We start from the raw sequence: 115,343 nt of genomic DNA, 5'->3' as shown, positions 1-115,343 counted from the left end.
ACAAAAGATAGAAGGATAAATTAATTAGCTGATATTATAAAATATAACTAAATAAAATTATACAACATGTGAATAAAAGGAGAAATTTTTATGGATATTAAATCAATCAATGAAAGTGTAGAGTATATAAAAACTAAGTTAAGCTTTGAACCAGAAATAGGTATTATCTTAGGATCTGGTCTTGGTGATATGGCTGATAAGGTTGAAGATAGAGTAGTAGTAAAGTATTCAGAAGTACCTAATCTTCCAGTATCTACAGTACAAGGTCATGCAGGACAATTTGTATGTGGAACTTTAGAAGGTAAAAAAGTTATCATGATGCAAGGTAGATTTCATTATTATGAAGGTCATCCTATGAGTGTATTAGCACTTCCAATCCACATTATGAAATATTTAGGTGTTAAGTCTTTAATAGTAACTAACGCTTGTGGTGGCGTTAATACTAGCTTTGTACCAGGTGATTTAATGATGATTACAGATCATATAAACTTTGCAGGTACAAATCCACTTATAGGTAAAAATGAAGAAGAAATAGGAGCAAGGTTCCCAGATATGTCTACAGCTTACGATAGAGAATATTTAAAGCTAGCTAAAGAAGTTGGAGTATCTCTTGATATAGAATTAAAAGAAGGAGTTTACATGATGTTCACAGGTCCAGTATATGAAACTCCAGCAGAGGTAAGAATGGCAAGAATACTAGGTGCTGATGCAGTTGGAATGTCAACGGTTCCTGAAGTTATTGCAGCAAATCATTGCGGTCTTAGAATACTAGGAATTTCATGCATAACTAACATGGCAGCTGGAATATTAGACCAGCCATTAAACCATGAAGAAGTAATAGAAACTTCTGCTAAAGTAAAATCAAAATTTGTTTCTTTAGTTAAAGGCATAGTTAGAGAATTATAATAGTGTGGACCATTTATCACTTAAATTAAATATAAAGGTATAGAACGGGGTGTGTTTTTATGAGAATGTATGATTTGATTCTAAAAAAGAGAAATGGTGGAGAGCTTTCCACAGCGGAAATAAATTATTTTGTAGAGAACTATACAAAGGGAGAAATTCCAGATTATCAAGTTTCGGCTCTTTTAATGGCTATATATTTTCAGAAAATGAATAAGAGAGAAACTTCAGATTTAACTATGGCAATGGTACATTCTGGAGATATGTTAGATTTAAGTGAAATTCAAGGAGTTAAGGTAGATAAGCATAGTACTGGAGGAGTAGGAGATACTACGACTTTAGTGCTTACACCTATGGTAGCAGCACTAGGAATACCAGTGGCTAAGATGTCTGGTAGAGGCCTAGGTCATACCGGTGGAACCATAGATAAGTTAGAAGCTTTCAAAGGTTTTTCTGTAGAAATGCCAACAGAAAGATTCATTAATAACGTTAATACTATTAAAATTGCTGTGGGTGGGCAGACTGGAGACTTAGCTCCAGCTGATAAGAAGCTATATGCTTTAAGAGATGTTACAGCAACCGTTGATAATGTTTCTCTAATTGCATCTAGTATTATGAGCAAGAAAATAGCTTCAGGAGCTGATGCTATAGTTTTAGATGTTAAGGTTGGAGACGGAGCTTTCATGAAGAATACAGAATCTGCTAAGGAATTGGCTACAGAAATGGTTTCTATAGGAAAACATATTGGACGTAATACTATGGCAGTAATTTCTGATATGGACCAACCATTAGGATTAGCTATAGGTAATGCTTTAGAAGTAGAAGAAGCCATAAATACATTGAAAGGTAATGGTCCTGAGGACTTATTAAAACTTTCTTTAGTTTTAGGAAGTCGTATGGTAATGTTAGCAGGAAAAGCAAGCACTGCAGAGGAAGCTGAAGCTATGTTAAAAGAAACTATAACTTCAGGAGCAGCTATAGAGAAGCTTAAAGAATTTGTTAATGCTCAAGGTGGAGATATAGCTTGTATAGATAACACAGATTTATTACCTAAAGCTAAGTATGTAGTACCAGTAATTGCAGAAAATAGTGGAGTGGTTAAAAAAATCCATGCTGAAAACTTAGGAATAGTTGCAATGGAACTTGGAGCAGGAAGAGCTACTAAAGAAAGTAAAATAGATTTAGCAGTGGGAATAGTTTTAAATAAAAAACGTGGTGATAAAGTGGAAAAGGGTGACACTATAGCATATATACATAGTAATAACGAAAATCTTATTGAAAAAGCTAATAATGGCATCTTAAAAAACTATGAAATAATTGAAGGCTATAAAAATGATATACCACTAATTCATGAAGTAATTAGTTAGCAAATATTAACATTAAAGAAAGCTGTATAAAATAACTTAAAAATTATTTTATATAGCTTATTTTATTTATAAAAAGTAATTTCTACAGCTTGAGGATATAAATTCTATATTAGGGAACTCTAATTAGGAAGAAAGTTTAGAAAATAAAATTTCTAAATTTCTAGGATAATTTTTAAGATTGAGGTAAAAATAACCTCATAATAATTGTTTTGGAGGTCGGTTATGAAAAAGAATAAATTTGTTTTAACTTTATTATTATCCGTAATACTTTCATTGCAGGCTATAATCCTTCCAACAGCCTTTGCTGATGATGAAATAAAAAATGAGCCTGCAGATAATGTAGTAGGATTTGAGCCACAGGCAAAATCCGTAATACTATTAGAGCCTAATTCAGGAAATGTTATATACGAAAAAAATGCAGATGAACAGTTTGCGCCTGCTTCGGTTACGAAGATAATGACTATGTTACTTGCTATGGAAGCTATAGATGATGGAAGAATAACTCTTCAAGATAAAATAGTTTGTAGTGAAAAGGTTAAATCCATGGGCGGTAGTAGTATGATATTGGATACTGGAGAAGTAAGAACCGTAGAAGAAATTCTAAAAGGCATAGCTATAGCATCCGGAAATGATGCAGCAGTTGCCATGGCAGAATTTTTAGAAGGTAGTGAAGAAGCTTTTGCAGTAAAAATGAATGAAAGAGCTAAGGAACTTGGAATGAATAATACTCATTTTGAAAATTCTACAGGTCTAAGTGCATCAGGACATTTAAGTACTGCTAGAGATATTTCTATAATGTCTAGAGAGCTTCTAAAACACCCAACTATTTTAAATTATTCATCTATATATATGGAGACTATATCAGAAGGTAGAAAAACACCAATTGAATTAGTTAATCATAATAAATTAGTAAGATTTTATAAAGGGTGTGATGGACTTAAAACAGGGTTTACACAAGAAGCTATGTATTGTATATCTTCCACAGCAACTAGAGATAACGTAAGAATGCTTGCAGTAATAATGGGAGCACCTTCTTTTAAGCAAAGAAATGCAGATGCAAGTAAGCTTATGGATTTTGGATTTTCCAAATACCAAAGCAAAACTATAGTAGCTAAGGATTGTGATGTGCAACAAATTCCATTAAATAAAAAAGGTGATTCTTTCTTTATAGCAAAAGCAAAGGATGATTTAAAAGTAACCATCGAAAAAGGCGGAGAGGAAGAATTGACAAAGAAAGTAAATATTAATCCTGAATTGAAGAAAATAAATGCTGGTGATGTGGTTGGATATTGTGAAGTTTATAATGGAGATGAATTATTAGGAAAAGTAGAATTATATAGTGATAGGGAAGTAAAACAATCACAGTTCTTTAAAAATATTAAAGATATATTATCAAATATATTTGATCATTCAATATAAACAGAGTTCTTTGCTTCAGATGGAATTTTCCTCCCACTGAAGCTTGCTAACAGACTTCTAAGTATCAGTATTTTTGATATTTAGAAGTCGTTGTCCTTTAGGAGGAATTTTGTTATACAGAGACGTGGCTGCTTACTCACACTGAAGAAGATAGGAGTATTAGAGCTGGTAGTCATCGGATAAAAACATATTTAATAATTAAATTAAGAGAATAAAATTTAAATATCTGTAAAAAATATATATGTAAAGGCTAATTTAAAATTCAGTTAAGTGCTATAGTTATCAGTTACAATATACAACCCCAAATGTATTAAGCTGATATAAAAAATCACTCTAAAGTGTTTAGGGTGATTTTTTATTTTAACGTTATTTAATATTGTTTTATATTTCAAAATAATAATTGTCATAATTGAAAATAGTTATTTTTACTATTGTAATTTTAACTAAATTTAGAGTATAATTTATAATGAGTGTTTTTATGCTAAGAGATATATTGTAGCTTTTAGTGTGCAGATAATTTTATTGTAAGGAAGGTGAAACTATGGCATTAACAATTAAAACTTCAAATTTTGAGGGGCCATTTGACCTTTTATTACACTTAATAAAAAAGAATCAAATGGATATATATAATATAAGTATTTTGGATATAACAAATCAATTCATAGGATATCTAAATGAAATGAAGGAATTGGATTTAGACATTGCCTCAGAATTTATTGTTATGGCTACTACATTAATTGAATTAAAGTCTAAGGTATTACTTCCTAAAAATAAGGAACCGGAGGTTGAAGAGGTTGATGATACACAAGAGCTTATAGATAAATTAGTGCAATACAAAAAATTTAAAAATGTAGCTGAATTTCTAGGTAAAAGACAAATGAATACAGGCATTATATTTACTAAAAGACCTGAAATAATTGAAGATACCAGGGAAAAAAAGCAAGATGCCAAAGAGTTACTTAAAGGCATAACCATGATGGATTTATATAATATGTATATTGAACTAATGGAGATATATAAAAATAAGATGAATGAAACCTTCAACATAGAAGATAGAGTGCAGGTTGAGGTATTTAAAATAGAAGATAAAATGGATTACTTAAAAGACGTTTTAGTGCAGAGTAAAAATACTACATTCTCTAGTATAATAAAGGAAAGCAAAAGTAAAACAGAAATCATTGTAACCTTCTTAGCCTTGTTAGAGTTAATAAAGCTGAAAGATGTACAAGTAGTTCAGCATGGAAACTTTGGTGAGATATATTTAGAGGGAGTGATAGGGAATGAATAAATATACTAATTTAAATCATGATGATATAGAAATTAATGATGAAAGTTTAAGTAAAGCAAATAAAGAAGATGGAAGTATAGATATTAATCCTAGAAATAAAATAGAAGAGGTTCTTCAGGAGTCAGAACATCAGTTAAATTATTTTATAGATGAATCTAAATATGCAAGATATTTTTCTATAATAGAGTCTTTATTATATGCAACTGGAGACCCGTTGGAAATAGACACTATAGCAAGTATTTTAGAATGCTCAGCAGAGTTTGCTATAGAACTTTTAAAGGTTTTGGAAAAGGTATATGAAAGAGATGAATCTAGGGGAATTAAGCTAATATGTATCAATAAGGCTTATCAACTTGGTACAAAACCTATAAATAGCGATCATATTCAAATGTTATTAAAGACAAACATTAGACAATCCTTATCTAGGGCTGCTCTTGAAACCCTATCTATAATTGCCTATAAGCAACCTATAACTAGGGTAGAGATTGAAGATATAAGAGGGGTTAAAAGTGATAGAGCTATTAGCACTTTAGTAGAAAAAGGACTTATAAAGGAATCAGGAAAGAAAAATGTTATAGGAAGACCAAATCTTTATGTTACTACTGATGAATTCTTAAAGCATTTTGATTTTACATCCTTAGGTGAATTACCATCTTTAGAAGATTTTATAGAAGATGAAGAGCTAGTAGAATTAGAAGAAAAGGATATTGAAGAAAATAAAATTTAACTTTAAAATAAATATTTTTTAGTGTATATAAGATATAGGCTGTATCTAAAATAAAAACTAAATCTTAAGTCAATGTTGAGGGTGTACTTATATTGTTAAAGTATACCCTCAACATCAGACAAAGATTAGTGAATTATTTTAAGACAGCCTTTTTATTTAGAGTTAATCGCAAGGTTCACATGGATTGTAGACTTCTGAATGATTATCATTATTGACCTTATCTTTATTAAAAAGCCCAGAAATCATATCAACGGCTTGAGGCATTGCATCGATTATCTTATCGTATGGGTTGTAATCAGTTACAGAAAGAAATCTTATAGTATTTTTTTGTACTACCAAGAACCCCACTGGTTTCAATGAGATTCCTGCACCAGATCCACCAGCAAATGGATACCTATTAGAGGAATCTAAGTTAGTATCCTTAAATTCACTTCCACCTGAGGCAAAACCAAAGGATACCTTAGAGATTGGAATGATTGTGGTACCATCAGGTGCACTTACGGGATTACCAATAACTGTATCCACATCAATCATATTTTTAATATTTTCCATAGTTGACTTCATTAAATTTTCTATTGGATGACTATCCATCAAAATTCCTCCTTTAAATTGACTTTATCAAAGGAAGAAGCTTTTCTACCTTCGATATAATGATAAAAAATTGCTATAACTATATATATAATTTTTGCTATATTTATAAAAATTATACTAGTACTTTTAAATTTAAAGAAATTTTTATTATATTTAATATTTATAGTAGGGGTAAATTTTTTAACTTTAAAAAATAGATTTAAAATTGTTGAAATAAATGCTGTGATTTGATATAAAAAACCATAAGTTATAGCATTTATAGCAGCATCTTCTATAGCGTAATCTATTTTTATATTAGTACGTATAGTAAATTTAAATTTTAAATTAATAAAAAGCTCTATTATTTCTTTTACATCTTTAATTTTTAATTTTGAAATTTTTTCTTCTTTAGGAGTTTCTATATAATCTTTTGGTTTGTATTTCTTTTTAGCCTTAGCTTTTTTACTTTTTGATGGAATTATCACTTTATTATATATTTTTAAGGTAAAAATTTCATTAGCATATATAAGTGTTATTTTTATTGGAATAGGAAATAATAAAACCAGCATAACTATGGCTAAAATCCATAAAAAATATTTCATTAGTATACTAAACCTCCATAGTTTTATATCTGCAATTCTATCCAACTATGATTTATATATTCATGGTTTATAAAAAAATAAAACTATTTGAGAATAGGTTACAAATTTAAGTTAGGAGTGTAAAAGGATGAAAAGAAGGGCATGTTGTTTTCTATTGATATTTTTATTTACTACGGTTAGTGTTCCTATAAAAAGTGTAGATGCAGCTCCAATAAGAGTAGATGCAGTTTCTGCCATAGCTATAGATTCAGCTACAGGAACTATTTTATTTGATCAAAATGCTCATAATGTTATACCTATGGCAAGTACAACAAAGATAATAACTGCATTGGTAGCTTTAGAATATGGAGATATAGATAGAGTTGTAGAAATATCTAAAAATGCTGCGGCTATAAGAGGTTCTACAGTAGGATATAAGGCTGGAGATAAGATAACTATAAGAGAACTTTTATATGGTCTTATGCTTAAGTCAGGTAATGACTGTGCCATTGCTATTGCAGAAGGGACTAGTGGGTCTGTAGAAAAGTTCTGTGAAGTTATGAATGAATTTGCAGTATCTATAGGTCTGGTAGATAGTCATTTTGAATCTCCTCACGGTCTAGATAGTAACTCCCATTATTCTTCGGCCTATGATTTAGCCATTGCAACTAAAAAGGCTAAGGAAATTGATGAATTTAATAGAATCGTATCTACTAAATTAATTTCAGGAGAAGAAGGAGTAGAATTTACAAGGGAATTTAGAAATATAAACAAACTTTTATATCAAGAGCCTAATTGTACTGGAGTTAAGACTGGATACACCGGGCAGGCTGGAAAATGTCTTGTTAGTTCCTTTAAACTAGATAAAAATGAAATAATTGTAGTAACATTAAATTGTGTGCCAAGATGGAAAGAAAGTCAAAGAATTTATGAATATGTAAAAGATAATTATGAATATAAAAAGATTATAGAAGCTGGAGAAGTTATAGGAGATATAAATGTTAGAGGTAAAGAGGAAGGAATACCATTAGTTGCTGAAGAAGATTTAATTTTCCCTGTTAGAAAGGATGAAAAAATAGTCAAAAATGTTGTACTACCTAAATATGAGTTAACTACACCAATCAGAACTACAGATGATATCGGAATGCTCACTATAACCAATGAATTAAATTCTAAATATGCAATAACACTTCATCCTAGAGAGGACATTGAAAAAATTGGAATATGGGATTACATTAAATATATTATCAATAAAGATAAATAAGATAAACCAAGGTAAAAAAACCTTGGTTTTTTTTCTGGAAACAGTAGCAAATAACTTATTGCTAAATATTCTGATAATATAGTAATTTTGGAGGCACAGGTAATGGGCTACGAACCATATAACTGTATAGATTGTGGAAGTGAATACTGTCCATGTCATTTAGCAGAGTCAGGAAATTGCATCCTATGTTCTCACTTAGATGGCAAAGACTTTTGTGACTGCGTAAATTGGAATGGAGTGTGCATATATCAGGAATTTATGCAAAATAGTTTTAAGGCAAAGGAAGGAAGGAAACATCGAAGATATCAAATTATAGATAAAGAACTAGTAAATGAAAAACTTATGATATTAAAGATTAAAGTTACTAAAAAACTAGCTAGTGAATTAGTTGGTCCTGGGTCCTTTGTATTTATTAGAAAAGAGGATTGTGAGCAAGCTTTTGATACTCCGATTTGTATTATGGATAGTGATACGGGAAATGATGTTATTACTTTAGCTATTGAATTGAAGGGACTTAAAACAAAGATACTTAAAGATGTAAATGTTAATGAATATGTTTTAATTAAAGGTCCTTTTTGGAATGGCATTTTAGGACTTAATTCAGTGAATACAATTAAAAGAAAGCATTGTGTTTTAGTATGTAGAGGTATAGGTCAAGCACCTATGGTACCTGTTATGGAGAAATTATATAATAATGAAAATACAATTACAGTAATTCTTGATGAAGGAACTTTAGATACAATATTTATAGAAAAGGAATTAAAAAAATACTCTATAAAGGTAATTAAAACAAATACATTACTTATGGGTGGAATTCTTGATTGTAAGTGTAGAAAGGTTTTGGAAGGAATCTTAACTAAGGGAGATGTTGCGTTAGTACATTGTGATGGTGCTGATGTGCTTAGTCATCAAATTATGAAAATTGTAGAAGCTTATGATAAGAATATTGAGTTTTCTTGTTCCAATAATGCAAAAATGTGTTGTGGAGAAGGCGTGTGCGGTTGCTGTACCATTATGAATGATGATGAAAAACTGCGAAGACTGTGTAAGATGCAAACCAGTCCTAAATATATATTCGAAGGGAGAAGATTATATTGAAGATAATTATTATAGGCGGGGGTTGGTCTGGTTGTGCAGCTGCAATTTCTGCACGTAAAGCCGGAGCTGAAGTTGAAATAATTGAAAAAACAGATTTATTACTAGGACTTGGAAATGTTGGCGGAATTATGAGGAATAATGGAAGATATACAGCAGCAGAGGAGCTTATAGCCCTAGGAGCTGGAGATTTAATAAACATAACTGATGCTAATACACTCCACAAAAATATAGATTTTCCAGGTCATGAACATGCATGGCTTTACAATGTAAATAGAATAGAGCCAGCGGTAAGAAGACACATTGAAAAAATGGGAATAAAAATGAGATTTGTAAGTCGTGTAGTAGATGTAAATATGGAAGGAATTAAGATTAAGGGAATTTATCTTAGTAATGGTGAATATATAGAAGCGGATGTATTTGTGGAAACTACTGGTTCTACAGGACCTATGGGAAATTGTTTACGCTATGGAAATGGTTGCTCTATGTGTATTTTAAGATGCCCAGCCTTTGGACCAAGAGTAAGTATTAGTTATAGAGCAGGAATAGAAGATATTAAAGGTGAAAGGCAAGAAGATGTATTTGGAGCTTTCAGCGGCTCATGTAAGTTGGAAAAGGATAGTTTATCAGAGAAAATAGTAAAACAGTTAGACGAGAAAGGAGTAGTAGTATTAAAGGTTCCACTTGAAGATATTAATACCGATAAGTTAAAGCAAAAGGTTTGTCAGCAGTATGCACTAAAGGAATTTGCAGAAAATATAGTGCTTTTGGATACAGGCCATGCAAAATTGATGACTTCTTATTACCCGTTAGATAAACTTAGAAAAATTGAAGGTCTTGAAGAGGCAAAATTTGTAGATCCATATGCAGGTGGTAAAGGAAATTCCATTAGATATTTATCAGTTGCACCAAGAAGCAATCAGATGAAGGTAGTAGGACTTGATAATTTATTCTGTGCTGGAGAAAAAAGTGGACTTTTTGTAGGACATACCGAAGCTATAACAACTGGTTCTCTAGCAGGACATAATGCTGTTAGAAATGAGCTTGGAATGCCACTGTTAACTCTCCCAAGAAATTTAGCTACTGGGGACATTATAGCTTATGCTAATGAAAAAGTTCAAACCACAGAAGGCAGAAGAAATAGATACACCTTTGCAGGAGCCGAGTACTTTAAGAGAATGAAGGATAATGGACTATATATTTTAGATCCAGAAGAGACTCAAAAAAAGGTAAGAAAGCTAGAGTTAGATAATATTTTCAATCAAAAATTAGTATAGAATACATGATATTTATTATATAAATTTATTTAATAGAAACCATCAAGATATAAGATTAAGTATATCCTGATGGTTTTATTGATGAACTTTTAATAATTCATTTATATAAAAATTTATGTCTTAGAAATTTTATATCTATATTTTCACATTTAGCAATAGTGTTTATAGATAAACCTTCATAATTAAGTATTATTGATTTATCAATCAATAATTCAGCTGCAAATTGATCAGCTTGCATTTCATATTTACCTTTAACTTGAGTAGTTTTACTTTCTAGAAAAAGTATATTTAGATTACTGTGCAATATAGCATGACCTAGTTCATGAGCACAAGTAAATAACATATCAGTTTCACTTAATCTAATATTTAAGTGAATTATCTTATTTTTTGGAGCATATTGATAAAATCCATGAATAGACCCTAAATCTTCATACATAACTTTTATTCCAAGATAATCACATAATTCTCGAGGATCATTAGTCTTATATTTTTTTACTAAGTTATTTACTAAATTTGAAATTTCCAAAATTATATTCCCCCCCAAAATATGATTAAATTTTACTAAATAAAATATAAAAATTATTTTTTATATTTTTTAGGGGTATATTTTATCTTATTCATTTTCTTAGCGTATTCGATCCCATTTTGAATAGCTGATTTCAATAATTCCCAATCTTCATCATTAATTGGATTACCTGAAAGCATAAGACCTTCTTGATTTTCTAAAGATTCCAAGGTACTATTAAAAATTTTTTCAATATCTTTTTTGTCTTTTGGATTTAAATCTAAATCATCAAGAGTAGATTTTTTAGGTGATGATATATCACTTCTTCCAAGCAAATAGTCTACAGAGACAGAGAAAAAATCGGCAATTCTTTGAAGTAATTCGTTTTCAGGTATTGCTTTATCATTTTCATATTTAGAAATTGAACTATTATCTATTAAAAGAATATCTGCTAATGCTTTTTGTGTTAATCCATGTTTTTTTCGAAGTTCTTTTAACCTAATACCGAGTGTGTTCATATATTTACACCTCCTATAATTATATTATATCCATATTTGAATTAAAATCAACAATAGTTGAAATAAAATCAAAAAAGCTTTAATATATCTTGACAACTTGAAATTAATTCAATATTATTGGAATATAAATATTGAATTAATTTCAAATTAGGAGGTTATATATGAAATGAATTTTATCTAAAAAAAATAATTTAATAAGAAAAAGTTGTGTAAAAGAGTGGATGTAAGGTGAGATATACTTTTAAAAAATGAATTATTATATTGATATTAATTCAATATAACATTCCAAAAGACAAATAATAGGATTTGAATTAAATTCAAGGAGGATCAGTATGAATATGAATAAAAAAATTGAAACTATGCTTTATAACTTTAATCAAACGAAAGCAGAAATAAAAAATATAAAACTAGATATAGAGTTACTAGAAAATGAATATGATGACGGAATTGGTGTAAATTATGTGGAGAAGACAGGAAAAACTAATAAAATTACTTCAACAGTGGAAAATATGATAATAAGAAAAGAGGCTCAAATTAACAGATTAAATTATGCTATAAAAGTTAAAGAGGCTGAAATAAAAAAGATTGAAAATGCTCTAGAAATTCTTACAGATAGGGAAAGAAGTATTATTGAAATGAGATATTTTCATAAGGAAAGTAATAGAAATATTTCAGCAAAGCTTTATATTACAGAGGAATATGTATCAGCAATAAAGTCAAAAGCTATTAAATCTCTTGTAAATATATTCTTTTTAAATTCTTTATAAATTCCTTTTAAACTCTCTTTATATAATCGGTTTAAAGAGGTGCTAGAATAATATCATCGCAGTGGTGATAAGTTATTAAAAGTTGAGTCTTAAGATAATAAATTAGTTTTTAATTTTTAAATAAGAATAATAAAGTTTAGATTACTAATTTATCACTATGAGTTATGGTTAAAAAGTTTTATTAACAAATAAGAAATGAAGCTAAAGGAAAGGGGTGATAATAATGCGGTGACTTTCATATTAAGATTTATAAATTCTTTGAAATATATTAGGATAATTCAAAAAGAAAGAATAGCCTCTAATTTAAAGTAAATAAAATATATATTTAAATTTAATTAGCTAAACAGGATCTAGATAAACCAATTCAATTTTAAAAACTAGCAACCAATGCTCTTAAACTGTGACAATGATTTTAATAAATAGCTAATAGATATTGAGAATATATAAATTAGTAGAGGAGGTAGAAATGAATATAGTAGAAAGTATCAAAGAATATATAGGAACCTGTCCTTATTTAACAAATATTAATGAGGGTATTAATGTTAATTACTTAGGTGAAAATACAGTATCCTATATGATAGAAGAACTCCCTAGAGAACAAATTTTAAAAAAATATATTGATGGTACTAGTCTTAGACAATACTGTTTCATGTTTGTCAGTAGGGAAGTATATGGACAAGATGTAGTACAAAATATAGCTAATAGTAAATTCTATGAAAACTTTGCTAAGTGGCTGGAATTTCAATCAGAACTTAATAATCTACCAGCATTAGATAGTGGTAGAGTGGCACAAAAAATAGAAGCATTAACAAGTGGTTATGTTTTCGAAAAAAATCTAGATAAAGCACAATATAAAATAGAATGTAGAGTGGTATATTACCAAGAAGGAGGAAAAAATAATGAGTAAAGAATCAATACAAAGACATCAAATAGCAGATTATATAAATATAGGTGGAGCAACAGGTACAGAGAAATATGAATTAATGGGAGCAGGTTTTAATACATTAGACGAAAACCCTGCAGCTCAACTTGATACTAAGGTTTATATTAACGATAAGTCATCTTCAACTACAATTAAGTCATACCAAACACAATTCCCATTTACATCAGATTTAATTAAAAGTGAAGGGGCAGTAATGGCATTATACAACGTTGGAAGAAATCATCTTACTGGGTCAGATGCACAATTTGACTATGTTAAAGTTGAACTATTTCAACCAATAGACGGAAGTGAAAATACTTATAAGGCTAGAAAATTTAAAGTAAGTTGTGAAGTTGCTGCACTAGCTGGAGCTGGTGGAGAGACTATTGTAGTATCAGGAAACTTAAATGCAGTAGGAGATTTTATCGAAGGTACATTTAATACTACAACAAAAACATTTACAGCAGTTTAATAGGGGGAATATTTAATGAATATTAATGGAATTGAGCTGGAATTAGATATATTTGATGCCGATGTGGCAGAAAAATATGATAAAGCAATAAAAAAAGTAATGAATATAGAAGAAGACACAAAAGATATGTCAATTGGCGAAGGAATAAGAACTCAGTGCAGAGCCATCTTTAATGTATTTGATGAACTTTTTGGTGAAGGCACTTATAAAAGAATATTTGGAGATAAAGTTAACTTACTTGAATGCTTAAAGGCTTTTGAGGCTCTCATCACAGGTATAAATGAGAAGGATAAAGAAATTGAACTTATTGCTAATAAGTATTCTTCTAATAGAATTCAAAGACGTTCTAAAAAATAATGAATATTTTAATTGATATTTTGCCTCAAAAAGTTGAAATAGATAATATAGAATATAGAATTAATTATGATTTTCGTACATCAATATTATTTGAGATAATGATGCAGGATGATGAGCTTGATGATAAAGAAAAAATATATAATGCTCTTCTTCTATATTATCCAGTAATACCAGATAATTTAGAAGAAGCAATTAAACAAATTCTTTGGTTTTATAGAGGTGGAAAAGAGATTAATGAAGGAAGTAGTGGAGTAGCTATGGGCAAGAGTACAAGAGCATATAGTTTTGAATATGACGATGATTATATTTACTCCGCTTTTTTAACCCAATATGGCATAGATCTTCAAGACATAGAAGATTTACATTGGTGGAAATTTAAAGCCATGTTTAAATCACTAAAGGAAGAAAATGAAATAGTTAAGATTATGGGATATAGATCTATGACTATAAATAGTAATATGAGTAAAGAACAAAAGGATTTCTACAGCAATATGAAGAAAATCTATGCAATTCCATTAAGTAAATCTAAAAAACAAAAGGTAACAGAAATTGAAAATGCTCTTATGGGAAATGGAGATTTAAGTGGAATACTTTAATTTGTGTATTCTACATAGGAATCAATAGAATAAAAAGTGCTTAGAAAACTAAGCACTTTTTATATTAATAAAGGTGGTGATCTTTATAGTAAAAGTGAAGTGTCCATTTTGTAACAAACTATTAATTAAAGCTGATTACATCAAAGGAGAAATAAAATGTAGTAGATGTAAAAGATTAATAAATATAGAAATAGAAAAGCCAGAGCTTAGAGCCACACCATAGAGTAGTGAGCCATAGCCTGCTTGATAAAAGGCAGGTGAGATTATGTCAAATACAAGTATAAATGAAGAAATAAATGCAACATTAAAAAGCATATTAGAAAACTTAGAATCACAAGGTGAAGAAACTAAAGAGGAAAGTACAAGTATTATTTTAAAATTAACTAGTGCAGCAGCAAAAGAAATAATTAAAGTACAATCTAACTGTATAGATAAAATTGGAGAGGGATTAAAGGAAGATTTTAATAAAATAAATTCTAAAGTAAAAGATCTCTTTAATTCAATGGCAGATACTATTGAAAACTACTCAGGAGGGCTTTCAGAAAAAGTAAGAAGAACTTTTAATACACTAAAAACTGATATTAAGCTTTGTACAATATTAGTAACAGATGTAATGAAAGAAACAAAATGGTTCAAAATGGCATCTTCAACTATAGATAGTGCTAAAAAGGCTTTTGAAAGAATAGGATCTGAAGTAGGAATATCAGGAAAAGGAGCTTTTCTAAAGATTGCTACTGAGGTTGGTAAAGAAGGAGCAAGTGCGTTTATAAATATATCATCTAAAGTTGGAAAGGTAGCATCAACGGCTTTTAGTGGTACTATTAAAGCTATTGGAAAAGTTGGATCTTATGGAATAAAGGCTGGAAAAGAGTTTGCACAAGGAGTATCTAAAATTGCTGAATTTAGTGGAAAGGCAGAGGAAGATATAGCAAAGTTAAATGAAGATGCGGCAGGTATGGAAGATGGTGTGGGTCGTGAAGTTACTTTATTTAAAAGCTCACTAATGAGTCTTGGAAAAGATATGAGTGATGAAATAGATGGCCCATTAAAAGAAATAACAGCTTCAGCGACAGGTATGATAGGAACGCTATCTTCAGCATTCCAAGAAGGTGGCTTTGAAGGACTTGCAGGTAGTATTGGAGGTGTATTTACTGAGGCAATTGCAGGTATAGCTGAAAAAGCTCCTGAATTTATGGGTATTGCAGTTTCAATTATAGAATCATTGATAGCTGGATTCCAAGAAAATATGCCAGTAATAGCAGAATCATCAATACAGATAATAATGCAGCTAGCTGAAGGCATTATTACCATGTTACCTAGTATATTTGAGCTAGGAATTACTTTAATATCTGAATTGTTATTAGGATTAGTAGAAGCTATTCCTCAGTTAATAACTTTAGCACAAGAATCTATTATAAGTATTATGACATTGATAACGGAAAATTTACCATTAATTATGGAAAGTGGATTTCAAATTATTTTAGCGCTTATAAATGGAATATCTGAAATGTTGCCAGAGTTAATACCGCTAGTAATACAAGCCATAACAACTATTATTACATCTATAGGAGAAAATTTACCACTTATACTTCAGAGTGGTATAGATATTCTTGTGGCACTTATTAATGGATTAGCATCAATGTTGCCAGAGCTAATTCCAATGGCTGTACAAGCTTTATTAAATATAGTAGATACTCTCATAGCAAATCTTCCACAAGTTATAGAAGCAGCCATTCAAATAATACTGGCTCTAATACAAGGAATAATTGGAGCATTACCACAATTAATTATGGAAATTCCAAAGATAATAAATGGAATAGTATTAGCAGTTATTAATAACTTACCATCAATTATAGAAGCAGCCATTCAAATAATAGGGGCTCTAATACAAGGACTTATTATAGCAATTCCTACGTTAGTAGGTAGTATACCTACTATAATAGCTGCAATTATAGGAGCTTTTGCTCAAGCTGATTGGATGCAAATAGGTGCAAACTGTTTGGAGGGCTTAAAAAATGGTCTTCTAGCAGGGGTTAGTGCAGTGGTGGATACAGTAAAAAATGTAGCCAGCAGTATAGCAAATGGATTTAAAGACTTTTTTGGAATCCATTCACCATCAACTCTATTTAGAGATATGATAGGTAAAAACCTTATTAAAGGTATTGGGGTAGGGATTGATGTAGAAACTCCAAATCTTGAAAAAGAAGTAGATTGTAATCTAGAGGATCTAACAAGAAAAATGAGAGCTACAATTGATTTTGAAACTACTAAGGTTTCTGGCAATATGGCAATGAGCTCTAGTTATAGAGCTGCTATGGAAACTCCATATTCCATAGTAAATAATAATGATAACGGTGTAAATGAGATTATTAATATATACCAACCAGTAAAATCACCATCTGAAGTTGCAAGAGCAATAAAAATACAAAGAAAGGAGCTTGCATTTGGATAAGTATATAGATATTAAATTAGAATGTAATGGCAAGATTTTAGAGATTGGCAAGGATAAATTATACAAATTAATAAATATAGAAGGAATCTCTAGCTCAGAATATAGTGTAGATATTGTAAATAATGCACAATTTGATGGTGGGACTGTTAAAAGTAAAAGAGTAGAATCAAGACTTATAACTATTACAGCAGAATATCCATCAACAGAGGATACAGAAACTAGAAGACAAAACCTAATTAGATTTTTTAATCCTTATTTAACTGGAAAGTTATATGTAAACTACTCTGGAGTTAAGAGGGTAATTAATTATGAGGTAGCAGGTTTTAAAGATAGTAGAGAGAATTTATATGATCCACTTAAATTTATTATTAATCTGATATGTCCTAATCCATTTTTTAAAGATGAGAGAGAGTTTAGTAAAAATATGGCTGGTAAAATTAATAGTATTACTGTACCTTTCACTATTCCAGCAAATGGTATGATTATGTCGGCTAAAGTATTGAGACAAGAGGCTACAATAATTAATAATGGAGATAAAGATACAGGGTTAATTATCTCATTTATGGCAAAGGGTGAGGTGAGCAATCCAAAGATAGAAAACTTAACTACAGGAAAATTTTTAAGGATAGTAGTGGACTTGATGCCTGGTGATATTCTCACAATTAATACGAATAAAGGGAATAAGAGGATAGAACTAAATGGGAAAAATATTTCTCAAAAAATGGATCGTTCTAGCTCTTTTATTGACATGCAGGTAGGAGAAAATATATTAAAATATAGTGCTGATAAAGGATATACAAATCTTAATGTTTATCCAAAGTGGACAGCTGAATTCTTTGGGGTGTAGGACATGGTAGAACTAATTATACTAAATAACAAATTTGAACCAATAGGATTTATAGATGAGTTCACATCTCTTATATGGACTAGAAGATATTACAATGTTGGGGAGTATGAGTTATATATAGATTCAAAATATTTTCAGTTATTAGGAAAGGGAGGATATATTTATAGTTCTAGCTTCAGAGAAGTTGGAATTATAGAAACTTATTCTTATATAAAGGAAGATAGTCAATGTACTATTAAAGGTAGATTTATAGAGGCTTTACTTAGTTATAGAGTTATAGATAAAATACAAAATCTGAATGGAACAGCTGAAAATATTGTTAGAAATCTTGTAAATAACTTTGCAATTGCTAATAAACCTATAAATAAACTTCAATTAGGTAATGCGAATGGACTAGGTACAAGTATTGCATTACAAGTTGAATATGAAAATCTATGCGAAAAAATATATGATATTGTAGCTACTCAGGATTTATCTATAAGAGTTAAATACAATTATGAAGAGGATAAAATGTATTTTGAAGTGTGGCAAGGAATAGATAGAACGGAAAACCAAAGTTCAAATTCAATTGTTGTATTTAGTGATGAATATGAGAACATTTCTACGTCTACCTATGAGTGTAATCATAAAGAATATAAAAACTTTGCTTATGTAGTTGGAGAAGGAGAGGGAGATATTAAAGTAATTACTGCTGTAGATTTAACAAATGGTAATGAGCGAAGAGAAATTTTCTTCGAAGTCAGAGATAAACAAGATGAATTAACCATAGAGGAGTATAAAAAAGTATTATATCAAAAGGGAATTGAAAAACTATATGAATATGGAAATGTTGAAAATGTTAATACTACATTTAATTCTCAATCTAATCTTAAATATAAAGTAGATTATGATTTAGGTGATTTATGTAGTTATGTGGATAATGAGTTAGATATAGTAGTTAATCAGCGAATTACTGAAATAACTGAAGTATATGAAAATAATAAGCACGATATTTCTATAGTATTTGGTAAAGAAGAAAAAACAATAATGCAAAAATTAAATAGAGAGGTGAAGTAAAATGTCAATTATAAGTGGAATATTTCCTAGTGAAATTGTAGATATAGACGAAAGTGGGCTACCTATTTATGATAGGGCTGTGGACGAAGAATATTTTGCAAAGTACCATAGTGAATTTTTAAGTAATGGAGTATATGCTAATCCATCAAATAATTTTCAAGTAATGGCTAATGAATTGATGAAATTGAAATTAAAGGCAGGTAGCTGTTTTATAAACGGTTATTATGCTTATGATAACTTTGATGGAGAGATAACTCTTGAGCCAGCAAGTTCAGATCTAAATAGAATAGATAGAATTGTAACAAGGTTAGATCGAATAAATAGAAAAATATCTATAGAGGTAAAAAAGGGTGCCTATGGAACTACTTCATATTTAGCACCTAGCCTACAAAGGGATGATGATATATGGGAGTTGGGGCTTGCAGATGTATTAGTTAAAAAGGGTACAACCCAAATAGTACAAGCCAATATAACAGATCTAAGAGCTATACAAGAATATTGCGGTTATGTATATAATCCAATGCAAAATATAGATACTACAGATTTATTTGCTCAATATGATAACTCCTTTGAAGTATGGTTTCAACATGTTAAAGAGCAGCTAAGTACTGATGCAGCTGGAAATTTACAGAAACAGATTGATACACATACTTCGCAATTGGGTGACTTCATGAATTTTTTAAATGATGGTGGATATGTTGGAACATTAAATTTTCAACAAGCTCAACCAAGTGTTGATGGGATAATTACTTCAAAACAGATGTTAGGGCTATATAATTCAACTACTGGAATAGTACTTGCTGAAAACGCTATACATCCTAGCTCGACCAATGCTAAAAAAATAAACATAGGAATAATAGGTAATGAGTTTAAGGATTTATACCTAGATGGTGTAGGTTCGATTAAAGGTTCAGTAATCGTAGAAAGTGGCAGTAATGCAAATGGCCGTTATATAAAATTTGGGGATGGAACTATGTTTTGTTATGGTACTCGTTCATTTTCAGAAGTACCGATAACTGCACTGGTAGGTTCATTATATTACGCAACAGGAGATAAGACTACTCTAGGAGCATACCCAGCAACATTTTCTTCAGGTAGTACTATAGCTGTAAGTTTTGATGTTGCATCCAATAATAATTATATAGTTTGGTTAGCTCAGGCTACGTCAACCACAAACACAAACTTACCTTATGTAAATGTAATGAGACCATCTGCTATGACAGCAGATATTAAAATAAGTTTTACAGCAATAGGAAGGTGGAAATAATGAAAATATATTTAAGTCCTCAACAAAATAATGAAAAAATTGAATATAGTTTTAATGGAGAGGTTGTAAGTGTAGAATATAAAGGGGTTAAAGATAATTTTGATTTATCAACATTCCCTGAAGGTGCACAATTCGAAGGAGTTGAAACTACACTAGACATCAATCCCATTGTAGATGTCAAAAGAGAAAATGGAGTATTATTTGTAACTTTATTAAATTTCATTAGTTCTAATGCAACAGAGAAAGAAAAGTTCCCAGAGTGGATGGAGGTATAGCTATGGCAGATATTAAGTTTAAGACTAAAGAAGAACTTGAAGCTGAAAAAAATAATAGACCTAAAACAGAGCTTGAAATATTAAAAGAAACAGTAGAAGAACTAGTATTAGCTAATTTGGGGGTGTAGAGTATGTTTGAAACATTGGCGAAATTATGGAGAGATGGGAGATTGCCTGAGGTTGGTCTAGACAGAGCTATACAGAAAGGTTGGATAATAGAAGAACAAAAGGTAATTATAATAGAGCAATAGAAAGATATTGTGAACCAAACAGATCTTAAGAGATTAGAGAAATCTAGTCTCTTTTATTTTTACAAGAAAGGACGGTGTAAAATGGATAACATATTAAACTACATTAAAGTTTTAGTGACAACTATAGGAACAGGTTTGACGTGGCTCTTAGGGAGTTGGGACACTGCATTATGCGTATTAATAATTTTTATGGTGTTGGACTATAGTACAGGTCTATTAAGAGCTTATGTTAATAAAGAAGTGTCTAGTGATGTAGGACTTAAAGGAATAGCAAGAAAAGCAGTTATATTTGTAGTTCTTATAGTTGCAGTAATGCTAGATAGGCTTTTAAATACTGGTACATGGGTATTTAGAACCCTTGTATGTTATTTTTATATCTGCAACGAAGGTATAAGCTTGCTAGAGAATTGTGCTGGACTTGGAGTACCTATACCAGAAAGGCTCAAGAATGCTTTAGTACAGTTAAAAGATTGAGAAAAGAAAGAGTTAAATAATTATTTTACAGAGTAAGGGAAACCTTGCTCTTTTATTTTATCTAAATTTAAGGCGGAATTGATTATGGCAGATTATATTGTATGTTTAGATGCTGGTCATGGGGGAAGTGATCCAGGTGCATCGTATGGAAATCTTATAGAAAAGAATATAGTACTAGTAGCAGCTTTAACTTGCAGAAATGTACTTAAAGAACATGGTGTACAAGTAATATTAACTAGAACAACAGATACTTACGTAACATTATCTCAAAGAGCTCAAATAGCTAATAATGCTATAGCTAATTACTTTGTATCTATCCATTGTAATGCAGGCGGTGGAGATAGGGGAGAAGTTATTTCTTCTATCTATAGAGGAAAGGGATTAGAATTATCCAATAAAATTGCAGCAGAAATGAAAGCTATTGGACAAGATACAGTTAAGCAATATGATAAGAAAGGTGATGGTGGAACTGATTACTATGCAGTAATTAGAGAAACTAACATGGACGCAGTAATTGTAGAATGTGCTTTCCTAGATAACACTACAGATAATCAAATAATAGATACTATTGCAGAACAAGAAGCCTTTGGTGTAGCTATAGCTAAAGGTATATTAAAACACTTAGGGATGATTACTGAAGTATCTAAGCCTACACCAGAACCAGTTCCAACACCTCCACCAACACCAAGTAAAAAGAAGATAGATTCTTTTATCAAGGTGGATAATTTCTCTTGGGTTAAGAACTTAGAGGACTTTGCAGGGTGGTTAGGAACTCCGATAAAGAATTTATATGCATATCCTTCTCAAGGTGAAATACTATTTAGGGTATCTCCTGTTAATAGAGATTATTATTCTTGGGTACAGAACTATAAATCATCCAATGGAAATTATGATTTTGCTGGTAACGGTATAGCGATAGATAGAGTTCAAATGAAACTTAAGGGGTTAAATGGATATTCTATAAGATATAGAGTACATCTGTTAGGAGGTTATTGGATTGAGTGGGTTAAGGACGATACAGACTTTGCAGGTATAGTAGGAAGAACTATAGATGCAATCGAAGTTGAAATAATATAATTTAAAGGCTAGTAGGGAATAAAATCCTTACTAGCCTGTTTTTCTTTTGTATAAGCACATGTTAAGAGTGAACTCAAATAAAGTATAGACTGTTAATTCTCATTATATACATTAAATATACGGATATTAATATCAGAAAGAAGAGAGCAATTAAAAAGCCTAGAATAAATCTAGGCTTTTACTTCATCTATAAATCCTTTATGTTATCTAAATCAGATAAATCGTTTCCGGTATATTGGTTAAGGAATCGTGATAGCTCTGCTCTAGTTACTTTAAGTCTACCTAATTTTAGACTTATCAATATTTTTTTCTCTATGAGTTTATATACTTTATGTTGGTAAACTTTTAAAATTTTTGCTATTTCAGGAACAGTATAAAGCAATTCATTATTATTTAGATCTGTAGAATCTATATTAGGAGAAACTATTTAAATTTTTCTTTATTGCTTAAATTCCTATTCAGATATATTATTAAAACATAAAGAATATAATTAAATTTCATGGTTGTTATTTTAGGTGAAATTTAAACTGTAGTGCATGTGCAGCTGCAATTTCTGCACGTAAAGCCGAAGAAGAAGTTGAAATAATTGAAAAAATAGATTTATTACTAGGACTTGGAGATGTTGGCGGAATTATGAGGAAGAATGGAAGATATACATCAGCAGAGGAGCTGGAGACTTAATCAACATAACTGATGCTAATACACTCCACAGAAATATAGATTTTCCAGGTCATGAACATGCATGGCTTTACAATGTAAATAGAATAGAGCCAGCGGTAAGAAGACATATTAATAAAATGGGAATAATAATTTATTCTGTGCTGGAGAAAAAAGTGGACTTTTTGTAGGACATACCGAAGCTATAACAACTGGTTCTCTAGCAGGACATAATGCTGTTAGAAATGAGCTTGGAATGCCACTTTTAACTCTTCCAAGAAATTTAGCTACTGGAGATATTATAGCTTATGCTAATGAAAAGGTTCAAACCACAGAAGGTAGAAGAAATAGATATACCTTTGCAGGAGTCAAGTACTTTAAGATAATGAAGGATAACGGACTTTATATTTTAGAGCCAGAAGAAATTCAAAAAAAGGTAAGAAAGCTCGAGTTAGATAATATTTTCAATCAAAAATTAGTATAGAATACATGATATTTATTATTTTAATACGTAATAACTTTAATTTAAGGAGAAAGATAATATAAATACAAAAAACAAAAATACTAATTATAAGTTATTTGCCTTTAGCACAAAATCATAATTTTGATGTACCCAACACAATACAAAGAGTAGTAATTCTCTAACTATGAATTACTACTCTTTATACTTTTCATTAAATATTTAGATAATACATAAATTAATAGTTTTAAATATTAGTGGAGTAACATCAGTATTTAAATTTGGAAGAGACTATTAAACCAATAGTAAGATCAGGTATTCCAGTAACCATAAATCTTATTAAAAGATTAGTATTTTTAATTTTTTATATAAGTATTCAAATTAAAAATACTGATTTTATAGTTTTCATCCATAGAGTTATCTCTCTAAAATTATCCTTGTGAAAGCTGTTGTTTAACAGTAGCAATTTCACTAGCTGATGCTGGTTGAGCTGGAATATAATATCCTTTTTCCATTGCCTTTTTGGAAAGAGCATATTGTCTAGCTTCATCTTGATTCCTAAGAGTTTGAATAGTTCTACGCAACTCTTCATTTTCAGTTTCTGCTATTATTCCACCATATTTGGCTAAGCTTGCATCTAATCCAGCTAAATAATCACTTATCATTTCTTTTTCTTGCATTTCAACTACCTCCTATCCTAAGAAAGCCATTAGCTTTTCTTTACTTGTTTTTGCATCGTTAGCATCTTTTTTTAACATATCTTTTAATTGAATGTCAGTACATTGGTCTGCATAGCAATTTAACTTCTTCTCAATGGTACTGTGTCCTCCAATTAAATGACGTAAATTTTGTAATTCTATTTCACTTAAATTTGCCATATCTATACCTCCAATCTATCATATTTCAATATTAATATTTGCATCTATCCATAATATTATTCTTATTTTTAAACTTCATTTTTAAATGTGAGATTATTAGATTTTATATGAAATTTTGACTATGAAAATACATAAATATTTCTATAGAATACTATTTAAATAGTTGTTTTATTCATGCGGGCTTGAATGGTTTTTATATTTTGAGTAGTATGATTAAAAGAGTTAGAAGAAGGCGGAATTTGATAGATTTTAACAAATATGATATAATGATGATATAGTAGAATATATATGAAAGGTTAAAGAGGTAAGAACAGCAAATAATTTTAATAGATACAAGGAATTACTAGGGAAATTAGACAACTTAGAAGTAAGATTGTGGTATAATAAACGAGATAAAAACATTATTAATGAAATAGATAAATCATTATCAATAAAAGAGCAAGCAATGCAAGCTCACTTTTTAAGAAATAAGTATAGAGCACAAGCTAGAAAATTAATGGCAGATAGGATGTTGGCAGAAGAATTAAATGTTAATAATTCTAATCGACCTTTTGAGTATTATGAAAATAAATATTTAAATCAAGGATATAATGATAATGAGCTTTATGAAAAAATAATAGCTGCATCTACAAGAACAAATAAAATGGTAAACGTAGCATTAGGAATTGCTTAGTGATTCTAAAAATACTACCACCATATTTTCTAGATGAATTTATAAATAATCTAACATGAAGATGTTTTAATTATAAAATGAAATTTATATAATTTGCCTAAAGTGAAATTAAGGGCAGTAGACTAATTAAAGTCTTACTAGCCTTATTTTTATTTCTTTTTATATACGTTAAACTGTAATAAGTTAATATGGAGGAAAATTATTATATAAGTAACCAATAATAAAAGCGAAAGTTAGAATTATTTGGAGGTGTTTTTATGTTTGAACATAAAAACAATTATTACATGAAGTTAAATTTATTGTTGTAGATGATACAAATGTATTACCTAATAAATTAGATACTAGATATGAAAGTATAGTTGTTTTTGGATAAGCATCTTTGTTAAAATAGGAGGATAAATTTGAGAAGGTAGAAGCTTTAAAAGCTATAGTAGAGAAATATGCTCCTAATTTTATAAAAAGTGGTGATTTATGCATAGAAAAGAATTTAGTAAGAGCTAATGTGGTTAAGATATCCATTGACCATATTAGTGGAAAGTCATCTTATCTAGAAGGAGATACAATAAAGTAGTAATTATGTATTTTAAATGAATACTATATATTAATATATTTAGAGATAAGTTTAAAGTATAAGATTGAGATTACCACATATCCTAATTGTGAGGATGGTGATACTATGAGCAATAAGCATAAATTTACTAATAAGCAAATGGCAAAATTAGGACTTAAGAAGACAGATAGGGGAGATTATGATTACATTGACCCTGAAGAAAAAGAAAAATCTAAATATAGAACTGTTAAAAAAGAATCCCAATAAGGATTCTTTTTTATTATAAACTTCTTTAAATATATTGAATATATGGTATAATTTTCATATGAGTATTGATATACATAACATATAGAGAAAAGAGAGGAGATGAAAAAATGAAAAAAGTATTGTTAATTTTAATATGTTTAAGTGTTGTTATAACTTCCATGGTAGGATGCAACAAATCTAGTAAAAGCTCTAATAAGGATGAAAGCAATGTAACTCAAGTTGAGGAATCTTTAGAAGATAATAATGTAAATATAGATATAAGAGACACTGCTATACAAGTTCAAGGTTCACAAGTGGAAAGTGGTGAATTAGAAGGAGAAAAAGTATTTGCAGTAGGAGTTGTATCTTCAATAGATTCTTTGGGGGAAAATATGGATAAAGCTAGTTTTACAATCACACAAAATGAAGGGGAAGATACTAAGTCTTATGTAGTTACATGGGAATTAGGAAAACTTAATTTTCAAAGTCTACAAATATCAAATGGAGATGTAGTTAAGATTTATGGTGTGTTGGAAGGGAAAAATAAAGAAGGCATGCCGATAATTAAATCCTCACTTATGGATTTAGCAATGTAGTGAATGCAAGATAGCAAGGAAGTAATCCTTGCTATTTTTCTTTGGCAAAGTAAATAAATTTTATTATTAATTTAATTGTTACTAAAAATTAATAAGTAAATAATTTGTTAAAGTATCTTTTCCTTTTAATGAAGAGATTTACATATAAGAAAAATATCTTCAATTGTCTGAAAATTTTTATGAAATCAGAATGGCTATTTTCAATGGGTACAACGGAATAATAAAGAATAAAGTTAATTTTTACTGAAGGAAAGTGCAGTTAGCAATTCATTTTTATAAAAAGTTTATTTCAAAAAGGTATAATACTATGAAAAGTCACGAAAAAATGAGAAATAAAGATATGAAAACGTTTTAATGGGAAAAAAATAAGAGGATACAAGGCAAGTAATGATTGATAAAACTGACTGGTCGGTATAAAATTTAAGAATATTGAGGAAAGGGAGATGGACATGAACTATGACAAAAATATCTAAAAAGATAGCCGAAAGTAGAGTTGTAATTTTAGTTGTAGCATTTTTATTACTTATTCCATCTGTATTAGGGTTTATTAAGACTAAAATTAATTACGATATACTAAGCTATCTACCAGATGATTTAGAAACTGTAAGAGCAGAAGAGATTCTAAAAAGGGATTTTGATTGTGGATCTCTTAGTATGCTAATAATGGAAGGTATGGAAGATAAGGATGTAGCAAAGATAAAGGAGAAGGTTGAAAAAATTGAAGGAGTACAAAAGGTATTATGGATAAATGATGTTTTAGATTCGCCAATTCCTAAAGAAATACTTCCTAGTAGTGTACAAGATGTATTTTATGCTAAGGACTCAACCATGATGGTAATAATGTTAGAGGAAGGCAGTGCTAATATTATTACACAAAATGCCGTGGAAGATATAAGAAAGGTAGCTGGAGAACAAAGCTTTTTAAGCGGAATGGCAGGAATAGTTAAAGATACTAAAGACTTATCAGATAAAGAAACCCCTTTTTATGTGTTGATAGCAGTAATATTATCTTTAATAGTTCTAGCACTGACTATGGATTCTGTAGTAATTCCGGTTATATTTTTAGCTAGTATAGGAATTGCTATAATTTATAATATGGGAAGTAATATTATTTTTGGAGAGATATCCTATATAACTAAAGCTTTATCGGCAATATTACAACTTGGAGTTACAATGGATTATTCTATATTTTTGCTTCATAGATATGATGAAGAGAGGGAAATTCAAAAGAATAGGGTATCAGCTATGGCAAATGCTATAGCAAATACAATGACATCTGTAGCAGGAAGCTCATTAACTACAATAGCTGGTTTTTTAGCTCTTTGCACAATGGATTTAGCTTTAGGTAAAGATATAGGACTAGTTATGGCTAAAGGTGTATTACTTGGAGTTATTTGTACAGTAACAATTTTACCGGCTTTAATTCTTACCTTTGATAAAGCTATTCATAAATATAGACATAAAACTTTATTACCAACCTTTGAGAAGACCTCTGAATTTGTAGTAAAGCATCATAAAGCCTTTGTAATAATAGGAATCTTAGTGTTTATACCTGCGTTTATAGGTAAGACCAATGCTAAAGTGTATTACAATTTAGATGAATCTCTTCCAAAGGATTTGCCATCTATAGTTGGCACTAATAAGTTAAAAAATGATTATGGAATGACATCTACAAATATGATTTTAATTAAAGATACCCTTGATAACTATAAGGTTAAAGAAATGACTGATGAATTAGAACAGGTAGAGGGGGTATCCTCAGTAATTGCTCTAGAGAAAATATTAGGACCAAGGGTACCAGAGAGTTTTGTGCCAAAAGATTTATTAGAGAAGGTCAGGTCAGGTGGATATGAGCTCCTTGTAGTAAACTCAGAATACAAGGCAGCGACTGATGAAGTAAAAGAACAACTTGGAAAAATAAATGACATAGTAAAAAAATATGATTCCGATGGCTTAGTAAGTGGAGAAGCTCCATTGACTAATGACTTAATTAACATTTCAGATATAGATTTTAAAAATGTTAGTATAGCATCTATATTAGCTATATTTGCAATAATAGCTCTATTATTTATGTCATTAAGCTTACCAATAATTTTGGTTCTTACCATTGAACTTGCTATATTTATAAATTTAGGAATTCCGTTCTACACAGGAAGTGTAATTCCTTTCATAGCTTCAATAGTAATAGGAACAATACAATTAGGAGCTACAGTGGACTATGCTATTTTGTTAACATCTAGATTTAAAGAAGAACTTGAAAAAACTTCAGATAAAATGGAAGCCATGAGAATATCAATTCAAAACTCTTCTAGATCAATAATAACTAGTGCTTTAACATTCTTTGGAGCTACAGCTGGAGTTGGCATTATATCTAAACTAGAAATGGTAAGTTCTCTATGTACATTAATGGCTAGAGGAGCAATAATAAGTATGTTTGTAATTCTATTTGTATTACCAGGAATTCTGTTAATTAGTGAAAAAGTTATAATAAAAACAAGTAAAAATTTTGTAAAAAAGGTTGAGGAGGCTGCATAAAAATGAAAAGAAAAGCGTTATCTAAGAGAGTTATAGTGCTAGCTACAGTAGCAGCTATTATGACTTCTACAGTAGCAATGGCACAAGAAATAAATAAGGATGAAACAGTATATGTAATTTTAGATAGTAATGGAAAACCAGAACAAAAGATAGTATCTACTTGGATAAATGGTGAAGAAAATCTAGGAGAATTTAAGGACAAATGTAATTTAGATAATATAAAAAATGTTAAAGGTGAAGAATCTCCAGCTATAAGTGGAGATGAATTAACTTGGAAGGTAGATGGGAAAGATCTTTATTATGAAGGAGAAAGTAAGAGAGAACTTCCTATATTAGTCAATCTAAATTATGAGATTGATGGAAAAAAGGTAGAGCCTAAGGAAGCTCTAGGACAATCAGGTAAGTTTAAAATAACTTTAACAGTAAAAAATAATGAATCACGAACAGCTAAAATCAATGGGGAGAATAAAACATTATATGTTCCTTTTGTCACTGTTTCAGAAATTATGTTATCTAATGATAACTTTAAGGATGTGAAGGTGGATAATGGCAAGCTTATTCAAAATGGCAATAATTCCTCAATTACCTTTGTATCTGCACCAGGATTAAAAGAGTCTTTAAATTTAGGAAGTATATTAGATATTAAAGATACTCTAGTAATAGAAGGTACAACCACAAACTTTAGTGTACCAGCGATAATGATGGTAGCAACTACAGAAGCTCTAGATTTAGAAAATATTAGTGGTGATGATAGTTTAGATAGTTTGAAAGATTCTCTAGAGCAACTTCAAAATGGTGGAGATGAATTATTAGAAGGTTCAAAAAAGCTAGTAGATGGACAAGAACAATTAAGTACTAACTATGCTAAATTTAATGATGGGATAGGAACTTTTAAAAATGGAGTTTCAGATTTAAGTAATGGAATAGACACCTTATCTAATAATACTCCTAGCTTAAAAGCTGGAGCTGATAAGTTACAAAATGGACTTTCACAATTTAAAAATGCTCAAGGACAATTTTCTGAAGGAATGGAAAATTATGAAGAAAATGCTACTAAGTTATTTACGGCATATAATTCTATAGATGGAGGTATAAATTCATGTTTAACTGGTTCAACTCAGCTAAAAATGGGATTAGCTGCAGGTAGTGAAGGATTAGAAAATCTTAATAAGTCTACAGCAAATTTAGATGCTATAGCAGCTCAATTAGATGCAATGGGAGCTTCAGTAGCAAGTGTTAATCCTGAATTAGCGGCTAATATTGCAAAGGCAAGCGGCGGAATTAAAGCTGTATCTAATGGTCAAAAGGATGGCATAGGAAAACTACAACAAGGAATGAAAGGTGCTTCTATTGGTGCAGGTGAGCTTGAAGAAGGATTAACTGGACTTTCTAAGGGTTCAGAGGAATTTAAGAATAAAGGAGAACTATTATTACAAGGCACTAATACTTTAAAAGAAAGCTCAGTAAAACTTAATGGAGCGTCAGAAGAGTTGTATAATGGAAGTACAGCACTATCTCAAGGAGTTGGTTCTTTAGTAAATGGTACTAATAAGTTAAAAGCAGGAGGATCAGCATTATTAAATGGAAGTAATGCACTATATGATAATTCCGGAAAATTATTAAATGGTATAAATCAATTAAAAGAAGGCAATACAGAACTTTATAAGGGTGTTGTTAAATTAAAAGAAGAAGGCTTAGATAAGTTAAATGAAAAAGGTAATACTGCCATAAAGGATATTGAAGGAGTAGTTGAAGCTAAGGATGAACTTGTAAAACTTTCTAAGGAATATGGTACTTTTTCAGGTTTGGATAATTCTATGAATGGAAAAGTTAAATTCATTATGAGAACAGAGGAAGTTAAGGCTGATACAGATAATAAAGCAGCTAAAGAAGACAAAGCAGAAACTGAAACAGTTAAAGAAGAAAAAGGTTTCTTTAAAAGTTTACTAAATATTTTCAAAAAGTAGATTTGTTTTTTAAGATGTTTAAAAAAAGAGATATTTCAAGATAAAATTATTATTTTGAAATATCTTTTTATTTTAAAGAAAGTTTGATAAGGAAAATTTTAAGTATAATGTAGAAAAACTTAGAATAAATCCATAAATCTAGGTAAAAATACTGTTGAAGGAGGCTTATTTATGGATATTATAAGTTTTGTATTATACTTTATATTTAATTTCTTTTTCTATGGATTTGTAGGCTGGATAATTGAAAATTTGTTTTGCTATTGTACTAGAGGTCATTTTCAAAAGGATGGATTTCTAAGTGGACCATTTAAACCTATGTATGCTATAGCTATGAGCATTTTAGTATTAATTGAATCAACCCTTAATATTAATGTATATTTTTTAATACCACTATGTTTTATAATTCCAACTGTTGTTGAATATATAACAGGAATAATAATGCGAAATTATTTTAATAAAAATTACTGGGATTATTCGGAGCTTAAGTACAATTTTAAGGGAATTATATGTTTAGAGTTTTCTATGGCATGGACTATATTAACCTTCATAGGAGTGAAATATCTTCAAATAGTGGTAAATAATGCATATCAAATAATTTATCCAATATGGCCAATTTGCTCTACCATTTTAGTAATAATTTTATTTATAGATGAGATTATTACTTTAAAAGAATTCAAAGATAAGAGAAGAGTTATTCAAAATTAAATTGAGTCATAGTAGTACAATAGAATCTAGATTTACATTTGTAAAATTAAATATTATAGGATATAAACAGGTGGTTAGGATTAGGTTAGTATATTTTATAGACTGTACTATAAAATATGTTAACTTTATTTAAGAAAACTGCCTGTTTATTTTTAAATTAAATGAATTCTTATATAAATCTGTGAAAGATATAAGAGTGAGAAATATTATTTTTAAAACAAAATAATTATATATCTATAAATGCGTAGACAAAAATAAAAATATATCATATTATTATAGTGTAGAATAATTAAAAGATGCTTATCCAGTGAATGATTTTTAATTAAGGGGAGGTATTATAGTGGAAAAGATAGATAGATTTATTGATATTGAAGGTAGAATAAAAATATGGCCAAAGAAGAAAGAATTAAAGATTGAGGTTTTGAAGTATTTAGCTACAAAGTTTAAGTATGACTATTCATATAGTGAGAAGGAAGTTAATAATATAATTATAAATTGGCATACCTTTGAAGATTATTTTTTGCTACGCAGAGGTTTAATAGACTATAAATTTTTATGTAGAAAAAAGGATGGATCAGAATATTGGAGAAATAAGGAGGAAATCCATGAGCAACAATAGAGTCGATGTAAAAGAAAGTAAAATAAAGAGTGTTGAAACAGCAAATAAACACATTGAAAATAATAGAGTAGTAGATGTAAAATCCAATGAAATATTTTGGAATGCAACTATGGAAGATCTTAAAAGGGGATATATTAAACAAGGAGATACTATTAAATGTTTAATTTGTGGTAAAATATTTCAACTTGGAAAAGTATATATGATAGATGAAGAGTTCTATGAATCGTGGAAAGCAGCAGAGATTCATATTCGGAATACTCATAATTCCATGTTGGAATATCTACTAAATATGAATGGAAGCTTTACTGGGGTTTCAGATGTGCAGAGGGAAGTACTAAAGCTTTTTGCAGAAGGTATATCAGATAAAGAAATAGCTAGTAGATTAGGAGTTGCCACATCTACTATAAGAAATCATCGATATAAGCTAAGAGAAAAAGAAAAGCAGTCAAAGTTATATTTAGTAATGATGGAATTATTAGATGAAAGTACTAATAAGAAGATAACTAAATTAGATAAGGGGATTATTTGTGATGCTCATAAGACAGCTACTACTTTAGATTATAGGTTTAATATAACTAGTGAAGAAAAGATTCAAGTTATACAAAATTATATCAATGAAGATGGTAGTTTAAAAAGTTATCCATCTAAGGAGAAGAAAAAGATTATAGTTTTAGAGCAAATAATGAGAAGTTTTACTATAGGTAAAGGTTATTCAGAGAAAGAAATCAATAGAATACTATCTAGGGTATATGAAGACTATGCTACTGTAAGAAGGGCATTAATTGAATATGGATTTTTAAGTAGATCTAATGATTGTAAAAGTTATTGGGTGAAGGAATAAAATAATGTAGGTATTAATACTTTAAATTTAAATGAAGGAAAAACCGTATTTATATAGAATATAAATTATTATTAGATTACAGTATAAGCTTAGATAAAATTAGATTTTAATCAATAATCCAAAGAAAGGAAAGGGTATAGAAAATTTAAATACATTTATCTATACTGGGTGAAAAAATGAAAATAGAATTGGATGATAAAAATGTACTTTATGTATTAGACAGTATTCATGGTAAATATATAAGCACAAAGTTATATTTTAAAGAGCATACCAATGAAATAGATAAAATAGGTATGACTACTCCTGAAGAATTAAAAGCATTGTATAATGATTTGCTTGAACAAGTTCATGCTCAAGGAGAATACAAATTTCTAGAAAAAATAAAGTAATGGAAGATAGAGTATCTATTTCATGGAAATAAGGTCATATAAAAAGAATAAACTTTTTATATGACCTTATTTTACTTCAGGTAAGTGGTTCCAATATCTTGTTGGCATACTTCTACGCGTTAATTTAAGATTTTCTCGTTCCTTTATATTTATGGCATTATAGAATTCCTTCCAAAGGTTCTCAAAGTTATCATTGAGAGGGGAAGTTTCTAAGGATTCACCATAATCTTTAGAAAAAGACGAGATAATGCCTTCTTTTTTATTATATATTAAAGCAAGTTCTCTCCTCATATCATGAATTATAAAATTTTGGTCAGAAAATCTTTCTATAAAATGAGCCTGAATAAGAGGGAGAATGTTATGGTCAGGCTCTATAGCTGAGTAAAAGGTAAAAGGAGCAATTTCTTTAAATCTAACAAATCCAGTAAATCTATGAGCTTCTAAGGTAACTTTTCTGCAATATTTATCTACAGTTAAGATAATATCATTATTTTTGGCTAAATTAATGATATCTCCAAATTTAAAACATAGTTTAATGTATTTATATACTAAATCCTCAGAAGTTTGGAGGTCACTTAAATATAAATAATATACATTTTTAAGAGTTAAGTAGCTAAGTTTATCCCTTATGCTAGCATATACTCTATTAAATTTATCCTCTTCGGTAGTTATTTCTTCCGTTGTTGTAATTAAGCTAGGAATATATGAGGAAGATTTAGTAATTTTAACTTCTTCTTTACAACTATAAGCATAGAAAATTGTAGTTAAAAGACCCTCAAAGGACCCGTCATATAAGAATTCTTTCATGTTGTAACACCACCAATACTTTATTATATTTATAGTTCTCCAGTTAAATAGGTACATCTATCCTCTAAAAGCAAAGTTTTATCTAGGGAGTTCATTTCATTTTGGAATGATGAAGACAATAGAAGCTTAGTATATTGATTATCTAAAATTGGTATGGAGCTGTTGTTAAAATTAAAGTCAAGAAAGCTTAATTGCTCATACTTTTCATTTTCGATATAGTTTAAATCAATTTTAGGTTTTAGCACAGATCTAACCTTTTCTTCATCTAAGTCCACAGAGCCATAGTATTTACCTTTGCATACTATAAAGTATTGAGCACGTTTTAAAACCACTCCTAACTTTTTTAAATCATGAAAGGTGAGAAAACTAATTCTTCTAGCACTAATAATTTTTTTAGCTCCACGAATACCTATACCAGGTATTCGAATTAAAAGTTCATAGGAAGCTGTATTGATTTCTAGAGGAAATATATTAAGGTTATTTAGAGCCCAATTAGTTTTAGGATCAAAGTTTATATCAAAATTTGGATTTTCTTTATTAAGAAGTTCTTCAGCTTTAAAACCATATACCCGTAGTAACCAATCTCCTTGATAAAGTCTATGCTCTCTAAGGGTAGGTGGGGTTTTTAAATTGGGTAAATTCTTACCATTATTTACTGGAATATAGGCTGAGTAATAAACTCTTTTAAGTAAAAAGTTGTCATAGAGATTCTCTGTAAGATTTAAGATATCTAAATCATCTTCTTTGGTTGCACCAACAATTAACTGAGTGCTTTGCCCGCCAGGTACAAATAAAGGAGCCTTTTTAGATAATTTTCTCTCTCCATTACTTATAATTATGTTATTTTTTATGGATTTCATAGGAGAAAATATATCCTTTTTATTTTTTTCGGGAGCTAAGAGCTTTAGGGAATTATTAGATGGAAGTTCAATATTTACGCTCATTCGATCTACATATTTCCCAGCTTCTTTTATTAAATCTTCATCAGCTCCAGGAATAGCTTTAAGATGTATATATCCACGAAAGTTAAATTGGTTTCTTAACTTTTTAACAACTGATGTTAATAGTTCCATAGTATGATTAGGATTTTTAATTACTGCTGAGCTTAAAAATAATCCTTCAATATAGTTTCTTCTGTAAAAGTTCATAGTTAGACTTATCACTTCATCTACAGTAAAGGCAGCTCTTTCCACATCATTAGATCTCCTATTAATACAATAGGAACAATCGTATATGCAATAATTAGTTAGTAAAATTTTTAAAAGAGATATACATCTTCCATCTGGAGTAAAGGAGTGACATATACCACTAGGAGCAGAAGAACCTAAAGCACCTTTAATTCCTCCACGATTAGAACCAGATGAGGAACATGATACATCATATTTTGCAGCTCCACTTAATATCCTAAGTTTTTCACTAATCTCCATTGAAATTCACCTTCTAACACATAATAAATAATCTATATAAAAATTATACCAGAACGTTTGTTCGTGGTCAATAAAATAAAATTTATTTTTATGTAATATAGTGTGACTTATTTGAAGTGTCTTACATAACATAAAATATAGCAAGAATTATGGAGTTATTAAATGAACAATTGTAAAGATAACTGTAATTGTAACGATAACTGTGATTGCAATGATAATTGTAACTGTGATTGTAACTGTGATTGCAATTTTGATTGCGATTGTGATTGCGATTCCACTGACAGTGGGGTAGGTGGAGTTGTAGATGCGAAAGAAGTTAGATGTCAAAGAAGGGAAGATAGACTACTTATTTTAATTTTAATACTTCTTTATTGTCAAAATGTATCTACAAACTCTCAATACTATAGATGTATTAATAGTCAATTGATAGATTACGTGCTGTGTTCAAATCGTCAATTAATGTGTACAATTTTATGCATGTCTCAGAACTTAGTGGGTAGCATAGTAGATTGTTGTGCTAATCAAAAAAAACGTAAATAAGAGCAGAGTAATCTGCTCTTTTACTATTGGTTAATAATATGTGGAGTGTGATAAAATAGAGTATATATTTAAGAAATAAGGTGATGAGATGGATATATATGAAGATATAATATATGGGGAGTTAATGCAATGGAAGAGGGAAATGGAGAAGAAACCAACCCTTGGGAATAATCTTTCTAAAAATATACAAGATAAAATGAATAGATTCATTCCAGAAAAATTTCATGTCATGGTTACAGAAGTTATAAAGAATATGGTTAAAGTAGTTATTTTAGGGTCTGAATATACTACATTGGAACCTATAAAATATATGCCTACGATAGAGAGAGAAATGCTAGTAAAGGAAAAGATTCAATTATATAGAAAGGCAGCAACATTAAGTGGAGCTAGCACAGGATTTGGTGGCTTTTTTATAGGTTTAGCTGATTTTCCTATATTGTTAAGTATAAAAATTAAGCTATTATATGAAATTGCTAGCATATATGGTTATGACACAAAAGATTATAGAGAGAGGTTATACCTTCTTTACATATTTCAAATTGCTTTCTGTAGTGATAAAAGAAGAATAGAGGTATTTCACGTATTAACTAATTGGAAAGAGTATTCAGATAAATTGCCTTTAGATAAAGAAAATTTTGATTGGAGAATCTTTCAACAGGAATATAGAGATTATATAGATTTAGCAAAATTTTTTCAGCTCGTACCTGTTATAGGAGGGGCAGTAGGAGCTGTAGCTAACTACAAGCTAGTAGAAAAGCTAGGTGATACTGCTATGAATGGATATAGACTAAGATATTTTGATTAACACTTAAAAATTTGATAAGTTTATAATATCTAAGGAAAACTACTCTTAAATATTATATTATTGTAGTATAGTTTAGGTTAAATATAATAAAAAAGTTGGAATGTAAAATTTAATCTACATTCCAACTTATTTTAAAACTCCCACTATGATCTCCTTCTACTTGTATTTTATATTTTCCATCATGAGGTATGACTATAGTTTGAATTAAAGAATTATCTATGTTTTCGTTTTTATATAACATACGGTCATCCTCATCAATTAGTGATATAGCCAAGTTTCCACCTTCATTTTCAACCTTTATATTAATAGTTAACTGGTCATTCGAGTCTAACTTAAGTGTTTTGTATTTATAGCCCTTAAAACTTTTATAGGTCATTTCCATAGAGCTTTTTGAAGTGTGTTCTTTAGCTTTCCTAGTTTTGTAGTTGCCATCAGTGGCTGAACATTTGTTGATTATCAATATAATAATTAATATACATAGGAGTAATAGGAGTTTAGTTTTTTTAGCCATAAATAACCTCCACATAGACATCTAATATATTTATATAAGAATAGTATGGAATTATGCCTAAATTATATTTTTAAATTTATAAAAATAGACAATAAATATTAAAAAGAACATATAAACTATATATTTACTATTTTGCTTTAAAATATATATGATAGTATATATATAAGATAATATAATTTATTACAAATACAAATTTACTTTAATAATAAGTGTTAATAAAATGGAGGTTTTTAATGATTAATGGACAAAAAGAAATAACTACAAAACAAAATAAAAAGAAAAGCAAATTTTTATCAGGAGTTATATTTTTGGTGGTTTGCGGAGCAATTGGTGCTATTATAGGAATTTTATCTGTAACTTATTTTAAAGATTTTATGGATAATTATATTAAAAGTGATAATTTTCTTTTAGAATTACTTAGATACTATGGACTTATACTAATATTTTTCTTAGGCTATATGATTCATATTATCATTCATGAGGCAGGACATCTTGTATTTGGACTTATGACAGGATATTCCTTTGTGTCCTTTAGAATAGGATCTTTCACTATAATTAAAGAGCAAGGCGAAATAAGCTATAAGAAGTTTGGTATACCAGGTACAGCGGGGCAATGTCTTATGATGCCACCTGATATAAAGGATGGAAAGTACCCATTCATAATGTATAATTATGGTGGAGGAATAATGAATTTAATAGTAGCAGGAGTAGGTATACTATTGGCTATTTTAATAGAAGAAATGCCTATACTTATTTCAGCAATGCTAATATTAATTAGTGCAGGGGGTATATTTGCAGCCTTTACTAATATAATTCCGTTAAAAGTTGGAGGAATTTCTAATGATGGATATAATGTGATATCCATGTTGAAGGATGAGAATGCAAGAAGAGGGTTTTATTTTCAACTTAGAGTTAATGGACTACAATCACAAGGAATGCGAATTAAGGATATGGAATTAGAGGAATTAAAAATAAGTGAAGGAAGTGACTTAATAAATCCACTTAATACTTCGCTTAAACTTATGGAGTATAGTTGGTATTTAGATAATATGGATTTTGATGGCGCAAGACAATGTATTGAAGATTTTACACCATGTATGGACAAGATAATTCCACTATATAGAAATGAAATAAATTGCGAAAAAATGTTTTTAGAGCTCATAGGTGATTGTAACAAGGAGTTTATTGATAGTGTATATGATAAAAATCTTAGAAAGTATATAAAAGCTTCTAAATTTATGATAGGTAAGAAGAGAGTAATGATGGCTTATGAAATTTTCTATAATAATAATAAACAAAAAGCATTAAGCTATTATGAAGAAGCAATAGAGTTATCTAAGAAATATCCTGTTAAAGGGGATGCAGATATGGAGTTAATGCTAGTAAATTGGATTAAGGAAATCATGAGTATTTAATCCTATTTAATATTTCCATAAAGATAATAGGAATTAAAATTTTGTATATGATAATAAATGACATTGAAAGCTATATCTATTTATGATGTAGCTTTTTATGGTATATATGCAGAAAAAGAATGAAATTGTAAACAAAAGTTTAAATATTTAGAAAAGAATATAGTTACATTTACAATGTAATGTGATAAAATATACAATATAGATAAAAACTTTTTCTAAGACTACTAATTAAAAGGGGGGTACTTATGTCTTTGAATAGTAATGTAGAAGTAATCTGTCAAAATTGCTTGATAAAAAGTACTACTAAGTTATGGAATAGCATTAATGTAACTATAGATGAAAAGGCAAAAGAGAGAATATTAGATAATATCTTTTTTAAATTTACATGTCCTATATGTGGTCATATATCAACCGTTGAATATGATTGTTTATATCATGATATGAATAAAAGGGAGATGATATATTTAATAGCAAACTATAGTAGAGATAATGATGAATTAGTTAAAGAACTTGAAGCCTTATCAGAAGAAGTTTTGCCACAATTTGGTGATAAGTATAAACTTAGAATTGTAACTAGTAACTATGATTTAATAGAAAAGATTAAGATTTTTGACTGTAATTTAGATGATAGAGTTATAGAAATATGTAAGTTGTATTATATTTCTAATATAGTAGATATTAATTTGGACATTAGTTTTAAAAATGTATATTTTGATTATGATATTACTAAAGATAGTATGGTTTTTATATTTATAGATGATAAAGGGGAAGCACTATCATACAATTTGGATATGAAGATATATAATTTTATAAGAGATAAATACTTAAATGTTATAGAAGAAAAGGAATACAAGAGTTTTCAAATTATTGATAGACAGTGGGCAATTGAGATCAGTTAATATAATAATAAATAAAGATTTATTATAAAGAAGGCAGGGATGATACCTGTCTTCTTTTATGAAATTTTACAAGTAATTGAAAAACACTAAGATTTTTGATGAAAAATATTTACGTGCTTATATATTTTCTTAAATTATTTTTTAGTAATTTTATCTAAGGATATTTTTGTAAAAACCCTGTAATGCAGTAATAGTACTGTTTTTAATCTGGGTAATAAGTCCATTATGGGTAATACTTAACTATGGAGGATAATGTATCATTGATTAGAAATTATCAACCATTATAAATTTAAAATTTGTATGTTATAACTATAGCACAAGGTGGTTAGACGTAAAAGTACATTAACTACTAGAAAAGTGGACAAGTTATTAAGTCCAAATATAGGAGGAATGGAAATGAAATCGAAAGCATTATCAATATTAACATTATTATTAGTAGGAAGTACATTAGTAGGAGGCGTACAAGCAGAAGCAGCTGTAAACACTAAAAGCCAAGTGAACACTGAGAATTGTAGAACTATAAGTAATTATCAATATGGCAATTTAGATTATACTAAATTTATAAATGGAAACTTTATAAATGACTTTGAATCTATGAAAAATATGATAATCAATCAAAAAAATTGTACAACTGTACCAATTACTCCGCCTAAAGAAGAAGTAAAGGATCCAACAACTAAGCCGACGACACCACCAACAACTGGACAGGATACGTCAACTAAGCCACCTGTCACTGAAGTACCAGTAGTGCCTGAGAAACCAGTAGTACCTGAAAAACCGGTAGTACCTGAGAAACCAGTAGTACCTGAGACACCTGTTGTTAATGAGAAGTTTATGGCTCAAGTTGAACAAGCTATATTTAACAAGGTAAACGAAGAGAGAGCTAAAGCTGGAGTACCAACTTTAAGCTATAACACAACTATGGAAAAATATGCTAGAATTAAATCTCAAGATATGGGAGATAATAACTATTTTAGTCACCAAGACTTAAGTGGAAATCTTATAACAACTAAGATGAAAGCTGATGGAGTTTCATATAGAGCTTGGGGAGAAAATATAGCATATATAGGGGGAGTAACTGATCCAACTGCATTAGCTAATCAATTTATGACTAACTGGATGAATTCAGAAGGTCATAGAAAGAATATACTATCAACTAATTTTGAAAGTATAGGTGTAGGTGTATATAAATCTGGTAATAGAGTTTATGCAACTCAAGAATTCTATAAATAATATAAGAGAATTTTAGAAAAACTAAATATAGATTTTGAAATAAAGATTAAAAATATCCCTTATTGTAGACAAATGAAACTACAATGAGGGATATTCTTATACTATCAAGAAAAATATTATATTTATTATTTTTAATATGTAATAAAATGATATAATATATTAAGAAATTACAGTCCAATGCTTAAGATAATTAAGTTAGCTATATATAATTTAAAGTTAAGAGATTAAGAAAGAGTTGTAGGGTTGTTTACATTTAAGAAGGCGAGTTTTTGGATATTGAAAAATTATTAAAGATATAGGAAGAGTAGGTGCTAAATTGTTATTAAATAAGAGTGAAAAAAAGAGAGAAAGTGTAGAATTTGGGCAGGTTAATTCCATAGAAATATTAAGGGGAGTACTAAAGCGTCTTATTGAAGAAAAGAATTATAGTAAGGCTGAAGATATACTATTTAATGAATTTGAAAATAAGACTTCTGAAGAATTATGTAATGTAGCAGTTGAATTCTACAATTTACTACTTGAAAAAAGTGATGATGATTTAAAAGGTGGAAACTTTTCCAAGGAAGAAGCACATCAAGGCTTAGAAGATATAAAAAGATATAAAAAGATTTAAAAAGATTTAAAAAGTAACAAATATTTAAATCTAATACATAATCATAGCTGAGAATATTTAAGGGTTACTAGTTTTTATCTTTTATAATAGTAAATTCAGTATATTTCTATCTATAGGCTAATATATTATACTATATAAATTATTAATTTAGGAGGAAGATATGTCCAGAGGTAGGGGTAAGGAAGATAAAAAGGCAGCTAAGAATACTGGCAAAGATAAGAAGGGTGACAAGAAAGTTAAGAATAAGAACGAGTTAAAGAAGAAAAAATAAACGCAGTATTTAAAATCTATAAGAAAGTTTAGAGGCTATCTCAAAGTTGAGACGGTCTCTTTATTTATAATAAAAAATATTTAAATTAATGAAAGTATTTAAATTCATACTATAACACATAATAAATATATATTAATTAATGTTAAAGGAAGGGATTTTTATGGAAGGGAAAAAATGTGTTAAAGTAATACCCCTGGGTGGATTAGGTGAGATAGGAAAAAATATTACTGCTATTGAATATGATAAAGACATTATAGTTATAGATTGTGGTATAGCATTTCCAGATGAAGAAATGTATGGGGTTGATTTAATCATACCTGATATAACTTATTTGATGGATAATAAAGAAAAGGTAAAGGCTTTTGTTCTTACCCATGGACATGAAGATCACATTGGTTCATTACCTTATATTTTGAAACAATTAAATGTACCAGTGTATGGAACTAGATTAACCTTAGGTATATTAGGAAATAAGTTAAAAGAGCATTTTTTAGAGAATGAATTCACTCTTAAAACTGTGGAGGCTGGGGAGACTATTGAATTTGAAGATCTTAAAGTTGAATTTATAAGAAATACCCATAGTATAGCTGATTCTTGTTCTTTAGCTATCCATACTCCTATTGGAGATATACTCCATACTGGAGATTTTAAAATTGATTATACACCTATTGACGGTTTAGTTATGGATTTGGAAAGAATATCTCAATTGGGAAAAGAAGGAGTTTTGCTTTTAATGGCAGATAGTACAAATGTAGAAAGGCAAGGACATAGTTTATCAGAAAAGACTATAGGGCAAACCTTAAATAGAATTTTTTCTACGGCTACAGGAAGAGTAATCGTTGCGACTTTTGCCTCCAATATACATAGAATGCAACAAATAGCTGATGCTTCAGTTAAGTACAAAAGAAAGATTGCTTTTAGTGGTAGAAGTATGGAGAATATATCTACTGTAGCTATGGAATTAGGTTATTTACATATTCCAGAAGGAACTATGATAAATGTAGATGATATAAGAAACTATAGAAATGAAGAAATAACTATAATAACTACAGGTAGCCAAGGAGAGCCTATGGCAGGTCTTGCAAGAATAGCTTTTTCAAATCATAGAAAGATTCAATTAGAGCCAGATGATTTGTTTATCATCTCAGCATCTCCTATACCTGGGAATGATAAGCTCATATCTAGGGTTATCAATGAACTTTATAAAAAAGGTGCAGATGTTATCTATGAAGCTTTAGAAGATATTCATGTATCTGGTCATGCTTGTCAAGAAGAGTTAAAGTTAATACATGCCTTAGTTCATCCGAAGTATTTTATGCCCGTCCATGGAGAATATAGGCATTTAAAACATCATAAAGACCTGGCTAAAAGTTTAGGTATGGAGGAAAAGAATATATTTATAATGAATACTGGAGATATACTACAGCTTTCTGATGATGAAGCAAAAATATCTGGAAGAGTTCATACTGGAAGGGTACTTGTAGATGGTATAGGAGTAGGAGATGTAGGCAACATAGTATTAAGAGACAGAAGGTATTTAGGTCAAGATGGTATGGTTGTTGTAGTTGTAACTTTAGAAAAGGAAAGCTATAGTATAGTTGCAGGACCAGATATTATAACTAGAGGTTTTGTTTATGCCAAGGAAGCAGAAGATATGATTAATAAAGTTAGAGATATAGCAAGAGAGGAAATTGAAAGTTCTTTAGCAAATAATCAGATAGAATGGTATGGATTAAAGACAAATGTAAAAAGATCCATAGAGAGATTTCTATATAATGAAACTAAAAGACGACCAACTATATTCCCAATAATTATGGAAGTATAATTTAATAATTTTTAAATAGCATACTATAGATAATAGTTATCTGTGGTATGTTATTTATTTTATATGATGACTACCAACTCTAATATTCCTATTTTCTTCAAAGTGGGAGTAAAAGCTGCTACGTCCCTGGAAAACGATTTCCCCTAAAGGACAACGAATTCTAAGTATCGAAAATACTGATACTTAGAATTATGTTAGTAACCTTCAGAGGGGGTAAAAACTCCCTCTAAAGCAAAGAACTCTGTTTATATCACAGCTATTTGTAATATTTATACCTTAATTTAATAAATTTATACTATATAAACTTATTAAATTAGGAGGGGTATTATGGAAGACAGAGTTATAAGTGTTAAAGGGAAAGGAAAAGCATCAGTACCACCAGATACAATAGAAATAAATATGATATTAACTACAGTAAAACCTACCTATGAAGAAGCTCTGAATGCGGCTAGTAGGGACTTGGATGAATTAAGATCATGCTTAAGAAGTGCAGGCTTTGATAAAAAAGATATAAAAACTACTAATTTCAGAGTGGACACTAAATATGAAAATATTGCTGATCCCAATGGAAATTATAGGAGAGTTTTTGTAGGATATGAGGTTACTAATAGCTTAAGAATTGAATTTGAAAATAATACTATGAGATTAACTAGAGTCCTTAATGCTCTTGCAGGTTGCCCAGCAACACCTGAATTTTCTATAAGGTATAAAGTTAAAGATGATACGAAAATTAAGAATTTACTTTTAGAAAGAGCCGTAGAGGATGCAAGATTAAAGGCTAAAGTAATGGCAGAGGCTGCAGGAGTAAGACTAGGAAAGATTCTAAGGATAGATTATAGTGGGGATGATATTCAATTATATAGGGACATTTATAGCATGAATAAGAATCTAATTTCTACAGGAGTGGCTCCAAACATTGATTTACAGCCAGATGATATAGAGGTGGAAGATACAGTGACTGTAGTTTGGAGAATTGAAAGTTAACTTAATATGGTATAATAAGAGTGGTTAAGCCTTAGAAATAAGGCTTTTTTTATAAAATTGTTGAAAAGTATATAGATTTATTGATACAATTATTTACATATAAAGATAAAAGGGGGTAAGTGTATGAAGGCCTTTTTTAGAAAAAAGTCAGTTATTATTTCTATTATAGTAATTATTGTAATAATAGCTGCTGTATTTGGGGTAAATTATCTAATGGACAGGAAGTCAGGAAAGTTAGCTGCTAAAGAAAACCAACAGGAGATAAAATCAATTAATGAAGAGATATCACAAGAAGAGTCTAAGGAATTGAAGCCAGCAGATTATTATCCTGAAGCAGAAATTTATGATATAATGCATAGAATGGCTAATACTAAAATAATTGCAGAAAATAATAAAATTTGGGGAGAATTACCCATGGAAAAAGAAGAAATTCAAAATTTGAAAGGCATTGTTGAAAAAGTAAGTTATGAGGATAGAGAAAAATTATTAGATATTTTAACTAGATGGGAAGCAGGAGATTTTTCTCAGGCGGATAAGGATCATAATTATGTTTGGGAAAAGTTAGGTGGAACTATAGGACGAGCTTTGGGTATAAAAGCTGATTAAAAGGTATAGAATTTTTGTTCTATACCTTTTAATATTTTTTCACTAATATGGCTAGAATACAAAGGCAACTTAGAATTTTAATTATATATTTATATTAATTTTAATATAAGAATACTTGTATAAAGTAAATAGCTTCAAGCTAATGAAAGTATAGATTAAATTTGATATAATAGTTAGTAATTAGTATAGTAACAATAGTTAAGAAAGAGTACAGAAAGAGTCAAGTTGGAACTGGAGATAGAATTATTATATTAACGATAGTTAAGGAAGAGTGAAGATAAATGAATAAAAAAAGTCATCAAACAAAGTGGAGACGATTAGATAATACAGCAAAAATATTTCCTGTCATTGCTAATGAAAACTTAAGTAATGTTTTTAGAGTGTCTGTCACTTTGAAGGAGGATGTAGTACCAGAAATTTTACAGCAAGCGTTAGAAGAGGTACTTCCATGGTTTGATGGATTTAACGTAAGACTTAGAAGAGGTTTTTTTTGGTATTACTTTGAAACTAATAAAAAGGTACCCGTAGTTGAAAAAGAAGCTACTTATCCTTGTAAGTATATAGACCCTCGTAGTAATCAGCAATTCTTATTTCGTGTATCTTACTATGAAAGAAGAATTAACTTGGAGGTTTTTCATGCTATTACAGATGGAATGGGTGCTATTAACTTTTTAAAGGAGCTTACTTATCACTATATAGAACTGCTTAAAACTAAGGAGTCTTCTAAAAAAATTACTAGAAGACCTAGTAGTGAATGTATACTTGATACTGAGGATAGTTATTTAAAAAATTATAAGCGATTAGCTAAGAAACCCTATGGCACTAAAAAGGCTTATCAGTTAAAGGGAGAGTTGTTATATCTAGACACAGTAAGTGTTATTCACGGCTATGTTGATCTAGTAGGGCTAAAAGCAAAATGTAAAGAAAAAGAAGTAAGTATAACTAGATACTTATTGGCGTTATTGATATGGTGTATTTATGAGGAGTATTTAAATAAGCAAAAATATGAAGATCCTATATCAATTAACTTACCTATTAACCTTAGATCTTTTTTTGAATCTACAACTACTATGAACTTCTTTGCTGTAACAGCCATAGAATTTTTATCAGATGGAAAAGATTATACTTTTGAGGATATTCTTTTTATGGTAAATAAACAGATGGATGAAAATATAACTAAAGAGAAACTAGAAGAAACTATTTCTTATAATGTATCCAACGAGAAAAAGCCTTTAGTTAGATTTGCTCCATTAGCCCTTAAATATATTGCGTTACAGCTAGTTTATGGAAGAATAAGTAGAGGAAATACTATGACTCTATCTAACTTAGGTAATATAAAGGTTCTTCCGGAATTTGATGAATACATCGAGAATTTCCATTTTATTATAGGTGTAGCTAAAAAGCAAAAAATGAAATGTGGAGTATGCTCTTATAAAGATAAAGTGGTGGTGACTTTTTCCTCAGTTTTAGGAGACACATATTTACAAAGAGCTTTCTTTAGAGCTTTAACTAAAGAGGGAATTGATGTAACAATAGAAAGTAATGGTGTATTAAATGAAAAGGTGTAGAAGATGTCAAGTAAATATATTGGATGAAACTCACACTTGTCCTCTATGCAGAAGAGTTCTAGAGTATGATGAGATGAATGTAGAATCAACTAGAATGTATCCTAATGTTGAGTATGATATAGGCAAATATAAAAAAATTAAAAGAATTTTTTTGTTTATCTTAACTGTAGTTTCTGTAGTTTTGGGTTTTATAAACTATATTACCTACTCAGGAGTTATATGGTCTTTAATTGCAGTGGTTGGAATCATATATTTTGCAGTTACAGTTACATATTCCATTATGAACAATGCTAATTTGGCTTCTAAAATATTAGTTCAAACCATAGGAGCTGGAATTCTAGTTATAGTCATTGATAATGTTACAGGGTACATTGGATGGTCTGTAAACTATGCTATTCCTGCAATGATACTATTTGCTAATTTAGCAATTGTGCTTCTTATGATAGTTAATCCTATGAATTGGCAAAGTTATTTTATGTATCAAATTGCTATTACTATTTTTAGCTTTATTCCTTTGATTTTATTTTGGGTAAAATTAATAGATAGACCGTTTTTAGCTATTTTAACTAGTGGAATTTCAATTCTTATTTTAATTGGTACCATAGTTTTTGGTGATAGAAGCGTAAAAAATGAATTGATTCGTAGATTTAATACCTAGGAGAGAGAAGATGAAAGATAAAAAGACTAGTATTCGTGGAAACTTAGTTAGAGAACTAATTGATAATATTACAGATACTTCCTTGGGAGAACCAATTCAAACAGGAAAATTTAGAAAGCATCCTGTAGAACCACTTTGGAAGTGTCCCAATGGATATTTGTATGAAAAAATAGAGTTAGATAATTTTGTTATGGAATATTTAAAACCAGAAGAAAAATCTAATGGAAAAGTAATTCTGCAGCTTCATGGTGGAGGCTACATTGGTCCCATGAAAAATGTGTATAGAAGATTTGCAGTAAATTATTCAGAACTAGGTAAAGGTGCAGAGGTTTTAACTATTGATTATAGAGTAGCTCCAGAGAATCCATTTCCGGCGGCATTAGAAGATGCAATAGCTGCTTATCAGTGGCTTATAGAAGAAAAAAATTATGAATCAAAAAATATAATGGTAGTGGGAGATTCTGCTGGAGGGGGATTAGCATTAGCGCTGTGTCTTTACTTAAGGGATAATGAAATTTCTCTTCCTGGAGGAATTGTAGTTATGTCACCTTGGAATGATTTGACTCATAGAGGTACAAGTTATGTAGAAAATTATGAGCTTGACCCTCTTTTTGGTAAGACTACAAACAATATGCTATATGATTCAGCTTATATTGGAGATAATGATCCTCATAACCCATATATATCACCAGTTTATGGAGATTTTACAGGATTTCCACCAATGCTTATGCAAGTGGGAACCCATGAAGTACTTTTAAGTGATACTCTTACCGTGGCAGAGAAGGCAAGAAATGAAAAGGTTAAAGTTAAGTTGTCTGTTTATGAAGGTATGTTTCATGTGTTTCAAATGGCAGGAGATTTAATTCCGGAAAGTAAAGCAGCATGGAAGGAAGCAGGAACTTTTATAAATAAGGTTTGGAAAATTAGATAGTGATAATGGATTCAACTATTTTGGGAAGGGGAATAAATCATTGAATATTATTACAGTAGACAATGAAAATATTGAAAAAGAACACATTTGCTGTGCCATTGCTGATAAAAAAGGTGAATGCCAAGTGTCATCGAAGAAAGCGTGGATGAAGGCTAGATTTAATGATGGATTAGTATTTAAAAAAGGCGATGTAAGAGGTAAAGTTTTTATTGAGTATATACCTGCCGAAAAAGCTTGGTGTCCTATTATTGCAGAAAAGTACATGTTCATTAATTGTCTTTGGGTATCTGGTCAATATAAGGGTCAAGGGATTTCTAATAAATTATTAGATGAATGTATTATAGATAGTAAAAATAAAGGAAAAAAGGGATTAGTAATCTTATCTTCAGATAAAAAAAGACCTTATTTAGCAGATAAAAAATATCTAATCCATAAGGGGTTTTTAATTGCAGATAGAGCAGAGCCTTATTATGAACTGTTATATTTACCTTTTAAAGATGGAGAAAATAAACCTTCCTTTAGGTCATGTGCAAAGGAAGGTAAAATAGATGAAATGGGATTTGTACTTTATTATAGTAATCAATGTCCTTTTACAGCTAAGTATGTACCTCTTGTTGAGGAAATTGCTAAAAGTATGAATATTAATATGCAGGTTAAGAAATATGAAACTATAGAAGAAGCACAAAATTCACCAACTCCATTTACCACATATAGTTTATTTTATAATGGACAATTTATAACGAATGATATCTTAAATGAGAAAAAGTTTATTAAAATATTAGAAGAAAATCAAGATTAGAGCAAAGTAGAGGTGTAATTTAAATGGCGTTAAGAAAAATTAGACTATCAGATGATGAGATATTAAGAAAAAAAAGTAAAGTAGTTGAAAATGTAGATGATAGAATAAGATTAATCTTAAATGATATGGCAGATACTATGTACAATACAGAAAATGGTGGTGGCTTAGCTGCTCCACAGATAGGAATATTAAAAAGATTAGTTGTAATGGATATGGGACAAGGATTGATAAAATTAGTTAATCCAAAGATAATCTACAAAGAAGGGGAACAAAATGTGGTAGAGGGGTGCTTAAGTATACCAGATACTTGGGGAAAACTAAAAAGACCAGCAAAGGTTATAGTGCAGGCTTTAGACGAGAATGGTGAGGAGGTCACATTTACCGGTACAGGTGACTTAGCAAAATGTTTCTGCCATGAGATTGATCACTTAGATGGAATACTCTTTACGGATCTTGTAACAGAATACATTAGGTAATTACCTTTTAAAATAAAAGTGGGGCTTTCGCAAAATAAGCTAATCTAAATAAATATTGAATAAGCACTTATATTATTAACGCTCAGCCGTTTCGGAATATTGATTTACTAAAGCATTTATTCAAGGTAAAATCTACAACACAACAACTCGTATACACTCAAACAAGTTGAGTTGCTTACGATTTTACCATTCATAAACACTAAGTAAATCTAATATCCCTGCAAATGGCATTCGCTAACAATAATATTAAAGTGCATCTTCAATATTTTATATAAGATTAGCAATATATTTTGCGAAAGCCTCATTTTTTAATTATGTTATATAAAAATCATAATAACCTTAAATATGCAAATTAATTTATGTAAAATAAAGAATATTATAACAATAACCTTTATTATGATATATAATTTAAATAGATGTTTTATGGTAAAGAGAGGTACTTAAAGGTGGATGATATTTATCTAGAGTAATTATATACTTTTGGAGATGTAGGAAAAGAACATGGAGATAGGATTATAATTGTTTCATATGTGGCATATAAAGAGTTCTTTAGTGAAGAGAAACAAAAGGACTTTCATAATGTATCAATTAGATTATATACCCTTAGTGAAATCATAAATTCAGTAATTACATCTGGTTTTATACTAAAAAGCTTTGAGGAGCATCCAGTCTGGAATAATGAAAACATACCGTGGGAGTTCACTATATTAACTGATAAATAAGCAGTAATTGAAAGAGAGGAAAGATTAGTATGAAGAAATCATTACTTAAAAGTAGAACTATAACTGAACTAGAAGAGAAAATTAAATTATATGGGGAAAGAGCTATAGAAGAATTTTTATGCATTATAGAGGAGAAGGGGACTCCAATAATAGAAGAGTTAGAAAATGATTCTAAAAATAGTTTAGTTACCTTTATTTATAAAGGAGATAAAGAATGTAAAAATGTTTTGTTTGTACCTCCTGTAGGAAAAGAGAATTATAACGATAATCAAATGCAAAGAATATTGGAAACAGACTTATGGTACATTACCTATGAAGTGAGAAATGATGTACGTTTTAAGTATTATTTTTCACCAAATGATCCACTAGATAATAATTGGGATGAAAGATACTATAATAGATCTGTATATGATAGATTAAATAAAAAAGTAATGATTTTTAAAGGGGAAAATGAAGAAGATGATGAGAAAAGTTCTTATGTAATAATGCCACAGTCACAGGAAGATGTTTGGACTAAAAAAATAGAAGATGTACCAAGAGGAAGTTTAGAAGAATATAAATTTGAAAGTGAAAATTTAGAGGATAAGCGCAGAATTAGAGTTTATACACCTTATGGATATGATAGGAATGAAAAAAACTATGGGTTTATAGTATTAACTGATGGTGACGAGTATATTAATCTTCTTTCTGCCATAGAAACTTTAAATAATCTTATAGCTTCTAAAAAGATACCTCCTATAGTTGCAATATTCATTGATTCAACAGAAGACAGGATGAAAGAATTGAAGTGTAGTGATTCTTTTGGAGAAGTTATAGTAAAAGAATTAATTCCATGGGCTAGGCAAAATTATAATATTTCTATTAACCCAAAAGATGCCATAATTTGTGGACTAAGTTTAGGGGGATTAACAGCAACTTATTTAGGGTTAAACTATTCAAAAATTTTTGGAAATGTTCTTTCTCAGTCGGGCTCTTATTGGTATAGACCTGAAAGTTATAGTTCTGTTAATGATGATTGCTGGACGAGCTCTAATTTTAAGAAAACAGATAAATTATCCCTTAAATTTTATTTAAGTATTGGGGTTTTAGAAACTAAGGATAAAATAATCGATACTAATATAAATTTAAAAGATACTTTAACGGCTAAAGGATATGATATTGAATTTCAATGGTTTAAAAGTGGACATGATTACTTAAGTTGGGGAGAAAACTTAGCAAATGGGTTGATTTCACTTATAGGAATAAATTAGGAGAAGAGGATTTGTTGTGAGCAACAAGAGTTCGCTAATGCTTTTATTTATGATTTAAAGCTAGGTTTAAAGTGATAATTACTTGGGGAGGTTTTTAATTTGAATTTTGAAGTTGTTTTAAGAGAAAAGTACTTAGAAAATCCCTGCTCATTTCAGCCAACGGCGTTATGGAAAACTATAAAGATGACTTCTAATTTTAAAAAGGAAATTAAAATTAATAATAATGAAGTTGTAAATCTTATTATAGAAAATGAATCTATGCTCCATACCTATTGGATTAGTAGTGAATATAGCATATATCCTAAAATTAAAGATAACTATGAAATGATGATTTTGCATGATAACTTTATTGGAAAGTTTAATAAATTAGATTTTATAGATGAGAAGTATTTTAAACTTATTCATAATCTCAAAAATATTCATAAGGAAGAATTAGATAGAAGATTTTCATTTTACACTGTGGATATACCAAGAGAAGCGGATATAGTATCAGATATAATTTGCAAATGTTATTCAGATATTAGAGTAACTCCTGAGGAAGTTTTAGATTGGACTAAAGAAGAAGTTTTTGATAATAGTCTATGGGTTTTTGTGGTGGATAATATAAAAGAAATGCCTATTGCTTTAGGTATAGCTGAGTGTGATAAAGATATAATGGAAGGTTCCTTGGAATGGATACAAGTACTCCCTCAATATAGGGGGTATGGAATAGGAGTTGCTCTTGTAAATTTTTTATTATTGATAATTAAAGAAAAATCTAAATTTGTTACTGTATCAGGAAAAGTTGATAATAAGACAAACCCGCAAAGGATGTATCGAAAATGTGGATTTCAAGGAAATGATATTTGGCATATTTTAAGAAGAAATTTATAGATAAGGCTTATTTTCAAAATTAATGAACCTTTAGCACAGGTACTTTTAAATAGCAAAATTCCTGAAACCCGCATGAACAGAACAACTATTTACATAGTTTCATAGGTAAAAAGTTAAATAGGTAAATAGGAGAATTTTTAAATAGTTATCTATGAAAAATTTTAAATAGTCAGGAGAATATTTATGTATAATATACGCTATGCTACTTTTGATGATGCAAAGGTACTAGGAGAAATTCATTCTAAGTCATGGAAAAGTGCCTATAGAGTTATTGTTCCAAATGAAATTTTAGATAATACAACTCCCAGTAAAAGAGAAATATATTTTAAGAAGGCTCTATCAGAAAAATGGGAAGAGGATGTCATTATATTTAAAGAAGATGTACCTATTGGATTAATATGTATAGGTAAATGTAGAGATGATAAGGAGGAATTAAGTGGAGAGATATGAAAAAATTGATATTAACATCTGCTGGATTTGCTAATAAAAACATTAAAGAAAAGTTTTTAGAATTAGTAAATATGCCTAATGATAAAATTAGAGTTATTTTTATTCCAACTGCTGCAATAACAGAGGATGCAAAGGTGTGGATTCCAGTGTGTAAAAATGACCTTTTAGATATTGGCATTTTAGAAGATAATATAGTTACATATGATTTAGATAGAATTATGAGTTGTGATGAAATTTGTAATTTTAATGTGATATACGTTTGCGGTGGAACTACACAACATTTATTGAACAAAATGAACGAAACTAATTTTAATATTCCATTGAAAAAATTTTTGCATAACGGAGGGGTATATGTAGGCGTAAGTGCAGGTAGTGTTGTTTTATCACAAAATTTACCTAACAATTTAGGTTATATCAATTGTACGCTCAATGTTCATGCAGAAGAAGGTACAGAATGTGGATATTTAAATAAAAGTGATTGTTCTAATATTAAATTAACGGACAGTCAAGCCATAATAATTATAGATAATGATATTGCTATAATATAGTAAAAAATCAAAAATTCGTATTTTGTGTATTATTAACAAAGCTATTAACATGTTATACACATAAAATAATATAAAAAGAAAAGAGGTGAGTTTTAGTGAGGGTTTAGTACTTACAGTACACTCTCTCACTAAAGATAAAGAATGAATAAATATTATGAAGAAGCAAGAAAATTTTTAAAGAACTATTTGTTCTCAAAAGACAACATTGATGAAGTGGAAAAGCAGTATAGATATGAGCATACCCTAAGAGTTGCCGCATTAGGGCAGCAAATTGCAGAAAAAGAAAGTTTAAATGAATTTATAGTTGTTATAGGATGTCTATTACATGATGTAGGAAAGTTTGATACAGAAATAGGAATAGATCATGGAAGAGTTTCTGCAAAAGTGGCAAGAAACTTTCTAAACACTTTAAATTTATCACAAGAAGTAATAGATGAAATATGTTATGGAATTGCAATTCATGTAGATGGGAAAGCAGATTTCGAATTTAATGGCACAATAGAATGTGAAATTATTAGTGATTGTGATAATATTGATCGATTTGATGCCTATAGGATTTTTGATGCTTTAAGATGGGACAAATTTGAAACACTAAGTAACAAAGATGGAATTACTTTATTACAAAATAGAATTAAAAGATTGCAACAACTTTTAAAAGAAAAGTTTTCTACTAAAACTAGTACAGAATATTTTCATGATAGGGTAAATATTCAAATTTCATATTATCAACAATTACTAAGGCAATATGAAAGTACATATTCCTATTTTAATCAATAGTAGATATTAAATTATTGATTAAGTTATTAATTTTAAAAATGGATTATAAAAATTTTAAGCATATGAGGAAATAATCTTTGTCTTGTAACACTTATTACAGCAATTTATAGTGCCATGTGATATTATATTGGAAAATGAAGAAATAAAGGATTAGTAAGGAATGGTGAAGTCTTATGGATGAAAAATGGATTAATCAGTTAATGACCATTGAGTTATTTAAAGATATTGAAAAAGAAGAACTTAAAAGTGTATTAAGTTGTTTAAAGTCTAGCATAAAAACCTATAAAAAAAGAGATATAATAACTATTGAAAAAGATAAATTAACTGGGATAGGAGTAGTTTTAGAGGGTGAAGTAAGCGTTAGTAAGGAAACTTTAGATGGTGATAGAGTTATGATGTCAAGAGTAAAAAGAGGAGATTTATTTGGAGAAATAGATGCTTTTTCTAAGGATGGATGGCTTTCAACTGTAGAGGCGTATACTGATTGTACTATCCTATTTTTACACCCAGATAAGATTGTAGGAGTATGTAATAAAGCGTGTCAGGGACACAAAAATCTAATACAGAACATGTTGCAAATAGTAGCTAAAAAGGCTCTTAGTTTAAATGAAAAGGTAGAAATTCTTTCATTAAAGAGTATAAGAAAGAAAATTAGCACATACTTAATTCAGCAATATAATATTAATAATAGTCTTACCTTTGATATACCTTTAAAGAGAAATGAATTAGCTGAATATATACTAGTATCTAGACCTTCCCTTTCGAGAGAATTAATAAATATGAAGGAAGAAGGAATTATAGATTTTCACAGAAGCTCCTTTCGAATAATTAATCTAAAAAGTTTAAAAGAATGTTTAGGATAAAGAGTTATTCAAGAGAGGCTTTCTCAAAATAGATTTTTCTATTTTGAGAAAGCCTCTTTTGATATATCTATATTGTGATTATAGATTTAAAATCTATAAATAATCATAAAATTTACAAATATCTAACAATGGTATCCTGGGATACCGAAATTAAGCGTAAAATTACATATTATATTAATATAGATTAAAAAAGCCAATTAAAACAAAATTTTAAAGGAGGTTTTTAAATGGGGATGTTTTGTTATCAATGTCAAGAAACTGCAAAAGGTACAGGCTGTACAATAAGAGGTGTATGTGGAAAGACAGAGAAGGTTGCTAACTTACAAGATTTAATGATTTATGCATTGAAGGGAATTGCTATTTTTCAGCAAAAAGGATTAGAGAAAGGTATAAGATTTCCTAAAGCTAATCATTTTATAGTAAGTGGATTATTTATGACTATTACAAATGCTAATTTTGATGATTCTGCATTTGTTGAAAAAATAAAGGAAGCTATAGAACTTAGAGAAGAAGTTAAGAAAGATTTATTAGATAAAGGAATAAGTTTAGGAGAATTACATGATGCTGCTACTTTTGTAGTAGAAGGTGATTTAGAACTTTTAGAAAAATCAAAGGCTATTGAAGTTGGAATATTAGCTACTGAAAATGAAGATGTACGTTCTCTTAGAGAATTAATTATTTATGGTGTAAAAGGTATGGCAGCCTATGCTGAACATGCATTAAATTTAGGAAAAGAAAATGAAGAAGTTTATGATTTTATGGTAAAGGCATTAGTAGCTACATTAGATAATACATTAAGTGCAGATGAACTAGTTGCACTTACTTTAGAAACAGGAAAATTTGGTGTGGATACTATGGCAATGCTTGATGCTGCTAATACGGGGGCTTATGGAAGTCCAGAAATAACCGAAGTAAACATAGGTGTTAGAAATAACCCTGCTATATTGATATCAGGACATGATTTAAAGGATTTAGAAGAGCTTTTAGAACAAACAAAAGATACAGGAGTAGATGTTTATACTCATGGTGAAATGTTACCTGCTCACTATTATCCGTTCTTTAAGAAATATTCTAATTTTGTAGGTAACTATGGTAATGCTTGGTGGAAACAAAATGAAGAATTTGAACCTTTTAATGGTCCAATACTGTTTACAACAAATTGTATAGTACCACCAAAGGAAAGTTATGCAGATAGAGTTTATACTACAGGTGCTACTGGATATCCAGGATTTAAATATATTAAAGATAGAGAAGAGGGAAAAGCTAAAGACTTTAGTGAAATTATAGAACATGCTAAAAAATTACCATCACCTAAAGAAATTGAAAATGGTAAAATTGTAGGCGGTTTTGCTCATGCACAAGTATTTGCTTTAGCAGATAAGGTAGTAGAAGCTGTTAAATCTGGTGCTATTAAGAAGTTCTTTGTTATGGCTGGTTGTGATGGAAGAATGAAATCAAGAAATTATTATACAGAGTTTGCAGAAAAATTACCAAAAGATACAGTAATATTAACTGCAGGATGTGCTAAATATCGTTATAATAAATTAAATCTTGGCGATATAGGTGGAATTCCAAGGGTTTTAGATGCAGGACAGTGTAATGATTCTTACTCATTAGCTGTAATAGCTTTAAAACTAAAAGAAATATTTGAACTAAATGATGTAAATGAACTTCCTATAGCTTATAACATAGCTTGGTATGAACAGAAAGCTGTAATAGTACTTCTAGCATTACTTTATTTAGGAGTAAAAAATATTCATCTAGGACCAACACTTCCAGGATTCTTATCACCAAATGTAGCAAAAGTATTAGTAGAGAATTTTGGAATAGCAGGAATAGGAACTGTGGATGAAGATTTAGAAATGTTTTTAGGATAATATATGCCCCTAATTTACCCCTAATATATTTATCCTTAACATATAAATATTTCAGTGAAAATAAGGGTATTGACTTTATATATTAAGTTAATACCCTTATTTTTGTATATAAATTAATCTATATAAGTGAAATAATGATGTAGAAATATATTCTAGTGTAATATATAATTTAAGTTAAATAATCTTGCAGAAGAGGACAAGAACTGCAAGGCTCAATGTAATATAACTTGATATACTTTTATTAAAGGAGGGATAGATATGGAACTTTTAGACAAAATGAATAGAGCCATTGAATATATTGAAACTAATCTAACAAATAAAATTGACTATGAGAAAGTAGCTAATGAAATTGGGTATTCAGTGCATCACTTTCAAAGAATGTTTTCTTTTATTACTGATATTTCAATGGTAGAGTATGTTAGACGTAGAAGGATGACTATGGCAGCTTTTGAACTGCAAAATAGCTCTATGAAGGTTATCGATATTGCACTAAAGTATGGGTATGAATCACCAGAAGCTTTTACTCGCGCATTTCAGAATTTGCATGGTATTACTCCTACAATAGCAAGAAATAAGGGAATTAGTCTAAAGGCATATCCACGTATATCCTTTCAAATTTCAATTAAAGGAGTAAGTGAAATGAAGTATAGGATTGAAAGAAGAGAAGCTTTTCAAGTTTATGGCATTGAAAGAATATTTGACATGAATTATGATGAGAATTTAAGAGAGATACCAAAGTTTTGGGATGAGGTATTAAGTAATGGGGAATGTGACAAATTAGCTGAATCTACAGGTAACTTAAATAATCAAGGGGAGTTATGTCCAGTAAATGCAATATGTGATTATAGGAAAACTGGTGGAACTACTTTCCCATATATGATATGTGCTTTAAAGAATGATAAAAGTGATACAACAGGTTATAAAATAGTAGAGATTCCCTCAGCTACTTGGGCAATTTTTACTTCAGAGGAATATGGAATTGAGAATATTAGTACTGCTTTTCAAGATTTAAATAAGAGAGCACATACTGAATGGTTACCTACATCAACTTATAAAAAGTTAGAAGGCTATGATTTAGAAATGTATTATGAAAAAGATAATGGCAAAGGCTACTGTGAATCTTGGATTAGAGTAGAACCTAAAGCAGAATAGAGATATATAAATAAGGAGCAGCTATAAATATATAACTGCTCCTTATGAATTAAGCTAAAAGCTCCTCCATATTCCAAACATGAGTTGCTAAATCTTTATAGAAATCAACTTCATGGCAAACTAAAAGGAGAGTACCCTTAAAATCAATAAGAGCTTTTTTTAGTTCAGCCTTAGAGATAGCGTCTAAGTGGTTAGTTGGCTCATCAAGTAATAGCCAATTTGTTGGAGTTAAGGTAAGTTTGCAAAGTCTCACCTTGGATTGTTCTCCACCACTTAAAGTTTTTAGTTTTTGGTTCATATGCTCATTTTTAATACCACAGCGACCAAGGGCTGCTCTTATTTCACTTTGAGATTTTTGAGGAAAGGAATCCCATACTTCCTCAAGGGGAGTACGATCTGAGCCATGAACCTGCTGCTCAAAGTAAGCAGGGTACAGATAATCTCCAAATTTTATGTCACCATTTATTGGAGGGATTACTCCCATTATGGTCTTTAAGAAGGTGGATTTACCTATACCGTTACAACCTGTAATGGCAATTTTATCACCTCTTTTTAAAGTAAGATCAAGATTTTTTATAAGTGGATAGCTATAACCAATATCTAGATTAGAGCTTTTCATTATAAGGGAAGCTGAGGTTCTTGTAAAATTAAAGGAAAAACTAGGCGTAGGTGAAATTATTTTTGGTTTTTCTAGTTTTTCAATTTTATCAAGAGCCTTTTGTCTACCCTTAGCCATTTTTGCAGTGGAAGCACGAACTTTATTTTTATCAATAAAGTTCTGAAGCTTTTGAATTTCCTTTTGCTGAGCAGTATACTCAGCTATATATCTTTTTCTTTCCTCGTCTTGTAGCTTTAAGAAGTTATCATAATTTCCTATATATCTTTTTATAGTAGAAAACTCTAGATTAAAGATTACATTTGTAATTTTATTTAAAAAGCTAGTGTCATGGGATATGACTACAAATGCATTTTTATAATCCTGTAGGTATTTAGATAACCATTCTATATGCTCTTTATCTAGATAGTTAGTAGGCTCATCTAAAAGTAATATATCAGGAGCTTCAAGTAGTAGCTTTGCTAGCATAACCTTAGTTTTCTGACCTCCGCTTAGATTTTTGAAGGGAGTATCCATACCAAGGGTAGTTATACCAAGTCCCTTAGACATAGTTTCAATATGCTTTTCAATATTATAGAATTCACTGGAGTCTAGTCTATCTTGAAGATGGCCTAACTTATTAATTAACTTATCATAGCCATTCATATCTCCAATAGCTAATTCATCACTTATAAATAAAATCTTTTCTTCTAATTCGTAAAGATTTTTAAAGGCTTCCTTTAATATTTCTTTTATAGTCAAGTTTTCATTTATATCGGAATTTTGTTTAAGATATCCAATCTTACATGAGGAAGCCTTGGAAAAGCTACCTTCGTCACAGATTAATTTTTCAGTTAAAATATTAAATAGGGTAGTCTTACCAGAACCATTAACTCCGACAAGACCAGCATGTTCGCCATTTAATAATCTAAAGGACATATTTTTAAAAATAGTTTTATCTCCAAAACTAAAGCTTATATTTTCAATATTTAATATACTCATGTCTATATACCTCCGTAAAATAAAAAAGGAAAGAGGCTTTGCTCTTTCCTTAAATTTCATATAAATTAATGCAATGAAAATTATATTCTAAATCATAGTAGTGTAAAAAGTTAGCTCACTTATTAGCTATATCAAAATAATAGTATAGTGATACTAATTTAAATCTTGTATGATTTAGAGTATGAAAAAAGAGTCTTATCCTATAAAAGGCAATTCTATTCAAATGTTTAGGTAAAAAAGGGCGCAGTTATCCCGTTATTAGCCTAAAACACTTACAAGAACTACCATTTTACACAATTCGACTCGACCTCTTTCTTTGCATTAATTTATTTTAAATATAATAATATTTAATATATTTATTATTACATATATACATAAATATTATACCATAGTAGCTGAAAAAGTAAATACAGTAATAAAGTTACTTTTGATTTTAAACATACTCCTTATACTAATGCTAGTAAAGAGTTTGTAAGTGAGAGATAAAGTAGGTAGCAGATCTTATGGATAATACTTATTGTAAGCATTAATAAGTACTAATAGGACAATTGTATAAATTAGTAAGAATTCAATAATAGCATAAAAGTACGAAATACTGCGGATCTAAAGCCTTAATTAATTTCCCTAATCATAATATAATAGGATTAAGAAATTTAAATGAAAATTTCATGAAAGAGGGATAATTATGAAAAACTTAACATTAAGAGATGCAACGGAGGTGGATGCCCCCATTATCGCTGGTCTTATATATGATACTGAGGAAATTCCAGATCATGTTTGGGGCCAGGGTACTAAAGAGGAGATTTTAAATAGGATTCAATGGTTAGTATTAAGTAAGGAATCTAGATATTCCTATTTAAATATAAAGGTAGCAGAATTAAATGAAAATACCTGTGGAGCTATAATTCTTTTGAACAGTGAAGAAATATCTGATTTAGATATAAAAACTAGTTTTAAGTTACTTCATATGATAAAAGGAATTAAAGGAAAAGTAAAATTTATAAAGGACCTTATTTTAGGAATGTACTTAAAAGAGGGTGGAGATAGAGAACTGTATATAGCAAATTTAGCTACGACTAAAGAAGTTAGAGGTCTTGGAATAGGAAAAGAGCTAATGAAGCTAGCAGAAAGGGTAGCTAAAGAAGAAGGATATAAAGGGTGTTCACTGTTAGCTAAGGATGAGAAGGTAAGAAAGTTCTACGAAAATTTAGACTATAAATTTGAAAAAGAAGAAAAGTATTTTTCTCAATATTTATATAGAATGGTAAAAATGGTTTAATGTAGTGTCTATAAATTATAAGGACTATAAAGGTCCATGATATATACCTAAGAAAAAAGTCTTGTCATTTAGAAGTGACAAGACTTTTTTCTTATATGTTATTTCTAACTTTAACTATTTCTTTATTTTTAATATATACTCTAGGAATTCTGGATTTAATTCTGCAAAGAATTTCGTAGTTGATTGTTCCTAAAGCTTCTGCCATATCATCAGCATTAAATTTTAAATTTCCTTCTTCGCCTAAAATAATAACTTCATCGCCAGTTTTTACATTTTCTATGTCTGTTACATCAATCATACACTGATCCATACAAATTCTACCTAGAATTCTAGCAAATTTACCATTTACAATTATTTTAGCATCTTCACCTAAATCTCTAGGATAACCATCTCCATAACCTATAGGTAGTGTAGCTACAATAGTTTTTTTATTAGTTTTAAAAGTTTTACCATAACTTATATACATATCCTTATCTAATTCTTTTACATGGGATATCTTCGCTTTCAAAGTTAGAGCTGGTTTTATTGAAAGGTTATCCTTAGAAACTTCATTAGAAGGATAATAACCATAAAGTATAATACCTGGTCTCACACCATTTAAATAAGTTTTAGGCATATCTATAATTGCGCCACTGTTAGAAATATGTTTTAATGGAATGTCAATGCCAAGAGATTCTAAATCAGCCATAACCTTTGTGAATTTTAAAAGCTGCTCATTAGCATAGGATTTTTCTTCTTCATCAGAGGTAGAGAAGTGAGAAAAGATTCCAATTATATCTAAACCATCTAAATTATAAATTTCATTTATAATTTTAACAGTATGGTCACAAGGGAGAAATCCGATTCTGCCCATACCAGTGTCTATGGCGATGTGAATTTTAGCTTTTTTATTAAGATTTAAGGCTATTTTTGATAATTCTTTTGCATAGTCTAAATCATATACTGTTTGCTCGATATCATAACTTATTAGATCTTCTCCTAAGTATAAAGGAGTATATCCTAAGATTACTATGGGAGCGTTGATATTATTTTCTCTAAGCTCTATGCCTTCTGTTAGCATTGCTACAGCAAGTCTAGATGCACCATTTTCTAGAAGGGTAGGAACAACATCTATAGCTCCATGGCCATAGCAATCTGCTTTAACGATGGCAATGAGTTCTTTATCTCCAATTAATTTTTTTATATTTTTTGTGTTATGTGCTATTGCGTCTAAATTTATTTCAGACCATACAGGTCTCATTACCTTTTCCATTGTACACCTCGTAATTTCTTTCATTATTTCTAGTAAGCCATTTTAGTTATATTTATGAAGAATTTACTTCGTTATATCAAGTGAAACTTACCTTATACTAATATTTTATTATTTATATAATAAATCACAAGAACCAGTAAGGGAAGGATTTATAGGTGAGGTGGTTCAGGTATTATAATTGCGTTACATAAAAACATAAATATGTTAAAATATAGATGTGAATTATTAAGATGAGGAGGTGAAAATTATTATGGATTATGGATTAATAATTATTCTTTTAGCTACTATAATTTACTACGCATTTCAATATAAAAAAGATAAAAAAGCTATCAACTTATTCTTTATATTTCTTTTTACAGGACTTATGTTGTATGGTACAAAATATCCTATAGTCAGTCATTTACAACAGTCGCATCAGAAAATATTGGGCATACTCTTTGGAGTATTTGCATTAGTTTTATTATTTATAGGATATAGAAATAATATAAAGAATAAGATCCATAAATAAACTAAATAAATTGCGAATTAAGAATACTTGATAATACTAATGAAAGTTTGCTTAGTTAAGAAAAAGGACGAATAAGTTCTATTATATAAAAATAAGTAATTCTTATGATTATAAATAGGTTATAAGTCCTTTTATAGATTTGTATTTTAGAAGCACTGCAATTATAATTTAGTTAACTGTTTAATATTATTACCAATTATTTTTATACCTCTTTTTATATCATCATCACTTACTCTACCAAAGCCTATTCTAAAGGAGTCTTGCCCCTTACTATTTTCATAAAAAATATCCCCAGGCATAAAGAGCACATTATCCCTATAACACATATCTAGCAACTGTCTTGCATCCATATTATTTTTAAGCTTAATAAATATATGAAGTCCGCCTTCTCCAGTCACATATTCATAGGGAATATACTTATTCACCATTTCCATAACCAGGTTATACTTATCTCTATAGTATTTTCGTACATTTTTTACATATCTATTGAAGGCCCCACTTTTTAGATAATAGTAAAATGAGGCTTGATCTAGAAAAGAAGAGTGAATTGTTCTACCTCTTTTTACGCTTTCTAAAACATCTATTAACTCTTTGCTAGCTAGAATCCATCCAATTCTAAGGCCTGGAAAGAGTATTTTAGAAAGACTACCTATATAAATTACACTGTTACCTTTACCACTTAAAGATGCTATGGGATCTATAGGAGAACTAGAGTAGAGAAGCTCTTCGTTAAATCCATCTTCAATGATAGGAACAGAATATTTTCTAAAAATAGTATAAATCTCTTTTCTACGTTTAGTTTTAGTTAGAATACCAGTAGGATTATTATAAGAAGGAATTATATACCCAAATTTAGGCTTATGCTTTTTAAGCTTTATTTCTAAATCCCTTAAATCCATACCTTCCTCATCCACTTTTATTTGAACAGCTTCAACTTCATGGGCTTTCATAATTTTTAAAGCTGTATTATGGGTAGGTTCTTCGCAAAGGATTATATCTCCTTTTTTAGTTAAGGAACCTATAATAATATCAAAGGCTTCAGTAAAACCGTTAGTGATCAATATATCTTTACCTTCAGTATTAACACTTTTTTCCTTCATATATTGAAAAAAATACTGGATTAAAGGGGCATATCCTTTAGCATATCCATAGTTTAACAGGTTTTCTTCTTCATAGGTCCAAGCATCTAAAAGAGCTCTTTTAAAGTCATCTTTGTTAAAAAGACTAGGTTCAGGAGCAATAGATTTAAAGGAAATCATATTCTTCTTGTAGGGAAGCTCACTTTTGATAATATCTAGGTCTCTAAGGGTACTAGCATAATTGTTAATCATACTCATAAGATCTACATTATATTCTTCACAGGTATTCTTACTTTCCATTAGAATGAAAGTACCAACACCTCTTTTAGTAGCTATTATACCTTTGCTTTCTAATTCTTCATAGGTAGCAATGACAGAATTTCTACTTATATTTAAAAGTTTACTAGCCTCTCTGGTCGAAGGTAGCTTGCTATCTTTTTTTAGTTCGCCTTTTTTAATTCCATCAATGATATGTCTTTCTAGTTGAAGATAAATAGGTTCATCCTTATTTATAATAAGCGTAGAAAATATCAATGTTAACACCACCTATTCTGTTAATTTTCAACTTATAAATAATATTATAAGAAAATATGGTAAAAATATATAAGTTTATTTTGGTAAATTTAAAAAAATTTAAAAATTTAATAATGTCATCTCTTAAAGATAGTTTATTAGAAAAATAAGTTAGTTTCAATAGAAAAATAAGAGCAAGTGATGTAGAATGTTAATAGAAATTTTATGACACTTAGGAGGAAATCATGAACAGTTTAGTTGTAGTAGTATTATTAGCATTAGTAGGAGGAGTCATTGGTTGGGTAACTAATATATTGGCCATAAAACTGATGTTTAGACCAATAAATCCAATCAAAATTCCAATAATAAATTTTGAAATAGTAGGGTTAATTCCCAAGAGGAAAAATGAAATAGCCCAAAATATTGGGGAAGTTGTTGCAAAGGAATTATTATCAATTGACGATATAATTAATAGTGCCATTACAGAAGATGATAAGATTATATTTAGTCAGTTAGTTAAAAATAAAATAAGAACTTTAGTGGCAGGAAAGATGGATTTTGTGCCAGTACCCTTTAGAATGATGGTACAAGGGCCCATTGATAACATTATAGAGGAAGAAGTTGATGGGGCCTTAAAGGAAATAGAGGGTGAAGTCATTGACCATATTAAGAATAGAGTAGATATTGAAAAACTAGTGGCAGAAAAAATAAATGACTTGGATTTACAAGAGCTTGAGCGAATAATTGTAAGTGTAGCAAAAAAGGAATTAAAACATATCGAGGTTCTAGGATTTATCCTAGGAGCTGCAATTGGTGTAGTTCAAGGATTGGTCGTTATGTTGATTAAATAAGGGTACACATAATTATGGACAAGAAGTTGATATAAAGTATAAAATGTGATATGTTAATTAAAGAATTTAATAAAAAATCCACAGAGTTCTGTGGGAGAGGTTCGTAACCATCCCTCTATAAAAAACTAGGGAATAAGACTTATATGGTCGTACTATACCCTTAGTACGACCTTTTTTAGGTTGTATTTTTTATGCCTCGGGATGGATCCCAAGGCATTTTTTATTTTAGGCTTTATTTATTATACGTACTTTGATTAAGAAAGGAAGGGAAAATATGGATAAGAGAAAAGTAATAATAGATTGTGATCCAGGAATTGATGATTCATTGGCTATAATCCTTGCACTAAAATCAGAGGAGCTAGAAGTGAAGGGCATAACTATAGTATCAGGGAATGTTCATGGAAAAAAAGGGGCAGAAAATGCATTAAAGATACTTAAGGAGCTAAATAGGTTAGATATACCAGTGTATCTTGGGGAATGTGATCCTATAGAAAGAGAACTGATTACTGCAGAAGATACCCATGGAAGTGATGGACTTGGAAAAAGTTTTTTACCAAGGGTAGAGGAGGTAACCTATAAAGAAGGTGCAGTAGATTTTATTCTGGATGAGTTAAAATCAGAGGATATCACAGTTATCGCACTAGGACCTTTAACTAATATAGCAAAAGCTTTAGAAAGAGATTGTGTAGGCATAAGAAAAATGAAGGAACTGGTTCTTATGGGAGGTACCTTTAAGAGTTTTGGGAATTGCTCTCAAGTAGCAGAGTTTAATTTCTGGGTTGACCCTCATGGTGTAGAAAAAGTCTTTAAGGAATTAAAAAGGAAGATTACAATGGTTGGATTAGATGTTACTAGACAATGTGTTTTAACTCCAAATTATATAGAGATGATAAGGCAGTTTAATGAGCCCCTTGGAGAGCTAATTGTAAAGATAACTAAATTTTATGTGGATTTTCATTGGAACCAAGAAAGAACATTAGGGTGTGTAATTAATGATCCACTAGCAGTAGCATATTTTATTAATTCGGAATTATGCTCTGGAAAAGAATATTTTGTGGATGTAGTTACAGAAGGAAAAGCCATAGGAATGACACTGGTGGATGAAGGGAACTTTTATAGAGAAAAACCAAATTGTTTAGTGTTATCGGAAGTAAATTCAAAGAGTTTTATGGAAATGTTTCTAACAAGAATTTTTCCAAACCACAAAGAGGATATCATATCAGTTTTAAATAATTCTAAATACGGATTAAATTAAGAATAGGTAGGTTAAAAATATGAACAGTAAAAAGAATAAGAGAATTATATTTATGGGTTTAGCAGTAGCTATAAATTTAGTAGGAGGATTTATTGCATTGTCATTAAAACTTCCAATTTACATTGATACCATAGGAACTATTTTAGTTTCAATACTATTTGGACCAGTAAGTGGAGCTATGGTTGGAGGATTATCATCAATTATTAATGGTATAACTTTTGATCCCATATCATTTTATTTTTTACCAGTACAATTAGTGGTGGGAATAAGTACAGGAATGTTATTTAATGATAAGAAGGCTGGAGTTTTAAAGTCAATTTTAAGAATACTGCTAATTACTGTTTTAGGCTCAGCAACAGCAGCAGTGATTGCTTCCTTTGTTTTTCAAGGGGTAACTTCTTCAGGTTCAAGTATTTTAGTTGCAATACTTAAAAATTCAGGGATTAGTATTATTACAGCAGTTTTTTCTACTCAGATTTTTACAGATTTATTAGATAAAGCTGTGAGCTTTGGATTAGTATTTACATTTATTAAAATGCTACCATTAGATATTAAAAGTAAGATTGTTGGGAATGAATAGTATGGATAGATATAATATAATAACAGGAAAAAATAAAAGAGAAATAGTATTACTAAAGGCTTTTCCATGTGTTTGGGGGAAGTGTGCATTTTGCGATTATATAGAGGATAATTCAACAGATTCTTCAAAAATCAATGATATTAATAAGTCGGTGTTAAAGGAAGTAAAGGGAACATATGGTACCTTAGAAGTAATTAATTCAGGAAGTTGCTTTGAATTACCTAAAGAAACCTTAGAAAATATTAGACAAGTAATAAGAGAAAAGAATATAAAAAAGATGTTTTTAGAAAGCCATTGGTGCTATAGAAATAGGTTGCAAGAAATAAGAGATTTCTTTGGCATTGAGATTGTTTTTAAAATTGGAGTTGAAAGTTTTGATAATAATTTTAGAAATTTAGTGTTAAATAAAAATGCTAGATTTAAAGATTATAAGGAAGTTAGAAAGTATTTTAGCTCAGTATGCTTAATGGTAGGTATAAAAGGACAAAACAAAGAAATGATTAAAGAAGATATTGATATAGTGTTAAATCACTTTGATTATGGAACAATAAATATTTTTACAGAAAACACTACGAATATTAAGAGAGATGAAGAATTAATAAGTTGGTTTGAAAAGGAATATAAATTCCTTAAGGATGTTAGTAAAATTGAAGTATTATTTGAAAATACAGATTTTGGAGTAGGAGATTAATTTTAAGAATTAACTCATTAAGAGATAGAATATAAAAGGTGAGCCAATTAAAGTGGCTCATCTCTTATATTACTATATTAATGAAAATTCGATAATCTTATCTAGTAAAGTTGAATATTCCATTTTGGCAGCTTTTGCGCTTTTAGGAAATAGAGAATTTTTAGTCATACCAGGTAAAGTGTTTAGCTCTATTACATAGGGTTTGTTATTACTCATCATTATATCCACTCTTGCATAGGCTTTACAATCAAAGAGCCTATAACATTTTTTTGATATTTCATTGATTTCATTTTGAAGGGATTCAGGAAGGATAGCTACTTCCTCTAAGGTATCTGTATCATTGTACTTGGATTCATAATCAAAGAAAGTGCCTTTATGGATTATAGAAAGAATCGGTAATGTCTCACCATTTAATAGGGGAACAGTATACTCGCTACCATTTATATATTCTTCTATAATTATTTCATCATCATACTTAAATCCTTCTAATATAGCATTTCTAAGCTCATCTCTACTATAAACTAAAGAAATTCCAATGCTTGAACCACCACTGTTAGGTTTAATTATCATAGGATATTTTAATTTTTCTATTTCTTTTAAATTCACACCTTCATGTTTATATAGATTAACTCCATTTGCTATAGGAATACCTTCAGCTTTTAGAATTCTTTTACATTGCTTTTTATTCATGCAAAGGGCACTAGTCAAAGGATTACTCCCAGAATAATGAATTCCCAGACTTTCTAAAATGCTTTGAATAGCACCATCTTCTCCGAACTCTCCATGAAAGGCTAAAAAAGCAAAATCTAAATCATGAACTTTATCTATAACTTCTTTTTTAGAGTTTATAATCATAGGAATCACTTCATATTTATCTTTATTTAAGTTCTTAAATATCTCTTCTCCAGATAAAAGAGATATTTCTCGTTCAAGGGAAATCCCACCCATTAATACTCCAACTCTCATATATACATCTCCTTAAATTTATTTTTCTTATACTATAATTATATTTCAATGAAAGAAAAGAGAAAGTACCATAAAGTGATGAATTTTAGATAAGGGTGGTTTAAGGAGTAATATTTATGAAGAATTTGTTGGTATAGTCCTTAGTATAATAATCCAAGAATTAAGAAATAACTATGAATAACATATTTATTTTTGAGTATAAGTCTTTGATTTAATAAGGATTAATAGGAAAACTAAGGAAAGGAAGCTTGCTAACATATGAATATTAAAATAGATGGCAGTATGAATATAAAGAGAAATCTAAGCATGTTAACGGATTTTTATCAATTAACTATGGGAAATGGGTATCTAAAGAAGGGTATGAGGGATAGAATAGCATATTTTGATATGTTTTTCAGAAAAATTCCCGATGATGGTGGATATGCAATAACAGCTGGGCTAGAACAACTGATAGAATATATAAATAATCTGAGTTTTTCTGAAGACGATATAAAATTTTTAAGGGAAAGAGAAATATTTTCTGAAGATTTTTTGGAGTATTTAAGAGATTTTAAATTTCAATGTGATATATGGGCTATTCCAGAAGGAACTGTGGTATTTCCTAATGAGCCAATAATAACTGTTAGGGGACCACTTCCTCAAGCTCAATTAATAGAAACCATGCTACTTTTAACTATAAATCATCAAAGCTTAATTGCTACTAAAGCAAGCAGAGTTGTTAGAGCATCCCAGGGGAGAGGGGTTTTAGAATTTGGATCTAGAAGAGCTCAAGGCTATGATGGAGCTCTATTAGGAGCAAGGGCTGCTTATATAGGAGGATGTTTTGGTACTGCCTGTACAATGGTAGAAGAACTATATGGAATTCCATCAGTAGGAACCATGGCTCATAGTTGGATTCAAAGCTTTCATAATGAATATGAAGCCTTTAAAGCCTATGCAGAAGTTTATCCAACCTCCAGTATACTTCTTGTAGATACCTATAATACGCTTAAAAGTGGTGTACCTAATGCAATAAGAGTTACTAAGGAGATATTAGAGCCAAAGGGAAATAGGTTAAAGGGGATTAGGTTAGATAGTGGAGATATTGCATATCTTTCAAAGGCTGCGAGGAAAATGTTAGATGAAGCTGGCATGAAAGATTGCAAAATAACTGCATCTAATTCCTTAGATGAATACCTTATAAGTGATTTGTTACTACAAGGGGCAGAGATAGATATCTTTGGAGTAGGAGAAAATCTAATAACTTCTAAATCAAATCCTGTATTTGGAGGGGTATATAAGTTAGTGGCTATAGAAAATGGTAATAAATTAGAGTCTAAAATAAAATTAAGTGAAAATCCAGAGAAGGTAACTAATCCTGGATTTAAAAAATTGTATAGATTTTATCACAAGGCAACCAATAAAGCAGTAGGGGATTTACTGACCTTGAGGGATGAAGTATTAGATGAAAGTAAGCCTTATATTCTTTTTGATCCCGTTCATACATGGAAAAAAACAGTTCTAACAGACTATTATGTAAAGGAATTACAAGTAAAAATCTTTGATAAAGGAGAGTGTGTATATTTATCTCCTAGTATTAAAGAAATTAGAGAGTATTGCAAAGGACAGGTTGAAACCTTGTGGGAGGAGTCTTTGAGACTTAAAAATCCTCACAATTACTATGTAGACTTATCTGAAAAACTATGGACACTAAAATATGATTTAATTAATAAATATTCAAATGAAGAAAATCATTCTTAGAATAAGTTAATTATCAATATATATATAAATCTAAAATGACTATATGATATGGATGTCACATAGTCATTTTATGGTTTCAATTTTTTATTTTGTTCCTTACAGTACATATTTTTATAAAGTATTAATAGAAATTATTTATTCATTAATGGTAAGCTATTTACATTTACAGAGTCATTTCTATTATTAAGATTTTTTAGAGTTTCATGACCTTTCTCTGTTTTACCTAACGCATCTATTAGTATATTTTTAGAATTTTGAGTCTGAATTGTATGTTGATCCTTAACTTGTTCTTCGTTGGAAAAATCATCGTTAATTTTTAAATGATCTAAATCTTTATTTAAAGTAGTTACATGGTATAAATCATCATCCATAGAAGAAATGATATCTTTTGGCTTAAATAGAATTTCTTCAAATTTATTATTATATTTAATAGTCATTATGAGCCTCCTTATAATTATTTTTTTAATATATTTTTAGCTTTCGCAATACATCCCTGAACATAAGGAGCTATGTATCTAAATTTAGGGTGAGGTTCTTCTGCAGCAGCTACATATTTCATAACTATGCTATCCATATTAGTTGATTCAGTTAGTTTAAAGTATAGATATTGTTTACGCTGTAATTTATTTATTCTATTTTTAAAGTATGAGTTTACCTTCATCCAATTAAACTGTTTACTTACATTTAATTGATTGAAACCTGTAGCATAGGAGCCAGGTTCAATTAAGATTACAGGAATATTTACTCTTGGAAGTTGCTTAAGTTCTTTATTTAAGCAATAACCAATAGATTCAAGTGCGAATTTAGTGGAACAGTAGGGGGATAAAAATGGTATAGCTATGCGACCAGTTAAGGAAGAGAGAAATATAATTCTGCCCTTTCTTCTTTTTATCATCCCTTTCAAAACAATCTGAGTCAGTTCTATAGGACAAAACACATTAGTTTCAAAAGTAGCTCTAAATCTATTTACATCTATTTCAGCTATGGAACCAGAATCTCCTATGGCGGCGTTATTTATTAGTACATCTATCGGTAAGTCTCTTACTTTTTCTCTATCCTCTTTACATAATACATCTAACTTAAAGCTTTCAATGGGAAGTTTCCATTTTCTATTTAACATATTTAATTTGTATGCTTGTTCATCGGTATGAGTGGTTGCATAAACATAGTGACCTCTACTAGCCAAGGTTATAGCTGCTTTACGTCCAAGACCAGAACCACAACCAGTTATTAATATATGTTTCAATATTATCACCTCAGGTTTAGTATGTGTTTTATTTCATTTATAATTCTTTTTATAAAAATAATGACTTAAGGAAATTTATCCATAAGTCACTAATAAATAATATATTTCTTATTTAAAAAAGTTTTTAATAGCATTTTTAACAACTTCTCTATCATCAAGATAAAATTTTCTCTTACCTATAATCTGATAGTCTTCATGACCTTTTCCAGCGATTATAAGTAAATCATCATCTTTTAGTATTTTTAATCCTCTTTCTATGGCATTTTTTCTATTAATGATTTTTTCATAAGGAGTTATTGTAGATAGTATTCCTAATTCTATGTCATCAATGATTAGTCTTGGATTTTCAGTTCTAGGATTATCAGAAGTAATTATACAATAATCTGATAAGGAGCCAGCTATTTTACCCATAATCCCACGCTTAGTGATATCCCTATCTCCACCACAACCAAAGATAGTGATAATTCGCCCACAGGTTATTTCTCTTGCCATAATGAGGAGTTTCTCTAAAGCATCTGGAGTATGAGCATAATCTACTATAACATTTTTATTTAAGTTGTTTTCTACCAATTCAATTCTACCAGGAACAGGGTTAATATTAGGGAGTAGTTTTATGATATTCTCAATGCTCATATCCATAGAATAGCAAGCAGCTATTGTAGCTAAAACGTTGTATATAGTAAATTTACCGGGAATTTTTATATTAACTTCGTTGCAAGTTTTTTTGAAATTGACTTTAAAGCTAACAGAATTCTTTCTGTATATTACATTAGTAGCTTGAATATCAGCTGGATTTTCTATTCCGTAAGTTAGTATTTTACATGTGGCTTCTTTTATTATTTCTTTTGAAATATTATCATCTATATTAACAATTCCTAATTTGCATTTATGAAATAACTTCATTTTTTCTCTTTTATAGGCTTCCATGGTGCCATGTTCATCTAAGTGATCTTGAGATAGGTTAGTAAAGATTCCTATATCAAAATCACAAAAATCTACTCTATGTTTTGCCAGAGCAGAAGAAGTAACTTCCATAATAATACTATTAGCATTATTATCTTTAAATTCTCTAAAGGCTTTCTGAAGTTCTAAAGCTTCAGGAGTAGTTGGAGTTGTTTTAATAATATTTACTTTATGTTTGGTGAGTTCAAAGCCTAAGGTACCGATGACGCCTACAGTTTTCCCATAAGATTCTAATACATCCTTGATATAATGTGTAACTGTAGTTTTCCCATTTGTTCCTGTTACTCCTACAAGTTTTATCTCTTTTGAAGGTTCATTATAAAATAAAGTACATATACTAGCTAAAGAAATTCTAGTATCTTTAACTTTTATGATAACTATAGATTTATTTAAATAAGCAATATCCTTTTCAACTAAGATAGCTATAGCACCATTTTTAACAGCTTCATCTATAAAATTATGACCATCTGCGTTATTGCCATTTATACATATAAATAAAGAGTTTGGCTTTATCTCTCTAGAATCATAACTTATATGATCAATGTTTAAATCCACATATCCATTTATTAAGGTATAACTTATTTGATTAAGCAATTTATATAATTTCATTATTATTCCTCCGTAACTAAATAAACTCATTTATTCTTATTATACGGAGTAGATTTACTATAAATAGTGTTTAAATTGCTTAAAATATTGCAAAAAGTGCTTATGAAATAATGAGTTAGTATAAAATGATTTATTTGTAGGGATCATAGCTACCTTTGAATTCTTCATGCTGAATATTAGATGGACGTTTAAAAAATATGGTTGCTGGTTCATAAAATTCAGTAAAAGAGTGAAGAAGGCCCATATGAACTTTTGCTATTACTTTTTTATTATTTTTGGTAATAGTATGTTCAGGACTATAAGTAAATGCAAATATAATAAAACTAAAAAAGCTAAATATTAGTATAAGTAAAGTAGCTAAAGTAAAGGTAAGGTTTTTTAAAAATTTACGTTTACATAAATTGCATAAAGCTGTAGCGAAAAAAATTATTAGACTAATTCCGATTAGGTATAAACAAATACTTGCAATCATATCAATCCAACCTCTAAAACACAAGTTTAGAGGTTTTATAATAATGCTTACAGATAAATAAAGAATTACTATTAAGGAAGTGATAATCAATGGATATAATGATCCTTTGTAGTTTTTTGGAACTTTAGCATTAAATTTTTTCAACATTTTTTATTTCCTCCTATAAATAAAAATCTTAGACAAATAAAAGTTTACAATCTAAGATTACCATAGGTGTTAAAATATTACAACAAATATTTACTGTATATCAATAAATATTTGTTGGCGTATATGACATAAGGAGGGTTGCATTTAGATTTACAATTAAGGTTTGCAACTGAGGGAATAGTATCTTATCAATTTATTCATTTGATAAAGTTACAACTACTAATTCAGGACGATTAAATATTCTTTGAGGAGCGAGACTATTACCAAGACCTCTACTAACTACTAAGGATGTAGAGGTTAATTTATGAATTCCATTAGTATATTTGGGGAAAAAGCCTTGATCTGGAGCTATAATTCCACCTAAAAAAGGAAGGCGAATTTGTCCACCATGGGCATGTCCGGAAAATACTAAATCTATATTTTCTTTAGCATAAAAGGTAATTAGTTCAGGTCTATGAGAAAGTAGGATAGTAAAATTGTTTTTACTTTCAGCTTTTAGGTTACCTAAAATTTCATCAAAGCCTAAAGGAGAGTTAGGGTATTTGGAACTATCTATGGGATTAAAGCATATGTCTGCTAGTCCGAGAATAGAAATAGTATCACCGTTTAACTTTATGTTTTTATGAGTGTTGTCCATATTTATAACTCCATATTCTTCAAAGATGATTTTTAATTCATCATATAAATCTGATCTTGATTCATGATTTCCAGATACATAGTATACAGGAGCTATATTTATAGCTGATTTAATATAGGAAATAGCTATATTTATATTATCTTTATCTGTCCTTCGACTATCAATTAAATCACCAGTAATTACAATTATATTTGGACTAATTTCTTTAGTTAGGGATATAAGATTTTTTTGATTAGCTCCAAATTCTTTATTATGTAAATCAGAAATTTGAAGTATTTTATATCCATCAAAACCCCTAGGTATTTTTGAGTTTACATGTTTTATATTTGTTACAGCTATGTCATTATTTTGCCAATAGCAGAAAATTATAATGACTATCAGTAAAATTATTATAATTATTAAATTTTTTATATTCATTATGTTTCTATAAATCATAATACACATCCTAATATTAATTAATAGCATATACTATTATATAAAATAGTAATTTCTAAAATAGTATATTCATAGTATACACAAATATATTTCATTACTAAAGATAAATACATAATAGTTAACACATAAGTAATAAATGTAAAAAACACTATGATAACCTTTCATGATTCTATTTAGCATTTATTGATATTTGAATGATGAAGTGATAGAATATGAAAAAATGGAGGTAATATTATGTATAGTTTTAAAAATGACTATAGTGAAGGAGCACATTCAAGAATATTAGAGGCATTAATCAAGTGTAATATGAAGCAGAGTGAAGGTTACGGAGAAGACATATTTACAGCAAAGGCTATTAAGTTAATTAAGGAGAAAATAAGGAGAGAAGATGTAGATGTTCATCTTTTAGTAGGAGGAACGCAAACTAATCTTACTTCTCTATCAGCCTTTTTAAGACCTCATGAAGCCGTTATTGCAGCAAATACTAGTCACGTGTTAGTTCATGAAACTGGAGCTATTGAAGCTACGGGACATAAGGTTATTTCTGTAGATGTAGAAGATGGAAAATTAACAAGAAAAAATATAGAAACTGTGATAGAAGAGCATACTGATGAACATATGGTAAAACCAAAACTTGTATATATTTCAAACTCTACAGAAATAGGAACGATATATAAAAGAGAAGAGGTAGAAGAGTTAAGTCAGGTATGTAAAAAACATGATTTATATCTATATCTTGATGGTGCACGATTAGGGTCTGCGCTATGTTCTAAAGAAAATAATATGAAAATCTATGAATTATCTCAATTAGTAGATGCCTTTTATATAGGTGGAACCAAGGGGGGAGCTTTAATGGGAGAGGCTCTTATAATATGTAGAGATGCTTTAAAAAAGGATTTCAGATACCATATTAAACAAAAGGGTGCTCTACTTGCAAAAGGAAGGTTACTAGGAATTCAATTTGAAGAATTATTTAAAGATAACCTATACTTTGATTTAGCAACTCATGCTAATAATATGGCAGAGATTCTAAAAAAGGGTATAGAAGATGCTGGTTACAGCTTTATGATTAATTCATCTAGCAATCAAGTATTTCCTATACTACCTAATAATTTAATTAAAGAACTTGAGAAAAAATACTTATTTATAACTTGGGAAAAAATCGATAAAGAGAATTCGGCTATTCGTCTTGTTACATCTTGGACAACAGAAAATGAAAAAGTATTAGAGTTTATAGCTGATGTGAAATTATATAATTAATGTATAAAAAGATAGAAAACTAGAGTTAACTAGTTAATTCTATCTTTTTTATTATATAACAATATAAGTATTAAATCGTAAATTTCAAATTTTATAAAAAAGTAAGAATATTATGGAAAATTATGATACAATTATTACATGTAACACTTAGTATGTTGTAAAAATGTAATAAAATTCATAAAAAGGTATTGACAGTTACCTTACGTAACCTTCTATTATATTAGTATAGGGTAAGGTATACGATTGCTTTGGAGGGATAAATATGAATAGTAATGAATTTTATACCACAGGGGAATTTGCAAAGAAAGCAGGAGTTACCATTAGAACTATTAGATATTATGATAGCAAAGGAATTCTTAAGCCATCATATACAAATGACCTAGGATATAGATATTATTCCGATGAAGATTTCATAAAATTAAAAAAGATCTTAGCATTAAAGTACTTGGGATTATCCTTAGATGAAATTATAAGCACAGAAAAGTGTGATTATAAGAAAGAAGATATTATGAATTCTCTGAAACTTCAGAAAAGTATTATTAAAAACAAGATGAATAATATGAAGGTAGTATTAAATGCTATAGAAACTGCTGAATTTAGTATAAATGAGAACTCTAATATGAAATGGGAAGAGGCTATTGATGTAATAAAATCTCTGGAGAGTGAAAAAGAATTATTACAACGTAGCAGAGATGCATCTAATTTAAACGAAGGTGTGAAGCTAATGGATAGATTCTCGACAAACAGATACGGGTGGTATCCATGGGTATTTGATAATATAAAAATCAAAAATAAGGATAAGGTTTTAGAAGTAGGTTGTGGTAATGGAGTTTTATGGACTAAAAATATGGACAATCTACATAAAAGTATAGAAGTTACTCTAACAGAGATATGTGAAGAAATGATAAATGAAGCAAAGTTAAATTTAGGAAATGATTCCAAGAGGTTTAATTTTATAATAACTGATTTAACTTCATTACCTTTTGATGACAATAGTTTTGATGTAGTAATTGCTAATCATATATTATTCTTTATGAAAGATATAGATTTAGCTTTGGCTGAAATTAGTAGAGTTGTTAAACCTAATGGTGTAGTGTATTGTTCTACTATTGGAAGTAATCATTTAAAAGAGTTACAAGAGTTAATGCTAAGCTTTAGTAGTAGTATACGTATATATGAAGATAAGTTATCTTCTAAATTTGGGTTAGAGAATGGAGAAAAAATACTTAATAGATATTTTAATAAAGTAGAGAAAGTTTTGTATTATGATAAACTTATAGTTAATGATACCAATAATATATTAGAATATATATATTCTATACCTGGAAATATATTAGATATTATTGATTCCAAGAAAAAAGAATTTGAAGGTTATATTAGAAAAACTATTGATAATAATGGAGAAATTTATATAACCAATAGTTTAGGTTTATTTAAGGCTAAAAATATATGAGATGTAAACTTTTACTTGTGTAAAACAATATTACATAATTTATTACTTAGGTTATGGGATATTGATATTATAAATAAAAAATTGTTAGTTTTAAAAAAGTAATTTTAATTAACAAAATATTACATGAGAAAGGAAAGAGTTATGGGAATAAGTGTTACAAGCGAAATTAAACCGTTAAAAAAAGTCTTGTTGCATAGGCCTGGTGCTGAAATTGAGAACTTAACACCGGAATATCTGGAGAGGTTATTATTTGATGATATTCCTTATTTAAAAGTAGCACAGGAAGAACATGATGCCTTTGCACAGGTTTTGAGAAACAATGGAGTAGAAGTTGTATATTTACATGAATTAGCAGCAAAAGTAATGGAAGAACCAGATGTTAAAGATGAATTTATTAAAATGTTTATAAAAGAAGCAAAGGTAGAAAGTGACCAAGTTCAAGAAGAATTATATAACTATTTGAGTAGCTTTAATTGCAATGAAGAGCTAATTAGAAAGACTATGGCTGGAATTAGCAAGTCAGAATTGAAAGAAGCAAAGGTAAAGCATTTAGAGGATTATGTAAATGAAGCATATCCTTTTATTACAGATCCAATGCCAAATCTTTATTTTACAAGAGATCCTTTTGCATCCATAGGAAACGCTATAAGTTTAAATAGGATGTATTCTGAAACGAGAAATAGAGAAACTATATATGCACACTTTATATTTAAATATCATCCTGATTTTAAGGGAACTAATAGGTTATACAACAGAGATTTTGAGTATCATATAGAAGGTGGAGATATTCTTAATATATCTGAAAAGGTTCTTGCTATAGGAATATCTCTAAGAACAGCGCCACAGGCTATTGAGAAAATATCAGAGAGAATATTCTTTGAAACACCAGATAGTAAAATTGAAACTGTATTAGCATTTAAAATACCAAAAACTAGAGCATATATGCACTTAGATACAGTATTTACTCAGGTTGACCATGATAAGTTTACTATTCATCCACAAATAGAAGGACCTCTTGAGATATTTGAATTAACTAAAGGGGAAAATGGAAAAGTGAAGCTTACCAAGGAAAATATGACATTGCAAGAGATATTGTCGAAATATTTAGAATGTGATGTGAAGTTAATTAGATGTGGTGGGGGCGATTATGTAATTTCACAAAGAGAGCAATGGAATGATGGTTCTAACACTTTGTGTATAAGACCTGGTGAAGTTATTGTATATTCAAGGAACTATGTAACTAATAAGATATTAGAGGAATATGGAATAAAAACTCATGTTATACCATCATCAGAATTGTCAAGGGGTCGTGGGGGTCCAAGATGTATGTCTATGCCTTTAATTCGTGAATCTTAAAGATATAAATACAACTAAAATTTATTCAATATTATAAATTTACAAAAATTAAAATATATTCACAAAATAAAAAAACTTCTTTAAGTATTCAATAACTAAATACTAAAGGAGAATAAAATAAAACTATACAAAAAAATATAACATATCAGGGGGAGTATAACAATGGCAATTAATTTAAGAGGACGTTCATTTTTGAAATTACTGGATTTTACACCAGAAGAAATTAGATATTTATTAGACTTATCTAAGAACTTCAAAAATTTAAAGAGAGCCGGAGTACCTCATAAAAATTTAGAGGGAAAGAATGTTGCAATACTATTTGCTAAGGATTCTACTAGAACAAGATGTTCCTTTGAAGTAGGAGCTATGGATTTAGGTATGGGCGTAACTTATTTAGGACCTACAGGTTCTCAAATGGGTAAAAAAGAATCTATTGCGGATACAGCTAGAGTATTAGGTAGAATGTATGATGGTATAGAATATAGAGGTTTTGACCAAGAAATAGTTGAAGAATTAGCAGCTTACGCAGGAGTTCCAGTTTGGAATGGATTAACAACTGAGTTCCATCCAACTCAAATGCTTGCAGACTTATTGACTATAGAGGAGAAGTTTGGAAGATTAAAAGGAATTAACTTTGTATATATGGGTGATGCTAGAAATAATATGGGTAACTCTTTAATGGTTGCTTGTGCAAAAATGGGATTAAACTTTACAGCTTGTGCACCTAAGGAATTATTCCCAGCTGAAGAGCTAGTTGAAACTTGTAAAGCAATTGCTAAGGAAAATGGATGCACTATAACATTAACCGAAGATGTTATGGCTGGAACTAAAAATGCAGATGTTATCTATACTGATGTTTGGGTATCTATGGGGGAACCAGATGAAGTTTGGGAAGCAAGAATAAAAGAGTTAAGACCATATCAAGTAAATAGAGCAGCTATGGAAAATGCCAATCCAGAAGCTATATTTATGCACTGTTTACCAGCATTCCATGATTTAAAAACTGTAGTAGGAAAAGAAATGGGAGAAAAATTTGGAATGACTGAAATGGAGGTTACTGACGAAGTATTTGAATCAAAACAATCTGTAGTATTTGATGAAGCTGAAAATAGAATGCATACAATTAAAGCAGTTATGGCTGCAACTATAGGGCTATAATAATTAAACCCCTTTCTTATAATTGAGAAAGGAAGGGGTTTAACCTATTATTTAATTAACTAAACAATAAGATATTATATTTAAGCCATAGATAAAAATATAATATTCTCAACATATTTTATATTTAAATTATATATGAGGTGAATTAAATGAAGGAACTAGTAATAGCTTTAGGGGGAAACGCCTTAGGAAAAACAGCTGAAGAACAATTAGAGTTAGTTAAACATACAGCAAAAACCATCGTTGACTTAGTAGAAGAAGGTTATAATGTAATTGTTGGTCATGGGAATGGTCCACAGGTAGGGATGATAAACTTAGCTATGGAATTTGCAGCAAATAATGGAGCAAATACTCCATTAATGCCTTTTGCAGAATGCGGTGCCATGAGTCAAGGGTACATTGGATATCACTTACAGCAATCCATTAGAACAGAGCTTTTATCTAGAGGAATTAGAAAAAATGTTGCTACTGTAGTTACTCAGGTTGTAGTTAATGAAAATGATGAAGCTTTTAAAAACTTAAGTAAACCAGTAGGAATGTTCTATAGCAAGGAAGAAGCTGAAAAAATAGCTGCGGAGAAAGGGTTTACCTTTGTAGAGGATGCAGGTAGAGGATATAGAAGAGTAGTTGCATCTCCACAGCCACAAAAAATTGTAGAGCTTGAAACAGTTAAACAATTAGTTGAACAAGGAACTATAGTTATTACTGTTGGAGGTGGTGGTATTCCTGTAGTAGAGGAATCAGATGGATCTCTTAGAGGTGTTGCAGCAGTTATAGATAAAGATAAATCAAGCGCTAAACTTGCAAAAGATCTAGATGCAGAAATGCTGGTTATTTTAACAGCTGTTGATAGAGTTTGTATAAACTTTAATAAGTCAAATCAAAAAGAACTATCAGAAATTAATTTAGAAGATGCAGGTAAATATATACAAGAAGGCCACTTTGCTAAGGGTTCAATGTTACCTAAAGTAGAAGCATGTATGGACTATGTTAAATTCAGTAATAATGGTAAAGCATTAATAACTTCTCTAGAAAGAGCTAAAGAAGCATTACATGGTAATACAGGAACTATAATAACAAAATAGTAATATTTTCTCTAGATTAAACTAGAGTAGGAGGATTTATAACAGCTATGAATGATGTTTTAAGTCCTCATTTTTATATATAAATTTTAGTAAAGATGATAAAATTATTTTATATTATGTATAACTAACTAATATTTTTCTATTCTGTGAAGATGAAAGCTAATAGTGGAGAAATTTCGGTGAGTATTAACTAAAATAATTAATCATGGAGGTGTATTAATATGATTACTATTGTAGCAAAAAAAACTATAAAGGAAGATAAAAAAGAAGAATTTAAAAACTTAGCTAATAAGCTTATAGAAGAAAGTAGGAAAGAAACTGGATGTATAGAGTATAATCTATACGAGGAGTTGAATAATAGTAATGTAGTTGCATTTATTGAGGTTTGGAAAAATGAAGAAGCGATAAATTCACATAACAATACAAGACATTTTACTGCTCTCGTACCAGAACTTGCTAAATTCCAAGAGGGAGAAACAGAAATAACTCTTTATAAAAAAATATAGTTAGAAAGCCTATTTCAATATTATCCTTGAAATAGGCTTTATTAGTATTTAATAAAATCCTCCTTAATCCTTTTTTAATTAATGTATAAAAATACACATTGTCAAAATATAAAATGGATTATATGTAAAATTATATTAAAAAAGAAATTTCATAAAATATACCTTGAAATAAAATGAAGTTTATTACATATATTATAAAACCTTAAAGATAACCATATAATTATCCAGTAAAATAGTGAATAATGTAACTATTATTATATAAAAATATATATATTCAATAAAATAAATATTAGTTTTCTATTGTAATTTTATTAGTTTTGGAATAAAGTATTAATTGCTGATAAATTTCTAGGTTATATTAGATAGATACATAATAGAAATAGGGATTTGAAAGTAAAATTTAACTGAATGCTAATATAACATAAGTGGCATTTTAACGGAGGGGAATTATATGGATATTAACTTAATTGGAGTACCTCTTTATTATGGATGTGATAGAGTAGGGGTAGAAAATGGACCAGATGAATTAAGAGAAAATGGAATTAAAGAATTATTAGAAAATCATAAAAATAAGGTATATGATTTAGGTAATATTTATGTTGATAATACAAAGGATAAGCAACCGTTTGAAGCCGGAGTAAATGCAAAATACATCAATGAAATTTTAGAAGTAACTGAGAATTTAGCTAATTCGGTTTATAGTTCCCTATGTAGTGGAGGTTTTCCTATAACTTTAGGTGGAGATCATGCTTTAGCTATGGGAAGTGTTGCAGGATCAAGTAAATATTTCCATGGGGATATAGCTGTAATATGGATTGATGCCCATGGTGATATAAATACCTTTGAAACAAGTCCCACAGGAAATGTTCATGGTATGCCATTAGCTGCATCCATGGGATTTGGAGATGAATCTTTAACAGATTTATATTTTAAAGGTATAAAAGTTAAAAAGGAAAATGTATTTATAATAGGGGCAAGAGATTTAGATGAAGGTGAACTTCAATTAATTAAAGATATAGATTTAACTGTTTGGACTATGGATAAAGTAAAAGAGATAGGTGTAGATCAAGTGTGTGTGGAACTTTTAGAGGTTTTAAAAGCACGAGGAATAAAAAATATTCATATTAGCTTTGATATAGATTCTGTAGATCCCAAATTAATAAAGGGTACAGGAACTCCAGTTCCAAATGGATTTAATATAAATGATGCAGAGAAGTTATTAACCAGCATATTTAATACTAGATTGGTTAAATCGATGGACTTTGTAGAATTTAATCCATATTTGGATGATACTGATACTACTTTAAAAAGTTGTATGACATTAATAAAGAAAATAGGAGAATTAATATAGATATAAAAATTAAATAATTAGAATCTGAGAAATGGAGTATAATATGTTTAATGATATATGTTTATCCGATGACTATCAGCTCTAATACTTCCATCTTCTTCAAAGTGGGAGTAAAGAGTTGCTATGTCCTTGGATAATGATTTCTACGCTTCAGTGGGAGAAAAGCTCCCTCTGAAGCTAAGAACTCTGTTTATATCAAAATTAAAATGGAGGTAATAGTTATGCAAGTAACAAAAGAAATGACTATTGGAGAAGTAATAAGACAAAATGAGAAAGCAGCAGAAGTTTTAATGAGTTTTGGGATGGGGTGTGTTGGGTGTCCTTCAGCACAAGCAGAAACTCTTGAAGAAGCGTGTATGGTTCATGGATTAAGAATAGATGAGTTATTAAGTAAGCTTCAAACTATTTAGGAATAAAATAGGAGCTTTAAAGATGCTACATATGTAGCGTCTTTTTTTATATATTAGTTTAAGAAAATAAAAAATGGATAATTTAGAATCAGTAATCATATGAATAAAAATTGCTCTTTTAAAAGATAATATATTATAAAACTAATAATTGGAGGTAAATTAAAATGAAATCAGTACATTACAATGTTTCAGGATTAGTAAATTCAGAAAGTAGAACTAAGTTAAATAATTCTTTAGACAAAATTGAAGGTGTACAACAGGTTTGTGTTGATATAGGAAGAGGTACAGTAGAAGTAAATTATAATAGTCCAGCAACTCCAGAAGAAATTAAAGATTGTATTTGCCATACAGGGTATACGGTAAAGTAAAAACTAAAGATAAAGAAAGCGATAATAAAAATTAAGCTATTACTTTTTATATAGATAAGGAGTGTTAAGATGGACTATAATTTTCCAATTGGGTTTAAGCCTCAACATCAAAATATACAGCCAGGCATTGAAAGTGAAATGGAACCAAAACCTATCTATGAAATAGAAGATTATCACAAAACTTCAAACAGATTAAAGGGCAAAATAGCCTTAATTACAGGAGGAGATAGTGGTATAGGTAGGGCTGTTTCTATACTATATGCAAAAGAAGGGGCAAAGGTATGTATAATTTATTTAAATGAACATGAAGATGCTAATGAAACTAAAATACTTATTGAAGAAAGAGGTGGAGAGTGTTTACTTATATCTGGAGATATTGGTAATGAAGCTTTCTGTAAAGACGCTATAAAAAAAGTGATAGAAAAGTATGGAGTTATAAATATATTTGTATCGAATTCAGCAGAACAGCATGAATGTCAACAAATTAATGAAATAACTAGTGAACAGTTACATAAAACCTTTGATACAAACTTCTTTGGAGCATTTTATTTAACAAAGGAAGTGCTTTTTCATATGAAGAAGGGAGACTCTATAATATATACTACTTCTATAACAGCTTATGAGGGTAATGAAACTTTAATAGATTATTCTTGTACTAAAGGAGCTTTGACGGCTTTAACTAGAAGTTTAGCAAAATCATTAGCAACTAAAGGTATAAGAGTAAATGCAGTGGCACCAGGTCCAGTATGGACTCCGCTTATACCATCATCCTTTGATGCAAACAAAGTATCTACCTTTGGCAGTAATACTTTATTTAAGAGAGCTGGGCAACCTGTTGAAATTGCAGAGAGCTATGTATTCTTAGCTGGCGATGGAGCTTCATTTATAACTGGAGAAACTATTCACATAAATGGTGGTCAATTTATAACTAGTTAATAGCTTTTATAATTAAATCAATTTGGTTAGTTTATACTATGAGTAGATAATATAATTATTGTCTGCTCATTTTTATTAGATATGAGATAAATTATAAAAAGTATAAAATTAATCCTGTTTAATTTTACATATATGGTATAATAATGAGTTGAGGTAAGCTATTGGTATATGTTAAAGTAAATCCATAGTAAAAACTAATAATATGTATAATTTAGGGGGTAAAATATGAAAAGCATAGCTTTTATACATGGGCTTTTAATAAATGGGACAGGCGGTGAGCCTATAGAAAATTCCTTAGTCATTGTTAAAAATAAGAAAATTACTTATGCTGGAGTTATGAAAGACATAGAAGAGAATTGTGAAGTTATAGATATATCAGGAAAAACTATTATGCCAGGACTTATAGATTCTCATTTGCATTTTAGTGGAAATAGAACAGATAGTGATACAGAATGGGTATTAGAGCCTGTGATACAAAAGACAATAGTAGCTGTTGCACAAGCTAGAGAAGCTTTGGAGCATGGACTAACATCGGTGGGGGAAATTTCACGCTCTGGAATTCATCTTAGAAATATGATCGAAGAAGGAATAATATCTGGACCACGTATAGTTGCAACAGGATTAGGTTTTTGCAGAACTTCAGGTCATGGGGATTCGCATAAATTACCACTGGGATATAATGAGAATTCACATCCATGGGCAGAACGAGTGGATGGACCATGGGACCTACGTAAAGCTATAAGAAAAAGAATTCGTGAAAATCCTGATGCCATAAAAATATGGTCTACAGGAGGAGGAATATGGAGACATGATGCTAAAGCGGCTTCTCATTATTGTATGGAGGAGATACAAGCGGTAGTAGATGAATGCAACATGGTTGGCTTACCAGTTTGGTCTCATGCAGAAGGATATGAAGGGGCTTTAAATTCATGTAAGGCTGGAGTTTCTGCTATAATCCATGGTCAGGAATTAAATGAAGAGTGCTTAGAAATAATGAAGGAAAAGAATATAAGCTTTTGTCCAACCCTACAATTTTTCTATCAGTGGTTTACGGTGTACGAGCCTCCTTATAGAAAAATTTTAGATGATTACGAGGGAGATACAGTGGCTGAAAAGGAGCTAAACCGTATAATAAGTAATCTACGAAACGCCAATAAGAAGGGAATAAGAATAACAGTAGGTTCAGATTCCTTCTGTAGTAGCTTAACTCCTTATGGGGAATATGCAATCACTGAGATGTATACTCTTTGTAAAGCTGGACTTACCAACATGGAGGTAATTTTAGCAGCTACAAAAAATGGAGCAGAAATGTTAAGAATTGATGATATAACAGGTACTTTAGAGTTAGGAAAGTTTGCTGATATTATTGTATTGAATGGAAACCCATTAAAGGATATTCATGATATAAGAAGTGGTAACATGCAGGTGATTATGAAGGAAGGTGCCTTTGTAAAGAAAAGTATAAATTAATATTGTAAAAGAGTTGTCTTAAAATGCATTAGGTCTTAAATTGATGTTTAGGTAGCATTTCTTTATAGAAATGAGATTAAATATCTTGAGAAGATTTCTAAAAATTTTAAGGCACTTTTGTTTTTTTGAATAATATAATTACATAGTTACACTGATAAATAAAGCAAGTTAACACATTAGAAAATAGTCAAATATAGATATATATGAAGGTTGTTATTAGTTTATCATTGAAAAGTAATGTATTAAATAAAAATTAATGGAATATTGAGAGAATAAATCAATATATATATATCATATAAAAAATGGGGGGTGAGAATTTGATTAAGTACATTCTAAAAAGGCTAGGTATAAGTGTAGTAACTATATTTATAGTTATTACTGCTACATTTTTTTTAATGAGATTAATGCCTGGGGGACCTTTTGATGGTGAAAAACCATTACCACCAGAAATAAAGGCTAGTCTAGAAGCAAAATATGGATTAGATAAATCTTTAGGTGAGCAATATTCAATGTATTTAAAGGACTTACTTAAAGGTGATCTAGGACCAAGTATGAAATACAAAGGAAGAGAAGTACAAGAAATAATAGGTTATTCTTTCCCAGCATCTGCGAAACTTGGTGGAGTAGCTGTGGTAATTTCCTTAGCTTTCGGGATACTTCTAGGAATAGTTGCAGCTCTTAAATATAATAAGTGGCCAGATACTATATGTATGGTACTTGCTACACTGGGAGTTACACTGCCGAGCTTTGTTATAGCAACGTTATTAATGTATATATTTGGAGTTAAACTAAGCTTAGTACCTATAACAGGTCTAGATAGTTGGAAGAGCTATATCTTACCATCAATAGCTCTAGCGGGATATTCTATAGCATTTATATCTAGACTTGCCAGATCAAAGCTATTAGAAGTTTTAAAATCAGACTATATTAGAACTGCAAAGGCAAAGGGAGTTAACGGTAGAAGAATAATGTTTAAGCATGCTCTTAGAAATACATTAATTCCTATAGTAACCTATGTAGGTCCATTGATTGCAGGTATATTAACAGGTAGTTTTGTAGTAGAAAAGATATTTGCTATACCAGGACTGGGAAGAGAGTTTGTAACTACAATAACAAACAGAGATTACACAACTATACTTGGAGTAACTATATTCTATAGTACACTTCTAATACTATGTAATTTAATTGTGGACATTATGTATGTAATTATAGATCCAAGAATTAAATTAGAAAATGTTGAAGCCTAGGAGGTGATGTTATGGAATTTAATGAAGAAATTAATAAAATTTTAGATAAGGATTTTGTCTTTGTAGATGAAGGTAGTAAACAAAAAGATACTATAAATCGACCAAGTGTATCTTATTGGAAGGACTCGTGGAGAAAGCTTAAAAAAAATAAGCTAGCGATAGTAGGGCTTATATTTGTTATTCTTATAACTCTAGGAGCTATATTTATTCCTTGGTTTTCTAAACACGATTATACAACAAATAACTTAATGCTTACTAATCAGGGACCATCTGCAGAGCATTGGTTTGGAACAGATTCACTAGGAAGAGATTTGTTTGTAAGAGTTATGTATGGTGCTAGATATTCTTTAATAATTGGTTTTGTGGCATCTATATTAAATTTATTTATAGGTATAATATATGGTGGAATTGCTGGACTTGTAGGTGGATGGGTAGATAATATTATGATGAGAATTGTAGATATAATATCTTCTATACCTATGACTATATACGTAATACTATTGATGGTTATTCTAGAAAAGGGTGGATTATTCAATATTATTGTAGCCTTGGCTATTTCTTATTGGATAGGAATGGCTAGAATTGTTAGAGCTGAAATACTACAACTAAAACAACAAGAATTTATTTTAGCAGCTAAAACTTTAGGAGCTCAAGGTAAGAGAATATTATTTAAGCATCTAATTCCAAATTGTTTAGGACCAATTATAGTAACTCTTACACTACAAATTCCAACTGCGATATTTTCAGAAGCTTTCTTAAGTTTTATTGGATTAGGATTAGTTCCACCACTTGCATCATGGGGAACTTTAGCTAATGACGCTTTATCTACATTAAGGTTATATCCTTATCAGCTTTTATTTCCAACGTTGGCTATATGTATAACGATTTTTTCATTTAATATGCTTGGTGATGGGCTCAGAGATGCTCTAGATCCAAAGGTTAAGAAGTAGGGGGTGGAAGGATGAATAATTTGTTAGAAGTAAATAATTTAAAAACATCTTTCTATACTCAATTTGGAGAAGTGCAAGCTGTAGGAGGAGTTTCGTTTAATCTAGAACATGGTGAAGTTATGGGTATAGTTGGAGAATCAGGTAGTGGCAAAAGTGTAACAATGATGTCTATCATGAGACTTTTAGATGATAATGGTAAAGTAAAAGACGGAAAAGTAAGATTTGAAGATAAGGATATAGTATCTATCAGTGAAGAAGATATGTCTAAGATTAGAGGAAATGAAATATCTATGATTTTCCAAGATCCTATGACTTCTTTGAACCCACTTATGACTATAGGAAATCAAATTATGGAGCCGCTTAGAATCCATAAGAAGATGACTAAAGAAGAAGCTTATAAAAAAGCTGTAGAATTATTACATCTAGTTGGTATACCAAGTCCAGAAAGCAGAATGAAACAATATCCACATGAGTTTTCTGGTGGAATGAGGCAAAGGGTAATGATTGCTATGGCACTAACTTGCAATCCAAAGCTATTGATAGCTGATGAGCCCACTACTGCACTAGATGTTACAATACAAGCGCAAATTTTAGAAATAATGAAGGACATAAAACAAAAATTAAACACATCCATAATTCTTATTACACATGATTTAGGAGTAGTTGCAGATATTTGTGATAATGTGAATGTAATGTATGGAGGACTTATTATAGAACAAGGAACTGTACAAGATATATTTTATAATTCTAAACATCCATATACCTGGGGTCTTATGGAAAGTGTTCCTAATCCTAATACTTTGGTAAGAGAGAGACTAAGACCTATAGATGGCCAACCACCAGATTTGTTTAAACCTCCAAAGGGATGTCCATTTTATGCTAGATGTAAATATTCTATGGAAGTATGTAAAGAGCATAAACCTAGATACTATGAAATATCACAGGGACATCAATCTGCATGTTGGCTAAATGACAAGAGGGCACCAAAGGTTGAAACTCCAATAAAGAGGAGGAAGGAAGATGAGTAATACAGAAAATTTAATAGAGGTGAAAAATCTATGTAAGTATTTTCATACTAAAAAATCAATTTTAAAGAAAGACAAAGGGATATTGAAGGCTGTTGATGGTGTATCTCTTCATATAAAAAAAGGTGAAACTTTAGGATTAGTAGGAGAATCAGGCTGTGGAAAAACAACTTTAGGCAGAACATTATTAAAGTTATATAATCTTACAGCAGGAGAGATATTTTATGATAATGAAGAGATTGGAAAGTTAAATACTAAGAAGATGTTGCCTTATAGAAAGAAAATGCAGATGATATTCCAAGACCCTTATGCTTCTCTTAATCCAAGATTAACTGTTGGAGATATCGTTGGTGAGCCTTTAGATATTTATAAAATATGCAAGGGGAAAGAAAGGGAAGAAAAAGTAAAGTATTTTCTAGATAAGGTAGGACTTGATCAGAATCACATGAATCGTTATCCTCATGAATTTTCTGGTGGGCAACGACAAAGAATTGGAATAGCAAGAGCTCTTGCTGTTAATCCGGAATTTATTGTTTGTGATGAGCCTATTTCTGCGCTAGATGTGTCTATACAAGCTCAGATAATTAATATGATTGAAGATTTACAAAATGACTTTGGATTAACTTACTTGTTTATAGCTCATGATTTATCTATGGTTAAGCACATATCCAATAGAGTTGGGATAATGTACTTAGGAAAATTAGTTGAAATAGCAGAGAGTAATGAGGTATATAGTAAACCAATCCATCCATATACTAATGCATTACTATCTGCAATTCCAATTCCTGATCCGGATGAAGCTAAAAGAAGACAAAGAATAATTTTAGAGGGAGATATTCCATCTCCAATTGATCCTCCTCCAGGATGTAGATTTAAATCTAGATGTAAATATGCAAAACCAATCTGTGGAGAAGAGGAGCCAGTTTTAAAGGAAGTATCTCCTGGCCATTGCGTAGCTTGTCATTTATTTTAAAATATATTAATTAATTTAATAAGGAGGTTAATGAATGAAGAAAACTAGAATAATGGCACTAATAATGACTGCAATAATGACAGGTACATTGCTTTTAGGATGTACTAAGACTAAAGGAAATGAAGGAGAAAAACCTGGTGATGGAAATACACCAGTGGTAGAAGAAACAGTAGAACAAAAAATAGTATATAACCTAGGTGCAGATCCAAAAACTATTGATCCACAACTCAATTCAGCAGTAGATGGATCAACAATAATTCACAATGCTTTTGAAGGATTAATGAGAGAAGATGAAAATTCTAAAATAGTACCAGGAACTGCTGAAAAATATGAAGTATCTGATGATGGAACTGTATATACTTTCCATTTGAGAGAGAATGCTAAATGGTCAGACGGGAAACCGGTAGTAGCTGGAGATTTTGTATATGCATGGAAAAGAGCATTGAATCCTGAAGTAGCTGCGGAATATGCATATCAACTTTTCTATATAAAAAATGGAGCAGCTTACTATAATAAAGAAAAAATAGGAGATAAAGTTGCAACAGCAGATGATGTAGGAGTAAAAGCTATAGATGATAAAACTTTAGAGGTAACTCTTGAGGCTCCAGTTCCATATTTCTTATCATTAGCAGCTTTTCCAACTTATTTCCCAGTTAGAGAAGATGTTATAGAAGGAAATGAAGAGAAGTGGACATTGAAACCAGACACATATATATCTAATGGACCATTTAAAATGTCTGAATGGAAAGAAAAAGAAAGTATTACATTTGTGAAAAATGAAAATTATTGGGATGCTGAAAATGTGAAACTTGAGACATTAGAAGTAAGATTAATAGATGACCAAATAACTTATTTAAATGCCTTTAAGAGTGGAGAAGTTGACATAATAGAATCACCACCTCAAGCTGAAATTCCTACATTACTAGATGAAGGAACAGCTAAAATATATCCTTATTTAGGAACTTACTTCTATGTAATAAATGTATCAGATAAAGCTAAGGAAGTAGATCCTAAAGCAGCTGAAGCATTGAGTAAGCCTAAGTTCAGAAAAGCTTTATCACTAGCTATAGATAAACAACTAATTGTTGATAAAGTGGCTCAAGGTGGTCAAACACCAGCAAATAGCTATGTTCCAGCAGGTATTCTTGATTCAGCAGGAAAAGAGTTCAAAAAAGATTCTTCATCAAAAGGTACGGATATTGAAGAAGCTAAGAAGTTGTTAGCAGAAGCTGGATATCCAAATGGAGAAGGAGCACCAACAATAACATTTACTTTTAATACAGATCAAGGTCATCAAAATATAGCTCAAGCAGTACAAGATATGTGGAAGACAAACCTTGGAATTAATGTAGAATTGAAGAATGAAGAATGGGCAGTATTCCAAGACACAAGAACTAATTTTCAGTATTCTATGGCTAGACATGGATGGATAGCAGATTATAATGATCCTATGACATTCTTAGATATGTGGACAACAGGTAATGGACAAAATAATTCAGGATACTCAAATAAAGAATATGATAAGTTAATAGCTGAAGCTAAAGTAGAATTAGATGACACCAAGAGAACAGAACTACTACACAAAGCAGAAGATATTTTAATGGATGAATCACCAGTTATACCATTATACTATTATACAAATGTATTATGTATAGACAAAAATGTTAAGGGAACTTATAAATCACCATTAGGACAAATGGAATTTAGAGATGCTTATGTAGAGTAGCTCTATAAAAAGAAATCACTTAAAAATAAAAGTGCTATCTCAAAAGAAATTTTGGGATAGCATTTTAAAAGTGCTTTACAAATTAAATTTATTATGATATTATTTAAAAAATAATAAAATGAATAAAGCGTTGAAGAGAAGAAGTAAAATTAATGTATCTTTACAGAGAGTTCCACCATAAGCTGAGAGGTGGAAGAGTAAGTTGATTTGAATAACATCTCTGAGCAGTGCTCCGAAAGATAACAACTAGTAGGCAGCACCGGATCTGCACCCGATATAGTGCTAGAGTATACTCAATTTATATTAATTGACGTACTTGAAGAGATTGTTATTGTAAAATAATAATGAATTAAGGTGGTAACACGTGAGTAGTACTCTCGTCCTATTATATTTTTATATAGGGATGAGAGTTTTTTTATTATATATAAATAAAAAAAGATGAAGTAAGGGCCCATAAAACTTTATCAATACTTTAACTTTAAACGTAAAATCTAAGGAGGACTTGTAATGAAAATAGAGGGAATTGTTATTCCGAAAGGATATAAATCAAATGCCACATTAATAGAAACAGAAGTACACATAAAGAAAATAAAAGATTTTTTTGAAAAGTCTTTATCAGAGATCCTTAGTTTGACAAGAGTTTCAGCTCCATTATTTGTGGACTCTCAAAGTGGATTAAATGATAATTTAAACGGGGTTGAGAGACCGGTAGTATTTGACTTGCTGGCAACAGGAGAAAATGTTGAAATAGTACATTCCTTAGCAAAATGGAAAAGAATGAGTCTTCATAGATATGATTTTCAGGTTGGAGATGGCTTGTATACAGATATGAATGCTATAAGAAGAGATGAAGAGTTAGACAACTTACATTCTGTTTATGTAGACCAATGGGATTGGGAAAAGGTAATAAAAAAAGAAGACAGAAATGAAGAATACTTAAAAGATGTTGTGAGAAAAATCTATGAGGTGTTTAAGAAAACTCAAGAATTTGTTGATACAAATTTAATGAAGGTAGAAAATTCTTTACCGAAAGAAATACATTTTATAACTACACAGGATTTAGAAGACCGGTATCCAAATCTTACCGCTAAGGAGAGAGAAGATAAAATATGTAAGGAGTTTGGTGCTGTATTTATAATGAAAATAGGTGGAGTGCTAAAATCAGGAGAAAAACATGATGGAAGGAGTCCGGACTATGATGATTGGAATTTAAATGGAGATATATTATTTTGGTATCCTTTGTTAGATAGAGCTGTAGAACTTTCATCAATGGGAATAAGAGTGGATGAAGAAGCCCTTGATTATCAATTAACAGTATCAGGTAATGATAACAGAAGAAGTTTAGATTTTCATAAGAGATTACTAGCAGGAGAACTTCCATATACAATTGGAGGGGGAATAGGTCAATCGAGAATATGTATGTTCTTTTTAAACAAAGCTCATATTGGGGAAGTTCAAGCTACTACATGGGATGAAAAAAATGTAAAAATTTGCAAAAAAAATAATATAAGTTTACTTTAATTCATAAATGAATTTGTATATTTGATTTTATGTGATGAGTCGATAAATTGTAATAAATTTAATTATTTGAGTTCATATTAATTTAAAAAATAGTTTAAAGTGAGGCTATCTTAGAATGTTTTTTATTATTCTAAGATAGCCTCACTTATTTATATGTAAATTAATTAAATTTATTCTAACAATAATCTATAATTTTTTAAATTATTAAGTTAAATATATAAAATGACAAAAAACACTAGCCATAGAGATGGAAGTGTGGTAATATAAATTCTATGTTAAAAGTACAGACTACCCCATAATATTTATAGGGTAATTCTTATTATACAAATGTATAGATTAAAAGTCAATAGTAAATTAATAAAATTTAAAAAAATTGTATTGGAGAAGATAATATGAGTAGTAAGTATATTTTTGTAACAGGTGGAGTGGTTTCATCCTTAGGAAAAGGCATTACGGCAGCATCTCTAGGTAGACTTTTGAAAAATAGGGGACTAAAGGTTACAATACAGAAGTTTGATCCATACCTAAATGTAGATCCAGGAACTATGAGTCCGTATCAACATGGTGAAGTATTTGTTACTGATGATGGTGCTGAAACTGATTTAGATTTAGGACATTATGAAAGATTTATTGATGAAAATTTAAGCAAAAGTAGCAATGTTACTACTGGTAAAATTTATTGGTCGGTTATAGCTAAAGAAAGAAGAGGAGAATATTTAGGTGGAACTGTTCAAGTAATACCACATATAACTAATGAGATAAAAGAAAGAATATGTAGGGTCACAAAAGAAAAGGCAGTAGATGTGGTTATAACTGAAATTGGTGGTACTGTAGGAGATATTGAATCCTTACCATTTTTAGAGGCTATAAGACAAATTCAATATGAAGTAGGTAAAGAAAATGTATGTTTTATACATGTGACTTTAGTACCTTATCTAGGAAAGGCTGGTGAGTTAAAAACAAAACCAACTCAACATTCAGTAAAGGAATTAAGAAGTATAGGAATTCAACCAGATATAATAGTTTGTAGATCCGAAAAGGAAATATCAGATGAATTAAAGGCAAAAATAGGATTATTCTGTAATTTAGAAGGTAAGAATGTAATACAAAATCTAGATGCAGAGCACTTATATGAAGTACCTTTAATGTTACATAAGGAAGGCTTAGATAGATTAGTATGTGAAAGATTAAGTCTAGGTTGCATGGATATTGATAATTCTCAATGGATTAAAATGGTTAGTAAAATTAAAAATTTAAACATGAAAGTTAAAATTGCATTAGTTGGTAAATATGTAGAACTGCATGATGCATATATATCTGTTGTTGAGGCATTAAGTCATGGTGGATATGCTAATGAGTGCCAAGTAGAAATAAAGTGGATAAATGCAGAAGAGATAGAAAGAGATAAATCGAGTGAAATTTTTTCTGATGTGAATGGGATATTAGTGCCAGGGGGATTTGGAGATAGAGGAATAGAAGGAAAGATAGAAGCTATAAGATGGGCAAGAGAGAATAAAAAACCTTTATTTGGTATATGTTTAGGCATGCAATGTTCGGTTATAGAGTTTGCTAGAAATGTACTTGGATATGAAGGGGCTAATAGTTCTGAGATTGACCCAAATACCAAATATCCAGTAATAGATTTAATGCCAGACCAGCAAGAAATTGAAAATTTAGGTGGTACTATGAGATTAGGATTATATCCATGTAAACTAGACATAAACTCAACAGTGGCAGGTGAATATGATGAAATATTAATAAATGAAAGACATAGACATAGATATGAATTTAATAATAGATTTAGACAAGAAGTAATTGAAAAAGGTATGAGCATTACAGGGACAAGTCCTGATAATAAGTTAGTAGAAATAGTAGAGATAAAGAATCATCCATGGTATGTATCAGTACAATTTCATCCAGAATTAAAATCAAGACCTAATAATCCACATCCTTTATTTAAAGGATTTATAAAAGCTGCAATTAAAGATAAGAAATATAAATAATGTAAAAAGCATTTTTTCTAATATGAACTGATGTACGTCAATTGTATAGTGGTTCAATAGAAGAATGCTTTTTATTACTTTTTTAAAGAGTTTTAATAAGTATAGAATCATGCATAAACAAGCATAATAAAAGTATTACTCAATTGTTTGAAATTAATTGAGAATAATTATCAAAAACTATTGACAATAATATAAAAACATCTTAATATGTAATTGAGAATAATTTTCAATTAAGGAGGATGTATTATGAAAATAGTTTATTGGTCAGGTACAGGTAATACAGAGAAAATGGCAGAATTAATTGCTAAAGGAATCAGAGAAGGTGGGAAAAATGCAGAAGTAATCAATGTTGCTAATGCTAATAGTGACATCTTTGATGATGAAGATGTAATAATATTAGGATGCCCATCTATGGGAGATGAAGTACTAGAAGAATCTGAGTTTGAACCTTTTATTGAAGAAATATCTTCAAAAATATCTAAAAAGAAAGTGGTTTTATTTGGATCCTATGGTTGGGGCGATGGAAAGTGGATGAGAGAGTGGGAAGATAGAATGTTTTCTTATGGATGTGAAATAAAAGAGGATTGCCTTATTATTTGTGGCGAACCAGAAGATGAAGATGAATGTATAAATTTTGGTAAAAAAATAACACTTTTATAGGTAGGTAATGAAAATGACATGTTTAGAATTTTATAATAAGTTAGAATCTATGAATGGTGAAGAATATATTAAAAACTTTTTAATTTATAATACTTCATTGGTGATTGCAAAAGTTAAACCAGCTGCTACTATTACTTTTAAAAAAAATAATAGAGATTTATATAATAATTGGTGTTCAATGGGGAAAGTATTTATTAAAAGTATATGTCTTGACTTTATAGAATTAAGAGAATCTGATGATTCAATTGTAGTATTAATTTATAATCAGAACTTACTTGAAAAATATATAGGTAAGGAAGGTAATAAAGAGTTTTTAGTTAGTCTAGGCTATTCGGAAAATGGAACTATTGTAGAATATTTAGATGTGTTAACAAATAGATATAAAGAATATAATTGCCCGCATGAATTAGGTATATTTTTAGGAATACCAATTAATGACGTAAAAGATTTTATGAATTGTAATGACAAGAAGTGCTTATTGTGTGGATATTGGAAAGTATATAATGATTGTATTTCAGCTAAAAGAATTTTTCAGTATTATGATCAGGTTAAGGAATATACAGCAGATTCTATATCCAAAGGAATTGAAGGTGGTACTTTGGTGCAAAGTATAGAAAATAATTTTAATTTTTATGGTTAAAGGATAATTAAAAATGATTAAATTAAGAAAACAGAGCTTGCAAGCTCTGTTTTCTTAATTTAAGGAACTAAACAAGCCCTAAAAGTCTAACTATGGTTGTTACAGTAAAGCAAATTATAATACCCGTTATGGTAGGGATAGCAAAGGAAAGGGCAGTCCACTTAAAGCTTTGAGTTTCTTTTTTTATAGTTAAGCAGGTGGTGCTGCATGGCCAATGCATTAAAGAAAATAGCATTACATTTAATGCTGTGAGCCATGTCCAACCATTTGAAATTAGAAGCTGTCTTAGTTGAATTAAACTATCAAATTCTAATAAACTTCCAGTAGATGTATAGCTCATAATAATAATAGGAACTACAATTTCATTAGCTGGAAAACCAAGTATAAATGCCATTAGTATATAACCATCTAAGCCTATTAAATTTGCAAAGGGATTTAAAAAATTAGCACAATGAGCTAATAGGCTTAAGTTTCCAATTGTAATATTGGCCATTACCCAAAGAACTAATCCCGCAGGAGCTGCTACAACTATTGCTCTACTTAAAACAAAAAGAGTTCTATCGAAAATAGAGCGAATTATGATTTTACCAACTTGTGGTTTTCTGTAAGGGGGAAGTTCTAGAGTAAAGGATGATGGTACTCCTTTAAGTATAGTTTTAGATAGAATTTTGGAAATCGTTAAGGTCATAAATACACCTAACAGGATTACAGATGTTAGAATTAATGAAGAAATAATGGATTGTGAAGGTCCAACAAAAGTACCAGCAAAGAACATGGTGATTATGGCAATTAAAGTTGGGAAGCGTCCGTTACATGGCACAAAATTGTTTGTAAGTATTGCAATTAGCCTTTCACGTGGAGAATCTATAATTCTACAACCAATTATTCCAGCTGCGTTGCATCCAAATCCCATACACATGGTGAGAGCTTGCTTTCCACAAGCACAACTCTTTTTAAAGAAGTTATCTAAATTAAAAGCTATTCTAGGTAAATAGCCTAAATCTTCAAGAAGGGTGAATAGTGGAAAGAAAATAGCCATTGGAGGAAGCATTACAGAAATAACCCAGGCTAAGGTTCTGTAAATTCCTTTTATTAAAATTCCTTCTAGCCATAAAGGTGCTCCTAAATCTAATAAAAATATAGTAAGTTTATCTTCAATCCAGAAAAGAGCAGTAGATAAAAGGGATGAAGGGTAATTAGCACCTGTGATTGTTATCCAAAAAATAACGCATAAAAGTAATATCATTATAGGTATTCCGTATATTTTAGATGTAAGAATTTTATCGATTTTTCTGTCAGCAATGTTATATTTGGAGTTCTCTTTTGTCATTACTTTGAAGCTGATTTTTTCAGCTTTACTTACTAAAGTAGTTACTAATTTATCTCTAAAATTTTCTCCCATTATATTATAAGTAGATAAAAGATTAATCGCTTCTTTTAGCCTTTCTTTAATTATTTGATTACTTAATATGGTAATATTTAAATATTTATTTAGTGACTGAATTAGACTAGGGTCATTTTCTAATAATTTTAAAGAAATCCATCTAGGATTAATTTTAGAATCTATATTTTTTAGAGCTATTTTTACTTCTGGTTCTATTATAGATATAGAATCTTCTAAAATTTTATCATATTTAATTTTAATAGGATTTATAGGTACTTCATTATTTGTTAGTTTGTATACTATATCCATTAATTCTATAAGACCATCTCCTGTGGTAGCGCTAGTACCTACAGTAGGAACACCGAGAAGTAAGGAAAGTTTTATTAAGTCTACATTAATTCCTTTTCGTTTAGCTTCATCCATTAAATTTACACAGATTACTACATTGTTAGTTATTTCTATGGTTTGAAGTGCTAAGTTTAAGTTTCTTTCTAGACAAGTAGCATCGAGGATAACTATAGTGGCATCAGGATTTCCGAAACATATAAAATCTCTAGCAACTTCTTCTTCTACAGAATTAGCCATAAGGGAGTAGGTTCCAGGAATATCCACTAGTATGAAAGATTTATCCTTGTGAGTATATTTACCTTGTGCATTGGATACGGTCTTTCCAGGCCAATTTCCAGTGTGTTGGTTAAGTCCAGTTAAACTATTAAAAATTGTGCTTTTGCCTACATTTGGATTACCAGCCAGAGCAATTATTTTATCTGATGGGGAAGCACGTTCTATGTTGAGTTCTTTTTCTAAAGCACTAACCCCAGTGGATTGATTAGTTAATCCCATTATAAAACCTCCTATAATAAAGTATTGTAGTGTTTAAATTTATACAATTATGAAAAGTTTAGGGTAATTCCAGATATTTTATTAAGTAAAGTCTATTAATAGGCTTCAGGTGGAACAGACATTCCATATGAAGCCTATGATTCTTTTAAAAATAAGAATAAAATTAATCTATTTTCATGATAATGAAAGGTCATATTAGACTTTAATTATCAGAGTGCTTCAACTAATATGTTAGAAGCATCTTCCTTACGAATTGCAATTACTGCTCCACGAATCAAATAAGCTACAGGATCACCAGACGGACTTTGATTAAGCACTTCTATTTCTGTATTAGATATAAGTCCAAGATCAAGCATTCTGCGTCTTATAGATCCACTAGAAGTAAGAGTTTTCACTTTGCACTTTTTACCCATACATAAATCTGTTAAGGGTAATATTTTAGATGATTCTATATAATGGTTTGAATTTTTATTCATAATGTTAATCTCCTTCTAAACTTTTTGTATTTATAATTAAGTATGAATTAGCTATAATACTTGTAATCTTTTTAATAAAGCATATACATAATTAATTAGAGTAGGGAAAAAATCTTTCCCTACTCTAACATATGATTATTTATATATTCATGATACTATTTTTAAAATTATTAAGTATATATAATATATACAAATATATAGTAGAAACGGTGGTTGAAAATTTTGTTAAATAGAAATATATAAATTATAGAATGTGGAGGATATAGTTAGTGGATAAAAATTTTTATACAGTAAGAGCATATGAACAGAAGTTATTTGATGATAGATTACTGACTGCATCTATGGAGGATTATGTAGAAATGCTTTATAGGTGTACTATGGATGGTGAGGATTATATGAGACTTAATAAATTGGCAATTATGTTAAATGTTAGAGATTCTTCAGCTTCTAAGATGATGCAAAAGCTTGGTAAACTAGGCTTAGTTGATTATGAAAGATATGGAATTATAAAACTAACAGCTATTGGAATAAGGGTAGGTAAATATCTCTTAAGTAGGCATAATACAATAGAAAAATTTTTGAAGTTTTTAGGCTCTGATGGTGATGTACTAATAGAAACAGAGTTAATTGAGCATGTAGTAAGTAGTGCTACTGTAGAGAATTTAAATATACTTAATAGTTTTATAGAAGATAATAATATCTTTAATGAGTATAGGGAATTTAGAGAAAAATACTACAAAAATGAAGATATGGAGAAAATATAAAAAAGCTACCTGTGCTGCATAGATTTAAGGTAGCTTTATAAAATTTATTTCATTTTATAGTCTAAGATTTTGGTAGTTTAATTATTACTTTAAATAGGTCTCCATCACATTTTACCTTAAGAGTACCATTATGAAGCTCTACTATAGTTTTAGAAATAGCAAGGCCTAAGCCAGAACCTTCTATTGAAGAGTTTCTAGATTTATCACCTCTAACAAATCTTTCAAGAATTTCATCTTCATTAAAATCTAAATCATATTTTGAGATATTTTTTACTATTATTTCACATTCAGTTTCATTCTCAACAACTTCTAGATAAATTCTAGAGTTCTCGAGAGAATATTTTATAGCATTGCATATTAAGTTATCCATAACTCTTGAAATTTTAGCTCCATCTAGATTTAAGTGACAAGCTTTATCTCCGATTACTTTAAAGATAAGATTTTTATCTTCTCCTAAAAAACTTAGTTCTCCAAGGTTTTGGTGTATCAGTTCTACAATATCTACATCACTTTTACTTAAAGTGATTTGTCCAGAACTCATCTTTGACATTTCAAATAGATCTTCAACAAGTTTTTTTAATTTAGTTGATTTATTATCTAAAATTGTAACATAGTCTCTTATCTCGTTTTTATCAAGAGATTCGTCTTTAAGTATGTCTACATAATTTACTATAGAAGTTAATGGGGTTTTTAAATCATGAGATACATTGGTTATAAGCTCAGTTTTTAATTTCTCGTTTTGAATTCCTTCTTCAACCTTCTTTTTATGACTTACCTTTAGATTATTTATTTCTATGGCTAAATTAGACAAAGTACCAAAATTTTTAGTATTTATATCTATATCCATATCGCCATCTCTAACTTTCTTTAGGTATTTAATTAGATTTTTCTTGTTATTTATGCCTTCTAAATATCTTACACATATATTTATTATTATTATTATAAAAGTTAAAATTATAAAGGTAACAATAAGATCACCGTTAGAATAGAAGAGATAATCATTTGAATTAAATATTTTAGACAATGGTAAATACATAACCCAAAATATTAAAAGTCCTATTAGTGTAGTATCAAAAAATAAGTTTGTAAACACAGTCTTAATATTTACGAAAAAAATATTAATAGATTTTATTGTCCTAAAAATAAGTAAATTGTTAAAATTACGTATATATTCTTTTATTCCAAAGGTTTTAATACAGAAAAATTGTTTAATTACTAAAAGTATAAATATAATTAATAGAGGAATAGAGAAATAAAATCTAAGTCTTATTAAGTTTGCAATACTACTATATTTAGTACCGCGAATAAAGTAAAGTTCCTCTAATTCTGCATTAGGAGAGGTATATGCACCATTATAGTAACCATCATGTGGAGCTGAATAATGTGATAAATTATTAGAACTATAAACCATTACATCATCTTCTTTAGATAATTTTATTAAGGTATCTTTAGGTGGAAGTTCATTGAAAGGATATTCTGAAAACCAATTTCTGTTAGAAAACCACCTATTATTAGCTTTATCTATAAGTAAGACTCCAATTTCACCACTAAAAGAAGTTTCTAATGAGTTTTGTATAATTTTTGCATCTTCATCAGTGTTACAATAGAGAACTTTTGAAAATGTATCTGTAAATTCTAGTAAATTCTCTCTGAAATTGATGACATCATTTTGTAACATTTCATTCTTAAAAGTTTTTTCGTTAAAAATAGCAGTTCTATAAAAGCTGTGGCGGTTAGTATAATTGTCATAATCCACTAATAATATTTGAAAAAACTTTGGAAGCACAATTATACCAATAATAAAGATTATTAATATTTCAATTAATGTTGTGTTTTCATTAGAAGCATTAAACCATTTTTTTATTAAAGTTTTTATATTGGAAGTCAATGTTTAACCCTCCTTTAATTATGTTTTTCAATCTTATATCCAACACCCCATACTACCTTTATGTATTCAGGTTCTTTAGAGTTAATTTCAATTTTTTCACGCATTCTTCGAATATGAACAGTTACTGTATTCTCACTATGGTAAAATGGAGCTTTCCATACATTTTCATATATTTCTTTTATAGAAAACACTTTGCCGGAATTAGAAGCTAGAAGTAGTAAGATTCCATATTCTGTAGCTGTAAGCTTTATAGATTCATCCCTTAGCGTTACAGATTTTAGCGTTGTATCAATAATTAAGTCTTTGATTACAATTTTATCTTTTAAATTTACATTTTCTATATCAAGAGGTTTTTCATATCTTCTTAGCTGAGATTTAACTCTAGCTATAAGTTCAAGATGATTAAAAGGTTTAGTTATATAATCATCAGCACCACTATTTAATCCAATAATTTTATCGAGGTTTTCGGATTTAGCAGATAGAATTATTATAGGTATATTTCTATTTTCTCTGATTTTTAAACAGGTTTTTATACCATCAAGCTTAGGCATCATTACATCTAATAATATTAAATGAATCTTTTCTTCTTCTAAAATCTGAAGAGCCTCAATTCCATCATAGGACTTTAACACATTTAAGCCTTCACGTTTTAAATATATTTCTATAGCATTGCATATTTCAACTTCATCATCTACTACTAAAATATTGAAATTTGACATACTATTGAGCACCACCTTTTATTTTTAAACAATTTTTATAATATACAATTAATATTTTACAACATAAATACACAAAAAGTATTAAAACTTTCTTACTAATTATAATAATTATATTTTCAATGAAAAAAGAATAACTAATAGATAATTTTAACTTGATAAATTATCTATGGGTTATTCACTAAGATTGATACTATAAATATATATTTATATAAAATTAAATTGATATAGTAACATTTAATAATTAGATAGCCCAATTACCATTAATAAATATAGGAGTTTTTGAACCATCAAAGCCAATACCAGTAATATTTAAATCAGAAGTTCCTATCATAAAGTCAACATGAGTCAAGGAATCATTGCCACCTAGAGTTAAAACTTCTTCAGTAGTTTTGTTTACTCCTTCTTTCACACATAAGTTATATGCTTTACCTAAGGCTAAGTGGCATGAAGCATTTTCGTCATACAGAGTGTTAAAGAATACTATATTTGAATTTGAAATAGGAGAATCAAATGGAACTAAAGCAACTTCTCCAAGATAATGAGAACCTTCATCAGTTTCGATTAAAGACTTTAAGGACTCGTAGCCTTCTTTAGCTTCAAAATCAATAACTCTTCCATCTTTAAAGGTAAGAGAGAAGTTGTTAATTAGATTACCACCATAGTTTAAAGGCTTTGAGCTAAAGACTTTACCAGTAACTCCTGTTTTCTTTGGCATTGAGAAAACCTCTTCTGTAGGCATATTTGCAATAAATTCTATTCCTTCTGGAGTGTATTCTGCTCCACCTATCCATAGATGATTATCCACAAGCTCTAAATTTAAATCTGTACCTAAAGAGTTGGTGTAGTGAAGAGATTTAAAGTTTTTCTTATTAAGATAGTTTATCTTTTCAATTAAGTTTTTCTTGTGATACTCCCAAGCTTTAACTGGATCTTCTTGATCCACACGTACTATATTAAATATGTTTTCCCATAGTTTATTTATTGCTTCATCTTCAGAAAGGGAAGGAAATACTTTAGTTGCCCAACCTTTTGTTGGTAGAGCTATTATAGACCAAGAGTTTTTATTACTCATAAGTCTTTCACTAAATTCTCTTGTAGATATGCTATAGGCTTTTTGTGCAGCTGCAATTTTTTTAGGGTCCACATCTTTTAGTAGTTCAGGATTTGATGCACTTATACTTAAAAAGCAAGCTCCTTCTTTAGCATAGGTAAGCATGGATTCTTTCATCCAATCTGGATATGATTCAAAAACATCCATTGGTGAGTTAAGATATTTGAGTTTAGCACATTCTTCATCATTCCAATGAACAACAACTTCTTTTGCTCCAAGTTTATAGGCCTCATCAACAATCATTCTTGTGAAATTAACACATTCTACAGGTGATTTTATAACAAGAATTTGATTGGGCTGTACATTTACACCAATTGATACACTAAGTCTTGCATATTTTCTTAATAGCTTATCATTTATTTTCATATACTCAGATCCTCTCTTTAATAATTGTAGAATAATTTGAAATTATTCTAATAGAGTAAATTCTCAATGCATTTCCATTATATATGTAAAATTATTAAATTTCCATATAAAATTATATTTATAGCATAGGTTTTGCTGTTACATATAAACGAAAAAACATCATAGATTATAACTATAAGTAATGAAAAATAAATATAACTATAAAATATTTATATTAATTTTCCATAATTATTATAATTCAATAACAATATGCATAAAAATAAGTATAACATATTTTAGGAGGGTATATGGATAAATTAAGTTACTTAAACCATCTGGAAAAAATATTTTCTAATAATTTCCATTTGGAGATTAATAAGAGTCTAATGAATAAAAAGATAGATATTTATGGAGTTTGGAATATGAAGTTTGGAAGAAGCTTTATTTCTAGAAATAAAATAATAGATGAATATGAGTGTAATGAACACTGTTTAGTGATTAGTGAAGATAGAGTTGATGAGAAATTTTTAGATGATTTTATAAATTATCTTAAAAATTGTACGTTAAGTATAGTTAATCCACACAGGAATCATAAAACTACATACATAACAGGAATACTTGTAACTAAAAACATTAATGATAAAGGTATTATAAGGAAAATTAAAAGATTTAATTATACTAAGAATTACAGAATGAGTTTTTATGGTTGGAGTATTTTAAGGCTTATTGTAGTGGATTTGAGTAACGGTGAAATTTATCATAATAAAATATCTAAAGATATAGTTGACAACTTAACCTTTGATAAAGTTAATATAATTTAAACAATAAGTGGTATTTCTTTAGTTTAACAAAACTTAGTTAAAAATAAGGTTTTGAAATTTATGACCTTATTTAAAATATAAAGGAGGTTTTGGTATGAATTCATTAGCACTATTATTAATTTGCATAGCTATATTCCTTGTAGCCTATGTAACTTACGGAGCCTTTCTTGCTAAAAAATTTGGGATTGATCCAAAAAGAAAAACTCCAGCCCATACACTAAGGGATGATGTAGACTATTGTCCAACAAATTCGAAGGTATTACTTGGACACCATTTTTCATCTATAGCTGGAGCAGGTCCAATCACAGGACCTATTCAAGCAGCTATATTTGGATGGTTACCTGTATTATTATGGGTAATCATAGGAAGTATTTTTATAGGTGGGGTTCATGATTTTGGATCATTAGTTGCATCTGTAAGGCATGACGGAAAAACTATAGGCGAAGTTATTAAAGTGAACATTGGAGATAAGGGAAAGAAACTATTTAATATATTTGGATGGGTAACAATTGTATTAGTAGTAGCAGCTTTTACAGATATTTGTGCATCTACATTTGCTTATGATCCTGCTATTCCTGAAAATTTGATGGGCGCTCAAGCTGGAACAGCATCTATGCTATTTGTTGTATTAGCAGTAGTATTTGGATTTAGTGTATATAAAAGAGGGGCTAGATTATCAATGGCTTCAGTAATAGGGATAGTATTATTGATATTTTGCATTTATATAGGATATACATTCCCAATTATTAAATTATCAAAGTTTGGCTGGCAAATACTATTATTAATATATATTTTTTTAGCATCTACATTACCGGTTTGGATGTTATTACAACCAAGAGATTATTTATGCTCATTCTTACTATACGGAATTATTATAGGTGCTCTTCTTGGAATAGTAATAAAACGTCCTGCTTTGGAATTAGCTGCTTTTAATGGTTTTAAAGTGGGTGGAAAAACTCTATTCCCGTTCTTATTTGTAACTGTTGCTTGTGGTGCTATTTCAGGTTTCCATTCTCTTGTTAGTTCAAGTACCACATCCAAACAGATTGACAAAGAAGAACCAGATGCTAAACTTATAGGATATGGTTCTATGCTTATTGAAGGTATAGTAGCTGTTATAGCTCTCATAGCTGTAGGTTATGTATCTAAAGCAGAAGGTACACCTGCTGCTATATTTGCAAATGGTGTTGCTAATTTTATGGGTGGATTTGGAGTTTCTAAACAAGTTGGTGTAGTATTTGTTACTTTGTGCTTTTCAGCCTTCGCACTTACAAGCTTAGATACAGCTACTAGGATAGGCAGATATATTTTACAAGAGTTATGTGAGGGGAAAGATGGAAGAAAGAATATTGTTAGTAAAAATATGTATGTATCAACTGGAATAACTGTTTTAGCCTCTTTTGGTTTAATACTTTATGGATATAACAAGATATGGCCAATATTTGGATCCGCTAATCAACTTTTAGCAGCTCTTGCGCTTTTAGCTATAACAGCATGGCTAACTAAGAGTGGAAAGAAAGCTTTAGTAACTATTATCCCCATGGTATTCATGTTTATTGTTACATTATCTGCTTTAGGTTTATTAATTAAAGAGTATATTTTCTCATCCACTCCGAATTATATATTAGGTATAATTGCATTAATACTATTTATTCTTGCTATAGTTTTGATCGTAGAAGCATATAACACATTAGTAATAAATAAAAATTCAAAGAAAAGTACTACTAAATCTATGTAAAGTAATATAGTTAGCATATTTTATAGAAAATAAAAAGTTATATTTATAGTAAAAGAGCCTATTGATAAATTAATTAATAGACTCTTTTATTATGGTTATAATAGAATATCTATTATGTAGTAGTATCTACATATAATATAATTATATTGCCAAATTACGCAAAGGTTGTATAAGAGTATTTCATCTGGAGAATATTTATGTTATAAATAAATATGAAGAATGAATTTAATAGGGTGTATATAACTAGAAATTATTAAAACAATTCATCAATCCAATGAATAAGTTTACAATGGATTTATTGTAAGTTGTAAAAGTCTTTCGAATATAAGGAGGTGAACTTTAGTAAGTATGGTACTTATTGGTACAAACTTCTAAAGTTATTTATGTTTAAGGAACATATAGATGCAAATAAAGATCATATAATAATGGATTTAATAGAGTTAGTAAAAATAAGAAGTGTAGCTTCAAATAAAAGACCCAATATGCCTTTTGGAGAAGAAGTTCATAAGAGTCTAAAGTATGTGTTAGATAAAGCTAAAGATATGGGATTCAAAATTCAAAACTTTTGCGGATACTGTGGCCAAGTAGATGCTGGATACGGTGATTATACAATCGGTATTTTATGTCATGTGGATGTGGCGGAAGAGGGTGAAGGATGGACAAAATCGCCATTTTTAGGAGAAGTTTATGATGGTAAGATATATGGACGAGGTATTGTAAAGGCAAAGGCACCTTTAATAGCTTGTTTATATGCTATGAAATTCTTGCAGGATGAAGCTCTAATTCCAGAGGGAAAAAAAATAAGAATGATTGTTGGAGCGGATAAGGAAACTGGAATAAAAAGTATAAATTATTATAAGGAATATGAAGTAGCTCCAGATATAGGATTTACTCCAGATGGTGTATTTCCTGTAATATATGGAGAAAAGGGCATTATGAATTTGGATCTCCATATGGAGTTTTCTGGTGGTTTTGATGCACCTATTAATATAGTGCAAATAGTTGGAGGACACAGTATAGATTCTGTACCCTCTAAGGCAAGTATAATACTTAGTTGTGAAGATATATTTAAAGAAAAAATTGAAACTGAGCTAAAAATATTTTCAAAACGTGAAAACATAAAATATGAAACTCTTAGTCAAAATAAACTTATGAATATTGAATTTATAGGTAAGGAAGCTGATAGTAACAACCCGGATAAAGGAGTAAATGCAATATCCTATGGAATTAAGTTCCTTGAGAATTTTGAGGAATTTATTGATAGAATGGAATTTGTTCATGAATATAATAGATTAATTTCTACATCTTATAATGGAGAAAAAATAAACTGTAAATTACAAGATGAAGATTCTGGAAATTTTACTCTCAATGTTAGTACTATAAATCTAAATAGTGATAGAGTAGATATAAAGGTTAATATCACCTATCCTATCTCATATGTATATAGTGATGTATTAGAATTGGTTAAAGATGGTTTTAAGTATTCTTCTCTTAAGATAAATAGTGTAAATCATCTTAGATCAGTTTCCTTTTCTAAGGATAGCTTTGTAGTAAAAAAACTTATGAAGGCTTATAGAGAAGTTACTGGTGATGAAGAATCACAGCCTTACGTAAGTCCAAAAGGGACATATGCAAGAATAATAAGTAATATAGTATCCTTTGGACCTATACTTCCTAGAAATAAAGAGTTAAATTATGAGGTTGATGAGTTTATTACTGTAGATGAATTTATAGATTTAGTAGAAATTTATGCTATGGCTATATATGAACTATTAAAATAAAGTTTCAAACTATTGAAAGGGGTGGTGGATATTAAGAAAAAAAATATATTATTGCTTATAACTATTTTGTGGATTAGTTTTATATTTTATATGTCATCTCAGCCAGCGGTGGAATCTTCAAGTTCTAGCTCTAGGATAGTAAATGTTCTATTGAATACATTGAATTTAGATGAATCTAAGAAGGAAGTATTGACTGTAATAGTTAGAAAGGGAGCTCATTTTACAGAGTATTTAATATTGAGTGGTTTAGTTACCGTCACTTATGGAGCTTTTAATAACAAGAAAAATTATTCTTTTATTCTATTATCATGTGTATTAGTAGCTTTAAGCGATGAGTTTTTGCAGGGGTTTATTGTGGGTAGGAGTTCAGAAGTGAGAGATGTGCTAATTGATTTTAGTGGTGCACTTACATTTCTTTTAGCAAATTATATAACTGCTAATATAAAAATTGTGAAAAGAGGATAATTTCATGGGAAAACTAAAACTATATTATATATTTGAATACATAGGATGGTTTGCTATCATATACTACTTTATTTTAACAATAGTTAGCTTTCATGCGGCCTTTGCAGAATTTTGGTTGGTATTAGCCATATTGAGCTATATAATTTATAGGACGTTAAAAAACAATCTTATAGGACATTCCTTAGTAAAGATATTAGCTATATTTATCTCTATAGGACTTATAATTTTCTTAACTTTAGAAGGTTTAATTATATACACTGGAACTATAGAGGATGACCGTGCTACAGACTACGTATTAGTATTAGGTGCCGGAATAAAAAAGGAGAAGATATCTACATCTTTGCGCTTTAGATTAGATAAGGCTATAGAATTCAATGAAATTCACAGTAATATACCAATTATAGTTAGTGGTGGTATGGGAAAAGGAGAAGATATTACTGAAGCTCTGGCTATGAAGAGATACTTGGTAAGTAATGGAGTGAAGGAAAATAATATAATAATGGAAGAAGAGTCTACTAATACCTATGAGAATTTTAAGTTTTCAAAAGAAATAATGGAAAATAAAAATAATGAACATAATAGTGAATCAAAAGAAAATATACGTGTTACGTTAATAACAAATAGATTTCACATGTTTAGAGCTAAATATATAGGTACTAATACTGGGTTAAATATATATTGTTATAGTGCTCCAAATGAAATATCTACAGCATTAAATTTTTATGTAAGAGAAAGCTTTGCTTATATAAAGGAGTTAATTTATCATTATATAAAATAAGATCAAACTTAACTGGTTGTTGATCTTGTTATTGCTAAACATTAACATCATAGATTTAACAATATATAGCTTAGGATCGATAGGAGGAGATTTAGATGTATATAGGAATAGATTTAGGGGGTACTAATATTGGTATTGGTATTGTAAGTAGTGAAAATAAGTTAATATACAAAGATTCAATTCCTACTACAAGCGAAAGAGGATTCAATGACATTATTGAGGATATAATGGCTTTAATTTCTAAAACTATAAATGTTAATAATATACCTAAAGATCATATAGAAGGTATAGGAATAGGCATACCTGGAATAGTGGACCCTAAGAGTGAAATCATAATTGATTGCGTAAATCTTAGATGGAATAATGTGGATATTAAGAGTGCTATTGAGGGAAATTTGAATATTCCAGTTACTGTAGGCAATGATGCTACTGTAGCTGGAGTAGCAGAATTGGTAGTTGGAGCTATGAGAGGTTGTCAAACAGGAGTTTTACTAACCTTAGGAACAGGTATTGGTGGAGGCATAATAATTAACGGGCAGGTATATGATGGGTTTCATGGAATAGGATCTGAAATTGGACATATGATAGTGGGAGAAAATTATTATAATTGCAATTGCGGAAGAAATGGATGCTTAGAAACTTTTTCTTCATCTACAGCCATAATAAAGTATGCAAGAAAATTGATAGAAGAAGGAAATGATTCAACTATTATGACTGAAGTTAAAGGTAATTTAAATAGTATAGATGGAAAAGTTATATTTGATCAGGCTAAGGCTGGAGATAAATTAGCTTGTAAAGTAATTGATAGAATGACTAATTATTTAGCTATAGGAATTATGAATATTATTACTGTAATAGATCCTGAAGTTTTTGTCATAGGAGGTGGATTATCGGCTACAGGAGAATATCTTATTTCTATAATAAGGGACAAAGTATCCCAAATAGCTTATTATAAAGGTATGGATATAGGGCAAATTATATTGTCTCGAATTGGAAATGATGGTGGTATTATAGGAGCAGCTGCTTTGTGTAGGTATAGATAACAACTATATATTTAATAAAAGTACTTATGGATATAAAAAATTTTCCGTAAGTACTTTTATTTTTTAAAAAGTTCATAATATGTTCATAAAACGTTTCGAAAAAATCTAAAATTGGATTATATGTGTAGCACATATAAAAAAAATATGAAGTTTTAAAATAAAGGTTTATTTTTTTTCTTTTTTGTATTATTATATAAATAAAGACGAATAATAAACAATTAATTTTATGCAATGTTCGTATATGTTAAAGGGGGATACGTTAAATGAATAAAATATTCACCATTTATGTTGAAAAAAAATCAGAATTTAATAAGGATGCGCAAGAGTTATTGAGAGAAGTTAAAAACTTATTATCAATTAAAAGCATAAATGATATAAGACTAATAAATAAGTATGACATTTGTGGGATCACAAATGAAGAGTTTGAAGCAATAAAATACACGGTATTAAGTGAAAAGAATACCGATAATATATATGAGGAAGAGATAGATTTAGAAGGAAGTAAATATTTTGTAGTTGAATACCATGAAGGTCAGTATGATCAAAGGGCTGATTCAGCAGCTCAATGTATTCAATTAATTACACAAAAAGAAGCTCCACAAGTTAAGACTGCAAAAGTAATAGCTCTATATGGAGAGGTTACCGAAGAAGAGCTTAAAAAAATAAAGAATTATTACATAAATTCTGTAGATTCTAGGGAGAGTTCACTAAAGAAAAAAGAAATTATAATGGAAGCTCAAAACTTGCCATCAGATGTAGAAAGAATAGATGGATTTATAAATATGAAAGAAAGTGAATTGGAGAATTTTTTAAAGGAAAGAGGGTTATCTCTCAATATTGGAGATATAGTTTTAATAAGAGAGTACTTTAAAAAAGAAGATAGAAATCCTACAATTACAGAAATAAGAGTATTAGATACTTATTGGTCAGATCACTGTAGACATACTACATTCCAAAGAATATTAACAGATGTAGAATTTGAAGAAGGAAAGTATATAGAGCCTATTAAAAAAGGGTTTGAGATATATGAAGACTATAGAAAAAAAGTATATAAGAATAGAGAAAAGCCTATGACTTTGATGGACATGGCAGTTATAGCTATGAAAAAGTTAAGAGAAGATGGAAAGCTTGAAAAATTAGATCAATCTGAAGAGATAAATGCATGTAGCATAGTTATTGATGTGGATGTTAATGGAAAGTTAGAAAAGTATCTTTTAATGTTTAAAAATGAAACCCATAACCATCCAACAGAAATTGAACCTTTTGGAGGCGCTTCAACTTGCCTTGGAGGAGCTATAAGAGATCCTCTATCAGGTAGAAGTTATGTATTTGGAGCTATGAGAATTACTGGCTCTGGAGACCCAAGAAAAGATATAGAAGAAACTTTAGTAGGAAAGCTTCCTCAAAGAAAGATTACTAAGGAAGCAGCAAAGGGATATAGTAGCTATGGTAATCAGATTGGACTTGCTACAGGATATGTAAGAGAAATTTATGATGAAGGGTATGTAGCTAAGAGAATGGAAGTGGGAGCAGTTCTTGGAGCAGTACCTGCCAAAAATGTTATTAGGGAAGTGCCAACTACAGGAGATGTAGTAATATTACTTGGGGGAAGAACAGGAAGAGATGGAATTGGTGGAGCTTCAGGATCATCCAAGGAGCATAATGAAAAATCTATTGATAATTGTAGTTCGGAAGTTCAAAAGGGAAATGCACCTACAGAGAGAAAAATCCAGAGATTATTTAGAAAAAATGAAGTTACAACATTGATAAAGAGATGTAATGACTTTGGTGCCGGTGGAGTTTCTGTTGCTATAGGAGAACTTGCTGAAGGTATTAAAATTAACTTGGATAAAGTTAAGAAGAAATATGATGGCCTAGATGGAACTGAATTAGCTATATCGGAATCACAAGAAAGAATGGCAGTAGTGGTTGCAGAAAAAGATGTAAAGAAATTTATAACTCTTTGTGAGGAAGAAAATTTAGAAGCTACAGTAGTGGCAATAGTTACTGAAGAAAAATCCATGATTATTACATGGAAAGGTACAGAGATAGTTAATCTAAAGAGAGATTTCTTAGATACAAATGGAGCTAGTACTTATGGTAAAGTTCATGTTACTGCACCAATTGAAGAAAACAACTACTTTAATATGAAAAAAACTAAGTTATCATTAAAGGAAGCTTTTGAAGAAGTGGCTAAAGACTTAAATGTGGTGTCACAAAAGGGACTTATGAATATATTTGACTCCACTATAGGAGGAAATACGGTATTAATGCCATATGGAGGCGAAACTCAAAAAACTCAAGTGGATGGTATGGTATTTAAGATACCAGTAGAAAATGGAGAGACCACTACCACAGCTTTAATGGCTCATGGGTTTAATCCTAAAATTTCGAAATGGAGTCCTTTCCATGGAGCATTATATGCAGTGGTTGAGAGCGTTACTAAACTAGTAGCTTTAGGTGGAGATTTAAATGGAATTTACCTTTCTTTTCAAGAGTATTTTGAAAAGTTAGGAGATGACCCTAAAAAGTGGGGAAAACCATTTTCAGCATTACTAGGAGGTATTTATGCACAGCATAATTTAGAAATAGCAGCCATAGGTGGCAAGGACAGTATGTCAGGAACATTTAAAGAACTAAAGGTTCCTCCTACACTAATAAGTTTTGCTGTAACTACAGGAAACATAGAAAATACAATAAGTAATGACTTCAAGAAAGTTGGAAGTAAAGTTATAGTAGTGAATGCTCCTATGAAGGAAGATTTTACTCCAGATTTTAAGGTGTTAAATAATAATTATAAATTGGTAAATGAATTAATAAAATCAAGAAAAGTTTTGGCAAGTGGAAGTATAAATTTTGGTGGAGCTATAGAAACTCTTTCTAAAATGTGTTTTGGAAACAATGTAGGTATTGATTTAAATGAGAAAATTTCTATTGAGCAGCTTCAACAAATTGGGTATGGATCTATCATACTAGAAGTTAACAAGGATTTTAATGTTAAAGATGAAAACATAATTTATCTTGGTGATACGGTAGAAGAAGAGGCGATAATAGGAGTAAATGAAAAAATACAATTAAATAAGTTAGCTAGTTTATATGAAGATGGACTTGAAGAAATTTTTAATAAAAACTATGGAAAAGACAAATTAAATAATATTGAAATGAAAGATAAAATATTAAAAGATAGAAACAAGAGAGGTGAAAATATAAAAGTTTCACCAATGATTAAGATTGCAAAACCTAAGGTGCTTATTCCGATTTTCCCTGGAACAAATTGTGAATATGATTGTGAGAGAGCTTTCTCAAAAGCAGGGGCACTGGTTGAAACTTTAATATTTAATAATTTATCTCCTGAACATATAGGGCAATCTATATTAAATATGGAGAAAAAGATAAAGGAATCTCAAATAATTATGTTGCCAGGAGGATTTTCAGCAGGAGATGAGCCAGATGGATCGGGTAAGTTTATAAATGCTATATTTAGAAATGAAAGAATTAAAAATGCTGTTATGGAGTTATTAAAAAATAGAGATGGATTGATGCTAGGAATTTGTAATGGCTTCCAAGCACTTATAAAACTAGGACTTGTACCTTATGGAGAAATAAGAGATATTGCAGAGGATAGCCCAACCTTAACCCATAACTTAATTGGAAGTCACCAAAGTACTATGGTAAATACTAAAATAGTGAGTAATAAATCACCATGGCTTAGTGAGTGTAACGAAGGTGAAATTTACAAAGTCCCAATTTCTCATGGTGAAGGAAGATTCATTGCCAATGAAAATGTGATAAAGAAATTGTTTAAAAATGGTCAGGTTGCCACTCAATATGTAGATAACAATGGTAATCCAACCTATGATATAAACTTTAATCCAAATGGATCTGTATATGCAATTGAAGGAATCACAAGTATAGATGGAAGAGTATTTGGGAAAATGGCTCATAG

Annotated in this window: 114 protein-coding genes, 1 pseudogene, 1 riboswitch and 1 other annotated feature (1 of these 117 cut by a window edge); of the genes and pseudogenes, 90 read left to right on the top strand and 25 right to left on the bottom strand. The window is 29.6% G+C overall.

Annotated elements, in window-relative coordinates; genetic code table 11:
* Positions 1–90 precede the first annotated feature (90 nt).
* The 5 genes from ABDZ93_RS02980 (at position 91) to scpB (ending at position 5,704) form a co-directional block, all read left to right on the top strand.
* Positions 91–906 carry a purine-nucleoside phosphorylase gene (locus tag ABDZ93_RS02980; RefSeq protein WP_343823493.1) on the top strand — a complete coding sequence of 272 codons (816 nt, stop codon included), beginning with the start codon at positions 91–93 and terminating at the stop codon, positions 904–906.
* A 59-nt stretch (positions 907–965) separates the two neighbouring features.
* Entirely contained in the window at positions 966–2,270 is a 1,305-nt protein-coding gene (locus tag ABDZ93_RS02975) for a pyrimidine-nucleoside phosphorylase (RefSeq protein ID WP_343823491.1), read from the top strand.
* Positions 2,271–2,492: 222 nt separating this feature from the next.
* A complete protein-coding gene (locus ABDZ93_RS02970; protein ID WP_343823489.1) occupies positions 2,493–3,689 on the top strand; it encodes a D-alanyl-D-alanine carboxypeptidase family protein in 1,197 nt (398 codons plus the stop codon).
* Positions 3,690–4,230: 541 nt separating this feature from the next.
* The gene (locus tag ABDZ93_RS02965; protein ID WP_343823487.1) at positions 4,231–4,977 is read left to right on the top strand and encodes a segregation/condensation protein A; all 747 of its coding nucleotides are present in this window, start codon (positions 4,231–4,233) and stop codon (positions 4,975–4,977) included.
* Positions 4,970–5,704: an SMC-Scp complex subunit ScpB gene (gene scpB / locus ABDZ93_RS02960; RefSeq protein ID WP_343823485.1), complete on the top strand. Its 735-nt coding sequence runs from the start codon at positions 4,970–4,972 to the stop codon at positions 5,702–5,704. The genes ABDZ93_RS02965 and scpB overlap by 8 nt, the downstream gene beginning before the upstream one ends.
* 162 nt (positions 5,705–5,866) lie before the next feature.
* Here scpB and ytfJ read toward each other — a convergent pair whose 3' ends face one another.
* Together ytfJ and ABDZ93_RS02950 are read right to left on the bottom strand one after the other, a co-directional pair.
* Positions 5,867–6,295 (bottom strand): GerW family sporulation protein, encoded by a 429-nt coding sequence (gene ytfJ / locus ABDZ93_RS02955; protein WP_343823483.1) that lies wholly within the window; start codon positions 6,293–6,295, stop codon positions 5,867–5,869.
* Positions 6,295–6,876 carry a hypothetical protein gene (locus ABDZ93_RS02950; RefSeq protein ID WP_343823481.1) on the bottom strand — a complete coding sequence of 194 codons (582 nt, stop codon included), beginning with the start codon at positions 6,874–6,876 and terminating at the stop codon, positions 6,295–6,297. Before ABDZ93_RS02950 ends, ytfJ begins: the two co-directional genes overlap by 1 nt.
* 127 nt (positions 6,877–7,003) lie before the next feature.
* On the opposite strand from ABDZ93_RS02950, the gene ABDZ93_RS02945 reads away from it, so the two are divergent.
* From ABDZ93_RS02945 to ABDZ93_RS02935, 3 genes are all read left to right on the top strand, one after another.
* Positions 7,004–8,119, top strand: a complete 1,116-nt coding sequence (locus tag ABDZ93_RS02945) for a D-alanyl-D-alanine carboxypeptidase family protein (RefSeq protein WP_343823479.1) — start codon at positions 7,004–7,006, stop codon at positions 8,117–8,119.
* A gap of 102 nt (positions 8,120–8,221) precedes the next feature.
* The gene (locus ABDZ93_RS02940) at positions 8,222–9,217 is read left to right on the top strand and encodes a sulfide/dihydroorotate dehydrogenase-like FAD/NAD-binding protein (protein ID WP_343823477.1); all 996 of its coding nucleotides are present in this window, start codon (positions 8,222–8,224) and stop codon (positions 9,215–9,217) included.
* The gene (locus ABDZ93_RS02935; protein ID WP_343823475.1) at positions 9,214–10,491 is read left to right on the top strand and encodes an FAD-dependent oxidoreductase; all 1,278 of its coding nucleotides are present in this window, start codon (positions 9,214–9,216) and stop codon (positions 10,489–10,491) included. Before ABDZ93_RS02940 ends, ABDZ93_RS02935 begins: the two co-directional genes overlap by 4 nt.
* Positions 10,492–10,588: 97 nt before the next feature.
* Here the strand turns inward: ABDZ93_RS02935 and ABDZ93_RS02930 are convergent, their stop codons facing one another.
* Both ABDZ93_RS02930 and ABDZ93_RS02925 read right to left on the bottom strand, forming a co-directional pair.
* Positions 10,589–11,017: an ImmA/IrrE family metallo-endopeptidase gene (locus ABDZ93_RS02930; RefSeq protein WP_343823474.1), complete on the bottom strand. Its 429-nt coding sequence runs from the start codon at positions 11,015–11,017 to the stop codon at positions 10,589–10,591.
* Between the two features lie 53 nt (positions 11,018–11,070).
* Complete coding sequence (locus ABDZ93_RS02925) at positions 11,071–11,514, bottom strand: helix-turn-helix domain-containing protein (protein WP_343823472.1); 444 nt, start codon at positions 11,512–11,514, stop codon at positions 11,071–11,073.
* Between the two features lie 332 nt (positions 11,515–11,846).
* Here ABDZ93_RS02925 and ABDZ93_RS02920 point away from each other — a divergent pair, with 332 nt between their 5' ends.
* The 14 genes from ABDZ93_RS02920 to ABDZ93_RS02855 all read left to right on the top strand — a co-directional run bounded on the left by ABDZ93_RS02920 (position 11,847) and on the right by ABDZ93_RS02855 (position 22,327).
* Positions 11,847–12,281 (top strand): sigma factor-like helix-turn-helix DNA-binding protein, encoded by a 435-nt coding sequence (locus tag ABDZ93_RS02920; protein ID WP_343823469.1) that lies wholly within the window; start codon positions 11,847–11,849, stop codon positions 12,279–12,281.
* Positions 12,282–12,747: 466 nt separating this feature from the next.
* Complete coding sequence (locus ABDZ93_RS02915; RefSeq protein WP_343823467.1) at positions 12,748–13,188, top strand: chloramphenicol resistance protein; 441 nt, start codon at positions 12,748–12,750, stop codon at positions 13,186–13,188.
* A complete protein-coding gene (locus ABDZ93_RS02910; RefSeq protein WP_343823465.1) occupies positions 13,181–13,675 on the top strand; it encodes a hypothetical protein in 495 nt (164 codons plus the stop codon). Before ABDZ93_RS02915 ends, ABDZ93_RS02910 begins: the two co-directional genes overlap by 8 nt.
* Positions 13,676–13,690: 15 nt before the next feature.
* The gene (locus ABDZ93_RS02905) at positions 13,691–14,032 is read left to right on the top strand and encodes a DUF6673 family protein (protein WP_343823463.1); all 342 of its coding nucleotides are present in this window, start codon (positions 13,691–13,693) and stop codon (positions 14,030–14,032) included.
* Positions 14,032–14,628: a bacteriophage Gp15 family protein gene (locus ABDZ93_RS02900; protein ID WP_343823461.1), complete on the top strand. Its 597-nt coding sequence runs from the start codon at positions 14,032–14,034 to the stop codon at positions 14,626–14,628. The genes ABDZ93_RS02905 and ABDZ93_RS02900 overlap by 1 nt, the downstream gene beginning before the upstream one ends.
* A gap of 94 nt (positions 14,629–14,722) precedes the next feature.
* A complete protein-coding gene (locus tag ABDZ93_RS02895) occupies positions 14,723–14,851 on the top strand; it encodes a Com family DNA-binding transcriptional regulator (protein WP_343823459.1) in 129 nt (42 codons plus the stop codon).
* 42 nt (positions 14,852–14,893) lie between these two features.
* On the top strand, positions 14,894–17,080 hold the full coding sequence (locus ABDZ93_RS02890) for a phage tail protein (RefSeq protein WP_343823457.1): 2,187 nt from the start codon (positions 14,894–14,896) through the stop codon (positions 17,078–17,080).
* Positions 17,073–17,927 (top strand): phage distal tail protein, encoded by an 855-nt coding sequence (locus tag ABDZ93_RS02885; protein WP_343823455.1) that lies wholly within the window; start codon positions 17,073–17,075, stop codon positions 17,925–17,927. Before ABDZ93_RS02890 ends, ABDZ93_RS02885 begins: the two co-directional genes overlap by 8 nt.
* 3 nt (positions 17,928–17,930) lie before the next feature.
* Positions 17,931–18,983: a siphovirus ReqiPepy6 Gp37-like family protein gene (locus ABDZ93_RS02880; protein ID WP_343823454.1), complete on the top strand. Its 1,053-nt coding sequence runs from the start codon at positions 17,931–17,933 to the stop codon at positions 18,981–18,983.
* Position 18,984: 1 nt separating this feature from the next.
* Positions 18,985–20,250, top strand: a complete 1,266-nt coding sequence (locus tag ABDZ93_RS02875) for a hypothetical protein (RefSeq protein ID WP_343823452.1) — start codon at positions 18,985–18,987, stop codon at positions 20,248–20,250.
* Positions 20,250–20,525: a hypothetical protein gene (locus ABDZ93_RS02870; RefSeq protein WP_343823450.1), complete on the top strand. Its 276-nt coding sequence runs from the start codon at positions 20,250–20,252 to the stop codon at positions 20,523–20,525. The genes ABDZ93_RS02875 and ABDZ93_RS02870 overlap by 1 nt, the downstream gene beginning before the upstream one ends.
* Before the next feature lie 2 nt (positions 20,526–20,527).
* Complete coding sequence (locus ABDZ93_RS02865) at positions 20,528–20,653, top strand: hypothetical protein (RefSeq protein ID WP_343823448.1); 126 nt, start codon at positions 20,528–20,530, stop codon at positions 20,651–20,653.
* A gap of 204 nt (positions 20,654–20,857) precedes the next feature.
* Positions 20,858–21,250 (top strand): phage holin family protein, encoded by a 393-nt coding sequence (locus tag ABDZ93_RS02860; RefSeq protein WP_343823447.1) that lies wholly within the window; start codon positions 20,858–20,860, stop codon positions 21,248–21,250.
* 84 nt (positions 21,251–21,334) lie between these two features.
* Positions 21,335–22,327: an N-acetylmuramoyl-L-alanine amidase family protein gene (locus tag ABDZ93_RS02855; RefSeq protein WP_343823445.1), complete on the top strand. Its 993-nt coding sequence runs from the start codon at positions 21,335–21,337 to the stop codon at positions 22,325–22,327.
* 187 nt (positions 22,328–22,514) lie between these two features.
* Here the strand turns inward: ABDZ93_RS02855 and ABDZ93_RS02850 are convergent, their stop codons facing one another.
* Complete coding sequence (locus ABDZ93_RS02850; RefSeq protein WP_343823443.1) at positions 22,515–22,709, bottom strand: helix-turn-helix domain-containing protein; 195 nt, start codon at positions 22,707–22,709, stop codon at positions 22,515–22,517.
* 417 nt (positions 22,710–23,126) lie between these two features.
* Between ABDZ93_RS02850 and ABDZ93_RS02845 the strand changes: the two are divergent.
* Positions 23,127–23,468, top strand: a pseudogene (locus tag ABDZ93_RS02845) (FAD-dependent oxidoreductase); the annotation flags it as partial.
* A 407-nt stretch (positions 23,469–23,875) separates the two neighbouring features.
* Here the strand turns inward: ABDZ93_RS02845 and ABDZ93_RS02840 are convergent.
* Positions 23,876–24,124, bottom strand: coding sequence for a spore coat protein (locus tag ABDZ93_RS02840; protein WP_343823442.1), 249 nt, complete (start codon positions 24,122–24,124; stop codon positions 23,876–23,878).
* A 12-nt stretch (positions 24,125–24,136) separates the two neighbouring features.
* Positions 24,137–24,322 (bottom strand): hypothetical protein, encoded by a 186-nt coding sequence (locus ABDZ93_RS02835; protein WP_343823441.1) that lies wholly within the window; start codon positions 24,320–24,322, stop codon positions 24,137–24,139.
* Between the two features lie 373 nt (positions 24,323–24,695).
* Between ABDZ93_RS02835 and ABDZ93_RS02830 the strand changes: the two genes are divergently transcribed.
* Positions 24,696–24,995 carry a hypothetical protein gene (locus ABDZ93_RS02830; RefSeq protein ID WP_343823440.1) on the top strand — a complete coding sequence of 100 codons (300 nt, stop codon included), beginning with the start codon at positions 24,696–24,698 and terminating at the stop codon, positions 24,993–24,995.
* A gap of 255 nt (positions 24,996–25,250) precedes the next feature.
* Here ABDZ93_RS02830 and ABDZ93_RS02825 read toward each other — a convergent pair whose 3' ends face one another.
* Positions 25,251–25,514 carry a hypothetical protein gene (locus ABDZ93_RS02825; RefSeq protein ID WP_343823438.1) on the bottom strand — a complete coding sequence of 88 codons (264 nt, stop codon included), beginning with the start codon at positions 25,512–25,514 and terminating at the stop codon, positions 25,251–25,253.
* Between the two features lie 157 nt (positions 25,515–25,671).
* Between ABDZ93_RS02825 and ABDZ93_RS02820 the strand changes: the two genes are divergently transcribed.
* From ABDZ93_RS02820 to ABDZ93_RS02785, 8 genes are all read left to right on the top strand, one after another.
* Positions 25,672–25,812, top strand: a complete 141-nt coding sequence (locus ABDZ93_RS02820) for a hypothetical protein (protein ID WP_343823436.1) — start codon at positions 25,672–25,674, stop codon at positions 25,810–25,812.
* Between the two features lie 107 nt (positions 25,813–25,919).
* Positions 25,920–26,387 (top strand): hypothetical protein, encoded by a 468-nt coding sequence (locus ABDZ93_RS02815; protein ID WP_343823434.1) that lies wholly within the window; start codon positions 25,920–25,922, stop codon positions 26,385–26,387.
* 456 nt (positions 26,388–26,843) lie between these two features.
* The gene (locus tag ABDZ93_RS02810; RefSeq protein ID WP_343823432.1) at positions 26,844–28,922 is read left to right on the top strand and encodes an efflux RND transporter permease subunit; all 2,079 of its coding nucleotides are present in this window, start codon (positions 26,844–26,846) and stop codon (positions 28,920–28,922) included.
* A 2-nt stretch (positions 28,923–28,924) separates the two neighbouring features.
* Positions 28,925–30,889 carry a hypothetical protein gene (locus ABDZ93_RS02805; RefSeq protein ID WP_343823430.1) on the top strand — a complete coding sequence of 655 codons (1,965 nt, stop codon included), beginning with the start codon at positions 28,925–28,927 and terminating at the stop codon, positions 30,887–30,889.
* 171 nt (positions 30,890–31,060) lie between these two features.
* Entirely contained in the window at positions 31,061–31,594 is a 534-nt protein-coding gene (locus ABDZ93_RS02800; RefSeq protein ID WP_343823428.1) for a putative ABC transporter permease, read from the top strand.
* 340 nt (positions 31,595–31,934) lie between these two features.
* A complete protein-coding gene (locus ABDZ93_RS02795; RefSeq protein WP_343823426.1) occupies positions 31,935–32,213 on the top strand; it encodes a DUF2087 domain-containing protein in 279 nt (92 codons plus the stop codon).
* Between the two features lie 109 nt (positions 32,214–32,322).
* The gene (locus ABDZ93_RS02790; protein WP_343824511.1) at positions 32,323–33,054 is read left to right on the top strand and encodes a DUF2087 domain-containing protein; all 732 of its coding nucleotides are present in this window, start codon (positions 32,323–32,325) and stop codon (positions 33,052–33,054) included.
* Positions 33,055–33,230: 176 nt separating this feature from the next.
* Complete coding sequence (locus ABDZ93_RS02785; RefSeq protein ID WP_343823425.1) at positions 33,231–33,443, top strand: hypothetical protein; 213 nt, start codon at positions 33,231–33,233, stop codon at positions 33,441–33,443.
* A 66-nt stretch (positions 33,444–33,509) separates the two neighbouring features.
* Here ABDZ93_RS02785 and ABDZ93_RS02780 read toward each other — a convergent pair whose 3' ends face one another.
* Both ABDZ93_RS02780 and ABDZ93_RS02775 read right to left on the bottom strand, forming a co-directional pair.
* The gene (locus tag ABDZ93_RS02780) at positions 33,510–34,250 is read right to left on the bottom strand and encodes a TIGR03915 family putative DNA repair protein (RefSeq protein WP_343823423.1); all 741 of its coding nucleotides are present in this window, start codon (positions 34,248–34,250) and stop codon (positions 33,510–33,512) included.
* Between the two features lie 29 nt (positions 34,251–34,279).
* Complete coding sequence (locus ABDZ93_RS02775; protein ID WP_343823421.1) at positions 34,280–35,677, bottom strand: putative DNA modification/repair radical SAM protein; 1,398 nt, start codon at positions 35,675–35,677, stop codon at positions 34,280–34,282.
* A gap of 162 nt (positions 35,678–35,839) precedes the next feature.
* Here ABDZ93_RS02775 and ABDZ93_RS02770 point away from each other — a divergent pair, with 162 nt between their 5' ends.
* Both ABDZ93_RS02770 and ABDZ93_RS02765 read left to right on the top strand, forming a co-directional pair.
* Positions 35,840–36,217, top strand: a complete 378-nt coding sequence (locus ABDZ93_RS02770; RefSeq protein WP_343823420.1) for a hypothetical protein — start codon at positions 35,840–35,842, stop codon at positions 36,215–36,217.
* 88 nt (positions 36,218–36,305) lie between these two features.
* On the top strand, positions 36,306–37,022 hold the full coding sequence (locus ABDZ93_RS02765; RefSeq protein WP_343823418.1) for an EcsC family protein: 717 nt from the start codon (positions 36,306–36,308) through the stop codon (positions 37,020–37,022).
* 109 nt (positions 37,023–37,131) lie between these two features.
* Here ABDZ93_RS02765 and ABDZ93_RS02760 read toward each other — a convergent pair whose 3' ends face one another.
* Positions 37,132–37,533 carry a hypothetical protein gene (locus tag ABDZ93_RS02760; protein WP_343823417.1) on the bottom strand — a complete coding sequence of 134 codons (402 nt, stop codon included), beginning with the start codon at positions 37,531–37,533 and terminating at the stop codon, positions 37,132–37,134.
* A gap of 233 nt (positions 37,534–37,766) precedes the next feature.
* Here ABDZ93_RS02760 and ABDZ93_RS02755 point away from each other — a divergent pair, with 233 nt between their 5' ends.
* From ABDZ93_RS02755 to ABDZ93_RS02655, 21 genes are all read left to right on the top strand, one after another.
* Complete coding sequence (locus ABDZ93_RS02755; protein ID WP_343823416.1) at positions 37,767–38,948, top strand: hypothetical protein; 1,182 nt, start codon at positions 37,767–37,769, stop codon at positions 38,946–38,948.
* A 245-nt stretch (positions 38,949–39,193) separates the two neighbouring features.
* Entirely contained in the window at positions 39,194–39,847 is a 654-nt protein-coding gene (locus tag ABDZ93_RS02750; protein ID WP_343823415.1) for a CpXC domain-containing protein, read from the top strand.
* A gap of 396 nt (positions 39,848–40,243) precedes the next feature.
* On the top strand, positions 40,244–41,080 hold the full coding sequence (locus ABDZ93_RS02745; protein WP_343823413.1) for a CAP domain-containing protein: 837 nt from the start codon (positions 40,244–40,246) through the stop codon (positions 41,078–41,080).
* Positions 41,081–41,363: 283 nt separating this feature from the next.
* A complete protein-coding gene (locus tag ABDZ93_RS02740; RefSeq protein ID WP_343824509.1) occupies positions 41,364–41,693 on the top strand; it encodes a DUF6483 family protein in 330 nt (109 codons plus the stop codon).
* Between the two features lie 431 nt (positions 41,694–42,124).
* Positions 42,125–43,789 (top strand): ribonuclease J, encoded by a 1,665-nt coding sequence (locus ABDZ93_RS02735; RefSeq protein ID WP_343823412.1) that lies wholly within the window; start codon positions 42,125–42,127, stop codon positions 43,787–43,789.
* A gap of 327 nt (positions 43,790–44,116) precedes the next feature.
* Positions 44,117–44,773 carry an SIMPL domain-containing protein gene (locus ABDZ93_RS02730; protein WP_343823411.1) on the top strand — a complete coding sequence of 219 codons (657 nt, stop codon included), beginning with the start codon at positions 44,117–44,119 and terminating at the stop codon, positions 44,771–44,773.
* 123 nt (positions 44,774–44,896) lie between these two features.
* Positions 44,897–45,379 carry a DUF6241 domain-containing protein gene (locus tag ABDZ93_RS02725; RefSeq protein WP_343823409.1) on the top strand — a complete coding sequence of 161 codons (483 nt, stop codon included), beginning with the start codon at positions 44,897–44,899 and terminating at the stop codon, positions 45,377–45,379.
* A 281-nt stretch (positions 45,380–45,660) separates the two neighbouring features.
* Positions 45,661–46,947, top strand: coding sequence for a hypothetical protein (locus ABDZ93_RS02720; RefSeq protein WP_343823408.1), 1,287 nt, complete (start codon positions 45,661–45,663; stop codon positions 46,945–46,947).
* Entirely contained in the window at positions 46,934–47,605 is a 672-nt protein-coding gene (locus ABDZ93_RS02715; protein ID WP_343823407.1) for a DUF6320 domain-containing protein, read from the top strand. Before ABDZ93_RS02720 ends, ABDZ93_RS02715 begins: the two co-directional genes overlap by 14 nt.
* Before the next feature lie 10 nt (positions 47,606–47,615).
* Entirely contained in the window at positions 47,616–48,536 is a 921-nt protein-coding gene (locus tag ABDZ93_RS02710) for an alpha/beta hydrolase (RefSeq protein WP_343823406.1), read from the top strand.
* A gap of 40 nt (positions 48,537–48,576) precedes the next feature.
* Entirely contained in the window at positions 48,577–49,335 is a 759-nt protein-coding gene (locus ABDZ93_RS02705; RefSeq protein ID WP_343823405.1) for an N-acetyltransferase, read from the top strand.
* A gap of 23 nt (positions 49,336–49,358) precedes the next feature.
* Complete coding sequence (def, locus tag ABDZ93_RS02700; protein ID WP_343823404.1) at positions 49,359–49,811, top strand: peptide deformylase; 453 nt, start codon at positions 49,359–49,361, stop codon at positions 49,809–49,811.
* A gap of 530 nt (positions 49,812–50,341) precedes the next feature.
* Positions 50,342–50,533, top strand: coding sequence for a hypothetical protein (locus ABDZ93_RS02695; RefSeq protein ID WP_343823402.1), 192 nt, complete (start codon positions 50,342–50,344; stop codon positions 50,531–50,533).
* Between the two features lie 29 nt (positions 50,534–50,562).
* Entirely contained in the window at positions 50,563–51,783 is a 1,221-nt protein-coding gene (locus ABDZ93_RS02690) for an alpha/beta hydrolase-fold protein (protein WP_343823401.1), read from the top strand.
* 99 nt (positions 51,784–51,882) lie between these two features.
* Positions 51,883–52,656, top strand: coding sequence for a GNAT family N-acetyltransferase (locus ABDZ93_RS02685; protein WP_343823399.1), 774 nt, complete (start codon positions 51,883–51,885; stop codon positions 52,654–52,656).
* A 183-nt stretch (positions 52,657–52,839) separates the two neighbouring features.
* A complete protein-coding gene (locus tag ABDZ93_RS02680) occupies positions 52,840–53,106 on the top strand; it encodes a hypothetical protein (protein ID WP_343823397.1) in 267 nt (88 codons plus the stop codon).
* A complete protein-coding gene (locus ABDZ93_RS02675) occupies positions 53,103–53,654 on the top strand; it encodes a Type 1 glutamine amidotransferase-like domain-containing protein (protein ID WP_343823395.1) in 552 nt (183 codons plus the stop codon). Before ABDZ93_RS02680 ends, ABDZ93_RS02675 begins: the two co-directional genes overlap by 4 nt.
* A gap of 141 nt (positions 53,655–53,795) precedes the next feature.
* Positions 53,796–54,431 (top strand): HD domain-containing protein, encoded by a 636-nt coding sequence (locus ABDZ93_RS02670; RefSeq protein WP_343823393.1) that lies wholly within the window; start codon positions 53,796–53,798, stop codon positions 54,429–54,431.
* Positions 54,432–54,604: 173 nt separating this feature from the next.
* Complete coding sequence (locus tag ABDZ93_RS02665) at positions 54,605–55,294, top strand: Crp/Fnr family transcriptional regulator (protein ID WP_343823391.1); 690 nt, start codon at positions 54,605–54,607, stop codon at positions 55,292–55,294.
* A 227-nt stretch (positions 55,295–55,521) separates the two neighbouring features.
* Positions 55,522–57,171, top strand: coding sequence for a hydroxylamine reductase (gene hcp / locus ABDZ93_RS02660; RefSeq protein ID WP_343823389.1), 1,650 nt, complete (start codon positions 55,522–55,524; stop codon positions 57,169–57,171).
* A gap of 258 nt (positions 57,172–57,429) precedes the next feature.
* Positions 57,430–58,323 (top strand): AraC family transcriptional regulator, encoded by an 894-nt coding sequence (locus ABDZ93_RS02655; protein WP_343823387.1) that lies wholly within the window; start codon positions 57,430–57,432, stop codon positions 58,321–58,323.
* A 49-nt stretch (positions 58,324–58,372) separates the two neighbouring features.
* On the opposite strand, the gene ABDZ93_RS02650 is transcribed toward ABDZ93_RS02655, so the two are convergent.
* Positions 58,373–59,920 (bottom strand): ABC-F family ATP-binding cassette domain-containing protein, encoded by a 1,548-nt coding sequence (locus tag ABDZ93_RS02650; RefSeq protein WP_343823385.1) that lies wholly within the window; start codon positions 59,918–59,920, stop codon positions 58,373–58,375.
* A 685-nt stretch (positions 59,921–60,605) separates the two neighbouring features.
* Between ABDZ93_RS02650 and ABDZ93_RS02645 the strand changes: the two genes are divergently transcribed.
* Complete coding sequence (locus ABDZ93_RS02645) at positions 60,606–61,199, top strand: GNAT family N-acetyltransferase (RefSeq protein WP_343823383.1); 594 nt, start codon at positions 60,606–60,608, stop codon at positions 61,197–61,199.
* Between the two features lie 91 nt (positions 61,200–61,290).
* On the opposite strand, the gene alr is transcribed toward ABDZ93_RS02645, so the two are convergent.
* Positions 61,291–62,451, bottom strand: coding sequence for an alanine racemase (alr, locus tag ABDZ93_RS02640; RefSeq protein ID WP_343823381.1), 1,161 nt, complete (start codon positions 62,449–62,451; stop codon positions 61,291–61,293).
* A 250-nt stretch (positions 62,452–62,701) separates the two neighbouring features.
* On the opposite strand from alr, the gene ABDZ93_RS02635 reads away from it, so the two are divergent.
* Complete coding sequence (locus ABDZ93_RS02635) at positions 62,702–62,959, top strand: hypothetical protein (protein WP_343823379.1); 258 nt, start codon at positions 62,702–62,704, stop codon at positions 62,957–62,959.
* Between the two features lie 161 nt (positions 62,960–63,120).
* On the opposite strand, the gene ABDZ93_RS02630 is transcribed toward ABDZ93_RS02635, so the two are convergent.
* On the bottom strand, positions 63,121–64,572 hold the full coding sequence (locus tag ABDZ93_RS02630; protein WP_343823377.1) for an aminotransferase-like domain-containing protein: 1,452 nt from the start codon (positions 64,570–64,572) through the stop codon (positions 63,121–63,123).
* A gap of 224 nt (positions 64,573–64,796) precedes the next feature.
* Here ABDZ93_RS02630 and ABDZ93_RS02625 point away from each other — a divergent pair, with 224 nt between their 5' ends.
* From ABDZ93_RS02625 to ABDZ93_RS02610, 4 genes are all read left to right on the top strand, one after another.
* Positions 64,797–65,402, top strand: a complete 606-nt coding sequence (locus ABDZ93_RS02625) for a DUF445 domain-containing protein (RefSeq protein WP_343823375.1) — start codon at positions 64,797–64,799, stop codon at positions 65,400–65,402.
* Positions 65,403–65,492: 90 nt separating this feature from the next.
* A riboswitch (PreQ1 riboswitch) is annotated at positions 65,493–65,537 on the top strand.
* 139 nt (positions 65,538–65,676) lie between these two features.
* Positions 65,677–66,657: a nucleoside hydrolase gene (locus tag ABDZ93_RS02620; RefSeq protein WP_343823373.1), complete on the top strand. Its 981-nt coding sequence runs from the start codon at positions 65,677–65,679 to the stop codon at positions 66,655–66,657.
* A 19-nt stretch (positions 66,658–66,676) separates the two neighbouring features.
* Positions 66,677–67,237, top strand: a complete 561-nt coding sequence (locus ABDZ93_RS02615; RefSeq protein WP_343823371.1) for an ECF transporter S component — start codon at positions 66,677–66,679, stop codon at positions 67,235–67,237.
* Position 67,238: 1 nt separating this feature from the next.
* On the top strand, positions 67,239–67,928 hold the full coding sequence (locus ABDZ93_RS02610; RefSeq protein ID WP_343823369.1) for a radical SAM protein: 690 nt from the start codon (positions 67,239–67,241) through the stop codon (positions 67,926–67,928).
* Between the two features lie 72 nt (positions 67,929–68,000).
* On the opposite strand, the gene ABDZ93_RS02605 is transcribed toward ABDZ93_RS02610, so the two are convergent.
* Positions 68,001–68,894, bottom strand: a complete 894-nt coding sequence (locus ABDZ93_RS02605) for a D-alanine--D-alanine ligase (protein ID WP_343823367.1) — start codon at positions 68,892–68,894, stop codon at positions 68,001–68,003.
* A 258-nt stretch (positions 68,895–69,152) separates the two neighbouring features.
* On the opposite strand from ABDZ93_RS02605, the gene ABDZ93_RS02600 reads away from it, so the two are divergent.
* On the top strand, positions 69,153–70,634 hold the full coding sequence (locus ABDZ93_RS02600) for a nicotinate phosphoribosyltransferase (RefSeq protein WP_343823365.1): 1,482 nt from the start codon (positions 69,153–69,155) through the stop codon (positions 70,632–70,634).
* 131 nt (positions 70,635–70,765) lie between these two features.
* On the opposite strand, the gene ABDZ93_RS02595 is transcribed toward ABDZ93_RS02600, so the two are convergent.
* The 5 genes from ABDZ93_RS02595 to ABDZ93_RS02575 form a co-directional block, all read right to left on the bottom strand.
* Positions 70,766–71,071: a hypothetical protein gene (locus ABDZ93_RS02595; RefSeq protein WP_343823363.1), complete on the bottom strand. Its 306-nt coding sequence runs from the start codon at positions 71,069–71,071 to the stop codon at positions 70,766–70,768.
* A 17-nt stretch (positions 71,072–71,088) separates the two neighbouring features.
* A complete protein-coding gene (locus tag ABDZ93_RS02590; RefSeq protein WP_343823361.1) occupies positions 71,089–71,880 on the bottom strand; it encodes an SDR family NAD(P)-dependent oxidoreductase in 792 nt (263 codons plus the stop codon).
* A 108-nt stretch (positions 71,881–71,988) separates the two neighbouring features.
* Positions 71,989–73,452 carry a UDP-N-acetylmuramoyl-L-alanyl-D-glutamate--2,6-diaminopimelate ligase gene (locus tag ABDZ93_RS02585; protein ID WP_343823359.1) on the bottom strand — a complete coding sequence of 488 codons (1,464 nt, stop codon included), beginning with the start codon at positions 73,450–73,452 and terminating at the stop codon, positions 71,989–71,991.
* Positions 73,453–73,582: 130 nt separating this feature from the next.
* The gene (locus tag ABDZ93_RS02580) at positions 73,583–74,071 is read right to left on the bottom strand and encodes a hypothetical protein (protein WP_343823358.1); all 489 of its coding nucleotides are present in this window, start codon (positions 74,069–74,071) and stop codon (positions 73,583–73,585) included.
* A 193-nt stretch (positions 74,072–74,264) separates the two neighbouring features.
* Positions 74,265–75,143, bottom strand: coding sequence for a metallophosphoesterase (locus ABDZ93_RS02575; protein WP_343823356.1), 879 nt, complete (start codon positions 75,141–75,143; stop codon positions 74,265–74,267).
* 234 nt (positions 75,144–75,377) lie between these two features.
* Between ABDZ93_RS02575 and ABDZ93_RS02570 the strand changes: the two genes are divergently transcribed.
* The 20 genes from ABDZ93_RS02570 (at position 75,378) to ABDZ93_RS02475 (ending at position 97,241) form a co-directional block, all read left to right on the top strand.
* Positions 75,378–76,403: a threonine aldolase family protein gene (locus tag ABDZ93_RS02570; protein ID WP_343823353.1), complete on the top strand. Its 1,026-nt coding sequence runs from the start codon at positions 75,378–75,380 to the stop codon at positions 76,401–76,403.
* Between the two features lie 262 nt (positions 76,404–76,665).
* Entirely contained in the window at positions 76,666–77,856 is a 1,191-nt protein-coding gene (locus ABDZ93_RS02565) for a MerR family transcriptional regulator (RefSeq protein WP_343823351.1), read from the top strand.
* Between the two features lie 123 nt (positions 77,857–77,979).
* A complete protein-coding gene (arcA, locus tag ABDZ93_RS02560) occupies positions 77,980–79,212 on the top strand; it encodes an arginine deiminase (RefSeq protein WP_343823349.1) in 1,233 nt (410 codons plus the stop codon).
* A gap of 162 nt (positions 79,213–79,374) precedes the next feature.
* Complete coding sequence (gene argF, locus ABDZ93_RS02555) at positions 79,375–80,370, top strand: ornithine carbamoyltransferase (protein WP_343823347.1); 996 nt, start codon at positions 79,375–79,377, stop codon at positions 80,368–80,370.
* 149 nt (positions 80,371–80,519) lie between these two features.
* The gene (gene arcC / locus ABDZ93_RS02550; protein ID WP_343823345.1) at positions 80,520–81,455 is read left to right on the top strand and encodes a carbamate kinase; all 936 of its coding nucleotides are present in this window, start codon (positions 80,520–80,522) and stop codon (positions 81,453–81,455) included.
* Positions 81,456–81,676: 221 nt separating this feature from the next.
* Positions 81,677–81,961 (top strand): putative quinol monooxygenase, encoded by a 285-nt coding sequence (locus ABDZ93_RS02545; RefSeq protein WP_343823343.1) that lies wholly within the window; start codon positions 81,677–81,679, stop codon positions 81,959–81,961.
* A gap of 451 nt (positions 81,962–82,412) precedes the next feature.
* On the top strand, positions 82,413–83,312 hold the full coding sequence (rocF, locus tag ABDZ93_RS02540; RefSeq protein ID WP_343823341.1) for an arginase: 900 nt from the start codon (positions 82,413–82,415) through the stop codon (positions 83,310–83,312).
* Between the two features lie 221 nt (positions 83,313–83,533).
* A complete protein-coding gene (locus ABDZ93_RS02535) occupies positions 83,534–83,722 on the top strand; it encodes a DUF1858 domain-containing protein (RefSeq protein ID WP_343823339.1) in 189 nt (62 codons plus the stop codon).
* Between the two features lie 164 nt (positions 83,723–83,886).
* Positions 83,887–84,090, top strand: coding sequence for a heavy-metal-associated domain-containing protein (locus tag ABDZ93_RS02530; protein WP_343823336.1), 204 nt, complete (start codon positions 83,887–83,889; stop codon positions 84,088–84,090).
* Positions 84,091–84,159: 69 nt separating this feature from the next.
* Complete coding sequence (locus tag ABDZ93_RS02525) at positions 84,160–85,026, top strand: SDR family oxidoreductase (protein WP_343823334.1); 867 nt, start codon at positions 84,160–84,162, stop codon at positions 85,024–85,026.
* 225 nt (positions 85,027–85,251) lie between these two features.
* The gene (locus ABDZ93_RS02520) at positions 85,252–86,496 is read left to right on the top strand and encodes a metal-dependent hydrolase family protein (RefSeq protein ID WP_343823332.1); all 1,245 of its coding nucleotides are present in this window, start codon (positions 85,252–85,254) and stop codon (positions 86,494–86,496) included.
* Positions 86,497–86,813: 317 nt separating this feature from the next.
* On the top strand, positions 86,814–87,743 hold the full coding sequence (locus ABDZ93_RS02515; protein ID WP_343823330.1) for an ABC transporter permease: 930 nt from the start codon (positions 86,814–86,816) through the stop codon (positions 87,741–87,743).
* 11 nt (positions 87,744–87,754) lie between these two features.
* On the top strand, positions 87,755–88,693 hold the full coding sequence (locus tag ABDZ93_RS02510; protein ID WP_343823328.1) for an ABC transporter permease: 939 nt from the start codon (positions 87,755–87,757) through the stop codon (positions 88,691–88,693).
* 11 nt (positions 88,694–88,704) lie between these two features.
* Entirely contained in the window at positions 88,705–89,721 is a 1,017-nt protein-coding gene (locus tag ABDZ93_RS02505) for an ABC transporter ATP-binding protein (protein ID WP_343823326.1), read from the top strand.
* Positions 89,714–90,691 (top strand): ABC transporter ATP-binding protein, encoded by a 978-nt coding sequence (locus ABDZ93_RS02500; protein WP_343823324.1) that lies wholly within the window; start codon positions 89,714–89,716, stop codon positions 90,689–90,691. Before ABDZ93_RS02505 ends, ABDZ93_RS02500 begins: the two co-directional genes overlap by 8 nt.
* 34 nt (positions 90,692–90,725) lie before the next feature.
* Complete coding sequence (locus ABDZ93_RS02495; RefSeq protein WP_343823322.1) at positions 90,726–92,417, top strand: peptide ABC transporter substrate-binding protein; 1,692 nt, start codon at positions 90,726–90,728, stop codon at positions 92,415–92,417.
* Between the two features lie 121 nt (positions 92,418–92,538).
* Positions 92,539–92,805, top strand: a binding site (T-box leader).
* 125 nt (positions 92,806–92,930) lie between these two features.
* Positions 92,931–93,938, top strand: coding sequence for an aspartate--ammonia ligase (gene asnA / locus ABDZ93_RS02490; RefSeq protein WP_343824507.1), 1,008 nt, complete (start codon positions 92,931–92,933; stop codon positions 93,936–93,938).
* Positions 93,939–94,330: 392 nt separating this feature from the next.
* Complete coding sequence (pyrG, locus tag ABDZ93_RS02485) at positions 94,331–95,941, top strand: CTP synthase (RefSeq protein WP_343823320.1); 1,611 nt, start codon at positions 94,331–94,333, stop codon at positions 95,939–95,941.
* Between the two features lie 246 nt (positions 95,942–96,187).
* Entirely contained in the window at positions 96,188–96,601 is a 414-nt protein-coding gene (locus ABDZ93_RS02480; RefSeq protein ID WP_343823317.1) for a flavodoxin, read from the top strand.
* 13 nt (positions 96,602–96,614) lie between these two features.
* A complete protein-coding gene (locus ABDZ93_RS02475) occupies positions 96,615–97,241 on the top strand; it encodes a DUF3793 family protein (RefSeq protein ID WP_343823315.1) in 627 nt (208 codons plus the stop codon).
* 67 nt (positions 97,242–97,308) lie between these two features.
* Here the strand turns inward: ABDZ93_RS02475 and feoB are convergent, their stop codons facing one another.
* Both feoB and ABDZ93_RS02465 read right to left on the bottom strand, forming a co-directional pair.
* Positions 97,309–99,468, bottom strand: coding sequence for a ferrous iron transport protein B (gene feoB, locus ABDZ93_RS02470; RefSeq protein ID WP_343823313.1), 2,160 nt, complete (start codon positions 99,466–99,468; stop codon positions 97,309–97,311).
* 209 nt (positions 99,469–99,677) lie between these two features.
* Complete coding sequence (locus ABDZ93_RS02465) at positions 99,678–99,944, bottom strand: FeoA family protein (protein WP_343823311.1); 267 nt, start codon at positions 99,942–99,944, stop codon at positions 99,678–99,680.
* Positions 99,945–100,213: 269 nt separating this feature from the next.
* Between ABDZ93_RS02465 and ABDZ93_RS02460 the strand changes: the two genes are divergently transcribed.
* The gene (locus ABDZ93_RS02460; RefSeq protein ID WP_343823309.1) at positions 100,214–100,708 is read left to right on the top strand and encodes a metal-dependent transcriptional regulator; all 495 of its coding nucleotides are present in this window, start codon (positions 100,214–100,216) and stop codon (positions 100,706–100,708) included.
* Between the two features lie 61 nt (positions 100,709–100,769).
* Here ABDZ93_RS02460 and ABDZ93_RS02455 read toward each other — a convergent pair whose 3' ends face one another.
* From ABDZ93_RS02455 to ABDZ93_RS02445, 3 genes are all read right to left on the bottom strand, one after another.
* A complete protein-coding gene (locus tag ABDZ93_RS02455) occupies positions 100,770–102,596 on the bottom strand; it encodes a sensor histidine kinase (RefSeq protein ID WP_343823307.1) in 1,827 nt (608 codons plus the stop codon).
* 14 nt (positions 102,597–102,610) lie between these two features.
* Complete coding sequence (locus ABDZ93_RS02450) at positions 102,611–103,315, bottom strand: response regulator (RefSeq protein WP_343823305.1); 705 nt, start codon at positions 103,313–103,315, stop codon at positions 102,611–102,613.
* 241 nt (positions 103,316–103,556) lie between these two features.
* Positions 103,557–104,792, bottom strand: a complete 1,236-nt coding sequence (locus ABDZ93_RS02445; protein WP_343823303.1) for an aminopeptidase — start codon at positions 104,790–104,792, stop codon at positions 103,557–103,559.
* 287 nt (positions 104,793–105,079) lie between these two features.
* Here ABDZ93_RS02445 and ABDZ93_RS02440 point away from each other — a divergent pair, with 287 nt between their 5' ends.
* From ABDZ93_RS02440 to ABDZ93_RS02410, 7 genes are all read left to right on the top strand, one after another.
* Positions 105,080–105,592, top strand: a complete 513-nt coding sequence (locus ABDZ93_RS02440) for a DUF8052 family protein (protein WP_343823301.1) — start codon at positions 105,080–105,082, stop codon at positions 105,590–105,592.
* Between the two features lie 94 nt (positions 105,593–105,686).
* Complete coding sequence (locus ABDZ93_RS02435) at positions 105,687–107,330, top strand: carbon starvation CstA family protein (protein ID WP_343823299.1); 1,644 nt, start codon at positions 105,687–105,689, stop codon at positions 107,328–107,330.
* Between the two features lie 383 nt (positions 107,331–107,713).
* A complete protein-coding gene (locus tag ABDZ93_RS02430; RefSeq protein WP_343823297.1) occupies positions 107,714–109,111 on the top strand; it encodes a Sapep family Mn(2+)-dependent dipeptidase in 1,398 nt (465 codons plus the stop codon).
* A gap of 24 nt (positions 109,112–109,135) precedes the next feature.
* Positions 109,136–109,576, top strand: a complete 441-nt coding sequence (locus ABDZ93_RS02425; RefSeq protein ID WP_343823295.1) for a VanZ family protein — start codon at positions 109,136–109,138, stop codon at positions 109,574–109,576.
* A gap of 4 nt (positions 109,577–109,580) precedes the next feature.
* On the top strand, positions 109,581–110,354 hold the full coding sequence (locus tag ABDZ93_RS02420) for a YdcF family protein (protein WP_343823292.1): 774 nt from the start codon (positions 109,581–109,583) through the stop codon (positions 110,352–110,354).
* Positions 110,355–110,449: 95 nt separating this feature from the next.
* Positions 110,450–111,397, top strand: coding sequence for an ROK family protein (locus ABDZ93_RS02415; RefSeq protein ID WP_343823290.1), 948 nt, complete (start codon positions 110,450–110,452; stop codon positions 111,395–111,397).
* 263 nt (positions 111,398–111,660) lie between these two features.
* Positions 111,661–115,343: the 5' portion of a phosphoribosylformylglycinamidine synthase gene (locus tag ABDZ93_RS02410; RefSeq protein WP_343823288.1), read on the top strand. The gene runs 88 nt beyond the window's last position; 3,683 of the gene's 3,771 nt are visible here — the first part of the coding sequence; the start codon lies at positions 111,661–111,663; its stop codon lies off the right edge, out of view.

The sequence above is a fragment of the Clostridium subterminale genome, assembly GCF_039521425.1.
Classification (GTDB): domain Bacteria; phylum Bacillota; class Clostridia; order Clostridiales; family Clostridiaceae; genus Clostridium_J; species Clostridium_J subterminale.
The sequence above is the reverse complement of the archived record's forward strand: the minus strand, read 5'-3'. Positions and strand labels throughout refer to the sequence as shown.

Excerpts from the sequence above, each read along its gene's own strand:
- ABDZ93_RS02980 (WP_343823493.1), top strand. The coding sequence starts at position 91 with ATGGATATTAAATCAATCAATGAAAGTGTAGAGTATATAAAAACTAAG.
- ABDZ93_RS02975 (WP_343823491.1), top strand. The coding sequence starts at position 966 with ATGAGAATGTATGATTTGATTCTAAAAAAGAGAAATGGTGGAGAGCTT.
- ABDZ93_RS02970 (WP_343823489.1), top strand. The coding sequence starts at position 2,493 with ATGAAAAAGAATAAATTTGTTTTAACTTTATTATTATCCGTAATACTT.
- ABDZ93_RS02965 (WP_343823487.1), top strand. The coding sequence starts at position 4,231 with ATGGCATTAACAATTAAAACTTCAAATTTTGAGGGGCCATTTGACCTT.
- scpB (WP_343823485.1), top strand. The coding sequence starts at position 4,970 with ATGAATAAATATACTAATTTAAATCATGATGATATAGAAATTAATGAT.
- ytfJ (WP_343823483.1), bottom strand. The coding sequence starts at position 6,295 with ATGGATAGTCATCCAATAGAAAATTTAATGAAGTCAACTATGGAAAAT.
- ABDZ93_RS02950 (WP_343823481.1), bottom strand. The coding sequence starts at position 6,876 with ATGAAATATTTTTTATGGATTTTAGCCATAGTTATGCTGGTTTTATTA.
- ABDZ93_RS02945 (WP_343823479.1), top strand. The coding sequence starts at position 7,004 with ATGAAAAGAAGGGCATGTTGTTTTCTATTGATATTTTTATTTACTACG.
- ABDZ93_RS02940 (WP_343823477.1), top strand. The coding sequence starts at position 8,222 with ATGGGCTACGAACCATATAACTGTATAGATTGTGGAAGTGAATACTGT.
- ABDZ93_RS02925 (WP_343823472.1), bottom strand. The coding sequence starts at position 11,514 with ATGAACACACTCGGTATTAGGTTAAAAGAACTTCGAAAAAAACATGGA.
- ABDZ93_RS02920 (WP_343823469.1), top strand. The coding sequence starts at position 11,847 with ATGAATATGAATAAAAAAATTGAAACTATGCTTTATAACTTTAATCAA.
- ABDZ93_RS02915 (WP_343823467.1), top strand. The coding sequence starts at position 12,748 with ATGAATATAGTAGAAAGTATCAAAGAATATATAGGAACCTGTCCTTAT.
- ABDZ93_RS02910 (WP_343823465.1), top strand. The coding sequence starts at position 13,181 with ATGAGTAAAGAATCAATACAAAGACATCAAATAGCAGATTATATAAAT.
- ABDZ93_RS02905 (WP_343823463.1), top strand. The coding sequence starts at position 13,691 with ATGAATATTAATGGAATTGAGCTGGAATTAGATATATTTGATGCCGAT.
- ABDZ93_RS02900 (WP_343823461.1), top strand. The coding sequence starts at position 14,032 with ATGAATATTTTAATTGATATTTTGCCTCAAAAAGTTGAAATAGATAAT.
- ABDZ93_RS02890 (WP_343823457.1), top strand. The coding sequence starts at position 14,894 with ATGTCAAATACAAGTATAAATGAAGAAATAAATGCAACATTAAAAAGC.
- ABDZ93_RS02880 (WP_343823454.1), top strand. The coding sequence starts at position 17,931 with ATGGTAGAACTAATTATACTAAATAACAAATTTGAACCAATAGGATTT.
- ABDZ93_RS02875 (WP_343823452.1), top strand. The coding sequence starts at position 18,985 with ATGTCAATTATAAGTGGAATATTTCCTAGTGAAATTGTAGATATAGAC.
- ABDZ93_RS02870 (WP_343823450.1), top strand. The coding sequence starts at position 20,250 with ATGAAAATATATTTAAGTCCTCAACAAAATAATGAAAAAATTGAATAT.
- ABDZ93_RS02865 (WP_343823448.1), top strand. The coding sequence starts at position 20,528 with ATGGCAGATATTAAGTTTAAGACTAAAGAAGAACTTGAAGCTGAAAAA.
- ABDZ93_RS02860 (WP_343823447.1), top strand. The coding sequence starts at position 20,858 with ATGGATAACATATTAAACTACATTAAAGTTTTAGTGACAACTATAGGA.
- ABDZ93_RS02855 (WP_343823445.1), top strand. The coding sequence starts at position 21,335 with ATGGCAGATTATATTGTATGTTTAGATGCTGGTCATGGGGGAAGTGAT.
- ABDZ93_RS02840 (WP_343823442.1), bottom strand. The coding sequence starts at position 24,124 with ATGCAAGAAAAAGAAATGATAAGTGATTATTTAGCTGGATTAGATGCA.
- ABDZ93_RS02835 (WP_343823441.1), bottom strand. The coding sequence starts at position 24,322 with ATGGCAAATTTAAGTGAAATAGAATTACAAAATTTACGTCATTTAATT.
- ABDZ93_RS02825 (WP_343823438.1), bottom strand. The coding sequence starts at position 25,514 with ATGGATATCTTAACCACATTAGCTCTTACTAAATTCTTTTCTATGCAT.
- ABDZ93_RS02820 (WP_343823436.1), top strand. The coding sequence starts at position 25,672 with ATGAGCAATAAGCATAAATTTACTAATAAGCAAATGGCAAAATTAGGA.
- ABDZ93_RS02815 (WP_343823434.1), top strand. The coding sequence starts at position 25,920 with ATGAAAAAAGTATTGTTAATTTTAATATGTTTAAGTGTTGTTATAACT.
- ABDZ93_RS02810 (WP_343823432.1), top strand. The coding sequence starts at position 26,844 with ATGACAAAAATATCTAAAAAGATAGCCGAAAGTAGAGTTGTAATTTTA.
- ABDZ93_RS02805 (WP_343823430.1), top strand. The coding sequence starts at position 28,925 with ATGAAAAGAAAAGCGTTATCTAAGAGAGTTATAGTGCTAGCTACAGTA.
- ABDZ93_RS02800 (WP_343823428.1), top strand. The coding sequence starts at position 31,061 with ATGGATATTATAAGTTTTGTATTATACTTTATATTTAATTTCTTTTTC.
- ABDZ93_RS02790 (WP_343824511.1), top strand. The coding sequence starts at position 32,323 with ATGGAAGATCTTAAAAGGGGATATATTAAACAAGGAGATACTATTAAA.
- ABDZ93_RS02785 (WP_343823425.1), top strand. The coding sequence starts at position 33,231 with ATGAAAATAGAATTGGATGATAAAAATGTACTTTATGTATTAGACAGT.
- ABDZ93_RS02780 (WP_343823423.1), bottom strand. The coding sequence starts at position 34,250 with ATGAAAGAATTCTTATATGACGGGTCCTTTGAGGGTCTTTTAACTACA.
- ABDZ93_RS02775 (WP_343823421.1), bottom strand. The coding sequence starts at position 35,677 with ATGGAGATTAGTGAAAAACTTAGGATATTAAGTGGAGCTGCAAAATAT.
- ABDZ93_RS02770 (WP_343823420.1), top strand. The coding sequence starts at position 35,840 with ATGAACAATTGTAAAGATAACTGTAATTGTAACGATAACTGTGATTGC.
- ABDZ93_RS02765 (WP_343823418.1), top strand. The coding sequence starts at position 36,306 with ATGGATATATATGAAGATATAATATATGGGGAGTTAATGCAATGGAAG.
- ABDZ93_RS02760 (WP_343823417.1), bottom strand. The coding sequence starts at position 37,533 with ATGGCTAAAAAAACTAAACTCCTATTACTCCTATGTATATTAATTATT.
- ABDZ93_RS02755 (WP_343823416.1), top strand. The coding sequence starts at position 37,767 with ATGATTAATGGACAAAAAGAAATAACTACAAAACAAAATAAAAAGAAA.
- ABDZ93_RS02750 (WP_343823415.1), top strand. The coding sequence starts at position 39,194 with ATGTCTTTGAATAGTAATGTAGAAGTAATCTGTCAAAATTGCTTGATA.
- ABDZ93_RS02745 (WP_343823413.1), top strand. The coding sequence starts at position 40,244 with ATGAAATCGAAAGCATTATCAATATTAACATTATTATTAGTAGGAAGT.
- ABDZ93_RS02735 (WP_343823412.1), top strand. The coding sequence starts at position 42,125 with ATGGAAGGGAAAAAATGTGTTAAAGTAATACCCCTGGGTGGATTAGGT.
- ABDZ93_RS02730 (WP_343823411.1), top strand. The coding sequence starts at position 44,117 with ATGGAAGACAGAGTTATAAGTGTTAAAGGGAAAGGAAAAGCATCAGTA.
- ABDZ93_RS02725 (WP_343823409.1), top strand. The coding sequence starts at position 44,897 with ATGAAGGCCTTTTTTAGAAAAAAGTCAGTTATTATTTCTATTATAGTA.
- ABDZ93_RS02720 (WP_343823408.1), top strand. The coding sequence starts at position 45,661 with ATGAATAAAAAAAGTCATCAAACAAAGTGGAGACGATTAGATAATACA.
- ABDZ93_RS02715 (WP_343823407.1), top strand. The coding sequence starts at position 46,934 with ATGAAAAGGTGTAGAAGATGTCAAGTAAATATATTGGATGAAACTCAC.
- ABDZ93_RS02710 (WP_343823406.1), top strand. The coding sequence starts at position 47,616 with ATGAAAGATAAAAAGACTAGTATTCGTGGAAACTTAGTTAGAGAACTA.
- def (WP_343823404.1), top strand. The coding sequence starts at position 49,359 with ATGGCGTTAAGAAAAATTAGACTATCAGATGATGAGATATTAAGAAAA.
- ABDZ93_RS02690 (WP_343823401.1), top strand. The coding sequence starts at position 50,563 with ATGAAGAAATCATTACTTAAAAGTAGAACTATAACTGAACTAGAAGAG.
- ABDZ93_RS02680 (WP_343823397.1), top strand. The coding sequence starts at position 52,840 with ATGTATAATATACGCTATGCTACTTTTGATGATGCAAAGGTACTAGGA.
- ABDZ93_RS02675 (WP_343823395.1), top strand. The coding sequence starts at position 53,103 with ATGAAAAAATTGATATTAACATCTGCTGGATTTGCTAATAAAAACATT.
- ABDZ93_RS02670 (WP_343823393.1), top strand. The coding sequence starts at position 53,796 with ATGAATAAATATTATGAAGAAGCAAGAAAATTTTTAAAGAACTATTTG.
- ABDZ93_RS02665 (WP_343823391.1), top strand. The coding sequence starts at position 54,605 with ATGGATGAAAAATGGATTAATCAGTTAATGACCATTGAGTTATTTAAA.
- hcp (WP_343823389.1), top strand. The coding sequence starts at position 55,522 with ATGGGGATGTTTTGTTATCAATGTCAAGAAACTGCAAAAGGTACAGGC.
- ABDZ93_RS02655 (WP_343823387.1), top strand. The coding sequence starts at position 57,430 with ATGGAACTTTTAGACAAAATGAATAGAGCCATTGAATATATTGAAACT.
- ABDZ93_RS02650 (WP_343823385.1), bottom strand. The coding sequence starts at position 59,920 with ATGAGTATATTAAATATTGAAAATATAAGCTTTAGTTTTGGAGATAAA.
- ABDZ93_RS02645 (WP_343823383.1), top strand. The coding sequence starts at position 60,606 with ATGAAAAACTTAACATTAAGAGATGCAACGGAGGTGGATGCCCCCATT.
- alr (WP_343823381.1), bottom strand. The coding sequence starts at position 62,451 with ATGGAAAAGGTAATGAGACCTGTATGGTCTGAAATAAATTTAGACGCA.
- ABDZ93_RS02635 (WP_343823379.1), top strand. The coding sequence starts at position 62,702 with ATGGATTATGGATTAATAATTATTCTTTTAGCTACTATAATTTACTAC.
- ABDZ93_RS02625 (WP_343823375.1), top strand. The coding sequence starts at position 64,797 with ATGAACAGTTTAGTTGTAGTAGTATTATTAGCATTAGTAGGAGGAGTC.
- ABDZ93_RS02620 (WP_343823373.1), top strand. The coding sequence starts at position 65,677 with ATGGATAAGAGAAAAGTAATAATAGATTGTGATCCAGGAATTGATGAT.
- ABDZ93_RS02615 (WP_343823371.1), top strand. The coding sequence starts at position 66,677 with ATGAACAGTAAAAAGAATAAGAGAATTATATTTATGGGTTTAGCAGTA.
- ABDZ93_RS02610 (WP_343823369.1), top strand. The coding sequence starts at position 67,239 with ATGGATAGATATAATATAATAACAGGAAAAAATAAAAGAGAAATAGTA.
- ABDZ93_RS02605 (WP_343823367.1), bottom strand. The coding sequence starts at position 68,894 with ATGAGAGTTGGAGTATTAATGGGTGGGATTTCCCTTGAACGAGAAATA.
- ABDZ93_RS02600 (WP_343823365.1), top strand. The coding sequence starts at position 69,153 with ATGAATATTAAAATAGATGGCAGTATGAATATAAAGAGAAATCTAAGC.
- ABDZ93_RS02595 (WP_343823363.1), bottom strand. The coding sequence starts at position 71,071 with ATGACTATTAAATATAATAATAAATTTGAAGAAATTCTATTTAAGCCA.
- ABDZ93_RS02585 (WP_343823359.1), bottom strand. The coding sequence starts at position 73,452 with ATGAAATTATATAAATTGCTTAATCAAATAAGTTATACCTTAATAAAT.
- ABDZ93_RS02580 (WP_343823358.1), bottom strand. The coding sequence starts at position 74,071 with ATGTTGAAAAAATTTAATGCTAAAGTTCCAAAAAACTACAAAGGATCA.
- ABDZ93_RS02575 (WP_343823356.1), bottom strand. The coding sequence starts at position 75,143 with ATGATTTATAGAAACATAATGAATATAAAAAATTTAATAATTATAATA.
- ABDZ93_RS02570 (WP_343823353.1), top strand. The coding sequence starts at position 75,378 with ATGTATAGTTTTAAAAATGACTATAGTGAAGGAGCACATTCAAGAATA.
- ABDZ93_RS02565 (WP_343823351.1), top strand. The coding sequence starts at position 76,666 with ATGAATAGTAATGAATTTTATACCACAGGGGAATTTGCAAAGAAAGCA.
- arcA (WP_343823349.1), top strand. The coding sequence starts at position 77,980 with ATGAGAAAGGAAAGAGTTATGGGAATAAGTGTTACAAGCGAAATTAAA.
- argF (WP_343823347.1), top strand. The coding sequence starts at position 79,375 with ATGGCAATTAATTTAAGAGGACGTTCATTTTTGAAATTACTGGATTTT.
- arcC (WP_343823345.1), top strand. The coding sequence starts at position 80,520 with ATGAAGGAACTAGTAATAGCTTTAGGGGGAAACGCCTTAGGAAAAACA.
- ABDZ93_RS02545 (WP_343823343.1), top strand. The coding sequence starts at position 81,677 with ATGATTACTATTGTAGCAAAAAAAACTATAAAGGAAGATAAAAAAGAA.
- rocF (WP_343823341.1), top strand. The coding sequence starts at position 82,413 with ATGGATATTAACTTAATTGGAGTACCTCTTTATTATGGATGTGATAGA.
- ABDZ93_RS02535 (WP_343823339.1), top strand. The coding sequence starts at position 83,534 with ATGCAAGTAACAAAAGAAATGACTATTGGAGAAGTAATAAGACAAAAT.
- ABDZ93_RS02530 (WP_343823336.1), top strand. The coding sequence starts at position 83,887 with ATGAAATCAGTACATTACAATGTTTCAGGATTAGTAAATTCAGAAAGT.
- ABDZ93_RS02525 (WP_343823334.1), top strand. The coding sequence starts at position 84,160 with ATGGACTATAATTTTCCAATTGGGTTTAAGCCTCAACATCAAAATATA.
- ABDZ93_RS02520 (WP_343823332.1), top strand. The coding sequence starts at position 85,252 with ATGAAAAGCATAGCTTTTATACATGGGCTTTTAATAAATGGGACAGGC.
- ABDZ93_RS02510 (WP_343823328.1), top strand. The coding sequence starts at position 87,755 with ATGGAATTTAATGAAGAAATTAATAAAATTTTAGATAAGGATTTTGTC.
- ABDZ93_RS02505 (WP_343823326.1), top strand. The coding sequence starts at position 88,705 with ATGAATAATTTGTTAGAAGTAAATAATTTAAAAACATCTTTCTATACT.
- ABDZ93_RS02500 (WP_343823324.1), top strand. The coding sequence starts at position 89,714 with ATGAGTAATACAGAAAATTTAATAGAGGTGAAAAATCTATGTAAGTAT.
- ABDZ93_RS02495 (WP_343823322.1), top strand. The coding sequence starts at position 90,726 with ATGAAGAAAACTAGAATAATGGCACTAATAATGACTGCAATAATGACA.
- pyrG (WP_343823320.1), top strand. The coding sequence starts at position 94,331 with ATGAGTAGTAAGTATATTTTTGTAACAGGTGGAGTGGTTTCATCCTTA.
- ABDZ93_RS02480 (WP_343823317.1), top strand. The coding sequence starts at position 96,188 with ATGAAAATAGTTTATTGGTCAGGTACAGGTAATACAGAGAAAATGGCA.
- ABDZ93_RS02475 (WP_343823315.1), top strand. The coding sequence starts at position 96,615 with ATGACATGTTTAGAATTTTATAATAAGTTAGAATCTATGAATGGTGAA.
- feoB (WP_343823313.1), bottom strand. The coding sequence starts at position 99,468 with ATGGGATTAACTAATCAATCCACTGGGGTTAGTGCTTTAGAAAAAGAA.
- ABDZ93_RS02465 (WP_343823311.1), bottom strand. The coding sequence starts at position 99,944 with ATGAATAAAAATTCAAACCATTATATAGAATCATCTAAAATATTACCC.
- ABDZ93_RS02450 (WP_343823305.1), bottom strand. The coding sequence starts at position 103,315 with ATGTCAAATTTCAATATTTTAGTAGTAGATGATGAAGTTGAAATATGC.
- ABDZ93_RS02445 (WP_343823303.1), bottom strand. The coding sequence starts at position 104,792 with ATGAAAATAAATGATAAGCTATTAAGAAAATATGCAAGACTTAGTGTA.
- ABDZ93_RS02440 (WP_343823301.1), top strand. The coding sequence starts at position 105,080 with ATGGATAAATTAAGTTACTTAAACCATCTGGAAAAAATATTTTCTAAT.
- ABDZ93_RS02435 (WP_343823299.1), top strand. The coding sequence starts at position 105,687 with ATGAATTCATTAGCACTATTATTAATTTGCATAGCTATATTCCTTGTA.
- ABDZ93_RS02430 (WP_343823297.1), top strand. The coding sequence starts at position 107,714 with ATGTTTAAGGAACATATAGATGCAAATAAAGATCATATAATAATGGAT.
- ABDZ93_RS02420 (WP_343823292.1), top strand. The coding sequence starts at position 109,581 with ATGGGAAAACTAAAACTATATTATATATTTGAATACATAGGATGGTTT.
- ABDZ93_RS02415 (WP_343823290.1), top strand. The coding sequence starts at position 110,450 with ATGTATATAGGAATAGATTTAGGGGGTACTAATATTGGTATTGGTATT.